The organism is Pseudomonas sp. L13 (assembly GCF_009935965.1).
GTDB lineage: Bacteria > Pseudomonadota > Gammaproteobacteria > Pseudomonadales > Pseudomonadaceae > Aquipseudomonas > Aquipseudomonas lactis.
Window position 1 is genome coordinate 1 of the sequence record NZ_QODJ01000002.1, and the last position, 115343, is coordinate 115343.

105 protein-coding genes and 1 tRNA gene (1 of these 106 running past the window's edge) are annotated in these 115343 nt (G+C 60.3%); 57 read left to right on the plus strand and 49 right to left on the minus strand.

The features are described 5' to 3' along the window. Positions 1 to 90: 90 nt before the first annotated feature. Positions 91 to 1290: a tyrosine--tRNA ligase gene (gene tyrS, locus DK871_RS01700; RefSeq protein ID WP_005791998.1), complete on the minus strand. Its 1200-nt coding sequence runs from the start codon at positions 1288 to 1290 to the stop codon at positions 91 to 93. Positions 1291 to 1499: 209 nt separating this feature from the next. On the opposite strand from tyrS, the gene DK871_RS01705 reads away from it, so the two are divergent. Both DK871_RS01705 and DK871_RS01710 read left to right on the plus strand, forming a co-directional pair. After that, positions 1500 to 2912, plus strand: a complete 1413-nt coding sequence (locus tag DK871_RS01705) for a peptidoglycan DD-metalloendopeptidase family protein (protein WP_032895066.1) — start codon at positions 1500 to 1502, stop codon at positions 2910 to 2912. A gap of 3 nt (positions 2913 to 2915) precedes the next feature. Then, positions 2916 to 4007, plus strand: coding sequence for an anhydro-N-acetylmuramic acid kinase (locus tag DK871_RS01710; RefSeq protein ID WP_161903772.1), 1092 nt, complete (start codon positions 2916 to 2918; stop codon positions 4005 to 4007). Between the two features lie 64 nt (positions 4008 to 4071). Here the strand turns inward: DK871_RS01710 and erpA are convergent, their stop codons facing one another. Both erpA and argC read right to left on the minus strand, forming a co-directional pair. Beyond that, entirely contained in the window at positions 4072 to 4422 is a 351-nt protein-coding gene (gene erpA, locus DK871_RS01715) for an iron-sulfur cluster insertion protein ErpA (protein WP_003176443.1), read from the minus strand. A 165-nt stretch (positions 4423 to 4587) separates the two neighbouring features. Continuing rightward, on the minus strand, positions 4588 to 5622 hold the full coding sequence (argC, locus tag DK871_RS01720) for an N-acetyl-gamma-glutamyl-phosphate reductase (protein ID WP_044269421.1): 1035 nt from the start codon (positions 5620 to 5622) through the stop codon (positions 4588 to 4590). A gap of 134 nt (positions 5623 to 5756) precedes the next feature. Between argC and hemJ the strand changes: the two genes are divergently transcribed. From hemJ to coq7, 6 genes are all read left to right on the plus strand, one after another. Beyond that, a complete protein-coding gene (gene hemJ / locus DK871_RS01725) occupies positions 5757 to 6185 on the plus strand; it encodes a protoporphyrinogen oxidase HemJ (protein WP_003194674.1) in 429 nt (142 codons plus the stop codon). 24 nt (positions 6186 to 6209) lie between these two features. Beyond that, positions 6210 to 7172: a nitronate monooxygenase family protein gene (locus DK871_RS01730; protein WP_161903773.1), complete on the plus strand. Its 963-nt coding sequence runs from the start codon at positions 6210 to 6212 to the stop codon at positions 7170 to 7172. 68 nt (positions 7173 to 7240) lie between these two features. Further along, positions 7241 to 8197: a DUF805 domain-containing protein gene (locus DK871_RS01735; RefSeq protein ID WP_161903774.1), complete on the plus strand. Its 957-nt coding sequence runs from the start codon at positions 7241 to 7243 to the stop codon at positions 8195 to 8197. Positions 8198 to 8258: 61 nt separating this feature from the next. Then, complete coding sequence (locus DK871_RS01740) at positions 8259 to 9047, plus strand: SDR family oxidoreductase (protein WP_161903775.1); 789 nt, start codon at positions 8259 to 8261, stop codon at positions 9045 to 9047. Between the two features lie 44 nt (positions 9048 to 9091). Continuing rightward, a complete protein-coding gene (locus DK871_RS01745; RefSeq protein WP_003194682.1) occupies positions 9092 to 9430 on the plus strand; it encodes a histidine triad nucleotide-binding protein in 339 nt (112 codons plus the stop codon). Positions 9431 to 9515: 85 nt separating this feature from the next. After that, on the plus strand, positions 9516 to 10163 hold the full coding sequence (gene coq7, locus DK871_RS01750) for a 2-polyprenyl-3-methyl-6-methoxy-1,4-benzoquinone monooxygenase (protein WP_003194684.1): 648 nt from the start codon (positions 9516 to 9518) through the stop codon (positions 10161 to 10163). 47 nt (positions 10164 to 10210) lie between these two features. Here the strand turns inward: coq7 and DK871_RS01755 are convergent, their stop codons facing one another. Beyond that, on the minus strand, positions 10211 to 10633 hold the full coding sequence (locus DK871_RS01755) for an OsmC family protein (RefSeq protein WP_005792019.1): 423 nt from the start codon (positions 10631 to 10633) through the stop codon (positions 10211 to 10213). 246 nt (positions 10634 to 10879) lie between these two features. Between DK871_RS01755 and crp the strand changes: the two genes are divergently transcribed. After that, positions 10880 to 11524, plus strand: coding sequence for a cAMP-activated global transcriptional regulator CRP (crp, locus tag DK871_RS01760; protein ID WP_161903776.1), 645 nt, complete (start codon positions 10880 to 10882; stop codon positions 11522 to 11524). Here crp and DK871_RS01765 read toward each other — a convergent pair. The 4 genes from DK871_RS01765 to DK871_RS01780 form a co-directional block, all read right to left on the minus strand. Then, positions 11521 to 12216, minus strand: a complete 696-nt coding sequence (locus DK871_RS01765) for a lipoate--protein ligase family protein (protein ID WP_161903777.1) — start codon at positions 12214 to 12216, stop codon at positions 11521 to 11523. The two genes, crp and DK871_RS01765, sit on opposite strands and share 4 nt — an antisense overlap. 143 nt (positions 12217 to 12359) lie before the next feature. Continuing rightward, positions 12360 to 13196: an indole-3-glycerol phosphate synthase TrpC gene (trpC, locus tag DK871_RS01770; RefSeq protein ID WP_161903778.1), complete on the minus strand. Its 837-nt coding sequence runs from the start codon at positions 13194 to 13196 to the stop codon at positions 12360 to 12362. Then, positions 13193 to 14242 (minus strand): anthranilate phosphoribosyltransferase, encoded by a 1050-nt coding sequence (gene trpD / locus DK871_RS01775; protein ID WP_003194694.1) that lies wholly within the window; start codon positions 14240 to 14242, stop codon positions 13193 to 13195. Before trpD ends, trpC begins: the two co-directional genes overlap by 4 nt. A gap of 9 nt (positions 14243 to 14251) precedes the next feature. Further along, a complete protein-coding gene (locus tag DK871_RS01780) occupies positions 14252 to 14845 on the minus strand; it encodes an aminodeoxychorismate/anthranilate synthase component II (protein ID WP_161903779.1) in 594 nt (197 codons plus the stop codon). A gap of 413 nt (positions 14846 to 15258) precedes the next feature. Between DK871_RS01780 and estP the strand changes: the two genes are divergently transcribed. Further along, a complete protein-coding gene (gene estP / locus DK871_RS01785; protein ID WP_161903780.1) occupies positions 15259 to 17181 on the plus strand; it encodes an esterase EstP in 1923 nt (640 codons plus the stop codon). Between the two features lie 122 nt (positions 17182 to 17303). Here estP and trpE read toward each other — a convergent pair whose 3' ends face one another. The 4 genes from trpE to DK871_RS01805 form a co-directional block, all read right to left on the minus strand. Beyond that, positions 17304 to 18785 (minus strand): anthranilate synthase component I, encoded by a 1482-nt coding sequence (trpE, locus tag DK871_RS01790; RefSeq protein WP_161903781.1) that lies wholly within the window; start codon positions 18783 to 18785, stop codon positions 17304 to 17306. 69 nt (positions 18786 to 18854) lie between these two features. After that, a complete protein-coding gene (locus tag DK871_RS01795; protein WP_161903782.1) occupies positions 18855 to 19673 on the minus strand; it encodes a phosphoglycolate phosphatase in 819 nt (272 codons plus the stop codon). Continuing rightward, the gene (gene rpe, locus DK871_RS01800; protein WP_003194703.1) at positions 19670 to 20344 is read right to left on the minus strand and encodes a ribulose-phosphate 3-epimerase; all 675 of its coding nucleotides are present in this window, start codon (positions 20342 to 20344) and stop codon (positions 19670 to 19672) included. The genes DK871_RS01795 and rpe overlap by 4 nt, the downstream gene beginning before the upstream one ends. 84 nt (positions 20345 to 20428) lie before the next feature. Beyond that, the gene (locus DK871_RS01805) at positions 20429 to 21577 is read right to left on the minus strand and encodes an iron-containing alcohol dehydrogenase (protein WP_003194705.1); all 1149 of its coding nucleotides are present in this window, start codon (positions 21575 to 21577) and stop codon (positions 20429 to 20431) included. Between the two features lie 213 nt (positions 21578 to 21790). Here DK871_RS01805 and DK871_RS01810 point away from each other — a divergent pair, with 213 nt between their 5' ends. Further along, on the plus strand, positions 21791 to 22765 hold the full coding sequence (locus DK871_RS01810; protein ID WP_161903783.1) for an alpha/beta hydrolase family protein: 975 nt from the start codon (positions 21791 to 21793) through the stop codon (positions 22763 to 22765). Positions 22766 to 22942: 177 nt separating this feature from the next. On the opposite strand, the gene DK871_RS01815 is transcribed toward DK871_RS01810, so the two are convergent. Genes DK871_RS01815 through DK871_RS01825 form a run of 3 tightly spaced genes read right to left on the minus strand, consistent with a single transcriptional unit; the run spans position 22943 to position 25408 of the window. Then, on the minus strand, positions 22943 to 23710 hold the full coding sequence (locus DK871_RS01815; protein WP_161903784.1) for a TerB family tellurite resistance protein: 768 nt from the start codon (positions 23708 to 23710) through the stop codon (positions 22943 to 22945). Position 23711: 1 nt separating this feature from the next. Further along, positions 23712 to 24386: an N-acetylmuramate alpha-1-phosphate uridylyltransferase MurU gene (gene murU, locus DK871_RS01820; RefSeq protein ID WP_161903785.1), complete on the minus strand. Its 675-nt coding sequence runs from the start codon at positions 24384 to 24386 to the stop codon at positions 23712 to 23714. After that, positions 24383 to 25408 carry an aminoglycoside phosphotransferase family protein gene (locus DK871_RS01825; protein WP_161903786.1) on the minus strand — a complete coding sequence of 342 codons (1026 nt, stop codon included), beginning with the start codon at positions 25406 to 25408 and terminating at the stop codon, positions 24383 to 24385. Before DK871_RS01825 ends, murU begins: the two co-directional genes overlap by 4 nt. A 130-nt stretch (positions 25409 to 25538) precedes the next feature. On the opposite strand from DK871_RS01825, the gene DK871_RS01830 reads away from it, so the two are divergent. The 11 genes from DK871_RS01830 (at position 25539) to DK871_RS01880 (ending at position 39639) form a co-directional block, all read left to right on the plus strand. After that, positions 25539 to 28313 (plus strand): LPS-assembly protein LptD, encoded by a 2775-nt coding sequence (locus DK871_RS01830; RefSeq protein ID WP_161903787.1) that lies wholly within the window; start codon positions 25539 to 25541, stop codon positions 28311 to 28313. Further along, positions 28294 to 29628, plus strand: a complete 1335-nt coding sequence (locus DK871_RS01835; protein ID WP_161903911.1) for a peptidylprolyl isomerase — start codon at positions 28294 to 28296, stop codon at positions 29626 to 29628. The genes DK871_RS01830 and DK871_RS01835 overlap by 20 nt, the downstream gene beginning before the upstream one ends. Continuing rightward, on the plus strand, positions 29625 to 30614 hold the full coding sequence (gene pdxA / locus DK871_RS01840) for a 4-hydroxythreonine-4-phosphate dehydrogenase PdxA (RefSeq protein WP_161903788.1): 990 nt from the start codon (positions 29625 to 29627) through the stop codon (positions 30612 to 30614). Before DK871_RS01835 ends, pdxA begins: the two co-directional genes overlap by 4 nt. After that, a complete protein-coding gene (gene rsmA, locus DK871_RS01845; RefSeq protein WP_161903789.1) occupies positions 30611 to 31423 on the plus strand; it encodes a 16S rRNA (adenine(1518)-N(6)/adenine(1519)-N(6))-dimethyltransferase RsmA in 813 nt (270 codons plus the stop codon). Before pdxA ends, rsmA begins: the two co-directional genes overlap by 4 nt. A 194-nt stretch (positions 31424 to 31617) precedes the next feature. Next, positions 31618 to 31998 (plus strand): Co2+/Mg2+ efflux protein ApaG, encoded by a 381-nt coding sequence (gene apaG / locus DK871_RS01850; protein ID WP_056783994.1) that lies wholly within the window; start codon positions 31618 to 31620, stop codon positions 31996 to 31998. Further along, entirely contained in the window at positions 31998 to 32849 is an 852-nt protein-coding gene (locus DK871_RS01855) for a symmetrical bis(5'-nucleosyl)-tetraphosphatase (protein ID WP_161903790.1), read from the plus strand. Before apaG ends, DK871_RS01855 begins: the two co-directional genes overlap by 1 nt. Positions 32850 to 32858: 9 nt before the next feature. Further along, positions 32859 to 33188 carry a thiosulfate sulfurtransferase GlpE gene (gene glpE / locus DK871_RS01860; RefSeq protein ID WP_161903791.1) on the plus strand — a complete coding sequence of 110 codons (330 nt, stop codon included), beginning with the start codon at positions 32859 to 32861 and terminating at the stop codon, positions 33186 to 33188. A 285-nt stretch (positions 33189 to 33473) separates the two neighbouring features. Continuing rightward, on the plus strand, positions 33474 to 35396 hold the full coding sequence (locus DK871_RS01865) for a PrkA family serine protein kinase (RefSeq protein WP_003194732.1): 1923 nt from the start codon (positions 33474 to 33476) through the stop codon (positions 35394 to 35396). A 113-nt stretch (positions 35397 to 35509) separates the two neighbouring features. Further along, on the plus strand, positions 35510 to 36781 hold the full coding sequence (locus tag DK871_RS01870; protein ID WP_003194735.1) for a YeaH/YhbH family protein: 1272 nt from the start codon (positions 35510 to 35512) through the stop codon (positions 36779 to 36781). Then, entirely contained in the window at positions 36778 to 38343 is a 1566-nt protein-coding gene (locus DK871_RS01875; protein WP_003194736.1) for a SpoVR family protein, read from the plus strand. Before DK871_RS01870 ends, DK871_RS01875 begins: the two co-directional genes overlap by 4 nt. Before the next feature lie 63 nt (positions 38344 to 38406). Next, complete coding sequence (locus DK871_RS01880; RefSeq protein WP_161903792.1) at positions 38407 to 39639, plus strand: multifunctional CCA addition/repair protein; 1233 nt, start codon at positions 38407 to 38409, stop codon at positions 39637 to 39639. A 72-nt stretch (positions 39640 to 39711) separates the two neighbouring features. Here DK871_RS01880 and folK read toward each other — a convergent pair whose 3' ends face one another. Together folK and folB are read right to left on the minus strand one after the other, a co-directional pair. Continuing rightward, positions 39712 to 40230 carry a 2-amino-4-hydroxy-6-hydroxymethyldihydropteridine diphosphokinase gene (gene folK / locus DK871_RS01885; RefSeq protein WP_161903793.1) on the minus strand — a complete coding sequence of 173 codons (519 nt, stop codon included), beginning with the start codon at positions 40228 to 40230 and terminating at the stop codon, positions 39712 to 39714. Continuing rightward, positions 40221 to 40574, minus strand: a complete 354-nt coding sequence (gene folB / locus DK871_RS01890; protein ID WP_032895029.1) for a dihydroneopterin aldolase — start codon at positions 40572 to 40574, stop codon at positions 40221 to 40223. The genes folK and folB overlap by 10 nt, the downstream gene beginning before the upstream one ends. A gap of 74 nt (positions 40575 to 40648) precedes the next feature. Between folB and plsY the strand changes: the two genes are divergently transcribed. Further along, entirely contained in the window at positions 40649 to 41218 is a 570-nt protein-coding gene (plsY, locus tag DK871_RS01895; RefSeq protein ID WP_161903794.1) for a glycerol-3-phosphate 1-O-acyltransferase PlsY, read from the plus strand. A gap of 30 nt (positions 41219 to 41248) precedes the next feature. Here the strand turns inward: plsY and tsaD are convergent, their stop codons facing one another. Then, entirely contained in the window at positions 41249 to 42274 is a 1026-nt protein-coding gene (gene tsaD, locus DK871_RS01900) for a tRNA (adenosine(37)-N6)-threonylcarbamoyltransferase complex transferase subunit TsaD (protein ID WP_003194748.1), read from the minus strand. A gap of 203 nt (positions 42275 to 42477) precedes the next feature. Between tsaD and rpsU the strand changes: the two genes are divergently transcribed. The 5 genes from rpsU to DK871_RS01925 all read left to right on the plus strand — a co-directional run bounded on the left by rpsU (position 42478) and on the right by DK871_RS01925 (position 50992). After that, positions 42478 to 42693 carry a 30S ribosomal protein S21 gene (rpsU, locus tag DK871_RS01905; protein WP_002551877.1) on the plus strand — a complete coding sequence of 72 codons (216 nt, stop codon included), beginning with the start codon at positions 42478 to 42480 and terminating at the stop codon, positions 42691 to 42693. 442 nt (positions 42694 to 43135) lie between these two features. Then, positions 43136 to 45106, plus strand: coding sequence for a DNA primase (gene dnaG, locus DK871_RS01910; RefSeq protein WP_032895025.1), 1971 nt, complete (start codon positions 43136 to 43138; stop codon positions 45104 to 45106). A 67-nt stretch (positions 45107 to 45173) separates the two neighbouring features. Continuing rightward, positions 45174 to 47021: an RNA polymerase sigma factor RpoD gene (rpoD, locus tag DK871_RS01915; protein WP_003194751.1), complete on the plus strand. Its 1848-nt coding sequence runs from the start codon at positions 45174 to 45176 to the stop codon at positions 47019 to 47021. Positions 47022 to 47156: 135 nt separating this feature from the next. After that, positions 47157 to 50900 carry a bifunctional diguanylate cyclase/phosphodiesterase gene (locus DK871_RS01920; RefSeq protein WP_161903795.1) on the plus strand — a complete coding sequence of 1248 codons (3744 nt, stop codon included), beginning with the start codon at positions 47157 to 47159 and terminating at the stop codon, positions 50898 to 50900. A 15-nt stretch (positions 50901 to 50915) separates the two neighbouring features. After that, positions 50916 to 50992: transfer RNA gene (locus DK871_RS01925), tRNA-Ile, on the plus strand. A gap of 48 nt (positions 50993 to 51040) precedes the next feature. Here the strand turns inward: DK871_RS01925 and DK871_RS01930 are convergent. Both DK871_RS01930 and DK871_RS01935 read right to left on the minus strand, forming a co-directional pair. Further along, positions 51041 to 51442 carry a type II toxin-antitoxin system HicB family antitoxin gene (locus tag DK871_RS01930; RefSeq protein ID WP_161903796.1) on the minus strand — a complete coding sequence of 134 codons (402 nt, stop codon included), beginning with the start codon at positions 51440 to 51442 and terminating at the stop codon, positions 51041 to 51043. Between the two features lie 54 nt (positions 51443 to 51496). Further along, positions 51497 to 51679, minus strand: a complete 183-nt coding sequence (locus tag DK871_RS01935; RefSeq protein WP_161903912.1) for a type II toxin-antitoxin system HicA family toxin — start codon at positions 51677 to 51679, stop codon at positions 51497 to 51499. Positions 51680 to 51946: 267 nt separating this feature from the next. Here DK871_RS01935 and DK871_RS01940 point away from each other — a divergent pair, with 267 nt between their 5' ends. The 9 genes from DK871_RS01940 to pqqE all read left to right on the plus strand — a co-directional run bounded on the left by DK871_RS01940 (position 51947) and on the right by pqqE (position 60848). Further along, positions 51947 to 52393, plus strand: coding sequence for an Lrp/AsnC family transcriptional regulator (locus DK871_RS01940; protein ID WP_161903797.1), 447 nt, complete (start codon positions 51947 to 51949; stop codon positions 52391 to 52393). A 147-nt stretch (positions 52394 to 52540) separates the two neighbouring features. Next, the gene (locus tag DK871_RS01945; RefSeq protein ID WP_161903798.1) at positions 52541 to 54244 is read left to right on the plus strand and encodes an NAD(P)/FAD-dependent oxidoreductase; all 1704 of its coding nucleotides are present in this window, start codon (positions 52541 to 52543) and stop codon (positions 54242 to 54244) included. A 10-nt stretch (positions 54245 to 54254) separates the two neighbouring features. Continuing rightward, entirely contained in the window at positions 54255 to 55049 is a 795-nt protein-coding gene (locus tag DK871_RS01950) for a carbon-nitrogen hydrolase family protein (RefSeq protein ID WP_161903799.1), read from the plus strand. 48 nt (positions 55050 to 55097) lie between these two features. After that, positions 55098 to 57473 carry a pyrroloquinoline quinone biosynthesis protein PqqF gene (gene pqqF, locus DK871_RS01955; protein ID WP_161903800.1) on the plus strand — a complete coding sequence of 792 codons (2376 nt, stop codon included), beginning with the start codon at positions 55098 to 55100 and terminating at the stop codon, positions 57471 to 57473. A 158-nt stretch (positions 57474 to 57631) separates the two neighbouring features. Then, positions 57632 to 57706 carry a pyrroloquinoline quinone precursor peptide PqqA gene (pqqA, locus tag DK871_RS01960; protein ID WP_003194766.1) on the plus strand — a complete coding sequence of 25 codons (75 nt, stop codon included), beginning with the start codon at positions 57632 to 57634 and terminating at the stop codon, positions 57704 to 57706. 71 nt (positions 57707 to 57777) lie between these two features. Further along, the gene (pqqB, locus tag DK871_RS01965; protein WP_161903801.1) at positions 57778 to 58689 is read left to right on the plus strand and encodes a pyrroloquinoline quinone biosynthesis protein PqqB; all 912 of its coding nucleotides are present in this window, start codon (positions 57778 to 57780) and stop codon (positions 58687 to 58689) included. Positions 58690 to 58700: 11 nt separating this feature from the next. Continuing rightward, a complete protein-coding gene (gene pqqC / locus DK871_RS01970; protein ID WP_161903802.1) occupies positions 58701 to 59453 on the plus strand; it encodes a pyrroloquinoline-quinone synthase PqqC in 753 nt (250 codons plus the stop codon). Then, positions 59450 to 59725, plus strand: coding sequence for a pyrroloquinoline quinone biosynthesis peptide chaperone PqqD (gene pqqD, locus DK871_RS01975; protein ID WP_003194772.1), 276 nt, complete (start codon positions 59450 to 59452; stop codon positions 59723 to 59725). The genes pqqC and pqqD overlap by 4 nt, the downstream gene beginning before the upstream one ends. Further along, complete coding sequence (pqqE, locus tag DK871_RS01980) at positions 59718 to 60848, plus strand: pyrroloquinoline quinone biosynthesis protein PqqE (protein ID WP_019817403.1); 1131 nt, start codon at positions 59718 to 59720, stop codon at positions 60846 to 60848. The genes pqqD and pqqE overlap by 8 nt, the downstream gene beginning before the upstream one ends. Before the next feature lie 5 nt (positions 60849 to 60853). Here the strand turns inward: pqqE and DK871_RS01985 are convergent, their stop codons facing one another. Beyond that, positions 60854 to 61012, minus strand: coding sequence for a YqaE/Pmp3 family membrane protein (locus DK871_RS01985; RefSeq protein ID WP_003194776.1), 159 nt, complete (start codon positions 61010 to 61012; stop codon positions 60854 to 60856). Between the two features lie 215 nt (positions 61013 to 61227). Then, a complete protein-coding gene (locus tag DK871_RS01990) occupies positions 61228 to 62490 on the minus strand; it encodes an aminotransferase class III-fold pyridoxal phosphate-dependent enzyme (protein WP_161903803.1) in 1263 nt (420 codons plus the stop codon). Positions 62491 to 62699: 209 nt separating this feature from the next. Here DK871_RS01990 and DK871_RS01995 point away from each other — a divergent pair, with 209 nt between their 5' ends. Beyond that, on the plus strand, positions 62700 to 63599 hold the full coding sequence (locus DK871_RS01995) for a LysR family transcriptional regulator (protein ID WP_161903804.1): 900 nt from the start codon (positions 62700 to 62702) through the stop codon (positions 63597 to 63599). A 226-nt stretch (positions 63600 to 63825) separates the two neighbouring features. Here the strand turns inward: DK871_RS01995 and DK871_RS02000 are convergent, their stop codons facing one another. The 10 genes from DK871_RS02000 to bioB form a co-directional block, all read right to left on the minus strand. Then, positions 63826 to 65604: an acyl-CoA dehydrogenase C-terminal domain-containing protein gene (locus tag DK871_RS02000; RefSeq protein ID WP_161903805.1), complete on the minus strand. Its 1779-nt coding sequence runs from the start codon at positions 65602 to 65604 to the stop codon at positions 63826 to 63828. Between the two features lie 219 nt (positions 65605 to 65823). Next, positions 65824 to 67593, minus strand: coding sequence for an acyl-CoA dehydrogenase C-terminal domain-containing protein (locus DK871_RS02005; protein ID WP_161903806.1), 1770 nt, complete (start codon positions 67591 to 67593; stop codon positions 65824 to 65826). 90 nt (positions 67594 to 67683) lie between these two features. Then, positions 67684 to 68973: a diguanylate cyclase gene (locus DK871_RS02010; protein ID WP_003194787.1), complete on the minus strand. Its 1290-nt coding sequence runs from the start codon at positions 68971 to 68973 to the stop codon at positions 67684 to 67686. A gap of 314 nt (positions 68974 to 69287) precedes the next feature. After that, positions 69288 to 71093 (minus strand): phenylacyl-CoA dehydrogenase, encoded by a 1806-nt coding sequence (locus DK871_RS02015; RefSeq protein WP_003194790.1) that lies wholly within the window; start codon positions 71091 to 71093, stop codon positions 69288 to 69290. Between the two features lie 321 nt (positions 71094 to 71414). Then, a complete protein-coding gene (locus DK871_RS02020) occupies positions 71415 to 71696 on the minus strand; it encodes a hypothetical protein (RefSeq protein ID WP_020302162.1) in 282 nt (93 codons plus the stop codon). 107 nt (positions 71697 to 71803) lie between these two features. Then, positions 71804 to 72484, minus strand: coding sequence for a dethiobiotin synthase (gene bioD, locus DK871_RS02025; RefSeq protein ID WP_161903807.1), 681 nt, complete (start codon positions 72482 to 72484; stop codon positions 71804 to 71806). Further along, a complete protein-coding gene (gene bioC, locus DK871_RS02030) occupies positions 72481 to 73293 on the minus strand; it encodes a malonyl-ACP O-methyltransferase BioC (protein ID WP_060766715.1) in 813 nt (270 codons plus the stop codon). The genes bioD and bioC overlap by 4 nt, the downstream gene beginning before the upstream one ends. Then, on the minus strand, positions 73286 to 74017 hold the full coding sequence (locus tag DK871_RS02035) for an alpha/beta fold hydrolase (RefSeq protein ID WP_161903808.1): 732 nt from the start codon (positions 74015 to 74017) through the stop codon (positions 73286 to 73288). The genes bioC and DK871_RS02035 overlap by 8 nt, the downstream gene beginning before the upstream one ends. Further along, positions 74010 to 75191, minus strand: coding sequence for an 8-amino-7-oxononanoate synthase (gene bioF, locus DK871_RS02040; protein ID WP_161903809.1), 1182 nt, complete (start codon positions 75189 to 75191; stop codon positions 74010 to 74012). Before bioF ends, DK871_RS02035 begins: the two co-directional genes overlap by 8 nt. 146 nt (positions 75192 to 75337) lie before the next feature. Next, positions 75338 to 76393 carry a biotin synthase BioB gene (gene bioB / locus DK871_RS02045; protein WP_014720209.1) on the minus strand — a complete coding sequence of 352 codons (1056 nt, stop codon included), beginning with the start codon at positions 76391 to 76393 and terminating at the stop codon, positions 75338 to 75340. Positions 76394 to 76485: 92 nt separating this feature from the next. Here bioB and DK871_RS02050 point away from each other — a divergent pair, with 92 nt between their 5' ends. From DK871_RS02050 to rarD, 5 genes are all read left to right on the plus strand, one after another. Then, on the plus strand, positions 76486 to 77223 hold the full coding sequence (locus DK871_RS02050) for a ComF family protein (RefSeq protein WP_161903810.1): 738 nt from the start codon (positions 76486 to 76488) through the stop codon (positions 77221 to 77223). A gap of 58 nt (positions 77224 to 77281) precedes the next feature. Then, positions 77282 to 78046 carry a TOBE domain-containing protein gene (locus DK871_RS02055; protein ID WP_161903811.1) on the plus strand — a complete coding sequence of 255 codons (765 nt, stop codon included), beginning with the start codon at positions 77282 to 77284 and terminating at the stop codon, positions 78044 to 78046. A gap of 79 nt (positions 78047 to 78125) precedes the next feature. Further along, positions 78126 to 80024, plus strand: a complete 1899-nt coding sequence (locus DK871_RS02060) for a PhoX family phosphatase (protein WP_161903812.1) — start codon at positions 78126 to 78128, stop codon at positions 80022 to 80024. Between the two features lie 165 nt (positions 80025 to 80189). Continuing rightward, positions 80190 to 81164 (plus strand): serine/threonine protein kinase, encoded by a 975-nt coding sequence (locus DK871_RS02065; protein WP_161903813.1) that lies wholly within the window; start codon positions 80190 to 80192, stop codon positions 81162 to 81164. Between the two features lie 176 nt (positions 81165 to 81340). Next, positions 81341 to 82225: an EamA family transporter RarD gene (gene rarD, locus DK871_RS02070; protein ID WP_056783927.1), complete on the plus strand. Its 885-nt coding sequence runs from the start codon at positions 81341 to 81343 to the stop codon at positions 82223 to 82225. Between the two features lie 222 nt (positions 82226 to 82447). Here the strand turns inward: rarD and DK871_RS02075 are convergent, their stop codons facing one another. Beyond that, positions 82448 to 82960, minus strand: coding sequence for a glycine cleavage system protein R (locus DK871_RS02075; RefSeq protein ID WP_161903814.1), 513 nt, complete (start codon positions 82958 to 82960; stop codon positions 82448 to 82450). On the opposite strand from DK871_RS02075, the gene DK871_RS02080 reads away from it, so the two are divergent. Next, positions 82959 to 83183 (plus strand): hypothetical protein, encoded by a 225-nt coding sequence (locus tag DK871_RS02080; protein WP_161903815.1) that lies wholly within the window; start codon positions 82959 to 82961, stop codon positions 83181 to 83183. The two genes, DK871_RS02075 and DK871_RS02080, sit on opposite strands and share 2 nt — an antisense overlap. Before the next feature lie 139 nt (positions 83184 to 83322). After that, positions 83323 to 85500: a malate synthase G gene (locus DK871_RS02085; protein ID WP_161903816.1), complete on the plus strand. Its 2178-nt coding sequence runs from the start codon at positions 83323 to 83325 to the stop codon at positions 85498 to 85500. Between the two features lie 262 nt (positions 85501 to 85762). Here DK871_RS02085 and DK871_RS02090 read toward each other — a convergent pair whose 3' ends face one another. Beyond that, positions 85763 to 86209, minus strand: coding sequence for a response regulator (locus DK871_RS02090; protein WP_161903817.1), 447 nt, complete (start codon positions 86207 to 86209; stop codon positions 85763 to 85765). Positions 86210 to 86455: 246 nt separating this feature from the next. On the opposite strand from DK871_RS02090, the gene DK871_RS02095 reads away from it, so the two are divergent. From DK871_RS02095 to DK871_RS02125, 8 genes are all read left to right on the plus strand, one after another. Next, a complete protein-coding gene (locus DK871_RS02095) occupies positions 86456 to 88378 on the plus strand; it encodes a putative nucleotidyltransferase substrate binding domain-containing protein (RefSeq protein ID WP_161903913.1) in 1923 nt (640 codons plus the stop codon). Further along, positions 88375 to 89082 carry a PolC-type DNA polymerase III gene (locus DK871_RS02100; RefSeq protein ID WP_161903818.1) on the plus strand — a complete coding sequence of 236 codons (708 nt, stop codon included), beginning with the start codon at positions 88375 to 88377 and terminating at the stop codon, positions 89080 to 89082. The genes DK871_RS02095 and DK871_RS02100 overlap by 4 nt, the downstream gene beginning before the upstream one ends. A gap of 100 nt (positions 89083 to 89182) precedes the next feature. Beyond that, complete coding sequence (locus DK871_RS02105; RefSeq protein ID WP_003194824.1) at positions 89183 to 89701, plus strand: RNA polymerase sigma factor; 519 nt, start codon at positions 89183 to 89185, stop codon at positions 89699 to 89701. Next, a complete protein-coding gene (locus DK871_RS02110) occupies positions 89698 to 90666 on the plus strand; it encodes a FecR domain-containing protein (protein WP_161903819.1) in 969 nt (322 codons plus the stop codon). Before DK871_RS02105 ends, DK871_RS02110 begins: the two co-directional genes overlap by 4 nt. A 207-nt stretch (positions 90667 to 90873) precedes the next feature. Continuing rightward, positions 90874 to 93303: a TonB-dependent siderophore receptor gene (locus DK871_RS02115; protein WP_161903820.1), complete on the plus strand. Its 2430-nt coding sequence runs from the start codon at positions 90874 to 90876 to the stop codon at positions 93301 to 93303. A gap of 62 nt (positions 93304 to 93365) precedes the next feature. Beyond that, the gene (locus tag DK871_RS02120; protein WP_161903821.1) at positions 93366 to 94469 is read left to right on the plus strand and encodes a PepSY domain-containing protein; all 1104 of its coding nucleotides are present in this window, start codon (positions 93366 to 93368) and stop codon (positions 94467 to 94469) included. Next, positions 94466 to 94636 carry a hypothetical protein gene (locus DK871_RS28575; RefSeq protein ID WP_087149549.1) on the plus strand — a complete coding sequence of 57 codons (171 nt, stop codon included), beginning with the start codon at positions 94466 to 94468 and terminating at the stop codon, positions 94634 to 94636. The genes DK871_RS02120 and DK871_RS28575 overlap by 4 nt, the downstream gene beginning before the upstream one ends. Positions 94637 to 94742: 106 nt before the next feature. Then, a complete protein-coding gene (locus DK871_RS02125) occupies positions 94743 to 95372 on the plus strand; it encodes a glutathione S-transferase family protein (RefSeq protein WP_161903822.1) in 630 nt (209 codons plus the stop codon). On the opposite strand, the gene DK871_RS29435 is transcribed toward DK871_RS02125, so the two are convergent. From DK871_RS29435 to DK871_RS02150, 5 genes are read right to left on the minus strand one after another with little or no spacing between them, the layout of a single operon-like run. Further along, on the minus strand, positions 95357 to 95539 hold the full coding sequence (locus DK871_RS29435; protein ID WP_161903823.1) for a hypothetical protein: 183 nt from the start codon (positions 95537 to 95539) through the stop codon (positions 95357 to 95359). The genes DK871_RS02125 and DK871_RS29435 overlap by 16 nt on opposite strands. Then, on the minus strand, positions 95536 to 96885 hold the full coding sequence (gene creD, locus DK871_RS02135) for a cell envelope integrity protein CreD (RefSeq protein WP_161903824.1): 1350 nt from the start codon (positions 96883 to 96885) through the stop codon (positions 95536 to 95538). Before creD ends, DK871_RS29435 begins: the two co-directional genes overlap by 4 nt. Before the next feature lie 51 nt (positions 96886 to 96936). Beyond that, positions 96937 to 98376, minus strand: coding sequence for a two-component system sensor histidine kinase CreC (gene creC, locus DK871_RS02140; protein ID WP_161903825.1), 1440 nt, complete (start codon positions 98374 to 98376; stop codon positions 96937 to 96939). Then, positions 98376 to 99044, minus strand: a complete 669-nt coding sequence (creB, locus tag DK871_RS02145; protein WP_161903826.1) for a two-component system response regulator CreB — start codon at positions 99042 to 99044, stop codon at positions 98376 to 98378. Before creB ends, creC begins: the two co-directional genes overlap by 1 nt. Before the next feature lie 8 nt (positions 99045 to 99052). Then, complete coding sequence (locus tag DK871_RS02150; protein ID WP_161903827.1) at positions 99053 to 99553, minus strand: ATP-dependent zinc protease; 501 nt, start codon at positions 99551 to 99553, stop codon at positions 99053 to 99055. A gap of 171 nt (positions 99554 to 99724) precedes the next feature. Here DK871_RS02150 and DK871_RS02155 point away from each other — a divergent pair, with 171 nt between their 5' ends. Then, positions 99725 to 100633 carry an acyltransferase gene (locus tag DK871_RS02155; RefSeq protein ID WP_161903828.1) on the plus strand — a complete coding sequence of 303 codons (909 nt, stop codon included), beginning with the start codon at positions 99725 to 99727 and terminating at the stop codon, positions 100631 to 100633. Between the two features lie 456 nt (positions 100634 to 101089). Here DK871_RS02155 and DK871_RS02160 read toward each other — a convergent pair whose 3' ends face one another. Then, positions 101090 to 101662, minus strand: a complete 573-nt coding sequence (locus tag DK871_RS02160; protein WP_161903829.1) for a DUF2780 domain-containing protein — start codon at positions 101660 to 101662, stop codon at positions 101090 to 101092. A gap of 136 nt (positions 101663 to 101798) precedes the next feature. Here DK871_RS02160 and DK871_RS02165 point away from each other — a divergent pair, with 136 nt between their 5' ends. Then, entirely contained in the window at positions 101799 to 102257 is a 459-nt protein-coding gene (locus tag DK871_RS02165) for an anti-sigma factor domain-containing protein (RefSeq protein ID WP_034133936.1), read from the plus strand. Positions 102258 to 102453: 196 nt separating this feature from the next. Here the strand turns inward: DK871_RS02165 and fdhA are convergent, their stop codons facing one another. From fdhA to DK871_RS02205, 8 genes are all read right to left on the minus strand, one after another. After that, a complete protein-coding gene (gene fdhA / locus DK871_RS02170; protein WP_014720230.1) occupies positions 102454 to 103653 on the minus strand; it encodes a formaldehyde dehydrogenase, glutathione-independent in 1200 nt (399 codons plus the stop codon). Positions 103654 to 103840: 187 nt separating this feature from the next. Continuing rightward, positions 103841 to 104698 (minus strand): formyltetrahydrofolate deformylase, encoded by an 858-nt coding sequence (gene purU / locus DK871_RS02175; protein WP_161903830.1) that lies wholly within the window; start codon positions 104696 to 104698, stop codon positions 103841 to 103843. A 161-nt stretch (positions 104699 to 104859) separates the two neighbouring features. Beyond that, the gene (locus DK871_RS02180; RefSeq protein ID WP_161903831.1) at positions 104860 to 105492 is read right to left on the minus strand and encodes a sarcosine oxidase subunit gamma; all 633 of its coding nucleotides are present in this window, start codon (positions 105490 to 105492) and stop codon (positions 104860 to 104862) included. 123 nt (positions 105493 to 105615) lie between these two features. Beyond that, positions 105616 to 108633 carry a sarcosine oxidase subunit alpha gene (locus DK871_RS02185; protein ID WP_161903832.1) on the minus strand — a complete coding sequence of 1006 codons (3018 nt, stop codon included), beginning with the start codon at positions 108631 to 108633 and terminating at the stop codon, positions 105616 to 105618. Beyond that, on the minus strand, positions 108630 to 108932 hold the full coding sequence (locus DK871_RS02190; protein ID WP_003194855.1) for a sarcosine oxidase subunit delta: 303 nt from the start codon (positions 108930 to 108932) through the stop codon (positions 108630 to 108632). The genes DK871_RS02185 and DK871_RS02190 overlap by 4 nt, the downstream gene beginning before the upstream one ends. 15 nt (positions 108933 to 108947) lie before the next feature. After that, a complete protein-coding gene (locus DK871_RS02195) occupies positions 108948 to 110198 on the minus strand; it encodes a sarcosine oxidase subunit beta (protein WP_003176546.1) in 1251 nt (416 codons plus the stop codon). Between the two features lie 22 nt (positions 110199 to 110220). Beyond that, positions 110221 to 111474 (minus strand): serine hydroxymethyltransferase, encoded by a 1254-nt coding sequence (gene glyA / locus DK871_RS02200; protein ID WP_003194857.1) that lies wholly within the window; start codon positions 111472 to 111474, stop codon positions 110221 to 110223. A 260-nt stretch (positions 111475 to 111734) separates the two neighbouring features. Then, a complete protein-coding gene (locus DK871_RS02205) occupies positions 111735 to 112463 on the minus strand; it encodes a TraX family protein (protein ID WP_161903833.1) in 729 nt (242 codons plus the stop codon). A 90-nt stretch (positions 112464 to 112553) separates the two neighbouring features. On the opposite strand from DK871_RS02205, the gene DK871_RS02210 reads away from it, so the two are divergent. Together DK871_RS02210 and DK871_RS02215 are read left to right on the plus strand one after the other, a co-directional pair. Next, positions 112554 to 113594 carry a low specificity L-threonine aldolase gene (locus DK871_RS02210; RefSeq protein WP_003194862.1) on the plus strand — a complete coding sequence of 347 codons (1041 nt, stop codon included), beginning with the start codon at positions 112554 to 112556 and terminating at the stop codon, positions 113592 to 113594. Positions 113595 to 113787: 193 nt separating this feature from the next. Continuing rightward, positions 113788 to 113988, plus strand: a complete 201-nt coding sequence (locus DK871_RS02215; RefSeq protein ID WP_161903834.1) for a hypothetical protein — start codon at positions 113788 to 113790, stop codon at positions 113986 to 113988. Between the two features lie 70 nt (positions 113989 to 114058). Here the strand turns inward: DK871_RS02215 and DK871_RS02220 are convergent, their stop codons facing one another. Continuing rightward, on the minus strand, positions 114059 to 115343 hold the 3' portion of the coding sequence (locus DK871_RS02220; protein WP_161903914.1) for an FAD-dependent oxidoreductase. Its footprint extends 533 nt past the window's final position; 1285 of the gene's 1818 nt are visible here — the last part of the coding sequence; the start codon falls outside the window, past its right edge; the stop codon is at positions 114059 to 114061.

Below are 115343 nucleotides of genomic sequence, written 5' to 3' on the forward strand. Positions count from 1 at the left end.
TTGTTTACCAAGGAGTTTTCCGTTTCGACTGCGCCGGAAGTGGGGCGAATTATAGACAGATATAATTCGCCGTCAACACCTATTTCAGACTTATTCGGATTTGAGCGTAATACGCGCAAATGCCTTCTTACCCGCCTGGCAAACGTGAGTGGCGCCCAGCTCATATATAAAGGTGCGATCAACCACCTCACCATCTATACGCACACCGCCCGAACCCAAGAGATCACGCGCTACCGCCGAATTCTTCACCAGGCCAGCCTTATTAAGCACAGCCGCAATCGGCATCGCCTCGGCAGCAGTCAGCTCAATCTCCGGCAGATCATCAGGCAGCTCGCCATCTTTCATACGATTACCCGCCGCACGGTGAGCGCTGGCCGCAGCCTCCTCACCATGGAAGCGCGCAACGATTTCTTCAGCCAGCTTAATCTTCACATCCCGAGGATTAGCGCCCGCCTCGACATCCGCACGCAGCGCATTGATTTCGTCCATCGAGCGGAAGCTCAACAACTCGAAGTAACGCCACATCAGTGCATCCGGAATGGACACCAGCTTGCCGTACATCACACCGGGTGCTTCCTGGATACCGACATAGTTCCCCAGGGACTTGGACATCTTCTTGACGCCATCCAAGCCTTCCAACAATGGCATGGTCAGAATGCACTGAGCCTCCTGACCATAGGCGCGCTGCAGTTCACGCCCCATCAACAGGTTGAACTTCTGATCGGTGCCGCCCAACTCAACGTCCGCACGCAGCGCCACCGAGTCGTACCCCTGAACCAGCGGGTAAAGGAACTCATGGATGGCGATTGGCTGATTGGTCGAGTAGCGCTTGTCGAAGTCATCGCGCTCGAGCATGCGAGCCACGGTGTACTGGGACGTCAGGCGAATGAAATCTGCCGGCCCCATTTTGTCCATCCACGTGGAGTTGAACGCCACCTCGGTCTTGGCCGGATCAAGGATCTTGAACACCTGAGTCTTATAGGTCTCGGCATTATCGAGCACCTGTTCGCGAGTCAGCGGTGGGCGCGTAGCGCTCTTGCCGCTTGGATCGCCGATCATCCCGGTGAAATCACCTATAAGGAAGATGACCTGATGGCCCAGCTCCTGGAACTGACGTAGCTTATTAATAAGTACGGTATGGCCCAGGTGCAGATCCGGCGCAGTCGGATCAAAGCCAGCCTTGATACGCAGGGGTTGGCCACGCTTGAGCTTTTCGATCAGCTCGGCCTCGACCAACAGTTCTTCCGCACCACGTTTTATCAGCGCTAGCTGCTCTTCAACCGACTTCATAACAGACCCGCAAGGCTCAGATTCAAAAGGGAACCAACCATACAAGATCAGGGACTAATTACAAGTTTTGCCCTGCGAACGGACACCGTTCAGCAAGCCCAGCGTTCGCGAGCTTGCGCCACAGATGATTTGGTTATATTTTATACAGTTATTTCATCTTCATCATGTCATTCATCTTTTCCATTTCATCTTCAAAGTCAAAATTACTTATGACCACTGAACCGTCTAAAGCGCCGCCGCTTTACCCGAAGACCCACCTGCTCGCCGCAAGTGGTATCGCCGCCCTTCTCAGCCTGGCATTGCTGGTATTCCCTTCCAGTGACGTTGAAGCCAAACGAACATCCCTGAGCCTTGATCTGGAAAGCCCAGTTGAACAACTGACACAAGATCAAGACGCTTCCGACGCTCAACAAGCCACAAACACTGCCACTGAATCACCTTTCGCACAGATCGAAAGCACTCCCGAAGACACCCAGCAAGCCGCCCAGGAAGCACCTGCGGCAGCCGCAGCCAAGAATCCCCAGCATCGCGAAGTCATCGTGGGCAAAGGCGACACACTCTCCACCCTGTTCGAAAAGGTTGGGTTGCCTGCCGCCGCTGTAAATGACGTGCTCGCCAGCGATAAGCAAGCCAAGCAATTCACCCAGCTCAAACGTGGCCAAAAGCTTGAATTTGAGCTGACGCCAGACGGCCAGTTGAACAACCTGCACACCAGCATCAGTGACTTGGAAAGCATCAGCCTGAGCAAAGGCGCCAAAGGCTTCGCCTTCAACCGAATCACCACCAAACCCGTCATGCGTTCCGCCTACGTACATGGCGTGATCAACAGCTCCCTGTCGCAATCGGCCGCGCGTGCTGGCCTGTCGCATAGCATGACCATGGACATGGCCAGCGTATTTGGCTACGACATCGACTTCGCTCAGGACATCCGTCAAGGCGACGAATTCGACGTGATCTACGAACAGAAAGTAGCCAACGGAAAAGTGGTCGGCACTGGCAACATTCTGTCTGCACGCTTTACAAACCGTGGCAAAACCTACACCGCCGTGCGCTACACCAACAAACAAGGCAACAGCAGCTACTACACGGCTGATGGCAACAGCATGCGCAAGGCCTTCATCCGTACACCCGTTGACTTTGCCCGTATTAGCTCGCGTTTCTCCATGGGCCGCAAGCATCCAATTCTGAACAAAATTCGCGCACACAAGGGCGTCGACTATGCCGCGCCGCGTGGCACGCCAATCAAGGCGGCGGGCGACGGCAAGGTCTTGTTGGCGGGGCGCCGTGGTGGTTACGGCAATACGGTGATCATCCAGCACGGCAACACTTACCGCACGCTGTACGGCCACATGCAAGGGTTCGCCAAGGGCGTGAAGACAGGCGGCAACGTGAAACAGGGCCAAGTGATCGGCTACATCGGCACTACCGGCCTCTCCACCGGCCCGCACTTGCACTACGAGTTCCAGGTCAACGGCGTACACGTCGACCCATTGGGCCAGAAGCTGCCGATGGCTGACCCGATTGCCAAGGCCGAACGCGCGCGCTTCATGCAACAGAGCCAGCCGCTGATGGCACGGATGGATCAAGAGCGCTCCACCTTGCTGGCTTCGGCGAAGCGTTAAGGTATGCCGCTCTATATCGGCGTGATGTCCGGGACCAGCCTCGACGGCCTGGATATCGCCCTTATCGAACAAGGCGCGGCGATTAATCTGATCGCCACCCGCTACATCCCGATGCCTGAAGCCTTGCGCGCGGAACTGCTGAGCCTATGCGCCAGTGGCCCGGATGAAATCGCTCGCTCGGCAATCGCCCAGCAGCAGTGGGTAACGCTTGCTGCACAAGGCATCCACGCCTTGCTGGATCAAAAGAACCTCAAGCCTCAGGACATTCGGGCGATTGGTAGCCATGGCCAGACGATTCGCCATGAACCCGCCCGAGGCTTTACTGTTCAAGTCGGCAACCCTGCCCTACTCACCGAACTCACAGGCATCACCGTCGTCAGCGATTTCCGCAGCCGCGATGTCGCCGCTGGCGGCCAAGGCGCTCCTTTGGTTCCGGCCTTTCATGAAGCCTTGTTCGGCGAGCAGACAGGCAATCGCGCGGTATTGAATATCGGCGGGTTCAGCAACCTCAGCCTGATCGAGACGGGCAAGCCTGTCGCCGGTTTCGACTGCGGCCCAGGGAACGCGCTGCTCGATGCCTGGATTCATCTGCAGCGCGGCGAACACTTCGATCGGGACGGGCAATGGGCGGCCAGCGGAAAGGTACAGCCCCAGTTGCTCACCACGTTGCTCAGCGATCCTTTTTTCTTGACCAAAGGCCCGAAAAGCACGGGCCGAGAGGTGTTCAACCTGGCCTGGCTGCAGCAGCACCTTGGCCGCCTGCCCGCCTTTGAACCTCAAGACGTACAGGCCACCCTGCTGGAGCTGACGGCCCTGACCATCGTCGAGTCCCTGCAGAGCGCCCAAACTGACACAACAACCTTGCTGATCTGTGGCGGCGGCGCCCATAACGCGACCCTGATGAGCCGGCTGACCGCGCTACTGCCTTCCACCCATGTCAGCACTACAGCGGCCTACGGCGTAGACCCGGACTGGGTAGAGGCAATGGCCTTCGCCTGGCTGGCCCATTGCTGCCTTGAGGGAATCGCCGCCAATCGCCCCAGCGTCACTGGCGCTCGCGGGCTTCGAGTGCTTGGCGCGATCTACCCCGCCTGAATCCCAGACAGCAAAACGCCGCTTGGCCCGTAAAGCCAAGCGGCGTTTTTGTATCTGCTACCGGTCAGATCGAGAACGAAGACCCGCAACCACACGTCGTGGTGGCATTAGGGTTCTTGATCACGAAACGCGAGCCTTCCAGACCTTCCTGATAATCCACCTCGGCACCTGCCAGGTACTGGAAGCTCATCGGATCCACGACCAGGCTCACACCCTCGCGCTCAACGATAGTGTCGTCATCGGCCACATCTTCATCGAAGGTAAAACCGTACTGAAACCCTGAACAACCGCCGCCCGTAACGAATACGCGCAGCTTCAAGCGATCATTACCCTCTTCATCGACCAGGCTCTTCACCTTGTGCGCAGCACCGTGGGTGAATTGCAAAGCCGTGGGGGTGAAGGACTCAACGCTCATGCTGATAATCTCCCGGCGTAGCGCCGCCATATGCGTAATGACGGGTATTATCCGCTTCTCCTAGAAAAGCGGTCAACTATTGTTACGGTATATCAATCTGCCCAGCGACCATTAAAAATGCAAAAGGCCCGATCAACGGGCCTTTTGCGCAACGGTAAGCCCGCGTTAAGGCAGCATGCCCGCGTGGGACAGGCCCAACTTCTCGTCCAGGCCGAACAGGATGTTCATGTTCTGCACCGCCTGGCCCGACGCGCCCTTGACCAGGTTGTCGATCACCGACAACACCACCACCAGGTCGCCATCCTGCGGACGATGCACCGCAATACGGCACACGTTGGCGCCACGCACGCTGCGCGTTTCCGGATGGCTGCCGGCTGGCATCACATCGACGAACGGCTCATTGGCATAACGTTTTTCAAACAGCGCCTGCAGGTCTACCGAGCGATCAGTGACAGTCGCATACAGCGTGGAGTGAATCCCGCGGATCATCGGCGTCAGGTGCGGCACGAAGGTCAGCCCCACCTCCTGGCCGGCAGCGCGGCGCAGGCCCTGGCGGATTTCCGGCAAGTGACGATGACCTTTTACCGCATAGGCTTTCATGCTTTCCGACGTTTCGGAGTACAGAGAACCGACCGCCGCACCACGGCCCGCACCACTGACGCCCGACTTGCAGTCGGCGATCAGGCGCGACGCATCCGCCAAGCCAGCTTCCAGCAATGGCAGGAAGCCCAATTGCGTGGCTGTTGGATAGCAACCCGGCACCGCAATCAGGCGTGCTTGCTTGATCTGCTCGCGATTGACTTCCGGCAGGCCATAGACTGCCTCTTCCAACAGCTGTGGCGCACCATGGGGCTGGCCGTACCACTTGGCCCACTCATCGGCGTCTTGCAGGCGGAAGTCTGCCGACAAGTCGATAACCTTGGTACCCGCCGCCAACAGCTCACCGGCCAACGCATGGGCTACACCGTGAGGCGTGGCGAAGAACACCACGTCGCAGGCACCCAGGGTCTTGGTGTCCGGCACACTGAACGCCAGGCCGTCATAGTGGCCTCGCAGGTTCGGGTACATATCGGCCACGGCCAGCCCGGCTTCGGATCGGGAAGTGATAACCACCACCTCAGCTTGCGGATGCTGAGCCAACAGACGCAGCAATTCGACACCGGTGTAACCCGTGCCGCCGACGATACCGACCTTGACCATAAACCTGCCCTCAACGAACCCACTGGAAAGCCGTCGATAATAGGGGCCGTATCGTCCTGCGACAACCGTCAACGTGACGTACGGGCGCATGAGCCACTACTATCTTCGCTACCGTGAACCTGGGAATAACTAAAATGCTCTATCTATGGGTCAAAGCCTTCCACATCGTCAGCATCGTTTGCTGGTTTGCCGGGCTGTTCTACCTGCCGCGCCTGTTCGTCTACCACGCCCAAAGCGAAGACACCGTCAGCAAGGAACGCTTCAGCATCATGGAGCGCAAGTTGTACCGGGGCATCATGGGCCCGGCGATGGTTGCCACACTGGTCTTCGGCATCTGGATGCTGGCCCTCAACCCCGGCATTTTCCAGTCGGGCGCCTGGATCCACGCCAAGCTGACCCTGGTCGTCCTGCTGATTGGCTACCATCACATGTGCGGCGCACAGGTAAAGCGCTTCGCCCGTGGCGAAAACACCCGCAGCCATGTCTTTTATCGCTGGTTCAATGAAGTCCCGGTTCTGATATTGCTGGCTATCGTAATTTTGGTCGTGGTCAAACCGTTCTAACGTCAATTACTCGGGGAACCTCCAATGTCGCTGCCCGCTCTGCTGGAACAACGTCTGCGCCTGCCCGTGGTGGCCGCGCCGATGTTTCTGATCTCCAATCCACAACTGGTCCTGGCCTGCTGTCGCAACGGGGTAGTTGGTAGTTTCCCGGCGCTCAACCAACGCGAAAGCAGTGGATTCAAGGCCTGGTTGGAAGAAATCGAAGCGGGCTTGGCGCAGCTGGACAACCCTGCGCCCTATGCCGTGAACCTGATCGTGCACAACAGCAACCCGCGGCTGGAGGCCGACCTGGCGATCTGCGTCGAACACAAGGTGCCCATCGTCATCACCAGCCTCGGTGCGGTAAAGGAATTGGTAGACGCGGTTCAGAGCTACGGCGGCCTGGTATTTCATGACGTCACTACCCGACGCCATGCCGAGAAGGCCGCTGAAGCGGGTGTCGATGGCCTGATTGCCGTAGCCGCTGGCGCAGGTGGCCACGCTGGCACCTGGAGCCCTTTTTCACTGATTGCCGAAATTCGCCAGTTCTTCGACAAAACCCTGCTGCTGGCGGGCTGCCTTAACCATGGGCATGAAATCCTCGCCGCCCAAGTGCTGGGGGCAGACCTCGCTTATTTCGGCACGCGCTTTATCGGCACCACCGAAAGCCAGGCACCGGATGCGTATAAAGAGATGCTGCTCACATCGCGCGCTGCCGACATCGTGCACACTCCTGCAGTCTCCGGCGTACCTGCAAGCTTCATGCGCCAGAGCCTGGAAAATGCCGGTTTTGACCTTGCCGCGCTTCAAGGCAAGGGTGAAGTCAATTTCGGTTCCAAGCTCAAGCCATTGAGCGATGAGGCCAAAGCGTGGAAAACTGTGTGGTCTGCCGGCCAAGGCGTCGGTGAGATCAATGATGTGCCCAGTGTGGATGAGCTCATAGCGCGCCTGGATGCCGAATACCGCAAAGCACGCGAGCATGCCGCGCAACTGCGCTGGCCACGCTGACCCACTGCCGGGCCTGCCAATTGGACGGGCCTGCACACTCCCCCTGATTAAGTGACAAGGATGCCCGCATGAGCGACAGCCGTTTCAAGATTGTGTTTGACGGAGCCTTGCGCCCAGGTGTCGAAAGCACCACCGCCAAGCTGAACCTCGCCGAGTTATTCAAAAGCGATGTCGAGGCGATCGAAAAGCTTTTTACCGGCCGCCCGGTCGCACTCAAGCGCGACCTGTCGCGCTCCGACGCTGAAACCTACCTCACGGCACTGCACAATGCCGGGGTGGACGCACGCATCGAAGAGGAACAAGCCGTGGCATTCAGCCTGGCAGAAACCCACGAGACGAACTCGTCAACCCCTGACCGCGCCGCTGCGTCACCTTATGCACCGCCACGCGCCGCCGTTGGCGACGACCTGCCGGAGTTCGCCACCCTAAAGGTATTCACCATTCACGGGCGCATCGGGCGCCTGCGCTACCTGGCCTGGACGCTGGCACTGACCGTCGCGATGCTGGTAGCAGCGGGCATCATCAGTACGGTGGGCTTCGCGGTGGCGACAGCCTCGCCAACCATCGCCATCATTATTGGCTCGCTGCTGGGCTTCGCGCTGTTTGTGGCACTGGTAGTGGTGAGCGTGCAAATCGGCGTGCAGCGCCTGCATGACCTGGGCTGGTCTGGCTGGCTGTACCTGCTCAACCTGGTTCCGCTGGTAAACAGCGTATTCCCACTGTTGTTGCTGGTATTGCCAGGCAATACGGGCGCCAACCAGTACGGCGCGCCACCACCACGCAACTCCACTGCGGTGAAAATCCTGGCCTCGCTGTGGCTGGCGTTCATTCCTTTGATGCTCATCATCGTTGTTACCCTGGGCATGAACGGCTACCTGGACCAGCTTGAAGCCAACATGGACAGCAGCTACGAAAGCAGCTCCATCACCTCCGATGCAGACGCCGATCAAAGCGTTATCGTTGATGAAGCCGCAGCGCAAAGTGCTGACGATGCAGCCGAACCTGTAGACTCTCCAGAACAGTGAAGAAACGCCCGCCGCCTGTGACGCACTGTCATGGGCCGGCGGCGTTGCGATGGAGAAAGGCATGACCCGTTACGCTCTGATCACCGGCGCCTCCAGCGGCATCGGCCTGGCATTGGCCGAAGCCTTGGCACGGCGCGGCCGCAGCTTGATTCTGGTGGCCCGCCAGCGTGATCAGTTGGAAAGCATTGCATTGGAATTGACCCAACGCTTCGGTGTCGAGGTGCTGTTTCGCGCCTGTGACTTGGGCGAGCCGCTGCGTTTGTCCGGCTTTTTGCTGGAACTCGAAGAGGGTGAGCGGCAGATCGACCTGCTGGTCAACTGCGCCGGCATCGGCACCAGCGGGCCGTTCCTGGCCCAGGACTGGATGACCGAGCAGGACCTCATCGAAGTCAACATCCTGGCCTTGACCCGTATGTGTCATGCACTCGGCAATGCCATGGCCCTGCATGGCGGCGGGCAAATCCTCAATGTAGCCTCGGTCGCCGCCTTCCAGCCTGGGCCGTGGATGAGCAGCTACTACGCCAGCAAAGCCTACGTATTGCACTTCTCCGAAGGGCTGCGCGAAGAATTGAAGACCTGCGGCATCAAGGTTTCAGTGCTCTGCCCCGGCCCTACGCGCACCGCATTCTTCGGCACCGCGCAGATGGATACGGTGAAGCTCGACCGCAGCCAGCAACTGATGAGCCCGGAAGAAGTCGCGCTCTACACCGTGCGTGCGCTGAAAAAAAACAAAGCCATCATCATTCCCGGGCGCCGTAACCGTTGGCTGACGTTCAGCCCACGCCTGAGCCCGCGCTGGCTGACCCGCAAAATTGCCGGCGCCATCAACAAGGCCTATTGCCCACGCTGATGCCCTGCGTACACTCACCTCACTTTCACAATGGAGATACAGCTGTGGATACTCTGTTCACCAAGATCATCAACAGAGAAATACCGGCGAAGATCATCTATGAAGATGACCAGGTCCTGGCTTTTCACGATATCGCCCCACAGGCGCCGGTGCACTTTCTGGTTATCCCGAAAAAGCCCATTCGTACCCTCAATGACCTGACCGAGGACGATAAGGCGCTGGCCGGCCATATCCTGTTCACTGCCCAACGCCTGGCCGTGGAACAAGGCTGCGAAAAAGGCTTTCGCGTGGTGATGAATTGCAATGAAGACGGCGGGCAAACCGTTTACCACATCCATATGCACGTGCTCGGTCAGCGCCAGATGAACTGGCCACCGGGCTGAGTGCACAAGGGCAAATTGACTCAGCACAAACGCTGGACGCTCTCTTGCGGTAAACTGGCCGCCGAGATTCTTCCCGGAGGTCAGCATGACTACCCAACGTCACTACTCGCCGATTGACCGTCTGTTGCTGCAAGCCGACATGGCCATGCGCACCCTGCTGCCGTTCAGCGGCCAGCCCTACCGTCCATCGCCCGCCATCGTGCAGCCAGATGTACAGCTAAGCGAGACCGACACCCGTCACGTCGCCGGCCTGATGCGCATCAACCATACCGGTGAAGTCTGTGCGCAGGCGTTGTATCAGGGCCAGGCACTGACCGCCAAGTTGCCGCAGGTACGCACGGCGATGGAGCATGCGGCCGAGGAAGAGATCGACCATCTGGCCTGGTGCGAACAACGCATCCGCCAGTTGGGCAGCCATCCCAGCGTGCTCAACCCACTGTTTTATGGCTTGTCGTTTGGTATCGGCGCGGCTGCCGGGCTGATCAGCGATAAAGTCAGCCTGGGGTTTGTGGCCGCGACAGAACATCAGGTGTGCAAGCACCTGGATGAACACCTGGAGCAACTGCCGGCCGAAGACGAGAAGTCCCGGGCCATTCTTGAGCAGATGCGCATCGATGAAGAACACCATGCAGAAAGCGCGCTGGACGCGGGCGGCTTCCGCTTTCCAGCCCCGGTACGGTTCGGCATGAGCCTGTTGGCCAAGGTCATGACCAAAAGCACCTATCGAATCTGAACCGAAAAAAAGGGCGCCCGAAGCGCCCTTTCTTTTGCCTGCTGCAATCAACCCAACTCGATGATTTCGTAGTCATGGGTAATGGCCACGCCCGCCGCCCCCAGCATGATCGATGCTGAGCAGTACTTCTCGGCCGACAGCTCGATGGCACGCTTGACCTGGGCTTCTTTCAGCGCCCGCCCCTTGACCACGAAATGCATATGGATCTTGGTAAAAACCTTCGGGTCTTCAGTGGCGCGTTCGGCTTCCAGGAAGGCTTCGCAGCTTTCCACGGCCTGGCGCGACTTCTTCAAGATGCTGACCACATCGAAATTGCTGCAACCGCCCACACCCAGCAGCAACATTTCCATCGGGCGTACACCCAGGTTACGCCCGCCGGCTTCCGGCGGACCGTCCATGACCACCACGTGGCCGCTGCCCGACTCACCGAGGAACATGGCTTCGCCCGCCCATTGGATGCGTGCCTTCATCGCCCAGACTCCACTGCTAAAAAAGGGTCGCCAGCTTAGCACAGGGCTTTGAAACAGCAGCGCCCTGCATAAATTCGATAAATGACAGCGTTTGCCCGGTAAATTGGCTAATCGCGACAGAAGGTGTCTGGTAAGCTGGCGCCAAATGAATGGCGCATTGCCATGACTTGTACAGCGTCTATCAATGAGATGCCGCTGGATAAAAACAACGCCAACTACACCGCGCAGTCTTTTCGGGATACAACCATGGTTGCTCTTACTCCCACACCCAAGATCAAGAACCTCGACAAGCTGCTGTTGCATTGCCAGCGCCGGCGTCATCCGGCCAAGCACAACATCATCTGCGCCGGCGAGCGTTCAGAAACCCTGTTCTTCATTATCAAGGGCTCGGTCACCATCCTGATCGAGGATGAAGATGGCCGTGAGATGATCATTGCCTACCTCAACACCGGGGATTTCTTCGGGGAGCTGGGCCTGTTTGAACAAGCAGGCAAAGAGCAGGAGCGCAGCGCTTGGGTACGGGCCAAAGTTGAGTGCGAAGTGGCTGAGATCAGCTATGCGAAATTTCGCGAGTTGGCCCAGCATGATCCGGATATTTTGTACGCCCTGAGCGGTCAGATTGCCCAGCGCTTGCGCGACACAACGCGCAAGGTCGGCGACCTGGCGTTCTTCGATGTCACCGGTCGCGTCGCTCGCTGCCTGCTGGAGCTATGCAAGCAACCCGATGCCATGACCCATCCCGACGGCATGCAGATCAAAGTCACGCGCCAGGAGATCGGACGAATTGTCGGGTGTTCACGGGAAATGGTTGGCCGCGTGCTCAAGGACTTGGAAGAACGCAACCTGGTGCACGTCAAAGGCAAAACGATGGTGGTGTTCGGTACCCGCTAAACCGGCAGGAAGCCAGCCAGCATCTGACGGTACAACGTGTCGAGCCGACTGAGCGCATCCGGTGCGGGAAACGCTTCGTGCAGTGCGATATGGCTGTCGGCGCGAACTCGCTGCTCCAGGCCGCAGGCTTGATTGAAGCGGTTGACCGCCGCGATCAATTGCTCACGATCATTCTCCAGCAACATTGCGCCATGCACCAACCCGACCGGGCGGCCACCGCTTTGTCGCCATCGCTGGGCAGTGCCCACCATTTTGCGGCCATTAAGGTTGACGTTGTAACGACCGTCGCAAAAAGCACCGTCAATTTCGCCGACGGACGCATCGCCGCCCAACTCGATCAACAGATCACAGATCGGTTGGCACAAGCGCTGATAGCCGGTTTCGATGCGCCCCTGGTCGCCTTCACTGCGTGGTGGGGCATAGACCAGGGCAATATTGACTGTGGCGCCGGACTGCGGCACCGGCTCACCGCCGGTTTCACGCAGCAACACCGGCCAACCCGCATCGGCCGAGATCTGGCTCGCCGTCTCGAATGCCGGCAGCCGGCTCAAACGGCGCGGCATCACCAGCGCTTGGTCACTGGGCTGCCAGAACAGCAATCCGAACTCTTGCTCCCCCGCGCAAACGGCTGCCAATAGGTCTTGCTCGGCGGCAAGGCCTGCTTCGACAGTCATGATCACGGGCTGGAGCATCGAACACCTACCTACCTGAATAACCACAAAACCAATGTGGGAGCTGGCTTGCCTGCGATAGCGATGTATCAGCTACACAGCGGTTGGCTGACCCGCCGCTATCGCAGGCAAGCCAGCTCCCACAGTTTCGAGCGTGCTACACATCAATCCAATGTCGAACCGCTGATCGTCGTACCGCGCTCCGGGAAGAACAAACGTTGCAATTCCGCCCCTGGGTTCTCGGCGCGCATAAACGTCTCGCCCACCAGGAACGAGTACACGCCATTGATTTCCATCAGTTCCACATCGGCGCGGTTGACGATGCCACTCTCGGTAATCACCAGACGATCGCGAGGGATACGCGGCAGCAGGTCGAGGGTAGTTTCCAGGCTGACGTCGAAGGTATGCAGGTTACGGTTGTTGACGCCCACCAGCGGAGTATCGAGGGTCTTCAACGCGCGCTCCAGCTCGTCGCCGTCGTGCACTTCAACCAACACATCCAGGCCGACGCTTTTGGCCACGGCCGCCAGCTCGGCCATCTTCACGTCATCCAACGCGGAGACAATCAGCAACACGCAGTCGGCACCCAAGGCACGGGCTTCGACGATTTGGTACGGGTCGATCATGAAATCCTTGCGGATCACCGGCAACTTGCACGCGGCGCGAGCCTGTTGCAGGAACAGGTCGGAACCCTGGAAGTAGTCGATATCGGTCAGCACAGACAGGCAGGTCGCCCCACCCTTCTCGTAACTGGCGGCGATTTCAGCAGGTACAAAGTGTTCGCGAATCACCCCTTTGCTCGGCGAGGCCTTTTTGACCTCGGCGATCACGGCCGGCTGCTTGAGCTTGGCCTGAGCGACCAAGGCATTGGCAAAGCCGCGTGGCGCATCGGCGCTTTTCGCCTGCGCTTCCAACTCGGCCAGGCTCACACGGGTACGGCGCTCGGCCACTTCTTCAGCCTTGCGGGCCAGGATCTTTTCCAGAACGGTTGGCACACTCATCCTTCATTCTCCATCTTGAATACGGCGGTGAATGCTCCCAGCTCTTCGAGCTTCTCGCGAGCCAGGCCGGTGTGCAGAGCATCGTGGGCCAAGGCAACACCCTCCTTGAGACTATAGGCATGGTCGGCGGCGTAAAGGGCTGCGCCAGCGTTGAGCACAATCATTTCCGCAGCTTTCTGACCGTTTTCGGTCTTGCGACGCCCCAAGGCGTCACGAATCAGCTCCAGCGAAGCCGCCGGGCTTTCGACCGCCAGGCCGTGCAGGCTCTGGCTTTTCATACCCAGGTCTTCGGGCTCGACCCAATATTCGGTGACCTCGTCGTTCTTGAGCTCCGCCACAAAGGTCGGCGCCGCCAGGCTGAATTCGTCGAGGCCGTCCTTGGAATGCACCACCAGCACATGTTTGCTGCCCAAGCGCTGCAAGACTTCGGCCAACGGCCGGCACAGCGCCTGGCTGAACACACCCACCACTTGGTGCTTTACACCGGCCGGATTCGTAAGCGGGCCGAGCATGTTGAACAGGGTACGCAGGCCAAGGTCCTTGCGCGGGCCGGCAGCGTGCTTCATCGCGCCGTGATGGGACTGGGCAAACATGAAGCCAATGCCAACGCTGTCAATGCAGCGCGCGACTTGCACCGGCGTGAGGTTCAGGTAAATACCGGCCGCTTCCAGCAAGTCGGCACTGCCGCTCTTGCCGGACACTGCACGGTTACCGTGCTTGGCGACGGTGCAACCAGCGGCGGCCACCACAAAGGATGAGGCGGTCGACACATTGAAAATATTCGCACCGTCACCGCCGGTGCCCACCACATCGACGACGCCGTCGAGGGTCTTGAGTTCGACCTTGTCCGCCAGCTCACGCATCACCGACACCGCACCGACGATTTCGTCGATGCTTTCGCTCTTCATGCGCATCGCCATCATAAAAGCGCCGATCTGAGCATCGGTGCATTGACCGGTCATGATCTCGCGCATCACATCGCTCATTTCCGCGGTGCTCAGGTCCAGATGGCCGACGATACGGCTCAGGGCAGTCTTGATATCCATGAAAAGTCCTTAGCGCGTGCCGCCGCTCTGCTTGAGAAAGTTGGCGAACAGCTCGTAGCCCTGCTCGGTCAGGATTGATTCAGGGTGAAATTGCACCCCTTCGATGTTCAGCGTCTTGTGACGCAAGCCCATGATCTCGTCGACCGAGCCGTCTTCCAGTTGGGTCCAGGCGGTCAGCTCCAGGCATTCGGGCAAGGTTTCACGCTTGACCACCAGTGAGTGGTAACGGGTCACGGTCACCGGCAGGTTCAGGCCGTGGAACACACCCAGGTCACGATGGAACACCGGGCTGGTCTTGCCGTGCATGACCTCGCGGGCGCGCACCACATCACCGCCAAACGCCTGGCCGATCGACTGGTGGCCCAGGCAGACGCCCAGGATCGGCAGCTTGCCGGCGAAAAATTGGATAGCTTCCAGAGAGATGCCCGCCTCGGTCGGCGTGCACGGGCCAGGTGAAACCACGATGCGCTCGGGGTTCAACGCGGCGATTTCGGCAACAGTAAGTTCATCGTTGCGCACCACCTTGACCTCGGCACCCAGTTCGCCCAGGTACTGCACAACGTTGTAGGTAAAGGAGTCGTAGTTATCAATCATCAGCAACATGGTGGGTTCAAACCTCTTGAATTCACTGATTTCAAATGACCGCCTTCCAAGAGTGTGACCCGCTGCCAGACGCACGTTCCGGTTGCCAGGGTGAGTTGGCAAGGGGCGTCAGACAACGGGTGAAGAAGGCAAATCGGTACAGGTCCGGCCAGGCCGGCAGAGAAAAATGTCAGGCGCGCCAACGCCAACGGGCGTGTGCCTTGACTACTCGCATCAAGAGTTTGCTGATGATCAACACGGGGAGGGTCTCATTCATACGTTCAGGCACAGTAACGTAGGCTCGCCAGCGGTGCAATATGGAGCCGCAAATACGGGGGCGCAACGTAGGCGGATTCCGGATTCCCCTACAGAAAATGCCAAATACTTTGCTAGTGTTTCACTTCCAACATAAAAACAACCGAATGGAATCTTGCATGCTCAGACCAGCGTTTTACGCGCCCCTTGCCGGCTGCCTCCTGTCATTGGCCTGCGCCCAGGCGTTCGCAGCCCCGTCACCTTATTCAACCATGGTGGTTTTCGGCGACAGCCTGGCGGATGCAGGCCAGTTTCCCGACGGTTCGGCCGGCGCCACGTTGCGCTTTACCAACCGAACCGGGGCGAACTTCCAGGGTGAATACGGCCTGGTCTCATCGACCCTGCTGGGTGCAAAACTTGGGGTAGCCCCCAACGACCTGAATGCCTCCACCTCACCGGTTCGCGCAGCCCAGGGTTTGCCAGACGGGAACAACTGGGCAGTGGGCGGCTACCGCACCGACAATATCCTCGACTCTATTACCTCAGTCTCCAGTGCTGCGATTCCCCCAGGCAACCCCGGGGGCGGCACTGTGTTGCGCAGCCGGCAGGGCTATCTGCCGGCTAATGGTGGGAGAGCCGACCCGAACGCGCTCTACTTCCTTTCCGGTGGTGGCAATGACTTCCTGCAAGGCCGGGTACTCAGCCCCGCTCAAGCAGTCGCCGCAGGTGGGCGACTGGCGGATAGCGCCCAGGCCCTGCAACAAGCCGGCGCACGCTACATCATGGTATGGATGCTGCCCGACCTGGGCCTGACGCCGGCCATCAACGGCACCCCACAGCAAGCAGCGACCTCGGCCCTGAGCACTATTTTCAACCAGTCCCTGGTACAGCGTCTGTCGCAAGTCGATGCGCAGGTTATCCCGCTGAACATCCCGCTGTTGTTGAACGAGGCTTTCGCCGATCCAGCCCGTTTCGGCCTCGCCAGCGGGCAGAACCTGACGGGCACCTGCTTCAGCGGTAACAGTTGCACCGCCAACCCAACCTATGGCATCGGCGGTACCAACCCGGACCCAACCAAGCTGATCTACAACGACTCGGTCCACCCTACCGTGGCCGGGCAACGCTTGATTGCCGACTACGCCTACTCGTTACTCGCCGCGCCGTGGGAACTGACCTTGTTGCCGGAAATGGCCCAAGGCACCTTGCGCGCCCACCAGGACGAGCTGCGCAACCAATGGCAAGCAGACAACGGCAGCTGGCAAGCCGTCGGCCAATGGCGCGCCATAGTGGCCGGTGGCGGCCAACGCCTGGATTTCGATGATCAAAGCAGCTCGGCCAGTGGCGACGGCAGCGGCTATAACCTGAATATCGGTGGCAGCTACCGGCTCGATGAAAACTGGCGCGTGGGCGTTGCCGCCGGCCTGTATCGGCAGACACTCGAAGCCGGTGCCAATGATTCGGACTACAAGCTCAACAGTTATATGGGTACGGCATTCGCTCAGTACCAGCAAAATCACTGGTGGGCCGATGCCGCACTGACCGGCGGCAAGCTGGACTTCGACAGCCTCAAGCGCAAGTTCGCCCTGGGTGTCAGCGAAGGCTCCGAGAAAGGTGATACCGATGGCTGGCTCTGGGCCCTGAGCGGCCGCGTGGGGTATGACATCGCCGCACCGGGCAGCGACTGGCACCTGTCGCCGTTCGTCAGCGCCGATTACGCGCGGGTTGAAGTCAATGGCTACTCGGAGAAAAGCAGCCGTTCCACCGCCCTGACCTTTGATGATCAACAACGCGACTCCAAGCGCCTGGGCGTCGGCTTGCAGGGCAGTTACCGTGTCACGCCGCAAACTCAAGTTTTTGGGGAAGTGGCCCACGAGCATGAGTTTGAAAATGACACCCAGAAGGTGAACATTTCGCTCAACAGCGTGCAGGGGATCGACTTCAAGCTGGACGGGTACACGCCTCGCAGCAACTCTGACCGCTTGAGCCTGGGTGTCAGCCACAAGCTGACTCAAGACCTGGCGTTGCGGGCGGCGTATAACCTGAGGAAGGATGACAATTTGACCCAGCAAGGGGTCAATGTCGGGGTCAGTCTGGATTTCTAAATACTGCGCAAAACAAATGTGGGAGCTGGCATGCCTGCGATGGCGGTGGATCAGTCACTGAATATCTCAAGTGACACACCGCCATCGCGGGCAAGCCCGCTCCCACATTTTTTATTCCAGTTTTAGTCTTGTGGGGTTTGCTCTGCCAATGCCACCGCACGGAACATCGCCCGGCGCTTGTTCAGGGTTTCTTCCCATTCAAGGGCCGGCACCGAGTCCGCCACAATCCCGCCACCGGCCTGCACATGCAGTTCGCCATCCTTGATCACCGCCGTGCGGATCGCAATGGCGGTGTCCATATTGCCGTTCCAGGCAAAGTACCCGACGGCACCGCCATAGACACCGCGCTTGACCGGCTCCAGTTCGTCGATGATTTCCATCGCACGGATCTTCGGCGCCCCCGACAAGGTGCCCGCCGGCAAAATCGCCCGCAGTGCGTCCATTGCCGTCAGCCCGGCCTTCAGTTCGCCGGTGACGTTGGACACGATATGCATCACATTGGAATACCGCTCGATGACCATCTTCTCAGTCAGTTTCACCGAGCCGATTTCCGAGACACGCCCGGTGTCGTTGCGCCCCAGGTCGATCAGCATCAAGTGTTCGGCGATTTCCTTGTCGTCGCTGAGCAGGTCTTCTTCCAGCGCCACGTCGGCTTCTTCGGTCGCACCACGGGGGCGCGTGCCGGCAATCGGGCGCACGGTGATCAGGTTGTCTTCAACCCGCACCAGCACTTCCGGCGAACTGCCCACGACGTGGAAGTCACCGAAGTTGAAGAAGTACATATACGGCGTCGGGTTGAAGCAACGCAGTGCGCGGTACAGATCAATCGGCGCCGCCTTGAAGTCGATGGACATGCGTTGCGACGGCACCACTTGCATGCAATCACCGGCAAGGATGTATTCCTTGATGGTATCGACGGCGCGCTCGTAGTCATCCTGGGTAAAGCTTGAGCGGAACACCGGGTCGGCCGCGGGGGGGCGGCTGAGGTCCAGGCCGCGCCGCGGGGTGATCGGCTGGCGGAGTTTTTTCAGCAGCGCTTCCAGGTTGGCCTGGCCTTGTTCGAAGGCATCAGCCTGGGCAGGGTCGGCGAGGACAATCGCATGCATCTTACCGGCGAGGTTGTCGAACACCACCACCGCGTCGGACACCATCAGCAAAATATCCGGCACGCCCAGCGGGTCCGGGTTCGGGCATTTGCCCAGGCGCTTCTCCACATAGCGCACGCAGTCGTAGCCGAAGTAGCCCACCAGCCCGCCATTGAAACGCGGCAGGCCAGCAATGGTCGGCACGTTGTAGCGCGCCTTGAAAGCTTCGACAAACGCCAGCGGGTCTTCTACGTCATGGCTTTCGATCTCCACGCCGTCATGGGTGATGCTCACATGATGGTCGTGTACCCGCAGCACCGTGCGGCATGGCAGGCCAATGATCGAGTAACGGCCCCACTTCTCACCGCCCTGTACCGACTCGAGCAGGTAAGAGTTGGGCTCGTCGGCCAGCTTCAGGTAGATCGACAGCGGCGTATCGAAGTCGGCCAGGGTTTCGCAAGCCATGGGGATACGGTTATAGCCGGCAGCGGCCAAACGCAGGAATTCTTCGCGGGTCATGAAGTGCCTCGTGGTGTGAGGGTCAAACAGTCAGGTAGGCAAACGTGCCGCAAACGCGGCCAGGATCAGTCAGGCGCGCCAACGCCAGCGGGCCAGGGCCTTGATGACTTTCATCCAGAGTTTGCGAGTGACCACCACGATGGAATTTCCAGAAGGGGACGAATCAATGTCGGGCAACGTTATCTCAGCGCCAGCGCCCAAGCAACCGGGGATTAACAGTCGCAGGTCATCAATCACCAGCGCTGGGGACTCTTCCGCAATCGGCCGGCCATGGTTGTAACCATAACTCAAGGCCACGCACTGCACACCCGCCGCTTTCGCCGCCAGCACATCACTGCGCGAATCGCCGACAAACAGTGATTGCGACGCCGGGATATTGGCCATTTTCATCACGAAAAAAAGCGCCGCCGGGTCGGGTTTTTTCTGCGGCAAGGTATCGCCGCCGATGATCCAGCGGAAGTAGCGACCGATTTTCATCTGGTCCAACAACGGCGCAACGAAGCGCTCCGGCTTGTTGGTGATCAGGGCCATTTCCACGCCCTGCTTGCTCAACCACTTGAGGGTGTCGCGCACGCCGGGGTAAACCACGGTCAGTTCGTGGCTGCTTTCATAAGCGGCATTGAACAGTTCCAAAGCATGTTCCGCCTCGACCTCATCCACACCCGTGGCATCGATGTTGTTGGCCAGGGCCCGGCGCACCAACATCGGCGCGCCATTGCCGACCCATTCGCGCACTGAATCAATCCCTGCCGGCTTGCGCCCCAGCTTGAGCAGCATCTGGTCCACCGCGGCCGCCAGGTCAGGCACCGAGTCGATCAAGGTACCGTCCAGATCGAACATCACCAGCCGTGGCAATTTGCCGGGAAACAACTGCTCAAAACCGCTCATGGACGCGCCAGCGCCAGTTCGGCACGCATCTTGTCGATGACAGCCTGGTAGTCCGGGGCGTTGAAGATCGCCGAGCCGGCCACGAAGGTATCGGCACCCGCTGCGGCGATCTCACGGATATTGTTGACGTTGACCCCGCCGTCGATCTCCAGGCGGATGTCACGCCCCGACGCATCGATCAGCGCACGGGCCTCACGCAGCTTGTTCAAGGTGCCAGGGATGAACTTTTGCCCGCCGAAACCTGGGTTGACGCTCATCAGCAAGACCATGTCGACCTTGTCCATTACGTACTCAAGCACGCTCAGCGGCGTGGCCGGGTTGAATACCAGGCCTGCCTTGCAGCCGCCTTCGCGGATCAGTTGCAAGGTGCGGTCAACGTGCAACGTGGCTTCCGGGTGAAAGGTGATGTAGGTCGCACCCGCCTCGATGAAGTCACCGACGATACGGTCCACGGGGCTGACCATCAGGTGCGCATCAATCGGCGCGGTGATGCCGTACTTGCGCAATGCGGCGCACACCATCGGGCCGATGGTCAGGTTGGGTACGTAGTGGTTGTCCATGACATCGAAGTGCACGAAGTCGGCACCGGCGGCCAACACCTTGTCCACTTCCTCACCCAGGCGGGCGAAGTCGGCAGAGAGAATCGATGGAGCAATGACGAAGGGCTGCATGACGCACCTTTTTTGAGCTAAATCACGATGGCGCGCATTGTATACCTCATGCTTTGCTGCGCGCACCGTGACCTATCTCAACGGTTAGTAAGCTGCCCGGTAGATTTTTTCGATATCGGCGGCGCTGAGCTTGCGCGGGTTGTTGCGCATCAAACGCTCAATACCTGCGGCTTCACTGGCCATAGCCGGGATGGCGTCCTCGGGCACACCGAAACTGCGCAGGCCGGACGGGATCTCCACTGCCGCACACAGTCGCGTCATCGCCGCTACCGCCTGATCGGCAGCGTCATTCACACTTAACCCGGCAATATTGACGCCCATGGCCTGGGCAATGTCCTGCATGCGCTCAACGCAGGCCAATTTGTTCCAATGCATGACATACGGCAGCAACAGCGCATTACTGACACCATGGGCAATATTGAAGCGCCCGCCCAACGGGTACGCCAGCGCATGCACGGCACCGACGCCCGCGTTGCCAAAGGCCATGCCGGCCATCAGGCTGGCGGTGGCCATGTCGTCACGGGCCTGCAGGTTCGCCGGGTTGGCGTAAGCCTTGGGCAACGCGCTGGCAATCAATTTGATCGCACCGATGGCCAGGGCGTCGGTAATCGGCGAAGCATTCAGCGACAGGTAGGATTCGATAGCGTGCACCAAGGCGTCCACACCACTGGCGGCCGTGACACCGCGTGGGCAGGTCAAGGTCATTTGCGGGCTGATCAGCGCGACATCCGGCAGCAAGTAATCGCTGACGATGCCTTTTTTCAGCTGTGCCGCCTTGTCGGACAGTATCGCCACATTGGTCACCTCCGAGCCGGTACCCGCCGTGGTGGGGATGGCGATCAACGGCGGACCTTTGCGCGGCACCTGATCGACGCCGAACAGGTCCGCCAGCGCGCCGTGATAACCGGCATAGGCCGCCACGCTCTTGGCGATGTCGATAGCACTGCCGCCGCCCACACCAATCAGGCCATCATGCCCGCCTTCGCGGTACGCACGCATGCAGTCTTCGACGATGGCAATTTCCGGGTCGGGCAGCACGCGGTCGAAAATTTCGTAGGCTCGATCACCCAGATGCTCCAAGGCCAGCGCTACGGTGCCGGACTGGACCAGCGCGGCGTCGGTGACGATCAGCGGGTTATCCACATCCAGGCGCGTGAGCTCGGCAGCCAGTTGTTCGATGGCACCTGCGCCGGTCAGCAGTTTGTGGGCGATCTTGAATGAGGAAGTACTCATGTGCGCGGCCTCTTATGAATGATGGGCTGGCACAAGAATAGCTGCCCCTGGCGTGTTGTCTGCCATTCATTGGTTGAATGGTCGCGCCGCGCCCATCAAGGCAGCGTGTAAACCGCCGATAGCCTGTTGGTAGCGGGAACCGCGCTTCATACCCCTGACAAATACCGACCAACCTATTAGGCTGCTGGAATCACTTCTGGCCGGGAATCAACGATGCTTTTTCTTCACCGTTCGGCACTGCCAGCATTGTGCCTGTCACTTCTGTTTACCAGCGCACTGCCTGTCCAGGCCGAGGAAGCGCCCTCGCCTGCCGTCGAAAAACCGGCTGAACGCCAGCCCTTGCCCGAGCGTAGCCAGCAAGAAGCCAGTGCGCTCGAACGGCAGGTGCCGCAGCAGGAGCAACAGCAATTGCAAGCGGGTAGCGATTCGTTCCTGGCGCTGTGGAAACCTGCCAACAGCGCCGAAGCCGAGGGTGTGGTGATCCTCATACCCGGTGCTGGGGAGAACGCGGACTGGCCGCAGGCCATCGCGCCTCTGCGGCGCAAGTTGCCGGACGCCGCCTGGGGCACCCTCAGCCTGTCATTGCCTGACGTCAATGTAGACACCCTGCCGCCACGGCTCGTCGAACCGCCTAAAGCGGCGGTCGATACCAGCAGCAAGGAAGGCAGCACCGTAGCCAAGCCGGTCGAACAAGCCGCCAGCGCCGAGGCCGAAGGCACTGACCCGGCGGTGGTGCCGGGGGCGGATGAGCAGGACAAGACCGACGCCAAGCGCATCTTCGACCGTATCGACGCCGCCGTCGCCTTTGCCCAGACACAAAGCGCCCGCAGCGTGGTATTGCTCGGCCATGGCACCGGCGCCTGGTGGGCGGCCCGCTACCTGAGCGAGAAACAACCTTCTCAAGTGCAGAGGTTGGTGATGGTCGCCGGCAAGACGCCTGCGGCTCGCCAACCGGACCTGCAACAACTGGCGCCGGCCTTGAAGGTGCCCACGGCGGACGTGTTCTATCAAGAAGGCGCTCAGGATCGCAAAAACGCTCAAGAACGACTTCAGACGGCCAAGCGCTCGAAGAATGACGGCTATAAGCAGGTGTCGCTCACGGCGTTGCCCGGTAATAACGCGGCGCAGCAAGAGCAGTTGTACCGCAGGGTGCGCGGGTGGTTGAGCCCGCAGGGCGGCGCTGACTGACACTCAGCTATCGGGGGCCACATCGCTTTCTGTAGGAGCGAGCTCGCTCGCGAAAAACGTCAACGATAATGGGTGTTTCCTGAATAAACGCGGCGCCTGTGAGTTTTTCGCGAGCAAGCTCGCTCCTACAGGGTATTAGGGCTTGCCCCTCCCACATGGAGTTGAGTGGCGATAGTCTCAGCGAAAATCCCGCCGCTCACGAATCAAGGCATAGGCGTTATGCAACTCTCGGGTTCGCTCGGTCGCCTCACGCACTTGCGCGGGGCTGGCCCCCGTGCCGGCGATCTTGTCCGGATGGTGACGGCTGAGCAGTCGACGGTAGGCGCGCTTGATCACCGAAGGTTCAGTGGTGGCCGTCACGCCCAGTATCCGCAACGCCTCCTGATAGGCACCGCCACGATTGGCCAATGGCTTGCGCTCCGGCGCGTAATCGGTCGCCAATGCCTGCAACTGTTGTGGCGTCCAGCCCAACCACTTGCCCCACTGGTCGATCAGGTCGCGCTCGGCAACATCCGCCCGACCGTCCGCCCACGCCATGCGCCAACAGGCGCGCAGCACGCCTTCCGCCGCATGGGGCTGCGTCTTGAGCACCCGTAGGTAACTGCGTACCCGGTCGCTGCCGGACTTGCCACGGTTGAAGGCGCTGATCGCGCGGCGCTGGGCCGGCTCACTCATGTCCAGTGCGCGCATTTCCTGGCGCGCTTGCTGGATATGCCCATCGACCACCCGGCCATTACTCTTGGCCAGGCGCCCCAGCAGCACAAACAACAGTTCGTCGTTGCGCAAGGCCGGGCGCCCACCCAGGCGTTCACGCAACTGCGCCCAACTGTGCAATTGCAGGCGCCGATCCAGCGCCTGCCCCAGCAATGCCCCCAACAGAGCCCCCGGAATACTGGCAATGGCAAAGCCAGCCCCGGCGCCGATCAGCGTCCCTGGCCACAACATCCTACTGCCCCGCTGTCAGCAAGGTTTCGACCTGCGCCAGGCGCTCCAGCGTCCCCACATCCACCCAGCGTCCTGCCATGTGCTCCCCCGTTACCAAACCTTTGGCCATGGCCTCGCGCAATAGCGGGGCCAGCTTGAAGGCACCGGCGCTGCAACCCGCGAACAGTTTAGGGTCGAGCACTGAAATGCCACTGAAGGTCAGGTTATCGGCACCGGGCGCGGCATCATGAAGCACATCGTGATCCAGGTAAAAATCTCCGCCCGACGGGTGGTGCGCAGGGTTGTCGACCATCACCAAGTGCGCCAAACCCCGGATCGGCTGCTTGAGCTGGGTGAAATCGTAGTCAGTCCAGATATCGCCATTGACCACCAGAAACGGTTCGTCGCCCAACAGCGGCAACGCCTGGAATATCCCGCCCCCCGTTTCCAGCGGTTCACCCTCTGGGGAGTAGCGGATGCGCAGACCAAACTGGGCGCCGTCGCCCAAGTAATTTTCAATCTGCTGGCCTAGCCATGCGTGGTTGATCACGATCTCGGTAAAGCCGGCCTTAGCCAAGGCTTCAAGGTGATACTCGATCAGCCGCTTGCCGCCGGCTTGCACCAGCGGCTTGGGCGTATGCAGGGTGAGCGGACGCATGCGTTCGCCCTTTCCCGCCGCCAGGATCATCGCCTTCATACGCTGGCCTCGGCAGGTTCGCGCAGGCTGGCGAGTAACTCGCCCAGGTCACTCAACTCAGGTCGGTCGGCCAGCACCGCTTCTATATAAGCAAAGAAACGCGGCACGTCGGCCAGGTAGCGTGGCTTGCCGTCGCGGTGGCAGATACGCGAAAAGATGCCGATGACCTTGAGGTGACGCTGCACGCCCATCAGGTCGCTGGCACGCTGGAACTCTTCAAAATCGTCCTGCACGGGAATCCCCAACTGCCCGGCACGCTGCCAATAGCCACGCTGCCATTCGCGCACGCGGGCCTGGGGCCAGCTGAGGAAGGCGTCCTTGAACAGGCAGGTAATGTCGTAGGTCACCGGGCCGTAGACCGCGTCCTGGAAATCCAGCACACCAGGGCTCGGCTCACTGATCATCAGGTTGCGCGGCATGTAGTCGCGGTGCACCAGCACCTTGGGCTGGGCCAGGGCGCTGTCGATCAACTGCTGGCTGGCGCGTTGCCAGAGGGCTTGTTGCTCAGGGTCGAGGTCGATGCCCAGGTGACGACGCACGTACCATTCCGGGAACAATTCCAGCTCGCGACGCAATAAGGCCACGTCATAGCTGGGCAACGGTGCATCCATCGGCAATTGCTGGAAAGCCAGCAGCGCGTCGATGGCATCGGCAAATAATTGGTCGGCGTTTTCACCGTCAATCACGTCCAGATAGGTTTTTGTGCCCAGGTCATTGAGCAAAAGAAAGCCTCGAGGCAAATCTTCTGCATAAATTTTTGGCACATTTATTCCCGATTTCGCGAGCAAATGCGCGATATCGACGAAAGGTTTGCAGTTTTCCTGGGGGGGTGGCGCGTCCATGACGACGAACGTATGGGCACCGCCCTCCCATCGGAAGTAACGCCTGAAACTCGCGTCGCTGCTGGCCGCGGTCAATGTGGCCGGGGGCACGGGGCCCCAGTCCTGAGCGTTGAAGAGGATCGGCAACTGCTCATCCAGCCAGACTTCCAGCTGTTGTAAACGTAGATCGTGCTCGGGCATTACAAGGGTCTCCGACGGCGCTAGCCGTCAAGCGGGGCATGCTTTATTATCACGCATCTTTTTCAGACCATCGAGAGGCGTGCGGCCCAAACCGCGGGCAGATGGCACGCAGGAAGCCCGGACTAATAAGATGGCATTGAAATCCCCCGCGTTTCGTAGAAAATTTCCGTTGCTGGTAACCGGCAGTCTGCTGGCCTTGCAACCTTTCGCCACCTCATTCGTGGTCGCCGCGGAACAGTATGACTGCTCAGTCTCTGCTTCGGGTGCCTGGGATTGCGCGCCGAAGACGGCCGCCGCCCCATTGCCACCGCGCCCGGTGCATGACGGTGCTGCCGTCAGCTCGGCCAACAGCACGCCGCAAGGCAAAGCTGGCGGCAGCGTCGACGCCGAGCCCAAGACCATGCTGGTCACCGAAGCCAAGGGCCGTGGCCTGCGTTCGCGCAGTGCCGACTACAGCCACCTGGACTGGGTACCTCGCGACAAGCTGACCGCAGCACAGTTGGCCGAAACCGGCCCTTACTGCGGCGGCGCGTACATCGAGCCGACTCGTCCTGGCATGAACGACAAGACGAACAAGAGCGATGCACCGACCTTCATCGGCGCCAAGGCCTCTCGTTACGAGCAGGAGCAGCAGGTTGCCACCCTGGCCGGTGACGTGGTCATGCGCCAGGGCAGCATGCAGCTGGAAGCGGACGAAGCCAGCCTGTACCAGGCCGAGAACCGCGGCGAACTGAACGGCAAAGTGCGCCTGCGCGACAACGGCGCCCTGATCGTGGGCGACCATGCCCAGGTCCAGCTCGACACCGGCGCCGCCCAGATCGACAACGCCGAATACGTGATGCACAAGTCACGCATCCGCGGTAACGCGCTGTACGCCAAGCGTGCAGAAAACGCGATCATCCGTCTCAAGGACGGTACGTACACCACCTGCGAGCCGGACAGCAACGCCTGGCAGCTCAAGGGCAACAACATCACGTTGAACCCGGCCACCGGCTTCGGTACGGCGACCAACGCGACGTTGCGGGTCAAGAACATCCCGATTCTGTACACCCCGTACATCTACTTCCCGATCGACGACCGTCGTCAATCCGGCTTCCTGCCGCCGAGCTTCAGCACCGGTGGGGAAACTGGCTTTACGCTGGTAACGCCGTACTATTTCAACCTGGCGCCGAACTACGATGCCACGTTGTACCCGCAGTACATGACCAAGCGCGGCATGTTGATGGAGGGCGAATTCCGCTATCTGACCAAGTCGAGTGAAGGGCAGTTTGGTGGGGCGTATCTCAACGACGATAACGATGAGCGGAAGAACCAGACCGACTACGAAAAGACTCGCTATATGCTCAATTGGCAGCATAAGGGTGGGTTGGATTCGCGTCTGACGTCGCAAGTTGATTACACCAAGATCAGCGATCCTTACTACTTCCAGGATTTGAAGTCGTATGAGGAAGGGGTTGAGAGTCAGGACTTCCTGAACCAACAGGGTTCCCTGACGTACCGGGGCGACTCCTATCAAGCTCGGTTGAATGTTCAGTCCTACCAGTTGGCGACAATCTCTCAAATCACGCCGTATGACCGACTGCCGCAGCTCACTCTCAATGGTCAGTTGCCATTTCATCCTGGCGGTTTGAACTTTAGCTATGAGACTGAAGCAGTCCGCTTTGATCGTGATTTGAAAAACGGTACCTTTACCGATGAGAACGGCGCTGTGACGGATCGCCTGGACAGCAATGTCACAGGCCTTACCCGTGCAAACGGTACTCGTCTGAACGTTGCACCAGCTGTCTCTTACCCGATGAACTGGAGCTACGGCTTTATCACGCCGAAGCTGAAGTACGTCTATACCAAATACGATTTGGATCTTGATGGTAAAGGCAAGTCGCAATTACCTGTCGGCCAGACCTTTGACAGCTCGCAAGATCGCTCCGTGCCTATCGCCAGCATCGACAGCGGCCTGTACTTCGACCGTAAAACCAATTGGTTCGGTAAAGACTACAACCAAACCCTCGAACCTCGTGCGTTCTACCTCTACGTACCGAATAGAGACCAAACCGAGATTCCTGTCTTTGACACCAGCGAGAACTCGTTCAGCTACTCCTCACTGTTCCGGGATAACCGCTTCAGCGGTTCAGATCGTATCGGCGACGAGAACAAGCTGTCCTTTGGCCTTACCAGCCGCTGGATTGAAGAAAACGGTTTCGAACGTCAACGCGCTTCCATCGGCCAAGCGGTGTACTTCAAGGACCGGGAAGTTCAATTGCCTGGCATCGACGCCAAGACACGTGATGATTCGCACTCGAACGTTTCGCCGGTTGCATTGGAATACGAGTTCCGCTTCAACCGCGACTGGCGTGCCACGGCCGACTATAACTGGGATACCGAAAGCCATAGCCCTCGCTCCGGTAGCGCAATGTTCCACTACCAGCCGGAAGACAACCCGAACAAGGTCGTCAACCTGGGCTACCGCTATCGTAACGACCAGGTGATCTACAACCAACTGACCGGCAAATGGCAGTTCGGTGGCAACTTCGGCGAAGAGGGCAAGCCTGACTTCGTGAAGGATTACTACAAAATCCAACAACACGACTTCTCGATGATGTGGCCGATCATTCCCCAGTGGAACCTGATCACCCGCTGGCAGTATGACTATGCCCGCAACCGTACCCTGGAAGCCTTCGGTGGTTTCGAGTACGACAACTGCTGCTGGAAACTGCGCGTCATCAACCGTTACTGGGTTTCCAACGACGAATACACGCAGCTCGCCCCTCAGAACGAAAAGGGTGACCACGGGCTCTTCTTCCAGATCGTCCTCAAAGGACTCGGCGGCCTGACCGGCGCCAAGGTAGAGAGCTTCCTCGACAAAGGCATTGAAGGTTATCGTGAACGTGAAGACAAAGCTTTCTGAGTGTTTGCGCCCGCTAGTGCTGGGCGCGCTGTTCCTGGGTACTGTGTCGGCACACGCCGCGGTTCAACAGCTGGATAAAGTAGCGGCCATCGTCGACAACGACGTGATCATGCAAAGCCAGCTGGACCAACGGGTCAAGGAAGTTCAGCAAACCATCGCCAAACGTGGCGGTGGAGTGCCACCGACCAGCGTCCTGGAACCCCAGGTGCTGGAACGCCTGATCGTTGAAAACCTGCAACTGCAGATCGGCGACCGTTCCGGCATCCGTATTTCGGACGAAGAACTGAACCAGGCCGTTGGCACCATCGCTCAGCGTAACAACATGAGCATTGATCAATTCCGCGCCGCCCTGGCTCACGATGGTTTGTCCTATGAGGACGCCCGCGACCAGATCAAGCGCGAAATGATCATCAGCCGTGTGCGCCAGCGCCGTGTGGCCGAACGGGTTCAGGTGTCCGAGCAGGAAGTGAAGAACTTCCTGGCTTCGGACTTGGGCAAGATGCAGCTCTCCGAAGAGTTGCACTTGGCCAATATCCTGATCCCAACCCCGGACGGAGCCAACTCTGAGCAGCTCAATGCCGCCGCCGCTAAAACCCAGGCGATCTACGAGCGTCTGAAAGCGGGTGCAGACTTTGCCCAGATGGCTATTGCTCAGTCCGGCAGCGACAACGCCCTTGAAGGCGGTGACATGGGCTGGCGTAAAGCCGCTCAATTGCCGCCTCCGTTTGATCGCGAATTGAGCGCTATGGAAGTCGGCGGCATTACCCAGCCAGCACGCACTCCGGGTGGTTTCATCATCCTGAAGTTGCTGGAACGCCGCGGCGGCGAAACCTCGCTGAAAGACGAAGTCCATGTTCGTCACATCCTGGTCAAACCGAGCGAAATCCGCACCGAGGCCCAAACCAAGGAACTGGCGCAGAAGATCTACGACCGTATTGAAAGCGGTGAAGACTTCGCCACCCTGGCCAAAAGCTTCTCGGAAGACCCAGGCTCTGCCCTTAACGGTGGCGACCTGAACTGGATCGACCCGAAAGCCCTGGTGCCTGAGTTCCAGCAGGTTATGGCCGAGACGCCACAAGGCGTATTGTCCAAGCCGTTCAAGACTCAATACGGCTGGCATGTGCTGGAAGTCCTTGGCCGTCGCGCCACGGACAACACCACCCAGGCCCGCGAGCAACAAGCCCTGACCGTGCTGCGTAACCGCAAATACGATGAAGAGCTGCAAACCTGGCTGCGTCAGATCCGTGACGAAGCTTATGTAGAGAACAAGCTGCCAGGCGCCGAGCAAACAGGCACCGACCAGGCACCCCAGTGAAACCCCAGCGTTTCGCGGTGACACCCGGCGAGCCAGCCGGCATTGGTCCAGACCTGTGCCTGCTGCTCGCCTCGCAACCCCAGCCACACCCCCTGATTGCCATTACCAGCCGCGACCTGCTCCTTGAGCGGGCCGCGCAGCTGGGTGTGGCCGTCAACCTGCTTGACGTGGCGCCGGGCAACTGGCCCGATCTGCCAGCCCCCGCCGGCAACCTGTATGTATGGGACACCCCGCTGCAGGCCAAAGTGGTGGCCGGGCAGTTGAACACGGCCAACGCGGCATTTGTGCTAGAGACGCTGACCCGTGCGGGCCAAGGCTGCATCGACGGCGACTTTGCCGGCATGATCACCGCACCCGTGCACAAAGGCGTGATCAACGAGTCCGGCATCGCCTTTTCCGGCCATACCGAATTCCTCGCCGAACTGACCCATACCGCTCAAGTGGTGATGATGCTCGCCACCCGTGGCCTGCGCGTGGCCCTGGTGACCACCCACTTGCCGCTGCGTGAAATTGCCGATGCCATCACTGCCGAACGTGTGGAGCGTGTCACGCGCATCCTGCACAGCGACCTGCAACACAAATTCGGCATTGCCCAACCGCGTATCCTGGTCTGTGGGCTCAACCCCCACGCCGGTGAAGGCGGCCACTTGGGCCATGAAGAAATCGACATCATTGAACCGACATTAGAGCGCCTGCGCCAAGAAGGCATGGACCTACGCGGCCCATTGCCTGCAGACACTCTGTTTACCCCCAAATATCTGGAGCACTGCGACGCAGTGCTGGCGATGTACCACGACCAGGGGCTGCCCGTGCTGAAATACAAAGGCTTCGGCGCCGCAGTCAACGTGACACTGGGCCTGCCGATCATCCGCACCTCCGTCGACCATGGCACCGCCCTGGACCTCGCAGGCAGCGGCAAGATCGATACCGGCAGCCTGCACGTGGCCCTGGAAACCGCCTATCAGATGGCCGAGACCCGTATATGACTGAGCATTACCAACACCGGGCGCGCAAGCGCTTCGGGCAAAACTTCCTGCACGACGCTGGCGTGATCGATCGCATCCTGCGCTCCATTCATGCCAAGCCGGAAGACCGCCTGCTGGAAATCGGCCCAGGCCAGGGCGCGCTGACCCAAGGCCTGCTGGCCAGCGGTGGGCAACTGGACGTGGTGGAACTGGACAAGGACTTGATCCCGATCCTCAACCAGCAGTTTGCTGGCAAAGCCAACTTCAACCTGCATCAGGGCGACGCGCTGAAGTTCGACTTCAATAGCCTTGGCGCTGCGCCTAACAGCCTGCGGGTAGTCGGCAACCTGCCCTACAACATTTCCACGCCGCTGATTTTCCACCTGCTGAACAACGCCGGTATCATCCGCGACATGCACTTCATGCTGCAAAAGGAAGTGGTGGAGCGCTTGGCCGCAGGCCCAGGCGGTGGCGATTGGGGCCGGTTGTCGATCATGGTCCAGTATCACTGCCGCGTGGAGCACCTGTTCAACGTCGGCCCGGGCGCGTTCAACCCACCGCCGAAGGTTGATTCGGCCATCGTGCGCCTGGTGCCGCATGCCGTGCTGCCGCACCCGGCCAAGGATCACAAGCTGCTGGAACGCGTCGTGCGTGAGGCCTTCAACCAGCGCCGCAAGACCTTGCGTAATACCCTCAAAGCCCTGCTGAGCAATGCTGAAATCGAAGCCGCCGGCGTCGATGGCAGCCTGCGCCCCGAGCAACTGGACCTGGCCGCGTTCGTGCGCCTGGCTGACCAGCTTGCCATCCAGCCAGCGCCTTTAATGGAATGACAAAACTGTAGGAGCGAGCTTGCTCGCGAAGACTTAACAGGCGCCACGTTTTTTCAGACTGAACGCGTTATCGTTGACGACCTTCGCGAGCAAGCTCGCTCCTACAGAGCATCAGACAGCATGTCTGGCCTAGTGCCCTCCTCTTGGCCTAGACTGACCCGCATCTGCTGTCCTTCGCTTTTAAGGCCTCTTGCATGTCCGATCCTCGCTATCAGATAGACGTCAGCGTCGTCACCCGCTTCCTGGCGGACCAATCGCAACCCGAACATAACCGCTTCGCCTTTGCCTACACTATTACAGTGAAGAACAACGGGCTGGTGCCGGCCAAGCTGCTGTCGCGCCACTGGGTCATCACCGATGGCGACGGCCAGGTCGAGGAAGTGCGCGGGGCAGGCGTTGTCGGCCAGCAGCCGTTGATCGACGTCGGCACCAGCCACACTTATAGCAGCGGCACGGTGATGACCTCCAAGGTCGGCACCATGCAAGGCTCGTATCAAATGAAGGCCACCGACGGCCAACTGTTCGATGCAATCATCAAGCCCTTCCGCCTGGCTGTGCCAGGAGCCCTGCACTGATGGCGACGTACGCGGTCGGCGACCTGCAAGGTTGCCTGGACCCTCTCAAGCGCCTGCTGGAGCGCGTCGCCTTCGACCCGACAAATGATCGCTTGTGGTTGGTGGGAGACTTGGTTAACCGGGGCCCACAGTCCCTGGAAACCCTGCGCTACCTCTATGGCCTGCGTGATTCCTTGGTATGCGTGCTAGGCAACCATGACCTGCATTTGCTTGCGGCCGGCAACAATATCGAGCGCCTCAAAAAAGGCGACACTCTGCGGGAAATCCTCGAAGCCCCAGACCGCGCTCAACTGCTCGACTGGCTGCGCCGGCAAAAACTCATGCACTACGATGAAGGCCGCAACATGGCCTTGGTGCATGCCGGCATCCCGCCCCAGTGGACGTTGAAAAAAGCGCTCAAATGCGCTGCCGAAGTTGAAACTGCGTTGGCCGATGACAATCTGTACACCGCTTACCTCGACGGCATGTACGGCAACGACCCAGTGAAGTGGGACAACGACCTCACAGGCGTCGCCCGCCTGCGAGTCATCACCAACTACTTCACGCGGATGCGCTTCTGCACGGCCGAAGGCAAACTGGACCTCAAAAGCAAGGAAGGCGCCGACACCGCCCTGCCCGGCTACAAGCCCTGGTTCGCCCACAAGGAACGCAAGGCCCGTGACACAAAGATCATCTTTGGCCACTGGGCTGCGCTGGAAGGCAAGTGCGATGAACCCGGCGTGTTCGCCCTCGACACCGGTTGCGTGTGGGGTGGCGCCATGACCCTGATGAACATCGACACGGGCGAGCGCCTCGACTGCCAGTGCCAATCGCCCCTTTCCATTACCCAGCCGGCCGCCACCAAGCCATAGGAGCCCGCAATGACCGAATTCAAACGTATCCCCCCCGAACAAGCCCAGGCCCTGCGCGAGCAAGGTGCCGTAGTGGTCGACATCCGCGACCAGCCTACTTATGCCGCCGCTCACATCACCGGCGCCCAGCACTTGGACAACGCCAACATCGCCGACTTCATCCGCGCCGCCGACCTCGATGCGCCGCTGATCGTGGCCTGCTACCACGGCAATTCCAGCCAGAGCGCAGCCGCATATCTGATTAGCCAAGGCTTCTCCGACGTCTATAGCCTGGACGGCGGGTTTGAGCTGTGGCGTGCGACCTTTCCTGCGGAAATTTCTTCAGGCGATTCGCAATAATTTTTTTCACACCCCGCTACCCCGCGTGACGCTTGGGCTTGCGCCGTTTCTGACGAACGGCGCAGCCAAACTAATTGCGCATCGCGCCTTGACCTCCCGGATTCCGAACTATCCTTAAGCGCAGGCCATCCGAATCAGGGGAGAGCCGGTACACCGGCGTACGGGTCATCGGTAGCGTTTCAGGGTGTTCTGGGGGGAAAACAGCCATTGGCGTGCGTCAATGGCTGCCAGCATCGACTGATTGATCCGGCGTCGGCTCCACGTATCGAGCGAGGTGACGACGTCATGAGTATCTTTAGCCACTTCCAACAACGCTTCGCGTCCACACAGCAGGAAGAACTCACGCTTCAGGAGTATCTCGAGCTGTGCAAACAGGACCGCAGCACCTACGCTTCTGCCGCCGAACGCCTGCTACTGGCGATTGGCGAGCCAGAACTGGTGGAAACCGCCAATAATTCGCGCCTGTCGCGGATATTTTCCAACAAGGTGATCCGCCGCTATCCGGCCTTTGAAGACTTCCATGGGATGGAAGAATGCATCGACCAGATCGTTTCCTACTTCCGCCATGCCGCCCAAGGTCTGGAAGAGAAGAAGCAGATCCTCTATCTGCTCGGCCCGGTCGGCGGCGGCAAGTCGTCCCTGGCGGAAAAACTCAAGCAATTGATCGAAAAGGTGCCCTTCTATGCGATCAAGGGCTCGCCCGTCTTCGAGTCACCCCTGGGCCTGTTCAACGCCACGGAAGATGGCGCGATCCTCGAGGAAGACTTCGGCATACCGCGGCGCTACCTCAACACCATCATGTCGCCCTGGGCCACCAAGCGCCTGGCCGAGTTCGGTGGTGATATCAGCCAGTTCCGCGTGGTGAAACTCTACCCGTCGATCCTCAACCAGATCGGCGTGGCCAAGACCGAACCGGGCGATGAAAACAACCAGGACATTTCTGCGCTGGTGGGCAAAGTCGATATCCGCAAGCTGGAAGAGTTCCCGCAGAACGATGCCGATGCCTACAGCTACTCGGGCGCATTGTGCCGGGCCAACCAGGGCCTGATGGAATTCGTGGAGATGTTCAAGGCACCGATCAAGGTGCTGCACCCACTGCTGACCGCTACCCAGGAAGGCAACTACAACAGTACTGAAGGCCTGGGGGCGATTCCGTTTACCGGGATCCTGCTGGCCCACTCCAACGAATCGGAATGGCATACCTTCCGCAACAACAAGAACAACGAAGCCTTCATCGACCGGATCTATATCGTCAAGGTGCCGTACTGCCTGCGGGTCAGCGACGAAATCAAGATCTACGACAAACTGTTGTTCAACAGCTCCCTGGCCAAGGCCCATTGCGCGCCCGACACCCTGAAGATGCTTGCCCAGTTCACCGTGCTGTCGCGCCTCAAGGAGCCGGAGAACTCCAATATCTATTCGAAGATGCGCGTCTACGACGGCGAAAACCTCAAGGACACCGATCCCAAGGCCAAGTCGATCCAGGAGTACCGTGACACAGCCGGTGTGGACGAAGGCATGAACGGTCTGTCGACGCGCTTTGCGTTCAAGATCCTGTCCAAAGTTTTCAACTTCGACCCTCACGAGATCGCCGCCAACCCGGTGCACTTGCTCTATGTGCTGGAGCAGCAGATTGAACAGGAGCAGTTCCAGGCCGAAACCCGTGAGCGCTACCTGCGCTTCCTCAAGGAATACCTGGCGCCGCGCTACATCGAGTTTATCGGCAAGGAAATCCAGACCGCTTACTTGGAGTCTTACAGCGAGTACGGCCAGAACATCTTCGACCGCTACGTGCTGTACGCCGACTTCTGGATCCAGGACCAGGAATACCGCGACCCGGAAACCGGCGAAATCCTCAATCGCGTGGCCCTCAACGAAGAATTGGAAAAGATCGAAAAACCCGCCGGCATCAGCAATCCGAAGGATTTCCGCAACGAAATCGTCAACTTCGTACTGCGTGCCCGCGCCAACAACAACGGCAAGAACCCCACTTGGCTCAGCTACGAGAAGCTGCGGGTGGTCATCGAGAAGAAAATGTTCTCCAACACCGAGGACCTGCTGCCCGTCATCAGCTTCAACGCCAAGGCCAGCAAGGAGGATCAACAAAAACACAACGACTTCGTCACACGCATGGTCGAGCGAGGCTATACCGACAAACAGGTACGGCTGCTCTCCGAGTGGTACCTGCGGGTTCGCAAATCACAGTAAGGCAGCGGCAAGCGCACACTGCCAGGCATCCGGCCTGGCAGTTGACCGCTTGTCCCTAAGCTTCCAGCTCGCGGCTTGAAGCTTGTAACGTGAAGCTGCCCGGAGGGCTCCCTATGAGCTATGTGATCGACCGACGCCTCAATGGCAAGAACAAAAGCACGGTAAACCGCCAGCGTTTCCTGCGGCGTTACCGTGACCACATCAAAAAGGCGGTAGAAGAGGCCGTTAGTCGCCGTTCCATCACCGACATGGAGCATGGCGAACAAATCAGCATTCCCGGCCGGGACATCGACGAACCGGTGCTTCACCATGGTCGCGGCGGCAAACAGACCGTGGTGCACCCCGGCAACAAGGAATTCACCACCGGCGAACATATCCAGCGTCCGCAAGGCGGTGGCGGCGGCAAAGGCCCGGGCAAGGCCGGCAACTCTGGCGAAGGCATGGATGAATTCGTATTCCAGATCACCCAGGAAGAATTCCTCGAATTCATGTTCGAAGACCTGGAACTGCCCAACCTGGTCAAGCGCAACCTCACCGGCACCGACACCTTCAAGACCGTACGCGCAGGCATCAGCAACGAGGGCAACCCTTCGCGTATCAACATCATCCGCACCCTGCGTTCAGCCCATGCCCGGCGCATCGCCCTGTCCGGCAGCAGCCGCGCCAAACTCAAGCAGGCCAAGGAAGAGTTGGCACGCTTGAAGCGCGAAGAACCGGACAACTTCGGCGATATCCAGGAAATCGAGGCAGAAATCGAAAAACTCAGCGCGCGCATTCACCGCGTGCCGTTCCTCGATACCTTTGACTTGAAGTACAACCTGCTGGTCAAGCAACCCAACCCCAGCTCCAAGGCCGTGATGTTCTGCCTGATGGACGTTTCCGGCTCCATGACCCAGGCCACCAAGGACATCGCCAAGCGCTTCTTTATCCTGCTGTACCTGTTCCTGAAACGGAACTACGACAAGATTGACGTAGTGTTCATCCGCCATCACACCAGCGCCCGGGAAGTGGACGAAGAGGAGTTTTTCTACTCGCGGGAAACCGGCGGCACCATCGTTTCCAGTGCACTGAAGCTGATGCAGGAGATCATGGCCGAGCGCTACCCCGCCAACGAGTGGAACATCTACGCCGCCCAAGCTTCTGACGGCGATAACTGGAACGACGACTCGCCGATCTGCCGGGACATTTTGATCAACCAGATCATGCCGTTCGTGCAGTACTACACTTACGTCGAAATCACCCCCCGTGAGCACCAGGCCCTGTGGTTCGAATACGAGCGCATCGGCGAAGCCTTTGCCGACACGTTCGCCCAGCAGCAACTGGTCTCGGCCGGCGATATCTACCCGGTCTTCCGTGAACTCTTCCAGCGCAGGTTAGTGACATGACCGCCAAAAAAGAGAACAAGCGCCAACCCATTTCCACCGGCTCCGAGTGGACCTTCGAACTGATCCAGGCCTATGACCGGGAAATCAGCCGTATCGCGGCGGGTTATGCCCTGGACACCTACCCCAACCAGATAGAAGTCATCACTGCTGAACAGATGATGGATGCCTATGCCTCGGTGGGCATGCCGCTGGGCTATCACCATTGGTCCTACGGGAAACACTTCCTCAGTACCGAGAAGTCCTACACCCGTGGCCAGATGGGCCTGGCCTACGAGATCGTGATCAACTCCGACCCGTGCATCGCGTACCTGATGGAAGAAAACACCATCTGCATGCAGGCGCTGGTGGTGGCTCATGCCTGCTACGGGCATAACAGTTTCTTCAAGGGCAACTACCTGTTTCGCACCTGGACCGATGCCAGTTCGATCATTGATTACCTGGTGTTCGCCAAGCAATACATCATGCAGTGCGAGGAGCGCCACGGTATCGATGCGGTGGAAGACCTGTTGGACTCCTGCCATGCGCTGATGAATTACGGGGTCGATCGCTATAAGCGTCCCTATCCTATTTCCGCCGAAGAGGAGCGCCTGCGCCAGAAGGAACGCGAGGAGCACCTGCAGAAACAGATCAACGACCTGTGGCGCACCATCCCCAAGCGCGCCGACAAGAACAGCGACAAGGACAATGCACGCTTCCCCGCCGAACCTCAGGAAAACATCCTGTATTTCCTGGAAAAACACGCACCGCTGCTGGAACCCTGGCAGCGTGAAATCGTGCGCATCGTACGCAAGATCGCGCAATATTTTTATCCCCAGCGCCAAACCCAAGTGATGAACGAAGGCTGGGCTACCTTCTGGCATTACACCCTGATGAACGACCTGTACGACGAAGGCCTGGTCACGGACGGCTTTATGATGGAGTTCCTCACGTCCCACACCAGCGTGGTCTTCCAACCAGGCTTCGACAGCCCGTATTACAACGGCATCAACCCCTATGCGCTGGGTTTTGCCATGTACCGCGATATTCGCCGTATGTGCGAGCACCCCACCGAAGAAGACCGCCGCTGGTTCCCGGAAATCGCCGGCAGCGACTGGCTATCGACCATCAAGTTCGCCATGAGCAGCTTCAAGGATGAGAGTTTTATCCTGCAGTATCTGTCGCCCCAGGTGATTCGCGACCTCAAGCTGTTCAGCATCCTGGACGACGACCTCAAGGATGACCTGGTGGTGCCTGCCATCCACGACGAACCCGGCTACCGCATCATTCGCGAAACCCTGGCCGCGCAATACAACCTGGGTAACCGCGAGCCTAACGTGCAGATCTACAGCATCGATGTGCGTGGCGACCGTTCGCTGACCCTGCGTCACCAGCAGCACGACCGCAAACCCTTGGGCGAATCCACTGAGGAAGTGCTCAAGCACCTGCATCGGCTCTGGGGTTTTGATATCCATCTGGAAACCCTGCAGGGCGACCAGGTGATGAAAACCCACCATGTGCCACCGCGCAGCGATCATAACGACAACGACTACGGCCGTCTGGACATGGCCGTCGTGCATCTCTGAAACAGCAAAGCCTCCATTGGCCAGGCTCAGGCGTTATCCTGTGCCGCTAATGGAGGCTTTTTCATGAAAATCTACAAAGTCGGCGGCGCCGTGCGTGATCGCCTTCTGGGCATCGAGGTCACCGATATAGACCGTGTCGTCGTTGGCGCGACGGCCGAAGAGATGCTCGCCAAGGGTTATAAACCGGTGGGCGCCGATTTCCCGGTATTTCTCGACCCGAAGAACGGTGACGAATACGCCCTCGCTCGCACCGAACGCAAGAATGGCCATGGTTACGGTGGCTTTATATTCCATGCGAGCCCCGACGTTACGCTGGAAGAAGACCTGATCCGGCGTGACCTGACCATCAATGCCATGGCGGAGGACGACGAGGGTAACCTGACCGATCCTTACCACGGCCAACGCGACCTTGAAGCGCGTATTTTGCGGCATGTTTCTCCCGCGTTCGCCGAAGATCCACTCCGCGTATTGCGCGTTGCACGCTTCGCCGCGCGTTATGCGCCTCTTGGCTTCACTGTCGCCCCCGAGACCCTGGAGTTAATGCGCCAACTCAGTGAGTCCGGCGAGCTAAAGGCCCTTACCCCCGAGCGCAGCTGGAAGGAAATCTCACGGGCGCTGATGGAGGCTCAACCCCAGGTATTTATCCAAGTGCTGCGTGACTGCGACGCGCTGAAAACCTTGATGCCGGAGGTGGACGCGCTGTTCGGCGTGCCGCAGCCCGCAGCGCATCACCCGGAAATAGACACTGGCGTGCACACCTTGAGCGTGCTGGAGCAGGCCGCCCTGCACAACCAACCGTTGAGCGTGCGCTGGGCCTGCCTGCTGCATGATTTGGGCAAAGGCCTGACGCCTGTGGATAAGTTGCCGCAGCATATTGCCCACGAACAACGCGGCCTGAAGCTGATCAAAGCGGTGAACGAGCGTTTCAAGGTACCGAGGGATTGCCAGGAATTGGCCTTGCTCGTGGGGCAATATCATACCCATGGGCATCGTGCGCTGGAGCTCAAGGCCTCGACATTGCTGGAGTTGCTGCAAAGCTTCGACGTGTACCGTCGGCCGCAACGCTTTGAAGAGTTCGTCGTAGCCTGTGAAATGGACGCTCGGGGCCGACAGGGTTTTGAGCAACGCAGTTATCCACAGGCCGATTACTTGCGCGCAGCGGCAAAGGCTGCACGCGAAGTGCCGGTCGCGCCACTGCTGGAAAAAGGTTTCAAAGGCCCCGAATTGGGCGAGGCGCTCAAGCGCGAACGGCTCAAGGCGCTCAAAGCCTACAAGGAACAGCAAAAGCCCCTGTAGGAGCGAGCTCGCTCGCGAAGAACCTCAACGATGACGCAGCGCCCTCAGGTTTTTCGCGAGCAAGCTCGGCTCCTACAAAAGAGCTAGCGGCGTGAGTGGCTGACCCTGCCACTCGAACGCCACAGGTGCCAATACCTGATCAATCTGCGCGTCTCGCCACAGCTCGGCCATTGTCTTGCCCGCCTCAGGGTGCATACGCTGCGGCGCCATCATCGACAGCGGCCACAACACAAAGGCGTTTTTCAGAATTTCGGCTCGCGGCAGGACCAAGCCATCAAAATCGCCCACCAGATCGCCATACAACAACACATCGATATCCAGCGGCAGGCCTTTGCGGTCGGGCGCGTAGCGGCCATTGTCGGCCTCGATGGATTTCAAGCGGCGATCCAACTCCATCAACGGCAGGTCGGTATAAGCCGACACAACCAGATTAAAAAACGGCCCGCTCTTGATACCCACCGGCTGGCTTTCGAACACCGCTGAACAGCGCATATCCGTCAAGAAGGCCGCCAACGCATCCAAGCCAGCGCATAAACGAGCTTCACGCTCGATATTGCTGCCAAGCCCGAGGTAAACCTGAGTCAACGACATCCGCGCTCGATCTCCACGCCCACGCCCTTGGCAGCCGGTACCGCGCCGGGCTTGGTCAACTTGAGGTGCAGCCAGGGAATCTGGAATTCACTCATCAACACTTCGGCCAGGCGCTCGGCAAAGGTTTCCACCAGCTGGTACTGGGACTGCTCGGCAAAGGCCTGGATACGCGCAGACACTCTGGCGTAATCCAGTGCCAGGGTCAGGTCATCACCGGCCGCGGCTGGGCGATTATCCCAGGCGAAGCTAAGGTCCAGGCGCAGGCATTGCCGGATTCCGCGCTCCCAGTCGTAAGCCCCGATCACGGTGTCGACTTCCAGGCCTTCGATAAACACTCTGTCCAAGCACTTTTCTCCGCAGCACGACAAGGGCGCGATGCCCCGTTAGAATCAGGGCGTCCTCGCCCGGAATAGTTAGCATGTTTTGGTTACTGGCGATTTTCGCCTACCTGCTCGGCTCGCTGTCCTTCGCCATTTTGCTCAGCCGCTTGACGGGAAATCCCGACCCGCGCATGAGTGGCTCAGGCAATGCCGGCGCCACCAATATGTTGCGCCTGGCCGGCAAGAAACTCGCCGTCCTGACCTTGCTGGGCGACCTGTGCAAGGGCCTGCTGCCCGTGCTGATCGCCAGCCTTGTCGGCCTTAGCTTGCAACAGCAAGCCTGGGTGGGCCTATGTGCCGTCCTGGGCCACCTGTTCCCGTTGTACTTCCGCTTTCGCGGCGGCAAGGGCGTCGCCACGGCGGCCGGCATGCTGCTGGGCATTTACCCCCCGGCGGCGTTACTGGCCATGCTCGCCTGGCTGCTGACGTTCTACCTGACCCGCACCAGCTCGCTGGCCGCACTGATTGCTACGCCACTGACCCTGCCTCTGCTGGCGTGGCAGGAACCGCAAGCACTGGTGCCGATGAGCGTACTGACACTGCTGATCGTCTGGCGCCACCGCGGCAATCTACGCGACCTGTTTGCCGGGCGCGAACGGCATTTTTAAATACCCGCCCGAACCCGGCCCCCTCAACCATTACAACGGCGGCAGTTGCTCCATCGGCCAGCGCGCCTGCACGCTGATCGCCAGGCTTTCGTGCTGCCCGGCCTGCAAGCGCTGGCAACCGGCATAGGCGATCATCGCGCCGTTGTCAGTGCAGAACTCAGGGCGTGCGTAAAACACATTGCCATTCATGTCGCCGAGCATTTTTTCCAAAGAACTGCGCAACGCCTTGTTGGCGCTGACGCCGCCTGCGATCACCAGCCGCTTCATGCCCGCCTGTTTCAGGGCGCGCTTGCACTTGATGGTCAAAGTCTCCACCACAGCCTGCTGGAACGCCAGCGCGATGTCGCAACGGGCTTGCTGGCCGTCGTCCCCGGCGCTGACACTCTGCTGCCAGGTGTTCAAGGCAGAGGTTTTCAAGCCGCTGAAACTGAACATCAAGCCAGGACGATCACACATCGGCCGCGGGAAGGTGTAGCGACCGGCAACGCCGTTTTCGGCAAGGCGGGCGATTTCCGGACCACCCGGATAATTAAGCCCCATCATCTTCGCGGTTTTGTCGAACGCTTCGCCGGCAGCATCGTCCAGCGACTCGCCCAACAGCGTGTATTGGCCGATCCCATCCACCTGAACCAGCTGCGTATGCCCCCCCGAAACCAACAAAGCGACGAACGGGAACTCTGGCGGTGTTTTTTCCAGCATGGGCGCCAACAAATGGCCTTCCATATGGTGCACGCCAAGGGCAGGAATACCCCAGGCAAAGGCCAGCGCCTGGGCACAAGAGGCCCCAACCAGCAGGGCTCCGACCAATCCGGGCCCTGCCGTGTAGGCGATGGCATCGATCTCGGTTGCCACACAGCCGGCCTCATCCAGCACCTGGCGGATCAGCGGCAGCATGCGCTTGACGTGATCGCGGCTGGCAAGCTCCGGCACCACGCCGCCATAGGCGCGATGCAGGTCGATCTGACTGAACAGTGCATCGGCCAAAAGCCCGCGTTCACTGTCGTATAGTGCGACTCCGGTTTCGTCGCAGGAGGTTTCAAGTCCCAGTACTAGCATGGGTTTGCGCCTTGTAGAGGCTGAATTCGAAGGCGCGCATAATAGTCGCCACTCCCCCTCCCGACTAGCGGTTTTCGATCAGAGGCTTTGCATTCCGGGCAATGAGGGGTTAACATCCGCAACCCTTAAAAACCGACGACCTCAGCCGCGAATTTTTTGCGACGAGAACGTTGATTCCCGGTAATGAAAGAAGGTAGCTCTGGATGCCAGCCGTCAAAGTAAAAGAGAACGAACCCTTCGACGTAGCTCTGCGTCGTTTCAAGCGCTCCTGCGAAAAAGCCGGTGTTCTGGCTGAAGTTCGTAGCCGCGAATTTTATGAGAAGCCAACTTCTGAGCGTAAGCGCAAAGCAGCAGCCGCTGTTAAGCGTCACGCTAAGAAAGTTCAGCGCGAACAGCGCCGCGCCGTTCGTCTGTACTAATACACAGACGTTCGTAGCAAGCTTCTGCCAAGCCCGGCCCTCAGCCGGGCTGTTGGCATTTGCGGATATCGCTTGATGCTTCACCGTCGACGCCGCACATGCGACCGAGACACTGCTTCACACGTCAGGGCTGGCTCTTTTGCCAGCGGTGCACGTCTCTTCTGACGAGCCTAACAAGGCTACTGACGAGCACACCTATTCTTCAAACAGACGATCAACCGTGTCGGCTGTGCCCATCGATGCGTTTCCGAGGCCGCCATTGGCCAAGACCGGACGCCCGGGCAACATTTCCATGCCGAAGACTGATCAGAAACTACCCTCAGTGAATATTCGGCAGATACACTCCCTGATGACCCATGCAGACGATGATGATCGAGCACTCCATACGTGCGCTTGAACACGTCACGGGCCCTCATTTACACGCAGTGATGACGAGAACGCCATGGCCGGGCTGATTCCCCAGAGCTTTATTGACGACCTTCTGAACCGCACCGACATCGTCGATGTTGTCAGCTCACGCGTACAGCTGAAAAAAGCCGGCAAAAACTACACCGCCTGCTGCCCGTTCCATAAAGAAAAAACCCCATCGTTCAGCGTCAGCCCCGACAAGCAGTTCTATTACTGCTTCGGTTGCGGCGCGGGCGGGAATGCCTTGGGCTTCCTGATGGACCACGACAACCTGGATTTCCCCCAAGCTGTCGAGGACCTGGCGAAAGCCGCCGGCATGGAAGTGCCCCGCGAAGAAAGTGGTCGCCCGCACAAACCCCGGCAACCCACCGATTCGCCGCTGTACCCGCTACTGACCGCCGCTGCCGACTTTTACCGCCAGGCACTCAAGAGCCATCCGCAGCGCAAGGCCGCTGTCGACTACCTCAAAGGGCGCGGCCTCACCGGCGAAATCGCTCGGGACTTCGGTCTCGGCTTCGCCCCGCCGGGCTGGGACAACCTGTATAAACACCTGAGCAGCGACACCCTCCAGCAAAAGGCCATGATCGATGCCGGCCTGCTGGTGGAAAACGCCGAGACCGGCAAGCGCTATGACCGCTTCCGCGACCGCGTGATGTTCCCGATCCGCGACAGCCGTGGCCGTATCATCGCCTTTGGCGGCCGCGTACTCGGGGACGACAAGCCCAAGTACCTGAACTCCCCGGAGACCCCGGTGTTCCACAAGGGCCAGGAACTCTACGGCCTGTTCGAAGCGCGCAAGAACAACCGCAACCTCGATGAGATCATCGTGGTTGAAGGCTATATGGACGTGATCGCCCTGGCCCAACAAGGCCTGCGCAACGCGGTCGCCACCCTCGGCACCGCCACCAGCGAAGAACATCTCAAACGCCTGTTCCGTGTCGTGCCCAGCGTGCTGTTTTGCTTCGACGGCGACCAGGCTGGCCGCAACGCCGCCTGGCGCGCGCTCGAAGCCACGCTGTCGAGCCTGCAGGATGGGCGTCGCGCACGCTTCCTGTTCCTGCCCGAAGGCGAAGACCCGGACACCCTGGTGCGTTCGGAAGGTACCGACGCGTTCCGTGCACGCATCAATCAACATGCGCAGCCGCTGGCGGATTATTTTTTTCAGCAACTGACCGAAGAAGCCGACCCGCGCTCCCTCGAAGGCAAGGCCCACATGGCCACCCTCGCGGCGCCGCTGATCGACAAGGTCCCGGGCGCCAACTTGCGCACACTGATGCGTCAGCGTCTGCTGGAGATCACCGGCTTGAGCGGCGAAGCCGTGAGCCAGCTGGTGCACAGCGCCCCGCAGGATGCGCCGCCAGCCTACGACCCCGGCATGGATTACGACGCCATGCCGGACTACGCTGACTTTCACCAACCTCAGGAGGCCTTCGCGCCCCAGCAGGAATGGACGCCGAAGAAGCCCGGCGCCGGCGGCAAGAAGTGGGACAAAAAGCCCTGGAGCAAAAACGGCAAACGCGGTGATCGCGATGAAGCCTACGCGCCACGCACACCCGTAGCGGTGGAAGCCCCCACACTGATTGCACTGCGCACACTGATTCATCACCCGCAATTGGCCGGCAAGGTTGAAAGTGCCGACCACTTTGCCAACGAGAGCAACACCTACGCCCAGGTGCTTATCGCACTGATCGAAGCCGTGCAGAAAAACCCTAAGCTAAACTCAATTCAGTTGATGGCTCGCTGGCATGGCACGGAACAGGGCCGTTTATTGCGGGCACTGGCGGAAAAGGAGTGGCTAATTGACGGCGACAACCTTGAACAACAGTTTTTAGACACCATTAATAGGTTATCCGCGGGTCAACACACTCAGACCCTCGATGAACTTATCAAGAGAGCGAGGCAGCCGGGATTATCGGCTGAAGAGCAAATTCAGATAGCAAAACAGATGCGCGACCTCTTAAAACAGAATGTTTACGCATCAAACCCGACCTCAGCTGGCGTGTGAGGTCATAGCTCGGGTATAATCCTCGGCTTGTTTTTTGCCCGCCAAGACCTTCAGTGGATAGGGTGTTATGTCCGGAAAAGCGCAACAGCAGTCTCGTATCAAAGAGTTGATACTTCTTGGTCGTGAGCAGGGTTACCTGACTTACGCGGAGGTCAACGACCACCTGCCTGAGGATATTTCAGATCCTGAGCAGGTGGAAGACATCATCCGCATGATTAACGACATGGGGATCAACGTATTCGAAGTCGCGCCAGATAAGGATTCCCTTATGCTGGCCGACGCTGATACCGACGAGGCCGCCGCTGAGGAAGCTGCTGCCGCGCTGGCTGCAGTAGAGACCGATATCGGCCGCACGACAGACCCGGTGCGCATGTATATGCGCGAAATGGGTACCGTCGAGCTGCTGACACGCGAAGGCGAAATCGAAATCGCCAAGCGTATCGAAGAGGGCATCCGCGAAGTGATGGGCGCTATTGCGCACTTCCCTGGCACGGTTGACCACATTCTCTCCGAGTACACCCGCGTCACCACCGAAGGTGGCCGCCTGTCCGACGTCCTGAGCGGTTATATCGACCCGGACGACGGCATTGCGCCGCCTGCCGCCGAAGTGCCGCCGCCTGTTGATGCGAAAGCCGCAAAAGCGGACGACGACACCGACGACGACGAAGCTGAAAGCAGCGACGACGAAGAAGAAGCCGAAAGCGGTCCAGACCCGGTTATCGCTGCCCAGCGCTTCGGTGCGGTTTCCGATCAAATGGAAATCACCCGCAAGGCCCTGAAAAAGCACGGTCGTGGCAACAAGCAGGCGATTGCCGAGCTGGTGGCCCTGGCTGAGCTGTTCATGCCGATCAAGCTGGTGCCCAAGCAGTTCGAAGGCCTGGTTGAGCGTGTTCGCAGTGCCCTTGAGCGCCTGCGTGCCCAAGAGCGTGCGATCATGCAGCTCTGTGTGCGTGATGCGCGCATGCCGCGTACCGATTTCCTGCGCCAGTTCCCGGGCAACGAAGTTGACGAAAGCTGGAGCGACGCACTGGCCAAGGGCAAGGCGAAATACGCCGAAGCCATCGGCCGCCTGCAGCCCGATATCATCCGCTGCCAGCAGAAGCTGACCGCGCTTGAAACCGAAACCGGCTTGACGATTGCAGAAATCAAAGACATCAACCGTCGCATGTCGATCGGCGAGGCCAAGGCCCGTCGCGCGAAGAAAGAGATGGTTGAAGCGAACTTGCGTCTGGTGATCTCCATCGCCAAGAAGTACACCAACCGTGGCCTGCAATTCCTTGATCTGATCCAGGAAGGCAACATCGGCTTGATGAAGGCGGTGGACAAGTTCGAATACCGTCGCGGCTACAAGTTCTCAACGTATGCCACCTGGTGGATCCGTCAGGCGATCACTCGCTCGATCGCCGACCAGGCCCGCACCATCCGTATTCCGGTGCACATGATCGAGACCATCAACAAGCTCAACCGTATTTCCCGGCAGATGTTGCAGGAAATGGGTCGCGAACCGACCCCGGAAGAGCTGGGCGAACGCATGGAAATGCCTGAGGATAAAATCCGCAAGGTATTGAAGATCGCTAAAGAGCCGATCTCCATGGAAACGCCGATTGGTGATGACGAAGACTCCCATCTGGGTGACTTCATCGAAGACTCGACCATGCAGTCGCCAATCGATGTCGCCACTGTTGAGAGCTTGAAAGAAGCGACTCGCGACGTACTGTCCGGCCTCACTGCCCGTGAAGCCAAGGTACTGCGCATGCGTTTCGGCATCGACATGAATACCGACCACACCCTTGAGGAAGTCGGTAAGCAGTTTGACGTGACCCGTGAGCGGATCCGTCAGATCGAAGCCAAGGCGCTGCGCAAGTTGCGCCACCCGACGCGAAGCGAGCATCTGCGCTCTTTCCTCGACGAGTGATACCAGAACCCCCGGCCCAGGCCGGGGGTTTTGCTTTCTACCGATTGCTTTGCACAGATTAACTGCCCCGCACCACCCCGCCCTCGCAATGCCCGTCTACACTCGAGACATTCCCCGTGCCATAACGAGACCGTTATGCCCAGATTGCCGACCGTGATACTGCTGTCGCTGCTGACCTGGACCGCAACGGCTGGCGCGTTGACTCTTACGGATGATGAGCGTAGCTGGTTGGCGGACCATCAGGAGCTGCGCCTCGGCGTGGACGCGTCTTGGCCACCTTTTGAATATCGCGATGAAAATGGCCGATATCAGGGCCTGGCTGCCGATTACGTACGCCTACTCCAGGACCGTCTGGGTGTGCGAATCAAACTGATCGAACCGGTGAACTGGACTGCGGTGCTTGAACAAGCCCGCAATAATCAGCTCGACTTGCTGCCTGGCATTATGTCCACCCCTGAACGCCAGAGTTTCCTGGCCTTCACACGCCCCTATCTCGACTTCCCCATCGTCATCCTGGCCCATGAAGGCGGCGCGAAACCCCGCAACCTCAAGGATTTGTACGGGCTGAAAATTGCCGTGGTGGAAAACTACGCGCCCCATGAATTGCTCCGCACCCACCATCCGGACCTGAATCTGGTGGCCCTGCCCAACGTTAGTTCAACGCTGCAAGCCCTGGCCACCGATGAAGTGGATGCAGTGGTCGGCGACCTCGCTTCCAGCGTCTGGAGCCTGCGCCAACTCAAGCTCGACGGCCTGTACGTCAGCGGCGAAACGCCCTACCGTTACCAACTAGCGATGGGCGTGCCGCGGGATGAGAAAATCCTGGTGGGCATCCTGGACAAAGTCCTCGCCGACCTCAGCTCAGCCGAAACTGAAGCGATCCAACAACACTGGGTCGGCAGCTTCACCGATCACCGCACCTTCTGGGCAGACTTGCTGATGTACGGCCTGCCAGCGGTACTGCTGTTGAGTACGGTGCTGGCGATCGTCATTCGGATCAATCGCCGGCTCAGCTCGGAAATTTCCCGCCGGGTCGCCCTTGAGCAAGAACTGCGTAGCAGCGAGTACCACTATCGCGGCCTGGTGGAGAGCTTGTCCGCCATCGCCTGGGAAGCAAGCATCAGCGATTTCACCTACAGCTACGTGTCGCCCCATGCTGAAGAGCTGCTCGGCTATCCCCGCGCACATTGGCTGATTCCGGGCTTCTGGCGCAACATCATCCACCCCGCCGACCTGACCCGCGCCGAGGCCTATTGCTACCGGGAAACCCGTGCCAACCGTGATCACAGCATTGATTACCGGGTCGTCACCGCTGATGGCCGCTGCCTGTGGGTACGTGACATTGTCAGCCTGATCGAACACGGCCATGAGCCAGTGTTGCGCGGCCTGATGATCGACATCAGCGAAGCCAAGCGCACCGAAGAAGCCCTGCAACTGTCCGAGCAGAAATTTGCCTCGGTGTTTCAGCAGTGCCCCGACATTCTGGTGATTGCCCGGTTGTCTGATGGCTGTCTGCTGGAGGTCAACAAGGCATTCGAGGACCAGATTGGCCTGCGCGCCGACGAGGTGGTGGGCAAAACCGCCACCGACCTGAATATATGGGGTATTCAAGGGGGCGGCCCGGATTTGCTGCAACGGGTACAGACCACCAGCATCCGCAACCTGGAAATGCCTTTTCTGCGCAGCAATGGCCAGGCCTTTACCGGGCTGATCTCAGCCGAGCCGTTCCAACTCGACACCACCGAAGCCTTGGTGGTGGTGGTGCGAGACATCACCCAGCTCAAGGAAACCCAACAGCGATTGCAAACCTCCGAAGAAAAGTTTGCTAAAGCCTTCCATGCCTCCCCCGATGGCTTGCTGCTGAGCCGCCAGAGCGACGGCCTGCTGATCGAAGTAAACGAGGGTTTCAGCCACCTGACCGGCTTCACCAGCGCCTCTTCACTCGACCAATCAGCCCTGGACCTGGGCATCTGGGTCGACCTCAACGAACGCAAGCACATGCTCGAATTGATGCAGCGCGACGGCTTTGTCCGGGATTTCATCTGTCATATCCGCCGTGCCGACGGCCAGATTCGTCTGTGCGAAGTGTCCAGCCGCCCACTGCCGATTGGCGACGAAGATTGCATGCTGACCATCGCCCGGGACATCACCGAACGCCAGTTGATGCAGGAAAAACTGCAGCAGGCCGCCACGGTGTTCGAAAGCACCGCCGAAGGCGTCTTGATCACCGACACACGGCAGAACATCAGCGCCGTCAACCGCGCCTTCACTGAAATAACCGGCTACAGCGAGGTTGAAGCCCTTGGCCATACCCCGCGCCTGCTTGCCTCCGGCCTGCATGACAGCGCGTTCTATGCGGCGATGTGGCACCAGTTGACGACCCACGGCCACTGGCAAGGCGAGATTTCCAACCGCCGCAAGAACGGCGAGGTGTATCCGAGTTGGTTGACCATCAGTGCTGTGCGTAACCGCGAGCAATGGGTCACGCATTTCGTTGCCGTGTTCGCCGACATCTCCAGCCTCAAACTGGCCCAGGCACGCCTGGACTATCAGGCCCACCACGACCCATTGACCGGCCTGCCCAACCGCACCCTGTTTGAAAACCGGTTGCAGGCCGCCCTCAACGGCCAGCAGGAAAGTGGCAAACAGGGCGCGGTGCTGTTTCTCGACCTCGACCGCTTCAAACACATCAACGACAGCCTCGGGCACCCGGTCGGCGACCTGCTGCTCAAAGACATCGCCGTACGCCTCAAGGAGCAGTTGCGGGACGTGGACACCGTTGCTCGCCTGGGCGGCGACGAATTCATCATCCTGTTGCCCGGCTTGCAACAGGCCAGCGACGCCCAACACTTGGCGAATAAACTGCTCGACTGCTTTACCCCGCCCTTCCAGGCCGGCGAGCATGAATTCTTTATCAGCGCCAGTATCGGCACCAGCCTGTATCCGCAAGACGGTACCGACGTCGCCACCCTGGTCAAAAATGCCGACGCCGCAATGTATCGCTCCAAGGCCAAGGGGCGTAACCGGGTCGAGCGCTATACCCGCGACCTGACTGCCCAAGCCAATGAACGCGTAGCGCTGGAGCACGAACTGCGCCGCGCCATCGAACGTGAAGAATTGAGCCTGTATTACCAACCCAAGCGCAACCTGGTCACCCAACAACTGATCGGCGCCGAAGCCTTGATCCGCTGGCACCACCCGACTCTGGGCGACGTCCCGCCCGAACACTTTATCGCCCTGGCCGAAGAGAACGGCATGATCCTGCAAATCGGCGACTGGGTACTGGAACAGGCCTGCCGGCAGTTGCACGCGTGGCAAGCGGCTTTTGAGGATTTCGGCCCCCTGTCGGTCAACCTCGCAGGCGCGCAACTGCGTCACCCCAACCTGCTGTCACGTATCGAACAACTGCTGCGCGATTACCGCCTCGAACCCGGCTGCCTGCAACTGGAAATCACTGAAAACTTCATCATGAGCCAAGCCGAAGAAGCGCTCGCGGTATTGCACCAACTCAAGCGCCTGGGCGTCCAATTGGCGATCGATGATTTCGGCACGGGTTATTCGTCCCTCAGCTACCTCAAGCGCCTGCCCTTGGACTTCCTCAAAATTGACCAATCCTTCGTCCGCGGCTTGCCCGACGACCCTCACGATGCAGCCATCGTGCGCGCCATCATCGCCCTCGGTCACAGCATGCAATTCACCATCATCGCCGAAGGCGTGGAGACCCCGGCACAACAAGCATTTCTCGCAAGCGAGGGGTGTGAACAAATGCAAGGCTACATCGTCAGCCTGCCCCTGCCGCCGAAGCTTTTTGCCGCCAGCTTCCTTCGTACACGGCACAAGGATTTTTCGGATGGCACAGTGAACAAACCATCGTTATAATCCGCGACCTACTGAGGGCCTATAGCTCAGTTGGTTAGAGCAGGGGACTCATAATCCCTTGGTCGTAGGTTCGAGTCCTACTGGGCCCACCACACAAGAAAGCCGCGCATTGCGCGGCTTTTGCGTATCTGACGTTTGACTCAAACAGACAATTCGCGCAACGCTGCCGTCGCCAAAAAACCTGAACGAGAGGCGTAGCGGTGATCTTTTTGCACACGCTCGTCAATTCGGTGCAAAAGCTGCTCAGGTAAAGAAGCATTGAACCGTACCGATTTACCCAAGTATGGCGTGAGATCGAAGTCGACGATCGCCCAGACACCACCGGTGAAGTCGGGATTATCGAGATGAGCGTCAACCTCTCGGGCTTGGGGAAGTTTTTCCTCGTCGGCAACCAATCCTTCAAGATGCAGCGCCAGCGCCTCCCGAACATTATCTAACGCTTCGGAAAACGAAGAGCCCGCCGAGAAGCAGCCTGGTACGTCAGGGACCGTTACGCTGTAGTCCGAATCAGCGTCTTTATGCACTACCACTGGAAATTTCATCGATCCTCCTCTGAACAAGCTCGCAGAGCTCACTCAAACCATCAGTCAGGCTTATTATTTAAGCCCTGCCGATTTAAAAATACTGTGCAAGGTGCCCTTCGCAATCTCTGACTTAGGGTGAGGGACTGTCACTCGTCCTCGCTTCACTGGGTGTTTGAACTGGTGATGACTACCCTTTACCGCCACCTCAACCCATCCATCCGCAACCAGCAGCTCAATGACCTCTCTACTTCTCATCGCTTCACCTTGCAGTGTGTATATTACACACCGCCCACCGATAGCGCGCTTTTTTGCACACACAAAACGTACCAATGAAAAACCGCTCAAATGCTCAGCGGCACCCAGAGAAAACATGATGAAGATGAGGCCCACCGTATCGCCAGCAAACTTCTGTCAGTTTTTATGCACTCTGAGCATTTGGCTCCCGTGAGTTTCACGTCTGCCATCTCGCCCACGCTAGCCTGTAATATCCCTCGCGAATTACACCCAGCACCGGAGCCCCCCTTGCCCGCCCTAGACGAAATCGACCGCCAACTGATCGCCGCCCTGCAGCTCAACGCCCGTGAAAGCGTGGCCATGCTCGCCCGGCAGTTGGGCATCGCGCGCACCACCGTCACGTCGCGTCTGGCCCGCCTGGAGAAGACCCAGGTCATCACCGGTTACGGCGTGCGCCTGGGCCAGCGCGTTGCGGATGGCGGGTTGCAGGCTTATGTGGGCATTACCGTGCAACCACGCTCCGGCAAAGAAGTGTTGCGCAGGCTGAGCGCCATGGCGCAAGTGCAGCAGTTGTGCGCGGTGAGTGGGGAGTTCGACTATGTGGCTTGGCTGCGCACCGATTCGCCGGAGCAACTGGATCAATTGCTGGACCATATCGGCAGTGTCGACGGTGTGGAGAAAACCACCACCTCGATCATCCTCAGTAACAAATTGGATCGTGGACAACCAATCTGATCACCACCTTCGTCATATTGACTAAAACTAGCGCAATCCGACGACAGATTGCGTCTTATTAACGCGCGCAACGTTCCCTAAACTGGCTGCCATCTTTTCCTATACTCAACGGGCCCTCCTCCCGCCGAGCCGTCAGTAAGGTCAGCCATGAGCATTCCGTCCAGCACCCTCAGCAAGCCTAATCGCCACCCGGGCGATGGCAAGAAACCCATCACCATCTTCGGCCCGGATTTCCCGTTTGCCTTTGATGACTGGATCGAACACCCCGCCGGGCTGGGCAGTATTCCTGCGGCTAATCACGGCGCCGAAGTGGCGATCGTCGGCGCCGGGATCGCGGGCCTGGTTGCGGCCTACGAGCTGATGAAGCTGGGGCTCAAGCCAGTGGTGTATGAAGCCTCGAAGATGGGTGGCCGCTTGCGCTCGCAGGCCTTTGAAGGCGCCGAAGGCATCATCGCCGAGTTGGGCGGCATGCGGTTCCCGGTGTCGTCCACGGCGTTCTACCATTATGTGGACAAACTGGGACTGGAGACCAAACCCTTTCCCAACCCGCTGACGTCGGCGTCCGGCAGCACCGTGATCGATCTGGAAGGCCAGACCCACTACGCGCAAAAACTCTCCGATTTACCTGCACTGTTCCAAGAAGTGGCCGATGCCTGGGCCGACGCCTTGGAAGCCGGTTCGCAGTTCGGCGATATCCAGCAGGCGATCCGCGACCGCGACGTGCCGCGGCTCAAGGAGCTGTGGAACAAGCTCGTGCCGCTGTGGGATGACCGTACCTTCTACGACTTTGTCGCCACCTCCAAGGCTTTCGCCAAACTGTCGTTCCACCACCGCGAGGTGTTCGGCCAGGTCGGTTTCGGCACCGGCGGCTGGGACTCGGACTTCCCTAATTCCATGCTGGAAATCTTCCGTGTGGTGATGACCAACTGCGATGATCATCAACACCTGATCGTCGGCGGCGTGGCCCAAGTGCCCATGGGCATCTGGCGCCATGTGCCGGAACGCTGCGCCCACTGGCCGGCCGGTACCAGCCTGAGCTCGCTGCATAGAGGTGCGCCACGGGCCGGCGTGAAGCGCATTGCCCACGCCGCCGATGGCCGCTTTGCCGTTACCGACAACTACGGCGACACCCGCGAATACGCTGCAGTGCTGACCACCTGCCAAAGCTGGCTGCTGACCACCCAGATCGAATGCGACGAAACCCTGTTCTCGCAAAAAATGTGGATGGCCCTGGACCGCACGCGCTACATGCAGTCATCGAAAACTTTCGTGATGGTTGACCGCCCATTCTGGAAAGACAAAGACCCGCAAACCGGTCGCGACCTGATGAGCATGACCCTCACCGACCGCCTGACCCGAGGCACCTATCTGTTCGATAATGGTGACGACAAGCCGGGGGTGATCTGCTTGTCCTACTCGTGGATGAGCGACGCACTGAAGATGCTGCCCCAGCCTATCGACAAGCGGGTGAAACTGGCCCTCGATGCACTGAAGAAGATCTACCCCAAGGTCGACATCAAGGCGCGCATCATCGGCGACCCGATCACCGTATCCTGGGAGGCCGATCCGCATTTCCTCGGGGCCTTCAAAGGCGCCTTGCCCGGTCACTATCGCTATAACCAGCGGATGTATGCGCACTTCATGCAGAAGGATATGCCCGCCGAACAACGCGGGATCTTCATCGCGGGTGATGATGTATCGTGGACGCCCGCCTGGGTCGAAGGCGCGGTACAAACCTCGCTCAACGCGGTATGGGGCATCATGAACCACTTCGGTGGCAGCACCCACCCGCAGAACCCAGGCCCGGGCGACGTGTTCGATGAAATAGGGCCCATCGCCCTGGCAGAATAAGGAGTTGAGCATGCGCGTCGCCCTGTATCAATGCCCGCCAGTGCCGCTGGATGTGGCCGCCAACCTGCAGCGCCTGCACCGGTTGGCCCATGAGGCACACGGCGCCGATGTGCTGGTGCTGCCTGAGATGTTCCTCAGCGGCTATAACATTGGCGCCGAAGCCGTTGGCGCACTGGCCGAGGCACAGGACGGGCCGTCGGCGCAGGCAATTGCCGAACTGGCGCAAGGTGCCGGGCTGGCGATCCTGTATGGCTACCCGGAGCGGGCCGAGGACGGCCAGATCTACAACGCCGTGCAGTTGATCGACGCCCACGGCAAGCGCCTGTGCAACTACCGTAAGACCCACCTGTTTGGCGACCTTGACCACTCGATGTTCAGCGCCGGCCCCGATGATTTCCCGGTGGTGGAATTGAACGGGTGGAAGGTGGGCATGCTGATTTGCTACGACCTGGAGTTTCCGGAAAACACCCGGCGCCTGGCCCTGGCCGGTGCCGAACTGATCCTGGTGCCCACCGCCAATATGGTGCCGTTCGACTTTGTTGCCGACGTCACCGTGCGGGCGCGAGCCTTTGAAAACCAATGTTTCGTGGCCTATGCCAACTACTGCGGGCACGAAGACGAGATTCACTACTGCGGGCAAAGCAGCATTGCCGCGCCGGACGGCCAGCGAATTGCCCAGGCCGGCCTGGATGAAGCCTTGATCGTCGGCACCCTGGAGCGCCAATCGATCTTCGACGCGCGCGCCGCCAACCAATACCTGCAAGACCGTCGCGCCGAACTCTACGGCGCACTGCACAAGCCCTGACCCATTGGGTTTGCTAGCATAGGCACTTCCCACGCCTCGGAAGTGCCCATGCCTGCGCCGGTCCACCCTCATCCCGTTCACCTGACCCTCGCCAATGGCTTGCGTGTTTGCCTGCGCCATGCGCCGCGCTTGAAGCGCTGCGCCGCCGTTTTACAGGTGGCTGCCGGCAGCCATGACGTGCCTTTGGCTTGGCCTGGGCTGGCGCATTTTCTTGAGCACTTGTTGTTTCTCGGTACCGAGCGTTTTCCAGCCGGCGAAGGGCTGATGACCTACGTGCAACGCCACGGAGGGCAGGTCAATGCCAGCACCCGTGAGCGCACCACCGAGTTTTTCTTTGAACTGCCGGTGCCGGTGTTTGCAGACGGGCTCATGCGGTTGGCGGATATGCTGACTCACCCACGCCTGGCCCTCAATGATCAACAGCGTGAGCGCGAAGTGCTCGACGCGGAGTTCGTCGCCTGGTCCCAGGATGCCAAGGCCCAACAGCAAGTGGCGCTGCTGCAAGGCTTGGCGGCGGATCATCCCTTGCGCGGTTTTCATGCCGGCAACCGCGAAAGCCTGCCGGTGGAAAGCGAGGCCTTTCAGCAAGCCTTGCGAGGGTTTCACGCTCACTTTTATCAAAGCGGGCAGATGACCTTGAGCCTTGCCGGCCCACAACCACTGACAGAACTGCAGGCCTTGGCCCAGCAGTTCAGTGACCAACTGACGCCCGGGCCGTTGCACCCGCAGGCCGCTCCACCGGCCTTGATGCATGGCCCGGCACGCCGTTATCAACACATCGCCGGCCAACACCTGCATCAGGTCATTACCTGTAACGCCCCACGGGAAGCGCTGGCGTTTCTCTGCACCTGGCTCAACGCCTCGGCCCCCGGCGGGCTGCTCGCAGAACTGCAAGCACAACGACTGACCACCACGCTGCAGACGTCCGTGCTGTACCAATTCGCCGATCAAGCCGTGCTGGATATCCACTTCACTCTCGGCAGCGAGCGCGAACCAGCCACGCAGATCGAAGAGTTGCTGCACGACTGGCTGAGCTTCTTCGCACACAGCGACTGGACAGCATTACGCGAAGAATTCGTCTTGCTCAATGCTCGCCAACAACAGGTCCAAGGCGCCCTGGCCTTGGCGCGCAACGACGCCCACGACCTGTCGGAACAAGGCGCCGCTGCCCTCAAGGCCATGCTCGATTCACTGCACCTGCCCGCCTCCCGGCACCCTTGGCAACTGCCGCCTAATAATCCCTTTCTCCGTGCACCCGCCAAGGACGAACGCGCTGGCCTGATTCGCGGCCAAACCAGCGCCCACCGTGGCTTGCGCACCTTTGCCCAGGATCGCTCACGGGGCCGACGGGAGCTGTCAGCGCTGACCTTCAGCCAGGCGTTGGCGGAGGACACTGGCGAAGGCGCGCTGTACCTGCAATGGCGGTTTGACTCGGCGGTACCCACCGGACTGGAAAGCCTGTTGCGGCCGTTGTGCGAACAGGCACGGCAGGCGGGCGTCGAGTTGTCTTGCGAAACGATCGCCACTGACTGGCAGGTAAAGATGCACGGCCTCCACGAGCCCATGCCGGCGGTGCTCGAAGCGTTGGCGCGGTGTATGAGTGACTCGGATAGACCTTTGCCACCGCCCGCTCCCGTGCCGATGATCGCCATCCGGGAACTGCTCAAGGCGTTGCCTGCTTGCTGTGCCGGTGTTCAGCCCGAGCCTCAGGGGACGACAGCGTCCTGGGCCACTGCGCGTTGGCAGGGGCTGGGCGCAGGTCTGCCCGCCGCCTGTGAAGCCGCAATCAAAGCCGCAGCGGCCCGGCTGCCTGGGCAACCGGCAACGCTGCCTTTCACACCTCAGGCCCTTGACGGACAAAAGCGCTGGCACGCAGTCAACACCGAATCCAGCGAGGCGGCGCTACTGCTATTTTGCCCAACACCGACGCAATCCCTCGCCGATGAAGCCAACTGGCGCTTGCTGGCGCATGTGCTTCAAGGGCCGTTCTACCAGCGCTTGAGAGTCGAACTGCAAATCGGCTACGCCGTGTTCAGCGGCATCCGACAAATCAACGGCCAAACCGGCCTGCTGTTTGGGGTGCAATCGCCCAGCACTTCCCTGGACGGCATCGTCGAACAGTTGCAGGCCTTCCTCGGGCAACTGCCGTCGTTGATCGAGCGTTGCCCCGACTTGGGTAACCAGGCCCTCGCGCAGCAGTTCGCGGCCCAGGCGCTACCCGTCAACCAGGCTGCCGAGTTGCTCTGGTATGCACATCTGGCAGGTCATTCGTCGGGTTATCTGGATCAGCTTCAACAGTTGATTCAACAGCGCACACGCGAAAATGTGCAGCACGCCGCGCAGCAACTCAATGACGCTGCAAGCGGCTGGCGTTGCGTGGCCAACGGGTCGCGTATCAACGACGACTGGCAAGCGGCGCCGTGATCATTGCCAACCCTGCAATAGGCTTTCTCCACCGAGACAGCGCTAACTTGAATAAAATTGCGTAACATTGCGCAGCAATATCTGAACATCTCCAATGGGAGGTGGACTATATGTATTACTTGGTAGTGAACGTCCCATCCCTTGATAGGAGTAAGAATATGACCTGGTCCAAACCTGCTTACACTGATCTGCGTATTGGTTTCGAAGTCACCATGTACTTCGCCAGCCGTTGATTGGCTGAGTAATACAACGCCTCGGTTCGCCCGGGGCGTTTTTGTTTTGAGCTGTGCTTGATGGAGCGATCATGTTTGTCCAGATTCTAGGTTCCGCCGCCGGCGGTGGCTTCCCACAGTGGAACTGCAACTGCGTGAACTGCGCAGGTTTTCGTAATGGCAGCCTGCGGGCCCACGCGCGTACCCAGTCGTCCATCGCGATCTCCGACGATGGCGTGAACTGGGTGCTCTGCAATGCCTCGCCGGATATCCGCGCGCAGCTCCAGGGCTTTGCGCCCATGCAACCGGGCCGCGCCCTGCGCGATACCGGCATCAGCGCAATCATCCTGATGGACAGCCAGATCGACCACACCACTGGCCTGCTGAGCCTGCGCGAAGGCTGCCCACACCAAGTGTGGTGCACCGACATGGTCCATGAAGACCTGAGCACTGGCTTCCCGTTGTTCACCATGCTGACCCACTGGAACGGTGGCCTGGCCTGGAACCGCATCGAGTTGGACGCCAGCTTCACCATCCCGGCCTGCCCCAACCTGCGCTTCACCCCGCTGCCGTTGCGCAGCGCCGCACCGCCCTATTCCCCGCACCGCTTCGACCCGCACCCCGGTGACAACATCGGCCTGATCGTCGAAGACCTGCGCACCGGCGGCAAATTGTTCTACGCCCCGGGCCTGGGCAAGGTCGACGCACCGCTGCTGAACATCATGGCCGGCAGTGACTGCCTGCTGGTCGACGGCACGATGTGGGACGACGATGAGATGCAGCGCCGTGGCGTCGGCACCCGCACCGGGCGCGAGATGGGCCACCTGGCACAGAACGGCCCCGGCGGCATGCTTGAAGTGCTGGAGCAACTGCCCAAACAGCGCAAAGTGCTTATCCACATCAACAACACCAACCCGATCCTCGATGAAGACTCCCCCGAGCGAGCGGAACTGGTGCGGCGCAATGTCGAAGTGGCTTACGACGGCATGAGCATTAAATTGTAGGAGCATTCGAAATGACCGACACACCGTTGAGCAAGGCGGAGTTCGAAGCCGCCCTGCGCGCCAAGGGCGCCTTCTACCATATCCATCACCCCTATCATGTGGCGATGTACGAAGGCCGCGCCACCCGTGAGCAGATCCAGGGCTGGGTCGCCAATCGCTTCTACTATCAGGTGAATATCCCGCTGAAAGACGCGGCGATCCTGGCCAACTGCCCAGACCGTGAAATCCGTCGCGAGTGGATCCAGCGCCTGCTCGACCATGACGGCGCGCCCGGTGAAGACGGCGGTATCGAAGCCTGGCTGCGCCTGGGCCAGGCTGTGGGTCTGGACCCCGACCAATTGCGCTCCCAGGAGTTGGTGCTGCCCGGTGTGCGCTTCGCCGTAGACGCCTATGTCAACTTCGCCCGCCGCGCCAGCTGGCAAGAAGCCGCCAGCAGCTCGCTGACGGAGCTGTTCGCGCCGCAAATCCACCAGTCGCGCCTCGACAGTTGGCCCCAGCATTACCCGTGGATCGACCCGGCCGGTTACGAGTACTTCCGCACACGCCTGGGCCAGGCCCGTCGCGATGTGGAACACGGCTTGGCGATCACCCTGCAGCACTACACCACCCGCGAGGGGCAGGAGCGCATGCTGGAAATTCTCCAGTTCAAACTAGACATCCTGTGGAGCATGCTGGACGCCATGAGCATGGCCTACGAACTCAAACGCCCGCCCTATCACAGCGTGACCGAGCAGCGGGTATGGCATAAAGGGATCACCCTATGAGCTTTGATCGCAGCAAAAAACCGACCTGGCGCCAGGGCTATCGCTACCAGTACGAGCCGGCGCAAAAAGGCCACGTGTTGCTCTACCCCGAAGGCATGATCAAGCTCAATGACAGCGCCGCATTGATCGGCGGCCTGATCGACGGCGAGCGCGACGTGGCGGCCATCATTGCCGAGCTGGACAAGCAGTTCCCCGGCGTACCGGAGCTGGGTGACGACATCGAGCAATTCATGGAGGTCGCCCGTGCTGAGCACTGGATCACCCTTGCCTGAAAAACCCGCCATCGGCCTGCCGCTGTGGCTGCTGGCCGAGCTGACCTATCGCTGCCCGTTGCAGTGCCCGTATTGCTCCAACCCGCTGGACTTCGCCGAGCAGGGCAAGGAGCTGAGCACCGAACAATGGATCAAGGTTTTTCGCGAAGCCCGTGAAATGGGCGCGGCGCAGCTGGGGTTTTCCGGCGGTGAACCGCTGGTGCGCCAGGACCTGGCCGAACTGATCGGTGAGGCGCGCAAGCTGGGTTTCTATACCAACCTGATCACCTCTGGCATCGGCCTCACCGAGCAAAAAATCAGCGACTTCAAAAAAGCTGGCCTGGACCATATCCAGATCAGCTTCCAGGCCAGTGACGAGCAGGTGAACAACCTGCTGGCCGGCTCGAAAAAAGCCTTCGCGCAAAAACTGGAAATGGCCCGAGCGGTAAAAGCCCACGGCTACCCGATGGTGCTGAACTTCGTCACCCATCGGCACAATATCGACAAGATCGACCGCATCATCGAGCTGTGCATTGCGCTGGAAGCGGATTTCGTCGAGCTCGCCACCTGCCAGTTCTACGGTTGGGCGCAGCTCAATCGCGTGGGCTTGCTGCCCACCCGCGAGCAGTTGGTACGCGCCGAACGCATCACCAATGAATACCGCGCCAAGCTGGAAGCCGAAGGCCACCCGTGCAAGCTGATCTTCGTGACACCGGATTATTACGAAGAACGCCCCAAAGCCTGCATGAACGGCTGGGGCAGCATCTTCCTGACAGTCACACCCGACGGCACCGCCCTGCCCTGTCACGGTGCAAGGCAGATGCCCGTGCAGTTTCCCAATGTGCGCGACCACAGCATGCAGCACATCTGGTACGACTCGTTTGGCTTCAATCGCTTTCGTGGCTACGACTGGATGCCCGAGCCGTGCCGTTCATGCGACGAAAAAGAAAAGGACTTCGGCGGCTGCCGTTGCCAGGCCTTCATGCTCACCGGTGACGCCAGCAATGCCGACCCGGTATGCAGCAAATCCGAGCAACACGGCATCATCCTTCAGGCGCGGGAAGAGGCCGAACAGGCCACCCAGACCATCGAGCAACTGGCCTTTCGCAATGAGCGCAACTCAAGGCTCATTGCAAAAGGCTGAGGGCCTCAACGCTTGGCGATGATGTACACCGCGTGGATGATGCCCGGGAAGTAACCGCACAGGGTCAGCAGGATATTCAGCCAGAATGCACCGCCGAAACCTACTTGCAGGAACACACCCAATGGCGGCAGGAGAATGGCGATGATGATACGAATGATGTCCATGGGTCAGCTCCAGAAAATCGGCTCGTGTGAGCCGTGTAGCTAATCGACCTTGGCGGTTCGTGAGGGTTCAGTGGATTCTGGCATTGGGCCATCTCAGGCCAGAATCTCCAGGCATCTTTTCACACCAGAAATCACCCAGATAAAAAAACGCCCCCAGCCAAAAGAATCAGGCTGGAGGCGCCGCGTATGCCGCGAGACGGTTCAGGAAACTGGGGTCAAACGGCGATGCCCTTGCGGCATTGCACTTGAGCGGTACGCACCCGAGAAAAGGCGCGGGCAAGCCGCAGCAGCATTTCATCGATATGTGTTTTGCTGATGTTCAGCGCAGGGGTAAAGCGCAGGCAGTCAGGTTGTGAGGCGGTGAGAATCAGGCCTTCGTGCAGCGCGGCCTTGACCACTGCTGCGGCGCAATCGTCCGACAGTGTCAGGCCCCAAAGCAGCCCGTTGCCGCGCAAGGGTCCATGGCCGTAACGGTAGGCCAGGCGGGCAAGGCCTTCTGCCAAGTACAAGCCGGATTCGCGCAGGTGCTCGAGAAAGCCGTTCGCCAATACAGCGTCAAGTACCGCGATACCCGCAGAGGCCATTAGCGCATTGCCATGATGCGTACCGTCCAGCTCGCCCGGTTCGAAGCAACAGGCCGTGCCACGCGCCAGCAGCGCCGCCAGGGGCACGCCACCGCCCAGGCCTTTGCCCAGGGCAATGATGTCGGCGCGCACGCCGTATTGCTGTTCGGCCAGCAAGCTGCCGCAGCGGCCCACACCGGTTTGCACTTCGTCGAAGATCAGCAGAATCCCCAGCTCACGACACAGACGTTCGACGCCCTTGAGGTAATGTTCTGTCGCGGGGATGACACCACCGCCGCTTTGTATCGGCTCCAGCATGATGGCGACGGTCTGCGCATCCACCGCTGCATGCAGGGCCGGCAGATCGTTGAGCGGCACTTGGCTGAAACCTGGCAACTGCGGTGCGAAACGGTTTTCGCAGGCCACAGCCGACGCCGACATCGCCCCCAGGCTCCGGCCATGGCAGCCATTGCTTACCGTGATGATGTGGTAAGCGCCGCCACGATGCAGCTGGCCCCACTTGCGTGCCAACTTGATGGCCGCTTCACAGGCTTCGGCACCGCTGTTGAGCAAGTAGGCTTGGTCGCTGCAGGTGTGGTGGCACAGACGGTCGACGAGGTCCAGTTGCGCGCGGTTGTGCAAGCCCAGGCCGGGGTTGATCACGGTGTGCATCTGTTCGGCAATGGCGTCGCGCACGGCCTGGGGACTGTGGCCCAGGCTGTTGGCGCCACCGCCTTGACTGAAATCCAGATAGGCGCGGTCGTCAGCGTCCGAAAGCCAGGAGCCCTGCCCCTGCACAAACACCTGAGGCGGGCGCGCCACAGTGGGCATCAGGCATTGGCTGGAAACCTCTGCACGCGGGGCATGCACAACCAGGTCATCCAGACTCGGCGCAGAGCGACGGAACAAGTTCACACTTCACCCCCACTGGCAACCTGACCTTGGTCGATGCCGCCTGCCAATGAGGCCTTCCGATTTTTTGCCTTGCCTATGTAAACGCCATCAACAAAAACGCTGTCCATTGTCCGATCCGGCCCTGTAAGCCCTGCGAATAGGCGCTAGACTAGGCGCCTCGGGGGCCAGCGGCCATTTCGATTTTCCAGCTTTTTCGATAAGCAAACCTTATGGATTTCAAGCAACTGCGTTATTTCGTCGCGGTGTATGAGGAAGGCCACGTAGGCCGTGCCGCGGAGCGTCTGTCGATCTCCCAGCCAGCGCTGTCGCAACAGGTTCGCCAACTGGAACAGAACCTCGACGTCAGCCTGTTCGAACGCAGCAGCAAGCGCCTGTTGCCGACCCTGGCGGCCCACACCTTATACAACCACGCATTGCCGCTCATTGATGGCATGCAGCAAGCCGTCGAGGCGCTGCGCAACTTCAAGGGCCAGGCCATGCGCACCCTGGCCATCGGCGTGCTGCAAACCGTGCACACCAGCCTGGTGCCGCAGATGCTTGAGCGCGTGCGCAAAGCCCAGCCTCATCTGGTGGTGCAAATCTACGAGTTGACCGGGCTTGAGATTGAACGGCGGTTGCTCAACGGCTCCCTCGATATTGGCATCAGCTACCTGCCACCGCGTCAGCCGGGCCTACACGGCGTGTTGCTGTATGAAGACGAGTTGAAGGTGGTGATTCCCGAAGACCATCCCTTGCGCGAGTTCAAGAAAGTCTCGCTCAAACAAGCCGCCGAGTTGCCGATGTTGCTGCTGGGGGAAGAGTTTCAGGTTCGGCAGATCTGGCAAGGCCAACTGTCCAACCTCGGGCGACGTCCGCAAGTGCAGGCGGAACTCAATACCATGGTGGGCATTCTCGACAGCCTGCCTCACACCCGGCTGGCGACGGTGCTGCCTGGGCGCTCCCAGGACGAGCACAACAGCAAGGCACTGCTGTGGAAACCCTTGAGCGAGCCCAGGGTACCGCTGAAAGTCGGGTTGGTATGCCGCGATGTGCAACGCCAGCAGGCAACGGTGGCGTTGCTGCGCACCCTGCTGGAAGACGTGATGAATGCCCCGCCGGCAAGCGCCTGACTTTTTCGCGGGCAAAAGAAAACCCCGCCGAAGCGGGGCTTTGCAGACTGTTTCCCTGACATCCATTTCACTCCACCATCCTGGCAGAATCCTACGTGTCCGTGTTGTTGCTTTGCGCTTCCTGCGCGACGTCCATGTGAAGTAGATTAGCCGTGGATCCAATGTGGCGATAGAGGACGATTAGCAGCACGTCATGTAAGAGAATGCTTACACGCCCTCCGCGCCCTTAAAACAGGGCTTCATCCATCAGGAACAGTGATTCGCTACCGGCTTTTACCGACGCACTCAACGAGTGGATACGCGGCAACAGACGGGCAAAGTAGAAGCGTGCAGTCCCCAGTTTGCTGGCGTAAAAATCCTCTTCGCCCTCTTTGCCCAACGCCGCCTTGGCCATGCGCGCCCACATATAGGCATAGGCCATGTAGCCGAACGCATGCAGGTATTCCACCGAGGCCGCGCCGATTTCGTTGGCATTGCTCTTGGCGCGATCCAGCACCCACGCCGTCAGCTCATCCAGGTTATCCACTGCCGCGCTCAGCGGCTGGGCGAACTCGGCCAACTCAGGGCCCGATGCGGCGATGAACTGGCGGATCTCATCGGCGAACAAGGTATAGAACGCACCGCCGCTACCGACGATCTTGCGACCCATCAGGTCCAGGGCCTGAATGCCGTTGGTGCCTTCGTAGATCTGGGTGATGCGCACGTCACGCACCAACTGCTCCTGGCCCCACTCGCGGATGTAACCGTGGCCGCCAAATACCTGCTGGCCGAGCACGGTGGTTTCCAGGCCCAAGTCAGTGAGGAACGCCTTGGCCACCGGCGTCAACAACGCCACCAGGTTATCGGCACGCTCGCGCGCCTGCGCATCGTCGCTGAACTTGGCGATGTCCAACTGCGTCGCCACGTAGGTGGAGAACGCCCGGCCGCCTTCGTTCGCCGCCTTCATGGTCAGCAACATGCGACGCACATCCGGATGCACGATGATCGGATCTGCCGGCTTGTCCTTGGCCTGCGCCCCTAGCGGGGAACGGCTTTGCAGACGGTCGCGGGCATATTCAATCGCGTTCTGATAGGAACGCTCGCCCGACGCCAAGCCCTGGATGCCGACGCCCAAACGCTCATAGTTCATCATGGTGAACATCGCCGCCAAGCCACGGTTGGGCTCACCGACCAGGTAGCCCACGGCTTCATCGAAGTTCATCACACAGGTGGCGGAGGCCTGGATGCCCATCTTGTGCTCAATGGAGCCGCAGTTCACCGGATTACGCGCGCCCAGGCTGCCATCGGTATTCACCAAAAACTTCGGTACCAGGAACAACGAGATGCCCTTGGGTCCGGCCGGTGCGTCCGGCAATTTGGCCAGCACCAAGTGGATGATGTTTTCGGTGAGGTCATGCTCGCCACCGGTGATGAAGATCTTGGTGCCGCTGACCTTGTAGGAGCCGTCCGCCTGAGGCTCGGCCTTGGTGCGGATCATCCCCAGGTCGGTACCGGCATGGGCTTCCGTCAGGCACATGGAACCGGCCCACTCCCCGGAATACATCTTCGGCAGGTAGGTGGCCTTGAGTTCTTCACTGGCGTGGGTGTTGATCGATACACAAGCGCCGGAGGTCAACATCGGGTACAGGCCGAAAGCCAGGCTCGACGAGTTGATCATTTCTTCAACCTGCGCCGACACGGCCTTGGGCATGCCCATGCCGCCGTAGGTCGGGTCGCCGCCTACGCCTACCCAGCCGCCTTCGGCGTAGGTGCTATAGGCCTGGGGGAAACCGTCGGGGGTCGTGACGGCGCCGTCTGCCCAATGGCAGCCTTGCTCATCGCCGCCGCGGCTGAGTGGGGCGATGGATTTGGCGGTGACCTTACCTGCCTCCTCCAGGATCGCCTCGACGGTTTCGGCGTCAACGCTGTCTGCCAATGCCGGTAACTGGGCCCAAGTATTAGCGACCTCAAACACTTCGTTGAGGACGAAGCGCATATCACGCAACGGCGCTTTGTAATCAGCCATGGCAAACCTCGTGAGAACGTGAAAAGTGATTCGATAGGATCGGTTTTACAGACCCCGAGTGTACCCGAACAACTTTTCAGACACATAGGGTCCGTTCGTGACCAATAAGTATTTATAAGTCACGCTGTAGGAGCGAGCTTGCTCGCGAAAAACTCAACAACACCCCGCTAAACCAGACGTGCGCGTAATCGTTGAAGTTCTTCGCGAGCAAGCTCGCTCCTACAGGGAGAAAGCGTCGGCTGGGAGACTCATCAAGCATTCGCTCCCCGCCTCGACCGCAGCACGGTGCATGGTCGTACGCGGCAACAGGCGCTTGAAATAAAAGTCGCAGGTCGCAAGCTTCGCCTGGGCAAACCCTGGGTCATCCTGGGCTTGCGCCGCGATCGCCATGCGCAACCACAGGTAGGCAAGGATGATGTAACCGCTGTACATCAGGTAATCCATGGCCGCCGCGCCCACCTCGTCAGGGTTTTTCATTGCCGCCGTGCCGACCTTCAGGGTCAGTTCGCCCCATTGCTGGTTGAGCTCATTGAGTTGCGCCACATGGGCTTTGAGTTGCGCATGCTCGGCATTGGCCGCGCAGAACTTATGCACAATCTTGGTAAACCCACGCAGTAACTTGCCCTGGCTGCCCAATACCTTGCGCCCGAGCAGGTCCAGAGCCTGGATGCCGTTGGTGCCTTCATAGATCGGGGCGATACGTGCGTCACGGGCCAGTTGCTCCATGCCCCACTCACGAATATAGCCATGGCCACCGAATACCTGCATGCCGTGGTTGGTCACCTCCAGGCCGGTTTCGGTCATGAAGGCTTTGCAGATCGGCGTGAGGAAGGCCAACAGGTCCTCGGCTTCCTGGCGTTGGCCGACGTCGCTGCCCAGGTGCGCGGTATCGAGCAGTTGCGCGGTGAAATAGGTCAAGGCGCGGTTGCCCTCGTTGAAGGCTTTCATGGTCAGCAGCATGCGGCGTACATCGGCGTGCACGATGATCGGGTCAGCGGCTTTCTCCGGGGCCTTGGCGCCGGTGAGCGAACGCATTTGCAGGCGGTCGTTGGCGTACTTGATCGCGCCCTGGAAGCTCGCCTCGCCGTTGCACAGGCCCTGCATGCCGGTGCCCAGGCGTGCGTGGTTCATCATGGTGAACATGCAGTTGAGGCCCTTGTTCGCCTCGCCAATCAAATAGCCTTTGGCGCCATCGAAGTTCAGCACGCAGGTGGCCGAGGCCTTGATGCCCATCTTGTGTTCGATGGAGCCGCAGTGCACCGCATTGCGCTCGCCGGAGTCGGCATGGAACTTGGGCACGATAAACAATGAGATGCCCTTGGTCCCCGCCGGCGCGTCCGGCAGCTTGGCCAGCACCAAGTGGATGATATTGGCGCTCATATCGTGCTCGCCGGCCGAGATGAAGATCTTGCTGCCGGTGACCGCGTAACTGCCGTCTGCCTGCGGCACGGCGCGGGTCTTGATCAAGCCCAGGTCGGTGCCGCAGTGGGCTTCGGTCAGGCACATGGTGCCGGTCCATTCGCCAGCGGTGAGTTTGCTCAGGTAGGTGGCTTTCTGTTCGTCGGTGCCGTGGGCGTGGATCGCCGACATCGCGCCGTGGGTCAGGCCCGGGTACATGCCCCAGGAAGTGTTGCTAGACCCGATCATCTCGCTCAGCACCAGGCCCAGGGAATGGGGCAGGCCCTGGCCACCGTAGGCCGGGTCTGCCGCCACGCCATGCCAGCCGCCTTCCACATACTGGGCAAAGGCTTGCTTGAAGCCTTTGGGCGTAGTCACCACGCCATTATCAAAGTGGCAACCTTCTTCATCGCCGCTGCGATTGAGCGGCGCGAGTACGTTTTCGCAGAATTTGGCGCCTTCTTCGAGGATCGCACTGACCATGTCCGGGCTGGCATCCGTGGCGCCCAGGGCCGCGTAGTGGCCGTGGAAATCGAATACGGTGTCGATCAGAAAGCGCATGTCGCGCAGGGGAGCTTTGTACTCAGGCATGGCAATGTCTCCGGCAGCAGATAGGGCTAACCTACTGCCGGCCATGGCCGTGGACAATCACTGTAGCGCTGCTGAATACAGCGCCATTACTCAACCGGCAGCGCTTTGCATGCGCACCGCGCCACGGCGGGTTTGCCCGGCCGCGACCACACAATTACGCCCCGCTCCCTTGGCGGCGTACAACGCCTGGTCGGCGGACTTGAGCACCTCGTCGGGGCTGCGTTGCTCGGCCTGGCGCTCGGCCACGCCGATGCTTACCGTCACCGACACACTGGATGCTCCGCTACCCGCACGGCGTTGGCGGCCTTGATGGTCGTCCTGGGGGCGGTCCGGGTTGCGCAACTTGATGTCGTAGCTGGCGATGATCTCGCGGATCTCCTCCAGGTGCGGCATGCACTCATCCAGGGTCTTGCCGGCAAACACCACGGCAAACTCTTCACCGCCGTAACGGTAGGCTCGCCCGCCGCCGTTGACCTTGGACAACTTGCTCGCCACCAGGCGCAGCACCTGGTCGCCGACGTCGTGGCCGTGGGTGTCATTGAAACGCTTGAAGTGATCGACGTCGCTCATCGCCAGCACATAGTTACGCCCCAGCCGCTGCATACGCTCGTTGAGCGCACGTCGCCCCGGCAAACCGGTGAGCTCATCACGGAACGCCATTTGATACGCCTCGTGCGCCACCCCCGCAGCGATCATCAGCATCACCTGGCTGCACATGATGTTGAGGGTGAACGGCAAGATGAACGTTTGCGGCAACATCCAGAACATCCCCAGCAACCCCACCAGTTGTGCGGCGTGCAGCGGGCGCGGCTGGTACCAGTATTGGGCGGCCAGGGTGAGGAAACCAATCAGGAACATCGGGTACGAGAGTTGGATCAGGCTCATCCACGCGCCGTGCAGCATCGGCCAGCGAATCTCCGCCAACCAGCCTAGCAAGGCCTGGGGAAAACTCTGCTCCAGGGCCAGCGCCACACTGCCCACCGCCAGCAGCACCGCGCAGCGGGCGACGAAGTCACGGAACAGATGGGTTTTTTCCTGCCACAGCGCATAGATGCTGAACAGCAATGGCAACAGCAGGCAACACAGGTGGAACACCACCGCAGCGTCTTCACGCACGCGGCCGTTGTCGCGGTAGAAGTCGGTCTGGGTATCCAGCAAGAAATAGGCGACGTACACCGTGACCATCAGGAACAGTTCACGCTGGCGTCGATACACCGCGCAATAGGCGCCGCCGAGCAACAGGACCAGGGTGGGCAACACGTTGAACAGCGAGGTGAAAAAAACGCTGAGGTCCTTGACGTACGCAGCCGAGAGCCCGGCCAGCAACAGCAGCAGCGAAGGTAGGAAATGGCTGAAACGTACAGCGGACACGCGTGACAAGGGTAAAACTCCGACCCGCAAACAAATAATGGCACTGTGCCTCTAAGCGGTCAGTTAAGCACAACTGGCCGGACATGTATCACATTGCCATCACTGTAACGGCAGCGGGTTGCAATCCCTGAGTGCATCACTGCGGTTTTTTATGCGAGCCTTCTGTAGGAGCGAGCTCGCGAAGATCCCATAGGCACCGCGCTTATCCAGAATGCCCGCGTTATCGTTGACGACCTTCGCGAGCAAGCTCGCTCCTACAGGAGTGCAAAAAAAACCGCCGCGTCCCGAAGGAGGCGGCGGTTTTTAGAAGAGCCCGGTAAGGCTTAGTAAGCCAGGCCGAAGTCTTCTTCTTTCATGTCCATCAGGTTGTTGGCGCCCGACAGCATGGTTGCCACGTGAGTACGGGTACGCGGCAGGATGCGCTGGAAGTAGAAGCGCGCAGTCTGCAATTTGGCGGTGTAGAACGCCTCTTCGCTGGTGCCGGCGGCCAGTTTCTCGGCAGCCAGGCGTGCCATGTCGGCCCAGAAATAAGCCAGGCACGCGTAGCCGGAGTACATCAGGTAGTCCACCGAAGCAGCACCGACTTCTTCACGGTCTTTCATCGCGGCCATGCCGACCTTCATGGTCAACTCGCCCCACTCTTTGTTCAATGCTGCCAGCGGTGCCACGAACTCGTTAACCGCTTCGTTGCCTTCGTTGGCCTGGCAGAACTTGTGCACGATCTTGGTGAAGCCCTTGAGCGCTTCGCCTTGGGTCATCAGCACTTTACGGCCGAGCAGGTCCAGCGCCTGAATGCCGGTGGTGCCTTCGTACAGCATCGAAATGCGGCTGTCGCGCACGTTCTGCTCCATGCCCCACTCAGCGATAAAGCCGTGGCCACCGTAGATCTGCACGCCGTGGTTGGCCGATTCAAAACCGACTTCGGTCATGAACGCCTTGGCGATCGGGGTCATGAAGGCCAGCAGGGCATCGGCCTGCTTCTTGGCTTCGTCGTCGGTGCCGTACTTGACGATGTCCACTTGCTTGGCGGTGAAGTAAACCATCGCACGGTTACCTTCGGCGAAGGCTTTCATGGTCAGCAGCATGCGGCGTACGTCAGGGTGCACGATGATCGGGTCGGCGGCTTTGTCCGGTGCTTTCGGGCCGGTCAGGGAGCGCATTTGCAGGCGGTCACGCGCATATTTCAAGCCGCCCTGGAAGCCGATCTCGGCGTGGGCCAGTCCTTGCAGCGCGGTGCCCAGGCGAGCGGTGTTCATAAAGGTGAACATGCAGTTCAGGCCTTTGTTCGCCGGGCCGATCAGGAAACCGGTGGCCGCGTCGAAGTTCATCACGCAGGTGGCGTTGCCGTGGATGCCCATCTTGTGTTCCAGGGAACCACAGGTGACCGCGTTGCGCTCACCCACCGAACCATCGGCGTTGGGCAGGAACTTGGGCACGATAAACAGCGAGATGCCTTTGGTGCCGGCCGGTGCGTCCGGCAGGCGGGCCAGTACGATGTGGACGATATTGTCGGCCATGTCGTGTTCGCCGGCCGAGATGAAGATCTTGGTACCGGAGACTTTGTAGGAACCGTCAGCCTGAGGCTCGGCCTTGGTGCGCAACATGCCCAGGTCGGTGCCGCAGTGTGGCTCGGTCAGGCACATGGTGCCGGTCCATTCGCCCGACACCAGCTTGGTCAGGTAAGCGTCTTGCTGCTCGGGGGTGCCGTGCTCGGAAATGGTGTTCATCGCGCCATGGGACAGGCCAGGGTACATGCCCCACGACCAGTTGGCTTCGCCGACCATTTCACTCACAGCCAGGCCCAGGGATTCCGGCAGGCCTTGGCCACCGTGCTCCACGTCGTGGGCCAGGCTTGGCCAGCCGCCTTCGACGAATTGTTTGTAGGCTTCTTTGAAACCCGCTGGGGTCTTAACGCCTGACTCACTCCAGGTACACCCTTCGATGTCGCCCACGCGGTTCAACGGTGCCAGTACTTGCTCACAGAACTTGGCGCCTTCTTCGAGGATGGCGTCGACCATGTCCGGGGTAGCGTCCTGGCAAGCCGGCAGGCTCTGATAATGCGCCTCATAACCGAGCAGTTCGTCACGAACGAAGCGAATATCACGCAAGGGGGCCTTGTAGTCAGGCATAGCGATAAACCTCTGCTGATGTAACTGGGATGAACAACCGCGTGGATTTGTTATGGCGGTCAAACAGGTGTTTGAAACATACGTTTACGACCCAGGGTTGTCAAGCGTCGGCCAGATGCCGTTTGTCTTGACGCGGGTCAGCCAGGCACGGCAAGGCCTGTGGCGGGATGCCTCATGATTTAAGGAAGAGCAGAATGTCGCAGAACGACTGTGGGAGCTGGCTTGCCTGCGATGCAGGCGCCAGGGTGTATCAGGCAGTACGCGTTGATGCTATCGCAGGCAAGCCAGCTCCCACAGAAGAGCGGGCGCGCGATAGAGGCGTTAAGCGTAGGTATCGATCAACGTACCGAGCATTTCGTCCGAAGCCTTGGCGACTTTCGCCCCCAGCTCGACTTGAAACTTGCCTTGGGCCATTTCCACCATGTTGCTCGCCGAATTGGACGCTTGGGCGCGGTCATTGGCTTGCAGACGGTCGCTTTGCGCGGCCGATGGCTGGGTGGTCGCGGCGCTGGCAATCTTGCCGGCCGCCTGGTCGACGCGGTTCTGCCCGGTCTGAATGGTACTCAGGCCCGAATAAAACGCGCTGCTTCCAGAAATGTCCATGGCGTAAGCCTGCCTTTGAGAAAATCGTGAAGCTGGATTGAAGCAGACTTCCTCGCAAATGGCCCGTCAAAAACACTAATGGCATATTGCCCTAGCGATAGCCAAAATCAGTCAAGCAGGTCCAGCTCCAGGTACTCGGCCACTACGGCGGCCCCGGCCTGCTTGAGTTTCGGCACCCGCCCCAGGCAAGGCGCGGGCAGGCGCTCAGCCAGGGTGGCGAGGTTTTCTTCCAGACGAGAGGTCTTGGGGTCGATGATGTTTGCCACCCAGCCCGCCAGCGGCAAGCCGTCCCGTGCAATGGCTTCGGCGGTGAGCAATGCATGGCTGATGCACCCCAGGCGCACGCCTACCACCAGGATCACCGGTAGTTTGAGCGCCATGGCCAGGTCCGACAGGTTAGCCTGGTCGGCCAAGGGCACGCGCCAACCGCCCGCCCCTTCGATCAAGGTGAAGTCCGCGCCCCTTGCCAGGATCTGCTGCATCGGTTTGAGCAGCGATTGCACCGTGAGCCCGATGCCCGCCTCGCGCGCTGCCAGATGCGGCGCGATGGCTGGCTCGAAGGCCACCGGGTTGACCTCGGCATAACTGAGCGGCACGGAACACTCGGCCAGCAACGCCAAGGCATCGGCATTGCGCAGGCCCTGGGCCGTCAGTTGGCAGCCCGACGCCACCGGTTTTCCGGCGGCCGTGCTTTTGCCGGCGAGCCTGGCGGCATGCAACAGGCCGGCGGCGATGGTGGTCTTGCCAACATCGGTGTCTGTTCCGGTGATGAAGTACGCGGCGCTCATAGCGGTTTCTCCAGTACGGCATACACCACTTGGTACGTGGCGGGCAGGCCCTGGGCCTGGCGGAACTGCTCGTAGGCCTCTACCAACGCGACAATCCGCGCACGGCCCGTCAACCCTCCCGGGCGGCCTGGGTTGAGGTTGTGGGCGCCCAATGCCTTGAGCTCATGGGTCAGGCTGCGCACATCCGGGTAATGCAACACATGGGGCTTTCGCTCCAGGCTGATCACGCGCAAACCACTGGCCGCACACAGTTGCTGATAAGCCTCGAAGGTGCGGAAGCGATTGACGTGGACCAGGCCATCCGCCGCCCGCCAACTCTCGCGCAACTCATCCAGGGTGCCTACGCACAGGCTGGCAAAGGCCAGCACGCCACCTGGTCGCAGCACACGCGTGGCTTCACTGAGCACCGCATCAAAATGGGCACACCACTGCACCGCGAGACTGGAGAAGAACAGCTCGAAGCTGTCAGCTGCAAGCGGCAAGCGTTCTGCATCGCCGGCTATAAAGTGCGCAGCGCCACCCAGTGGACGCGCGTGGTTGAGCATGCCCTCGGCAATATCCAACGCCACACCCTGGCTACCGGGCAAACGCTCGCCCAATACGCGGCTGAAGTAACCCGTGCCACAGCCCATGTCCAGCCAACGCTGGGGCACCAGGCCGTGCGGCAAGCGGCTGAGCAGTTCATGCCCGACCGCACGCTGCAACTCGGCCACGCTGTCGTAACTGGCCGCCGCACGGGAGAACGAGGCTGCGACCTGGCGCTTGTCCGGCAAGCCCCCAGGCAAGGGCGGGTGGGATAGGTCAGTCATCAACACACTCATGCAAAAAAGCCTGGATGGCCCCGGCTACTCCGTGAGGGTCTTCCAGAAGAAACGCGTGACCGGCCTGTTCAATCAGGCCGATTTCCACATCGGGGAGCAAGGCCAGCAGGTCGCTGGCGGCTTCGGCAGGCACCAGCCCATCCAGCCCGGCAAACAGGTGCAACTGCGGCCCGCGAAAAGCCTGCAAGGCCGCCCGCGTATCCAGTTGGGCCAGCAGCTCCAGGCCGGGCATCAAAACGCTGGGGGAGGTATTCGGCGCACCGCTGACCAATAACCGCGACAAGCCGCGTGGGTCTTCGGCACCCTTGGCGCACAACAGGCCAAAGCGCTTGAGCGTGACTTGGGAATCGGCATGACAGCCGGCCAAAAATGCATCAAAGGTTTCGGCAGGCATCGCGTGAGGCCAGCCGTCATGGGCGACGAAACACGGGTTACTCGCCAGGGTCAGCAAGCCGCAGCACCGCTCGCCACGGCGCGCCGCCAACTCGGACGCGAGCATGCCGCCCAGCGACCAGCCCCCGAGCCAGGCGTTGTCCGGCAGCGTCGCATCGAGTTCGTCGAGCCATTCACCCAGCTCGCTGGCCTCAAGCGCCGGCAAGGGTTCGATCTGTACCTGCAAGTGCTCGTTCAGGCCGTGCAGCGCAGCGGCCAACGGCTCCAGCGGTGACACACCCAGGCCCCAGCCCGGTAGCAATATCAGTCGATTACGCATGGCCAGGCTCCGAGTCGCCTAATAAGCGAAAACACGCTTGCAACCCCTCTAACAGTAGCTGCACCTGCGCTTCGCTGTGGGCTGCCGTCAATGTCACCCGCAGACGGGCACTGCCGGCAGGCACGGTGGGTGGGCGAATGGCGGTCACCATCAGGCCGCGCTCGCGCAGCATCTGCGACAGGCGCAATGCCCGGGCGCTGTCACCCATCAGGATCGGCTGGATCGGCGTAAAGCTGTCCATCAACGCCAGGCCTATCTGCTGCGCGCCATGGCGGAACTGGCGGATCAGCGCGTTGAGGTGCTCGCGGCGCCAATGTTCGCTGCGCAGCAGTTCCAGGCTTTTGAGGGTGGCGCAGGCCAGTGCCGGTGGTTGGCTGGTGGTGTAGATATACGGGCGGGCGAATTGGATCAGGCTCTCGATCAAGTCTTCACTGCCGGCCACAAAAGCCCCCGCAGTGCCGAACGCTTTGCCCAAGGTGCCAACCAGCACGGGCACGTCGTCCTGGCTCAAGCCGAAATGCTCGACGATACCGCCGCCGTTGGCGCCCAGCGGGCCGAAGCCATGGGCGTCATCCACCATCAGCCAGGCCCCTTTGGCCCGGGTTTCACGGGCCAGCGCGGGCAGGTCGGCAAGGTTGCCGTCCATGCTGAACACACCGTCGGTGACCACCAAGGTATTGCCGGTGGCTTTCTCCAGGCGCTTGGCCAGGCTGCCCGCGTCGTTATGCAGGTAGCGGTTGAAGCGCGCACCGGACAGTAAGCCGGCATCCAGCAAGGACGCGTGGTTAAGCCGGTCTTCCAATACCGTATCGCCCTGCCCTACCAGCGCCGTGACCGCGCCGAGGTTGGCCATGTAGCCGGTGGTGAACAGCAAGGCACGCGGGCGACCGGTCAAGTCAGCCAGGGCTTCTTCCAGCTCATGGTGCGGCGTGGCGTGGCCCACTACCAAATGCGAAGCGCCACCGCCCACGCCCCAGCGGGACGCACCGGCGCGCCAGGCTTCGATCACTTGCGGGTGATTGGCAAGGCCCAGGTAATCGTTATTGCAGAAGGCCAACAACGGTTGCCCGTCCACCACCACCTGCGGGCCTTGGGGGCTCTGCAGCAAGGGGCGCTGGCGGTAAAGATGGTCGGCACGGCGGGCAGCGAGGCGCGCGGCGAGATCGAAAGACATGCTGGCCTCGATTTAACAGGTTCAACTCAATCCAATGGGGGAGCTGGCTTGCCTGCGATAGCGGTCCTTCTGACACTTCAATGCTGAAAGTGCCGCCGTCATCGCAGGCAAGCCAGCTCCCACAGTGGAATGCATTCCAAAGGTGGTTACACCACAGCGTTGTAGAACTGCTCGCTGCTCTTCTGCTCCACCAACGCCTGCTCGATCGCCGCCTGATGCACTTCATCGGCATGCTCTTCACGGGCTTCGGGCAGGATGCCCAGGCGTGCGAACAGTTGCATGTCCTTGTCAGCCTGGGGGTTGGCGGTGGTCAGCAGTTTGTCGCCGTAGAAGATCGAGTTGGCGCCGGCAAAAAACGCCAGGGCCTGCATCTGCTCATTCATGGCTTCGCGGCCAGCCGACAGGCGCACGTGGGACTGCGGCATCAGGATGCGCGCCACCGCCAGCATGCGGATGAAATCGAAGGGGTCGATGTCATCGGCGTTTTCCAATGGCGTGCCCGCCACTTTCACCAGCATGTTGATCGGCACCGATTCCGGATGCTCCGGCAGGTTGGCCAACTGGATCAGCAAGTTGGCGCGGTCGTCGAGAGACTCGCCCATGCCAAGGATGCCGCCCGAACAGATCTTCATCCCCGAGTCACGCACGTACGCCAGGGTTTGCAGGCGCTCGCTGTAGGTGCGGGTGGTGATGATCGAACCGTAGAACTCCGGCGAGGTGTCGAGGTTGTGGTTGTAGTAGTCCAGGCCGGCCTGGGCCAGGGCTTCGGTCTGGTCCTGGTCAAGGCGACCGAGAGTCATGCAGGTTTCCAGGCCCATGGCCTTCACGCCTTTGACCATTTCCAGCACATAGGGCATGTCTTTGGCCGACGGATGTTTCCATGCCGCGCCCATGCAGAAACGCGTCGAACCGATGGCCTTGGCACGTGCGGCCTCTTCGAGGACCTTCTGCACCTCCATCAGCTTCTCTTTTTCCAGGCCCGTGTTGTAGTGGCCCGACTGCGGACAATATTTGCAATCTTCCGGGCAGGCGCCGGTCTTGATCGACAGCAGCGTCGACACCTGCACGCGGTTGGCGTCGAAATGCGCGCGGTGCACGGTCTGCGCCTGGAACAACAGGTCGTTGAAGGGCTGCACGAACAGGGCTTTGACTTCAGCTAAAGACCAATCGTGACGCAGGGTGGCAGAGGTGCTGGCGCTCATGGGCGATTCCTTGATTATGCTTTGGCAAGCGCTGTGGGAAGGGCAATACCCACAGGCACGACACGGATGCTCGGCATATTTAAGGAAGATTCATGCACTGTCAACCTGAGTACAAACACCAAGTTTACATCTGGTTAAAAAGCATACAACCTTGTCTGATTTGCGATGAGAGCACTGAATCATCCGAGGCCGTGTGCAGCGCCTGCGAAACAGAATTGCCATGGCTGATGGAACAATGCGAGCGCTGCGCACTGTCCTTACCCATGGATGGGTTGATCTGCGGCCAGTGCCAAAAACAGCCACCGGCCTTTCACCAGGTGGTCGCGCCATGGACCTACAGCTTTCCCGTGGACACCCTGATCAGCCGCTTCAAACATCAGGCGCGTTGGCCGCTGGGGCACCTGTTGGCGCGCCTGCTGGGGCAGCATTTGCAGCATCGCTTCGATAACGCCGAACTGGAGCGCCCCGACTGCCTGCTGCCGGTGCCCATGGCGCGTAAACGCCTGCGCGAACGCGGTTTTAATCAAGCGTTGATGCTGGCCCGCTGGCTCAGTCACGCCCTCGACATTCCCTTTGATGAACACGCGCTGTTACGCCCCCACGAAACCGTGGCGCAGCAAGACCTCGATGCCAAAACCCGCAAACGCAACCTGCTCAACGCCTTCGCCCTGGCTCCCGGCATCCAGGTTGCCGGGCAACATCTGGCGCTGGTAGACGACGTCCTCACCACCGGCGCCACGGCCCACAGCCTGGCGCGCTTGTTGATAAATGCCGGCGCCCGCCAGGTGGATGTGTATTGCCTGGCCCGTACGCCCAAACCCGGCAGCTGACTTGACTCCCACGCGCCAGCGCGGCAACGTCGGCGCATCTCACCCAAGCGTATCTGCCATGTCTGTGCCCAGCCCTCTCAACCAACACATCATCCGCCGCCCCCAGCGTATTGCCTTGCTGGGGCACATCGCCGAGCAGGGCTCCATCACCCGTGCGGCCAAGAGTGCCGGGTTGAGTTACAAGGCCGCCTGGGACGCCATTGATGAGCTGAACAACCTGGCGCAAAAACCGCTGGTGCAACGCAGCGTCGGTGGCAAGGGCGGTGGCGGCGCCACACTGACGCAAGAAGGTGAACGGGTGCTGCGTCTTTATCAGCGCCTGCAACTGCTACAGGCCGAGATCCTTGGCTCGGACGAAGCGGCCAGCGACTTCAACCTGCTGGGCCGCTTGATGCTGCGCACCAGCGCGCGCAACCAATTGCACGGCCAGGTCAGCGCCATAGAGAGCCATGGCCACAACGACATGATCCGCCTGCAACTGGCCGGCGGCCTGCACCTCGATGCACAGATTACACACGACAGCACCCTGCGCCTGGAACTGCAGACCGGCGTGGAAGTGGTCGCCCTGATCAAGGCCGGATGGCTTGAATTACTGGCGACCGGGCAAGCCGAAACACTTGGACACAATTGTATGAGCGGTGTGATCGAGACCATTCTCGCCGCCGAAGACGGCCCCAGCGAGGTGCGTATCGCCCTGCCCAACGGGCAAGTGTTGTGCGCGCTGGCGCAGCCCGTCGCACTCAAGGCCATCGACGCAGCGCAGGGCCAGCCGATCCGCGTGCAGTTTGCACCCAGCCATGTTTTGCTCGGCACCCCGGTGTAACGGGCCCGCGTCTTCAAGCTGCAACAATTCGGTCACAAGCGCTGCTTAAGGTGTCTGCAAAAACCTTAAGGAGCCTGTGATGAGCCTATTAGAAGAAAACCAAGCCACCGACCTTGAACAGATGGTCGGCCTGACCCGCCGTCGCTTTATCGGCGCAGGCGCCTTGTGCGGCGCCGCGATGTTCCTCGGCGGTAACCTGCTGAGTCGTAGCGCCCTGGCCGTGAATGCCGCTTCCGCCAGCCCGCTGCTCGGGTTCACCAGCATTGCCGCTGCCACCAGCGATACCATCACCCTGCCACCGGGCTACAGCGCTTCGGTGCTGATCAGTTGGGGCCAGCCCCTGCACAAGCACGCCCCGGCTTTCGACCCGTCCGGCCATGGCACCGCCAAGGCCCAGGAACAACAGTTCGGCGACAACAACGACGGCATGAGCCTGTTTGCATTCCCGGGCGACGACAACCGCGCACTGATGGCGATCAACAACGAATACACCAACTATCGCTACCTCTACGCCCACGGCGGCGCGCCACAGTCTGCCGAAGACGTGCGCAAGGCCTTGGCCAGCGAAGGCGTGTCGGTGATCGAAGTACAGCGCAAGGGTAATACCTGGCAGTTCGTCCAGGACTCGCGCTACAACCGGCGTATCCACGGCAATTCACCGATCCGCTTGAGCGGCCCTGCTGCCGGCCATGATTGGCTGAAAACCAGCGCCGACAAGACCGGCAAAAAAGTTCTCGGCACGTTCCAGAACTGCGCCAACGGCAAGACTCCGTGGGGCACTTACCTGACCTGCGAAGAAAACTTTACCGACTGCTTCGGCAGCAGCAACCCGCAGCAAACCTTCGACGCCGGGCAGAAGCGCTACGGCGTGGTGGCCGCCAGCAAGGACATCAACTGGCACCAGCACGACCCGCGCTTTGATATGGCCAAGAACCCCAACGAACTCAATCGCCATGGCTGGGTGGTGGAAATCGACCCGTTCGATCCGCAGTCCACCCCGGTCAAGCGTACGGCCCTGGGCCGCTTCAAACACGAAAACGCGGCCCTCGCCGAAACCCGTGATGGCCGCGCCGTGGTGTACATGGGCGACGATGAACGCGGTGAATTCATCTACAAGTTCATCAGCCGCGATCAGATCAACCACAACAACCCGAAGGCCAATAAAGACCTGCTCGACCACGGCACCTTGTACGTGGCGATCTTCGACGCGGGCGACGGCAACGCCGACCACCCCAAGGGCAAAGGCCAGTGGGTTGAACTCACCCATGGCAAAAACGGCATCGACGCCAGCAGCGGTTTCGCCAACCAGGCCGAGGTGCTGATTCACGCGCGCCTGGCCGCCAGCGTGGTGAAAGCCACACGCATGGACCGCCCGGAATGGATCGTGGTCAGCCCCACCGACGGCCAGGTCTATTGCACCCTGACCAACAACGCCAAGCGCGGCGAAGAGGGCCAGCCGGTGGGCGGCCCCAACCCACGGGAGAAAAACGTCTACGGCCAGATCCTGCGCTGGAAAGCCGACGCCGATAACCACGGTGCCACGGACTTCACCTGGGACCTGTTCGTGGTGGCCGGCAACCCCGGCGTACATGCCGGCAACCCCAAGGGCGGCTCGTCCAACATCAACCCGCAAAACATGTTCAACAGCCCCGACGGCCTGGGCTTCGACAAAGCCGGGCGCCTGTGGATCCTCACCGATGGCGACTACAGCAACGCTGGCGACTTTGCGGGCATGGGCAATAACCAGATGCTGTGTGCCGACCCGAGCACCGGTGAAATCCGTCGCTTCATGGTGGGGCCGGTGGCGTGTGAGGTGACGGGGATCAGTTTTTCGCCGGACCAGAAGACGCTGTTCGTGGGCATTCAGCATCCGGGTGAAACCGGAGGTTCGACCTGGCCGGAACACCTGCCCAACGGCAAGCCGCGGTCGTCGGTGATAGCGATTCGGCGGGACGATGGCGGGATCGTAGGCGCCTGATAGGCCGCTATCCCTGTAGGAGCGGGCTTGCCCGCGAAGACCGTCAACGATAACGCAGGGAACCTGACTCCCCGCGCCGCTCTCTGGTTTTTCGCGAGCAAGCTCGCTCCTACAGCGTTACCATACCCGGCCGGACGCGGCGCCCTGCTGCGCGCAGGAGTTCGCATGGCCCACCCGTTTGAAACACTCACCCCAGACCTGGTGCTCGACGCCGTCGAAAGCATCGGTTTCCTCAGCGACGCGCGAGTTCTAGCGCTCAACAGCTACGAAAACCGCGTGTACCAAGTGGGCATCGAAGACGCCGAACCGCTGATCGCCAAGTTCTATCGTCCCCAGCGCTGGACCAACGAGGCGATCCTGGAAGAATACCGCTTCACCTTCGAACTGGCCGAGTGCGATGTACCGGTGGTCGCCCCGTTGGTCCACAACGGCGAGAGCCTGTTCGAACACGCAGGTTTCCGCTTCACCCTGTTTCCTCGCCGTGGCGGCCGCGCGCCGGAGCCGGGCAACCTCGATCAGCTTTATCGGCTTGGGCAACTGCTCGGGCGTTTGCACGCGGTGGGCTCCACCCGCCCGTTCGAACACCGCGAAGCCCTGGGGGTGAAAAATTTCGGTCACGACTCCCTCACCACCTTGCTTGAAGGCAACTTCATTCCCAAAAGCCTGTTGCCGGCCTACGAGTCCGTGGCCCGCGACCTGCTCAAGCGGGTGGAAGACGTGTATGCCGCCACCCCGCACAAAAACATCCGCATGCACGGCGACTGCCACCCCGGCAACATGATGTGCCGCGACGAGATGTTCCATATCGTCGACCTGGATGACTGCCGCATGGGCCCGGCGGTGCAAGACCTGTGGATGATGCTCGCCGGCGACCGCCAGGAATGCCTGGGCCAGCTCTCGGAGCTGATGGATGGCTACCAGGAATTCCACGACTTCGACCCCCGCGAACTGGCGCTGATCGAACCACTGCGCGCCCTGCGCCTGATGCACTACAGTGCCTGGCTGGCGCGACGCTGGGACGACCCCGCATTCCCCCGTAGCTTTCCGTGGTTTGGCAGCGAGCGGTATTGGGGCGACCAGGTGCTGGCGTTGCGCGAGCAACTGTCGGCGCTCAATGAAGAACCGCTGAAACTCTTCTGACCTGGCCCTACCTCCTGTGGGAGCTGGCTTGCCTGCGATGGCATCAACTCAGTGTCACTGATACACCGAGTCGTCTGCATCGCAGGCAAGCCAGCTCCCACCAAAAAGCGGCGCCCTTTGTTTGACAAATATCCTTACAATTGCGCTTTGTTAGCTGCCTAAGCAAGGATTCTGCAATGCAAGCCGCCAACCCTCGCAAGGGGTACATCCTGGGCCTTAGCGCCTATGTCATCTGGGGTCTGTTCCCGCTCTACTTCAAAGCCATCGCCAGCGTGCCCGCCGCCGAGATCATCGTGCACCGCGTGTTGTGGTCGGCACTGTTCGGTGGGCTGTTGCTGATGGTGTGGAAACACCCCGGCTGGTTTCGCGAACTGCGCGACAACCCCAAGCGCCTGGCGATCCTGGCCCTCAGTGGTTCGTTGATTGCCGCTAACTGGCTGACCTATGTGTGGTCGGTGAACACCGGGCGCATGCTTGAAGCCAGCCTGGGTTACTACATCAACCCACTGGTGAATGTGCTGCTGGGCATGCTGATCCTCGGCGAGCGCCTGCGTCGTTTGCAGTGGGTGGCTGTCGGGTTGGCTGCGGCGGGTGTGGCGCAGCAGGTGTGGCAGGTCGGTAGCCTGCCGTGGGTGTCGTTGGCGCTGGCGCTGACGTTCGGCTTCTACGGTTTGATCCGCAAGCAGGCGCCGGTCAAGGCGCTGCCAGGGCTGGTGGTGGAAACCTGGATGCTGGTACCCATTGCCATCGCCTGGTTGCTGTTCAACCCCACCGCCCACAGCGCGCAACTGGCGTTCTGGAGCACCTCCGAAGCCTGGTGGCTGGTGGCCGCAGGCCCGGTGACGCTAATTCCCTTGGTGTGCTTCAACGCCGCTGCACGGCATTTGCCCTACACCGCCCTGGGCTTTTTGCAGTATGTGGCGCCGACGCTGGTGTTGCTCGAAGCCGTGCTGTTGTTCGGTGAACACCTGGCGCCGAGCACGTTGATTGCCTTCGCCTTCATCTGGGCCGGGCTGGTGGTGTACAGCCTGGATGCCTGGCTGACCGTGCGCAAACGCTGATCAAATAACGTACAAACCTCTGCAAGCCACAGCATTCGGGGCTTGCAGCGTTCCACCCCAAGGTTATCCACAACCTGATCCCCGCCATTTGTGCACAAGCCCTTGAAACTGCTCGTTTTTTGCTCAACTTGCGCAGATGCCCGGCGGGCGTGGCCTGGCGTCGGGTCTCTACAGGTTATCCACAGGCCCATGCAAGATTTCGATGCATAACCTTATGGATCTTTATTCTTCCTGACGCAACTCCACCATCAAGTCATCGGCCAGGGTTTCCAGAGCCTCTTGCAAGGTTTCCAGCGACAGCGTGGCCGGCACTTGCAACAACGCCTCGGCGTTGAACAGCGGATCACCACTCATGGGCGCCGGGCGCACATCGGTACTCAGGCGTTCCAGGTTGACACCCTGCTGGCTCAACAGCGCGGTGATCTCACGCACGATGCCCGAGCGGTCATTGCCCACCAGGGTCATCAGGATCGGCTTGGACGCTGATGCCTGGCCGCTGCTGCCCTCACCCACCAACACGCGAATGCCGTGGGTGGATAAATCCTCCAACGATCCCACCAATGCCTGGCGCTGCTCGCTCGGCACGCTCACCCGCAGGATCCCGGCAAACTGCCCGGCCATGTGCGCCATGCGGCTTTCCAGCCAGTTACCGCCGTGGGTGGCAATGTTCTGTGCGATGCGTTCAACCAGGCCGGGTTTGTCGGCGGCGATAATAGTGAGTACAAGATGGTCCATGGCGAAATACCTCGGTGCTATTCCTGTAGGAGCGAGCTTGCTCGCGAAGGTCGTCAACGATAACGCGAAAAAACTGACACTTGCGGTGCTCTCAGGTTTTTCGCGAGCAAGCTCGCTCCTACAAAGTGGACGCGCGGTCGCTCGAAGACAAATCGTGTACCATTTTGATATTTATCTGGAACAATCTCATAGTTTTTTGAGAACATCCGGTTCTCCGCTGTGACCGTACGACCAAAGTGGGTCGCTAAACGACGTATTTAGTCTAATTTTCACAACCGCAAGTCATCATGTAGTATGCCCAACCGTGCACTACATAATGAAAATCTGAAAAAGCGCATAAGCTCCGCAGAGTGAGGCAAGCAATGACTGAACACGTTCAAGTCGGTGGCCTGCAGGTCGCCAAAGTCCTGTTCGACTTCGTGAACAACGAAGCCATTCCCGGTACCGGCATCACTGCCGACCAGTTCTGGGCCGGTGCCGACAAGGTCATCCATGACCTGGCTCCGAAGAACAAAGCCCTACTCGCCAAACGCGACGACTTCCAGGCGCGGATCGATACCTGGCACCAGACCCACGCGGGCCAGGCCCATGACCCGGTGGCCTACAAAGCCTTCCTGCAAGACATCGGCTACCTGCTGCCAGAAGCCGCAGACTTCCAGGCCTCGACCCAAAACGTCGATGACGAGATCGCACGCATGGCCGGCCCACAGCTGGTCGTGCCGGTGATGAATGCCCGCTTCGCCCTCAATGCCTCGAATGCGCGCTGGGGCTCGCTGTACGACGCGCTCTATGGCACCGACGCCATCAGCGAAGCCAACGGCGCCGAGAAGGGCAAGGGCTATAACAAAGTGCGTGGCGACAAGGTGATTGCCTTCGCCCGCGCCTTCCTCGACGAAGCTGCGCCGCTCAGCGCCGGCAGCCACGTCGATTCCACCGGCTACAAGATCGTCGATGGCAAGCTGATCGTCAGCCTCAAAGGCGGCAACAACAGCGGCCTGCGTGACGATGCCCAGTTGATCGGCTTCCAGGGCCCTGCGGCCGAGCCGATTGCAATCTTGCTCAAGCACAATGGCCTGCACTTCGAGATCCAGATCGACGCCAGCACCCCGGTCGGCCAGACCGACGCTGCCGGCGTCAAAGACGTGCTGATGGAAGCTGCGCTGACCACCATCATGGACTGCGAAGACTCCGTGGCCGCCGTGGACGCCGATGACAAAGTGGTGATCTACCGCAACTGGCTCGGCCTGATGAAGGGCGACCTGGCCGAAGAAGTGGCCAAGGGCGGCCAGACCTTCACCCGCACCATGAACCCTGACCGCGTCTACACCGGCGTGGATGGCAGCGACGTAACCCTGCACGGCCGTTCGCTGTTGTTCGTGCGCAACGTTGGCCACTTGATGACCATCGATGCGATCCTCGATAAAGCCGGCAACGAAGTGCCCGAAGGCATCCTCGACGGCCTGATCACCAGCCTGGCGGCGATCCACAGCCTCAACGGCAACAACACCCGCAAGAACAGCCGTACCGGTTCTGTGTACATCGTGAAACCGAAGATGCACGGCCCGGAAGAAGCCGCGTTCACCAACGAACTGTTCGGTCGCATCGAAGAGGTGCTGAACCTGGCGCGCAACACCCTCAAGGTCGGGATCATGGACGAGGAGCGCCGCACCACGGTCAACCTCAAGGCCTGTATCAAGGCGGCCAGCGAGCGTGTGGTGTTTATCAACACTGGGTTCCTCGACCGCACCGGCGATGAAATCCACACCTCCATGGAAGCCGGCGCGATGGTGCGCAAGGCGGCCATGAAGGCGGAAAAATGGATCGGCGCCTATGAGAACTGGAACGTCGATATCGGCCTGAGCACCGGCCTGCAAGGTCGTGCACAGATCGGTAAAGGCATGTGGGCCATGCCCGACCTGATGGCGGCGATGCTCGAACAGAAAATCGCTCACCCACTGGCCGGCGCCAACACCGCCTGGGTACCGTCGCCGACCGCCGCGGCCCTGCATGCGTTGCACTACCACAAGGTTGATGTGTTTGCCCGCCAGGCCGAACTGGCCAAGCGCGAGCGCGCCTCGGTGGACGATATCCTCACCATTCCTTTGGCCAGCAACACCGATTGGTCCGAAGAAGAGATCCGCAACGAGCTGGACAACAACGCCCAGGGCATCCTCGGCTATGTGGTGCGCTGGATCGACCAGGGTGTGGGCTGCTCGAAGGTGCCGGACATCAACGATGTCGGCCTGATGGAAGACCGCGCCACCCTGCGTATTTCCAGCCAGCACATCGCCAACTGGCTGCGCCACGGCATCGTCAACGAAGCTCAAGTGATGGAAAGCCTCAAGCGCATGGCGCCCGTGGTAGATCGCCAGAATGCCGGGGACGCGTTGTACCGCCCACTGGCTCCGGATTTCGACAGCAACATCGCGTTCCAGGCAGCGGTGGAGTTGGTGATTGAAGGGACCAAGCAGCCCAATGGCTATACCGAGCCGGTGTTGCACCGCAGGCGTCGGGAGTTCAAGGCCAAGAACGGCCTGTAATGGTAGGAGCGAGCTTGCTCGCGAAAAACGTCAACGATAACGCAGGCACCTTGGACAAACGCGGTGCCTGTGCATTCTTCGCGAGCAAGCTCGCTCCTACAGACACAAAAAAGCCCTGATCGAAAGACCGGGGCTTTTTTATCAGGTGTATCAGTTAGACCGCGTTGCCTGAATCGCAGGCAAGCCAGCTCCCACAGGGGAATGCATTTCAAATGTGGGAGCCGGGCTTGCCCGCGATGAGGCCAGGCCAGTCACCCCACACTCAGGGCACCATCCCTAACTCCCGCTTCACCAGCTTCGCCAACTTCACGCTATCGATCGGCTTGAGCAAAAAATCCACCACGCTCAAATGCATCGCATCAATCACATCCGGCGCCTCCGCGTCCCCCGACATGATGATGATCGGCAACGCCGCACGGGTGGACTCACGCACCTGGCGGATCAGTTCCAGGCCATTGCTGGGGGCCATGCGCAGGTCGGTGATCAATAAACCGATGGAAGTGCTTGTCTTCAACAAATCCCACGCCGCCTCGCCACTGTCGGCCGTCATGCAGCGAATACCGTCGAGCCCTAGGATTTCCGCCAACAGTTCACGCGCGTCCTTGTCGTCGTCCACGATCAATACGCGTTGGGGGGGTAAATCGGGCTCCAGCATCACGGCGCTCAGCGCCTCGCGCTCGGCATCACTCAAAATATCGTGGTCGGACATACGTTTCTCAGCAGTTCTCATCAATCTCCCAGCACACTCGTCAGACATCTGCGGAAGGGCGATCAATGTGCACTTCGTCGGAAAGTTTGCCTAGTGGGCGTTCTACGGGTTTTGGACGATTGTCATGTAAGGTTTTTCCCTAGTTTTGCGCGGTATTCCTCGACCTAGACTTACGTCCAATGGGCACCCACCGCGCAGGAGTCGACCATGCAGCACGATAATGACAAAAACACTGCGGTCACTGTTATGAGTAAAGCTGATGCATTCGCACAGGCGGGTAAAACCGCTGTGTTGCAGAACATCCACGGCACCCTGCAATTCCTGCAACGCTTCCCGCCGTTCAACCAGATGGAGCAGGCACACCTGGCCTTTCTAGTGGAACAGTGCCAGCTGCGTTTCTACGGCCCTGGGGACAGCATCCTCAAACCGTCGGGCGGCCCGGTCGAGCATTTTTATATCGTCAAGCAGGGGCGGGTCGTGGGTGAGCGGCCAGACTCGGCAGACACTACCTTTGAAATCGCCACCGGCGAATGCTTCCCCCTCGCCGCCTTGCTGGGTGAACGCGCGACCCGTACAGAACACAAAGCCGCTGAAGACACCTTTTGCCTGCAATTGAACAAACCGGCCTTTATCAAGCTGTTCGCGCTGTCCAACCCGTTTCGTGATTTCGCCTTGCGCGGGGTCAGCAGCCTGCTCGACCAGGTCAACCAGCAGGTACAGCAAAAAGCCGTGGAAACCCTCGGCACCCAATATTCCTTGAATACCCGCCTGGGTGAATTGGCCATGCGCCACCCGGTCACCTGCAGCCCGCACACACCGTTGCGCGAAGCGGTGACCTTGATGCACGAACAGCAGGTCGGAAGCATTGTGATCGTCAACGAACACAAGGCGCCCCTGGGCATCTTCACCCTGCGCGATCTGCGCCAGGTGGTCGCCGATGGCACCAGCGATTTCAGCCAGAGCATTGCCGGGCACATGACCCAGGCGCCGTTTTACTTGAGCCCGGAGCACAGCGCTTTCGATGCGGCCATCGCCATGACCGAGCGGCATATCGCCCATGTGTGCCTGGTGCAAGACCAGCGCCTGTGTGGCGTGGTCTCCGAGCGTGACCTGTTCTCCTTGCAGCGTGTGGACCTGGTGCACCTGGCCCGCACCATCCGCAACGCGCCCCGGGTGGAGAACCTGGTGGCGATTCGCGGTGAAATCGGCCAGTTGGTGGAGCGCATGCTCGCCCATGGCGCCTCATCCACCCAGATCACCCATATCATTACGCTGCTCAACGACCACACCGTGTGCCGGGTGATCGAGCTGACCCTCGCGGAAAAAGGCGACCCCGGCGTGCCCTTCAGTTGGCTGTGTTTTGGCAGCGAAGGCCGTCGCGAGCAAACGCTGTACACCGACCAGGACAACGGCATCCTGTTCGAGGCCAAGGACGCCGTCGAAGCCGCCGACTTTCGTGGCCGCTTGTTGCCCCTGGCGCAGCACATCAACCAAAGCCTGGCGCTGTGCGGCTTCAGCCTGTGCAAAGGCAATATCATGGCCGGCAACCCCGAGTTGTGCTTGTCCCGCGTGGAATGGGCGCGGCGCTTCGGCGCATTCATTCGTGAGGCGACGCCAGAAAACCTGCTGAGCTCAAGCATCTATTTTGACGTGCGCGTGGTGTGGGGCGACGAGCGCGGTTGCGAGCAACTGCGCCAGGGCATTCTCGATCAGGTGGCGGATAACCGTTTGTTCCAACGCATGCTGGCCGAGAACGCGCTGCTACGCCGCCCACCGGTGGGGCGTTTCCGCGAGTTCGTGCTGACCCGCAAAAATGGCGAAAAAGCCACCCTCGATCTCAAGGTGCAAGGCCTTACGCCCTTCGTAGACGGCGCGCGCCTGTTGGCCCTGGCCAATGGCATCCACGCCAACAACACCCTGGAACGCCTGCGCCAGTTGGTGGACAAGGCCGTGATCGAACCCCTGGATGGCGCCGCCTATGAAGAGGCCTACCACTTTATCCAGCAGACCCGTATGCAGCAGCATCAATTGCAGACCCGCGAGAACCTACCCTATTCCAACCGCGTCGACCCCGACAGCCTCAACCACCTGGACCGGCGCATCCTGCGTGAGTCCCTGCGCCAGGCCCAACGCCTGCAAAGCAGCCTGAGCTTGCGGTATCAACTGTGAGTTTGTTTGGCTGGCTGCGCGCCAAAAAGCCTGGGCTCAACGCTGCGCAACAGCAGCGCCTGGAGCAGTTACCCAAGCCCGCCGAACTGGGCAACGGCCCATTGCGCAGCCAGCGCTGGGTGGTGGTGGACCTGGAAACCAGTGGCCTGAACCTTCACCGCGACCAGGTACTGTCGATCGGCGCCGTGGTCATCGAAGACGGTGCGGTGGATTTCTCCCAACTGTTCGAACGTACCTTGCAGCGCACCGACACCAAGCTCAGCCCCAGTGTGCTGATCCACGGGCTGGGACCCAGTGCAATCGCCGCCGGCAGCGACCCGGCCGAGGCGTTGCTGGATTTCATGGCGTTCGTGGGCGACAGCCCTCTGCTGGCTTTTCATGCCCCGTTCGATCAACACATGCTGTGCCGGGCGCTCAAGGACAGCTTGGGGTCTCGCCTGGGCCATCCGTTCCTGGATGTGGCTGACCTGGCCCCACTGTTGTGCCCTGAAGCGCATATCCGCGAGGCCGGGCTGGATGATTGGCTCAACCACTTCAGGCTACAGGCCGGCGAACGCCACCACGCCAGCGCCGACGCATTGGCGACGGCGGAGCTGATGCTGATCCTGTTCAGCCGTGCGCGGCAGCAACAGATCGACACGCCGCAGGCGCTGCAAGAGCGTTTGGCCCAATGGAAACGGCGCAAACAGGCGCCATCGTTTTAATGTCATCACCCGACAGACGCCAATTGCGCCCACCCCACGCCTCTGCGACAATCGCGAATAATTCTCGTTAGTTTAAACCTCTTGTTTATTCGGTGATGCCTTGTCGTCGGTCCAGACCCCACGCAGTGAGCTTGTTGGTGCGTTATATCGCGACCACCGTGGCTGGCTGTTGGCTTGGCTGCGACGTAACGTGGCGTGCCCGAGCCGTGCCGAAGACCTCAGCCAGGACACCTTCATGCGCCTGCTGGGCCGTGATGAGTTGCGCGAGCCCCGCGAACCGCGGGCGTTCCTGGTGGCGATCGCCAAGGGTTTGCTGTTCGACTACTTCCGTCGTGCAGCGTTGGAGCAGGCCTACCTCACCGAATTGATGCTGATCCCGGAAAGCGAACAGCCTTCGCCGGAAGCCCAGCAACTGATCCTCGAAGACCTCAAGGCCATCGACCGCCTGCTCGGCAAACTGTCGAGCAAGGCCCGCGCCGCGTTTCTTTATAACCGCCTCGACGGCCTGGGCCACGCCGAAATCGCCCAGCGCCTGGGCGTGTCGGTGCCCCGCGTGCGCCAATACCTGGCCCAGGGCATTCGCCAGTGCTACATCGCACTGTATGGCGAGCCGTCGTGACCGCCATCGGCTCCAAACCGGTGTCGTCGCGCGTGCTGGATGCCGCGATTGCCTGGCAACTGTCCCTCGATTCTGGCAACGGCAGCGCGGTGGAACAGGAAGAGTTCAGCAAGTGGCTGGCCAGCGATGAGGAACATGCGCGCGCCTGGCGCCAGTTGGGCATGCTCGACCAGCGTTTCAGCGTGGCCGCGGGCCCGGCCCGGGCGGCGCTGCTGCAATCGCGCCACGGCGTCCGCCAGCGCGTGCGCAAACTGGGCCGGGGCCTGGCCAGTATCGTGCTGGTGTGCGGCCTGGCGCTCTTTGCCGGGGAGCGTTACGTACCTATCCACTATTGGCTGGCCGACCAACGCACCGCCACCGGTGAGCAACGCATGCTGAAACTGGCGGACGGCACGCGGGTCAACCTCAACACCCACAGCGCCATTGATGTGCGCTTCGACGAAACACGCCGCTTGATCGTGTTGCAGGCAGGCGAAATCCTCGTCGAAACCGGCCACGACGATTCACGCCCCTTTTATGTACAAACCCGCGACGGCAGCCTGCGGGCACTGGGTACCCGATTTATCGTCAAGCGCGAAGACGACGCCACGCGCCTGAGTGTGTTGCAGTCGGCCGTGGCCGCCCAGCCCGAGGCGTTGCACCAGGAGCAGGTGTTCAAGGCGGGTCAGCAGGTGCTGATGCGCAGCGACGGCCTAGGCCCGCTGCTGGCCGTCACCCCGGCCACCGATGCCTGGACGCGCGGCATGCTGGTGGTCGACAACGCCCGGCTGGGGGATGTGATCGAGGAATTGGCGCGCTATCGCCAAGGCTATCTAGGGGTGGATAAGTCCGTCGCTGATTTGCGCATCACCGGCAGTTTCCCGCTGCACGACACCACGTTGGCATTGAATGCGTTGTTGCCGACCTTGCCGGTGCAGATCGAGCAGCACACGCCGTGGTGGGTGACCGTCAAGGGTAAGCCTTAGGGTCTGCAGCGCCTGGACGATTGCTATCGCAGGCAAGCCAGCTCCCACATTTTGAATTGCGAACACCATCAACTGTGGGAGCTGGCTTGCCTGCGATGAGGCCCTCAAGCACACCTCGGTAAAATATTTTCACTTGGCCCTATCACTTTTCGCTTCTCGCTCGGCACCTAGGCAATTGAGAAATATTTCCATTCAGGAGCCGCCCTTATGTCCCGCACGCTAGACACCTTGTTGCGCCCCAGCCTGTTAGCCGTGGCGATCGCCCTCAGCGCCCCGCTGGCCAGCACTACGCTGTATGCCGCAGAACAAGCCTTGAGCGTGCGCGCCTATAACCTGCCCGCTGCGCCCCTGGCCACCACCCTGAACCAGATCGCCAGCCAGGCCGGCCTGGCCCTGACCCTCAACCCCGCACTCGCCGCCGGCAAGACCTCGGCGCCGGTCAAAGGCCAGTTCGATGCGCAGGGCGCGTTGCGTGAAGCGCTGCGGGGGACGGGGTTGCAGTTGGAGCAGAGCACAGCGGGGACTTTTACCTTGGCCGCGATTCCGCAAGGGGTTGTGGCGTTGCCCGAGACCAGCATCGTTGCCCAGGGTAACTATGAAAGTGCTTGGGGGCCGGTGGAGGGCTACCTGGCAAAGCGCACCGCGGCTGGCACCAAGACCGACACCGCACTGGTAGAGGCACCACGCTCGATCTCGGTGGCCACCCGCGAACAGATGCAAGACCGTAACGTCCAGAACCTCGACGATGCGGTCAAGTACATGCCCGGCATCGTCTCCGCCAGCTACGGCAGCGATACCCGTTACGACTGGATGCGTGTGCGTGGCTTTGAGCCCACCCAGTTCCTCGACGGACTGCCGCTGCCCCGTGGCGTCTACGCCAACCCGAAAGCCGAAACCTGGAACCTCGACCGCCTCGCCTTGCTGCGCGGTCCGGCCTCGTCAGTCTATGGCCAGACCCCTCCGGGCGGCCTGCTGGATATGGTCAGCCGCCGCCCCAGCGCTGAATCGAGCCACGCTATCCAGATGCAATACGGCAGTGACAACTACCGCCAGATCAATTTCGAAAGCACTGGCAAGATCGATGATGAGGGCCAGTTTCTCTACAGCGTTGGCGGTGTCGTGCGCGATGCTGGTACCCAGGTCGATCACATCGACAACAAGCGCTACAACATCGCACCGAGCTTGACCTGGAATATCGACACCGATACCAAGCTGACCTTGCTGTCACAGTTCACCCGTGACGATACCGGCACCACCAGCCAGTTCCTGCCGATCCAGGGCACCAAAATCAAATCACCGCTAGGCGAGGTTTCCCACCACAAGAACCTCGGCGACCCGGACTACGACTTCTACGACCGCACCTACTACGCCTTGGGCTACGCGTTCGAGCACCGCTTCAACGATACCTGGCAATTCAAGCAGAACCTGCGCTACACCAAATCCGAGTTGGCATTCCAGCAACTGACGGTAGGCTCGTTTGCCTTTTCCCCCGCCGATGCCAATGGCGACATAAGCCGCTCTTCGACCAATGTGGACGAGGACATCAGCCAGTTCGCGGTGGACAACAATTTCCAGGCTGACTTTGCCACCGGCGACATCTCCCACACCCTGCTGCTGGGTCTGGATCATCAACGCACCGACACCTCGTACCTGGCGATTTTCGGCGACGGTGGCACCACGAACATCTTTAATCCGGTCTATGGGCAGCCGATCGTGCGCCCGGCGCGCTCCACCGCGTTCTACGATTACAACCAGAAAACCGTGCAGACCGGCCTTTACGTGCAGGACCAGATGGCCCTGGACAACTGGCGCCTGACGCTTGGTGGTCGTGAAGACTGGGTGCACCAGGGCACCACCTACTTCAACAAGAACGACGCGACCAATACCGACCGCAGTAAGAATTTCAGTGGCAACGCGGCGCTGAGCTATGTGTTCGACTCGGGCTTTGTCCCCTACCTCTCGTACGCCGAGTCGTTCCAGCCTGCGAGCAACGCCAGCGTCGACCCCCTCCAGTCGTTCAAGCCGACGGAAGGCAAGCAGTGGGAGTTGGGGATCAAATACCAGCCACCCGGCTCCAACACCCTGCTTAGTGCGGCGGTCTACGACCTGACCCAGAAGAACGTACAAGTCACCAGCTTCCAGTCTGGTGGCGCCTCCTTGACCGACCAGACCGGAGAAGTAAAGGTCAAGGGGCTGGAGCTGGAAGCCGTGTCTGATGTGACCGAAAACCTCAAGGTCATCGCGGCCTACACCTTGGCCAAGTCTGAGGTGCAAAAAGGTCAGTACAAAGGCAACCGCCTTCAACTGATGCCTAACCAACAAGCGTCCTTGTGGACCGACTACACCTGGCACACCGGCGCCCTCGACGGTTTCGGTATCGGCTTCGGCGCCCGCTACACCGGCAACACCTACGGCGACCAGGCCAATACCTGGGCCGGCAAGGCCAACGCCTACACCGTGTTCGATGGCTCCGTGCATTACGACCTCGGTCGCCTGGACAACAGTCTCAAGGGTGCGTCGGTGAAAGTGAACGCGACCAACCTGTTCAACAAGGACTACATTTCCACCTGTGATGGCTCCTATTGCTACTTCGGCGACCAACGCAGCGTAGTCGCCAGCGCCACCTACCAGTGGTAATCAGCTGAGTTAACAGCCAGGCCGCCCCACCGGGCGGCTTTGGTGCATCTGAAGGCTAGACAATGAAAAGCAAAACCATCCGCCGCTGGTCCTTCATCCACACCTGGACCAGCCTGATCTGCACCGTATTCCTGCTGCTGCTCGCCCTCACTGGCCTGCCGTTGGTGTTTCACCACGAGATCGACCACCTGTTGGGCAATGAGCCCGAACTGGCGCAGATGCCTGCCGATACGCCCCGGCTCAACCTCGAGCAGCTAGTAGCCAAAGCCCAGGCCCATCGCCCCGGCGAGGCCATGCAGTACCTGGCCTGGGACGAGGACGACAAGAACGGCGTGATCGCGATCATGGCGGCCACAGCCGGCACGGAGCCGAACTCGTCGCACACCTTCATGCTCGATGCCCGCACTGGCGAAACCGTCGAAATGCCGTCTGCCAATGGGGGCTTTACGCTGTTCCTGCTGCGCCTGCATGTGGATATGTTTGCCGGGCTGCCGGGCAAGTTGCTGCTGGCGTTCATGGGCGTTCTGTTTGTGCTGGCGATGATCTCGGGCACGGTGTTGTACCTGCCGTTCATGCGCCGTTTGAAGTTCGCCACGGTGCGCCAGGACAAGTCCACTCGCCTGCGCTGGCTCGACCTGCACAACCTGATCGGCGTGGTCACCTTGACCTGGGCGCTGGTGGTGGGGGTGACTGGCGTGATCAGCGCCTGCGCCGACCTGATCATCGCCGCCTGGCGCCAGGACAGCCTCAGCGCCATGATCGAACCCTACAAGAACGCCCCGCCGCTAACCCAGCGCGCACCCGCCACCGAGCTGTTGAGCATTGCCGCCAAGGCCGCACCGGGTATGGAGCCGGACTTTATCGCCTTCCCCGGCACGCGCTTCTCCAGCGAACATCACTACGCTGTGTTCATGAAAGGCAGCACCCACCTGACCTCCCACTTGCTGACGCCGGTACTGATCGACGCCAGCACCCTGGCCGTCACCGCCATCGCCGAACGGCCGTGGTACATGGATGCCATGGGCATGTCCCAACCCCTGCATTTCGGTGATTACGGCGGCATGCCGATGAAAGTCCTGTGGGCGGTGCTGGATGTGTTGACCATCATCGTGCTGGTCAGCGGCATTTACTTATGGGTCGTGCGGCGCAAGGCGTCCAAGGTATGAAGCCGCGGCAGTCGAATTTCTGGAAGGTCTTTGCCATACCATTGGGGATTGGCCTGCTCAGTGCCGCCGGGTTGTTTGCGGCGCTGCTGGGGGATGGGTGGTGGGATTCGTTGAGTTGGATCGGGTTGGGCATACCCGCGGCCATTGCCGTCTACAAACTACTGTAGGAGCGAGCTTGCTCGCGAAAAACCCGAGAGCACCGCGTTAAACCAGGCGAGCTGCGTTATCGTTGGCGTTATTCGCGAGCAAGCTCGCTCCTACAGAGGAATGCCCATGTCCGCGCCCAGCATGACCTTGTTCCACAACCCCGCTTCGCCATTCGTGCGCAAAGTCCGCGTGCTGCTGATCGAGACCGGCCAACAGGACCGCGTGGCCCTGCACGCTTGCATGCCCACACCGGTCACCCCGGACGCCGATGTGGTGCAAGGCAACCCCACCGGCAAGATCCCGGCCCTGCGCCTGGCCGACGGTTCGGTATTGCACGACAGCCGGGTGATCCTCGATTACTTCGACTACCAGCATGTCGGCAACCCGCTAATCCCCCGCGACGGCTCGGCCCGCTGGCGGCGCCTGACCCTGGCCTCGATGGCTGACGGCATCATGGATGCCGCCGTACTGGTGCGTTACGAGACCGCCATGCGCCCGCCAGAAAAACACTGGGCGCCCTGGCTGGACGAACAGCGCAACAAGATCCGCCGCGCGCTCGCCGAACTGGAGCGGGACGCCATTGCCGAACTGGCCAGCCACTTTGACATCGCCGCCATCAGCGTGGCCTGTGCCCTGGGCTATATCGACTTTCGCCATCCGGATCTGCAATGGCGCTCGGACAACCCCAAGCTCGCTGCCTGGTACGCCGAGGTCAGCCTGCGGCCTTCGATGCAGCAGACTCAGCCGCCTCTGTAGGAGCGAGCTTGCTCGCGAAAATCGTCAACGATAACGCGGGTCGTCTGGTTAAAGGCGGTGTCCTTGCGTTCTTCGCGAGCAAGCTCGCTCCTACAGTGGAAGGTGGCGTTGGTGAGGAAGTTGACCATCTTCGCTTTCATTTGCTGGTCTTCGCGCAGTCCGATCATTGCCCCTCCTCCACCTTACGCTTACCCACCCCATACCAATCCAGCTTGCGCGTCAGCACCATCACCGTGCCCAGCAGGCCAAACAGCAACAGCGAGCCCATCAACAGCGCGTAATCCTCGGCACTGAGCAACCCGTACAGCAAGCCATACAGCGCCGCCAGCCCAGCCGAAAACCCCAGACCGTGGGCAACGCTGCGCAGCACATGGCACACGTAGAAACCAATCAACAGCACACAGGCGCTGGCGGATATGAGGTAGGCCAGGGCAAAGCCCAGATGCTCGGACAACGACAACAGCAGCAGGTAGAAGAACGCCAGCGCGACGCCCACCAAGGCGTACTGGATCGGGTGCACCGCCAGACTCTTGAGCACCTCGAAGAGGAAGAAGCCGGCAAAGGTCAGGGCGATAAACAACAGCGCATATTTAATCGCCCGGTCGCTCTTGAGGTACTGGTCTACCGGGTCGATGAAGTTCACACCAAAGCTGCGGTTGCTGAAGTTTTCACAGCCTTGCCCGTCCAGACAATTCTGCAGGGCTTGTTTTAGGTTGGTGGAGAAGAATGTCGTCTGCCAATTGGCGCTGAAGCCCTGGTCGGTGACTGCACGTTGAGCCGGCAGGAAGTTGCCGATAAAGCTCGGGTGGGGCCAGTTGGACGCCAGTGACACCTGGCTGGTCTTGCCCACGGGCACCACTTGCAGTTGCTCGGTGCCTTGCAGGCGCAGGTCGAAGGCGAACTCCACCACGGCGGGTTTCTTGCTGTCCTGCTCGGGCAACGTCACATGCACACCCTCGCCCAGCCAATCGACTTGGGAACCCGGCGAGAACTCCAGCCGCTGCTCTCCCAGTTCCAGCTTCAGCGCGTTTTCAATGCCGCGAATATCACTGATGCCCACCGCCAGAAACGCCGGCTCAAAGCGGTAATCGGCAAAGTCTTCGGTGATCCCCAACTGCGCAGGCAGCTCGAAACGCCCGCTGATACGGTTGTCGGCATGGAACAACCGCGCCTGGTAGATACCCCGCGAGCGCAGTTCGGTTTGCACCTTGCCGTCGAGCTCAAACCGGTCCGGCAGGAAATACAGACGGCCGCGTTCTTCACGGGTTTCTTCGTAGCGTTTGTTGAGTTTTTCATTGAGCTTCCACTCACGCACGGTCTTGCGATACGGCACCACCATCACCGGCCCGGTGAGGCGCTGGGCAAAGCTTGAGCTTCTGGCAATGTCCATCAACACGCCGTCGCGCAGTTGCTGGCGGTCGCTGATGATGCCGTTGATCATCAGCAATGGAATCAGCAACAGCAGGATCAGCAGCGCAATCGCGCCCAGTTTGAAAAGCAGGTTGCGGTTCATGGGTCTCTCCCTGTTTTGATGGGGAGAGTCTGCCCAGCCGGTATGGGGGATTTATGTGGGCAATGTGGAGACTGTGTGGAGATGCAGCACCGCTTGCACGCCGCCTGGCACATTGCCGATCTGCAGGGTGCCGCCGTGCAGCTTCATCACTTCTTCGACAAAGTTGAGCCCCAGGCCCGTACTTTTGCGCCCGCTGGCCGGGCGCGGCAGCGAGTAGAAGCGCTCGCTCAGGCGCGGCAAGGCGTAATCGGGAATCGCCTCGGCCTGGTTGAACAGGCTGACCTGCACCTCGTGATGCTGCACCTGGGCGCTGAACCTCAGCGTGCCGCCGGGCGGGGTGAAATCCAGGGCGTTGTCCAGCAGGTTGCCCAAAGCCTGGCGCAGCAGGAAGGGTTCGCCAAACACCTTCACATCAGCGGCGATGGCCTGTTCGACGTGCAAGCCGGCGCCTTCGATCCGCGCACATTGAGCCTTGAGCACATCCTCAACCAGCGCGGCCAAAGGAATGCTCGACTGCTCCTCCAGCCCCTGGCGCTGCTCCACCTGGGCCAGGTTCAACAGGCGTTCGATCAGCTGCTGCAGGCGCGCGCTTTCGCTGTCGATATTGCCGACAAAACGCTGCTGCTGCTCGCGGCTCATGTCGCCCTGCAACAGCTCCGCCGCGCCGCGAATCGCCGCCAACGGGCTTTTCAATTCATGGGTCAGGGTATGCACGTAGCGCTCTACGTAAGCCTTGCCTTCCAGCTGCGTGCGCATGTGTTCCACGGCGGTGGATAACTGCTTGAGCTCGCCGCCGCGATAATGCGGCAACTCGGCGCGGCGGCCCTCGCTCACGGCTTCGGCATAGGCGGTAAGGCGTCTGAGGGCCGCCGTCAGCCACCACGACAATAGCGCGCCCAGCAGCAGCCCCAGGGTGACCAGCCCGGCGCCGTACCACAGCAGGCGCCGCTCGGTGCGATCCACGTAGGGTTGCAACGAGCTGTTGGGCTTGGCCACGGTGACCACGCCGATGATCTGGCCGTTATCGCGAATCGGCGCCCCCACGTGCATCACTGATGAAGTCGGGTCGTCCACGTCGCTGCGGGTGGAGCGCGCGCCGTATTCGCCCCGCAGCGTCAGGTATACGTCGTTCCATTTCGAATAGTCCTGGCCCACCGCTTCACCGCTGGAGTCGAGCAATACCCTGCCCTTGGCGTCGGTCACGTAGATGCGATGGTTGACCTGGTTCTTCGGCAGCCCCCAGATCACCGCACCCGGTTGACGGTTGCCATAGGCCTTGAGCAGCGCTGGCCAATGACTCTGGCCGAGGGTGCCGTTCTTTACGTCCTCGCGCAGGATCTCGGCCAACAGGTTGGCGGTGTCCACCAATGTTTCTTCGGTGGACTGGCGCACGCCGGGGCGGATTTCCTTCATCACGGTGTTGAGCACGAAGTAACCCGTGAGGCCGATAAACAGCGCATACACCAGGAAAATCCGCAGCCCCAGGCGCATCAGCTGTGGCTCGGGCTGTAGCTATAACCGAGGCCACGATGGGTCTGGATCGGCTCGGCGTCCGCCGCCACACTCCGAAGCTTGCTGCGCAGGCTTTTGATATGGCTGTCGATATTGCGCTCGTAACCGGCATCAAAGGGTACGCCCACCGCGTCCAGCAGTTGCTCGCGGCTGAACACGCGCTCGGGTTGGTCCAGCAGACTTTGCAGCAGGCGGAACTCATGACGCGTGAGGCTCAAGGGTTGGCCGCGATAGAGAATCTGCATGCGCTCCAGGTCTATCTGGAACAGCGTCGGCGCCACACCCGGGCCGACCCGTTTGAGAATTGCCCGGACCCGCGCCGCCACTTCTCGTGGGCTGAAAGGCTTGACCACGTAATCATCGGCACCGATCTCCAGCCCCACCACCCGGTCGATCTCGGCATCCCGGGCACTGAGGAACATCACCGGCACTTCGCTGAAGCGGCGCAATTGCTTGCAGGTTTCAAAGCCGGTGATGTCCGGCAGGCCGATGTCGAGAATGACCAGGTCGGCCGGGGTCTGGCGCTGATGCTCCAGCGCCGCCTGGCCCAGGGTCAACCAGGTGGTGGTGAAGCCTTCGCCTTGCAGGGCAAAGATCAGCGTGTCGGCTATTGCCGCTTCGTCTTCGACAATCAGGATGTGCGGCATGGGCTCAATCAGCAGTTCGGTTTGTCGGCAGTGTAACGACGCGCCGGGTTTACCGCAGCACCAAACTCACGCAGGGCCTTGGCGCCAATCAGCAGTGGGTAGTTGAAACTGCTGCGGTCAGTAAGGTTGACCTCGACGGTACGCTTGACGTCGCCCAGGCACATTTCCAGGTCGATCACCGGGCGCTTGGCCACGCTGGCTTCGTCCTTGTCATCATCTTCGTCGGCGCGGCTCTTGATCTTGCTGATGCGCGACACCTTGTGCTCATAGACCTTGTTACCGGCGCCTTCACCGCCGAGGCGGAAGCGCACCCAGTCATCGCCGTCGCGCTGAAAGGTTTCAATGTCGCGGGCCGACAGCGAGGCGGTCAGCGCACCGGTGTCCATCTTGGCCTTGAAGGTCTGGCCAATCTCCGGCAACTGGATGTATTCGTAGCGACCGTAAAGGGTCGGCTCGGCCGCCATGACAGGTACGGCAACCAGGGCGAACGCGGCAAGGAGTAATTTCACGGCAGGATTTCCTCGAAAGAAGTGGGCGCAGTCTAGACCGCAAACACAGCACTTAGTTGGATGACCGAGCATATCGCGCACAGTGTGAAACATTCGTCGGGCATTTTGCGATTTGGCCTCTAGACTCACCTTGCTTATCATGGCCCGCCCACAGAATTCCAAGAGTTGCTTATGCGCCGCCTGCTCACCGGCTGTCTGGTTACACTGCTGCTGTTACTCAACACGCTGATCCTGATCGGCCCCTTGATGCTCTTCGCCCTGCTCAAGCTCGTGGCGCCAGGGCGCTCGCGCGACTATGCCTCATGGGCGGTGATGTGGATCGCCGAGACCTGGGCCGAGATCGACAAGCTGATCTTCGCCGCGTACATCCCCACCCAATGGGATATTCGCGGTGGCGAGGACCTGCGCGGCGATACCTCTTACCTAGTGATCAGCAACCACCAATCCTGGGTCGATATTCCCGCACTCATCCAGGCATTGAACCGGCGCACGCCGTTCTTCAAGTTCTTCCTGAAAAAAGAACTGATCTGGGTGCCCTTCCTCGGCCTGGCCTGGTGGGCGCTGGATTACCCCTTCATGAAGCGCTACACCAAGGCGTTCCTGGCCAGGCACCCGGAGCTGGCGGGGCAGGATTTGAAGATCACCAAAGAGGCCTGCGAGCTGTTCAAGCGTCAGCCGGTCACCGTGGTCAATTACCTGGAGGGTACGCGGTTCAACGAGGCCAAGCGTACGCAACAGGCTTCACCGTTTACTCGATTGCTCAAGCCCAAGGCGGGCGGCGTGGCCTTTGTGCTGGCGGCGATGGGCGAACAGCTGGACGCGATCCTCGACGTGACCGTGGTGTACCCGCAGCAAAAGATTCCGGGGTTCTGGGACTTGATCAGCGGCGCGGTGCCGAAGGTGATCGTGGATATCCGCACCCGCGAATTGGACCCGGCGTTGTGGCAAGGGGATTACGAGAATGATCCGGCGTTTCGCCAGACCGTCCAGAACTGGGTCAACCAGCTCTGGACGGAAAAGGACCGTCGAATTCAGGAATTGCTGGAAAACGGCAGGGTAGAACACGAGAGCCAGCGATGACCGCCTGATCCCGAAATGCTACGAAATCTGACTATAAAAAACGCGAAGCGACCGCTCGAGCCAAGCCGTTGAAGACAGTTGCCATCGGCGCGGCATTGTCTATTCCACCCTGCACGATAAAGCGAAGGTCAGGCGACTGGGCTTGGACATTTTCTTGGGAGTGACCTGCTGAGAATGTGTAACTGCTATAGCTAACCCCCATCTGTGCAAGGCGTGATCGCAAGGCGTCATCCGTGTCGTCGCGCCGGAGCGGAGGCGGATTGAAATAGTGTTTGCTGTCTGGAATCTGTGTCTCTTTTATATTCAAAACGCCACCACTCATAGGCTATTCGCTATTCAAGGAAACCTTCCAAGGTCGTCATGAACGAGACCTTGAAAGGTAACTTTATGTGGTGTCTTGCTTCCTACGGTTCCCTACAGCCTGGTAATTTTCACCAGGTATGATTTTTCGGCGTATCAGCTGCCGGCGCCCCAAGCCTGAGCCAATTTTCCCAGCACGGAGCTGCTGGCACCCTCGCCGCCCAGGTATTTCAGGATCACCGAGGCAAACTGGCCGACCATGCCGCTGTCCATGCCCAAGGCGCTGAAGACGGTGTTCAAGTCATTGGTGCTTTTCACGTTGCCCAACAGGCCATCCAGGCCGCTGGTTTTGCTGCCGCCGGTTTGGCCGAGCATCCCGCTCAAGGCACCGAGGCTACCCAATGCGTTATTACCCGATAACTTGTCCAGGCCCGGCACAGTGCTACTCAACTGCGAGAAGTCGTTGCCACTGAGTTTGTTCTTGGCCAGACCCAGCATGGCCCCCGTGCCGCCCACCGCTTGCTCGGGGGTGATGTTCAGCTGCGAGGTCAGGGCCGTCAGCAGGTCGGCCGTCTCCGAGGTAGGCGCGGCGGCAGCGGCCTTGTTGTTGCCACCCTGCATGCCGGAAATGGCGTTGGCTGCATCGCCAAGGCTGAAACCTGCGGCGAACACCGGGCCGGCGGCCACGGTCAACAGGCAGGACAGGGCAAAACCGCGTGAAATCTTCATCGAAACAACCTCTGGGTATAGGGGTAAAAGCAGGCGTTGGACTGGGTAACCCGTCGGTTGTTCCGGAGCCCCTCAGGAACCCATCGGGGATAAGCGGGTCCATGAACTGACTACAAAATTTGTCGAGAAGAGACTTATGACTGCGATCCAACCCCCAGTGATTGAGCACAAGCCTGCGTTCTGGAGCCGCCCTCGCCTGTTCATCGGCGCCTGCGTGGTGGTGGTTGCCGGTATCGGCGGCGCGCTCTACACCCAGGACAGCGTCAAATCCGCGGCGACATTGGTGACCACGACCCAGCAGCCAGCCGCCCAGATCATGGCCCACAAGGATTACCTGGAAGTAGAACCGATTGCCTCCACGGCGCCAGCACCAGACCAGAGCCTTGAACTCTGGGCGATTCCCAAAGACGGCACACCGGTGTCACTTGGCCTGTTACCGGAGGATGGCAAAGGCATCATTGGCCTGAATCCGCGCCAGCAGGAGACGATCAAACAACCGGTGGAGTTGATGGTAAGTTCTGAAACCAAAGGTGGCTCGGTGAGTAAGCAACCAACCGGCCCGACCGTTTACCAGGGTGCGTTGGCCACTCGCTGACCCGTCTGCACACTCGATTCAAACTGTGGGAGCGGGCTTGCTCGCGAAAGCGTTGGATCAGTCAACAGCGATGTTGCTGGGCCGACGCCTTCGCGAGCAAGCCCGCTCCCACATTGGCTCATCAGTGCGTTGAAAATGGGTTCCAGACGAAGAATAAGGGCGACCCGTGGGTCGCCCTTTTTCATTTGGCCAATGCTTACGCGGCGCTGAATAATTTGTGCGGATCAATCACAAACTTCTTCGGCACACCCGCATCGAACTCGCCATAACCGCGTGGCGCGTCATCCAGGCTGATCACCTGCACGCCGACGATCTCGGCAATGTTGATACGGTCCCACATGATCGCCTGCATCAGTTGGCGGTTGTACTTCATCACGGGTGTTTGCCCGGTGTGGAAGCTGTGGGATTTGGCCCAGCCCAGACCAAAGCGAATGCTCAGGCTGCCCATTTTCGCGGCGGCATCGACCGCACCTGGGTCTTCGGTCACGTACAGGCCTGGGATACCGATCTTGCCCGCCACGCGTACCACGCCCATCAGCGAGTTGAGCACCGTGGCCGGGGCTTCGGCCTTGACGCCGTCGTGGCCGTGGCCACGTGCTTCAAAGCCCACGCAGTCAACGGCGCAGTCCACTTCCGGCTCGCCGAGCAACGCGGCAATCTGTTCGTGCAGCGGGGTGTCGGTGGACAGGTCGACCACTTCAAAACCCTGGGCCTTGGCGTGAGCCAGACGGATCGAGTTGACGTCGCCGATGATCACCACCGCTGCACCCAGCAAACGAGCGGAGGCTGCAGCCGCCAGGCCTACCGGACCGGCACCAGCGATGTAAACGGTGCTGCCAGGGCCAACGCCGGCCGTGACGGCGCCGTGATAGCCGGTGGGCAGGATGTCGGACAGGCAGGTCAGGTCACGGATTTTCTCCATGGCCTTGTCGCGGTCCGGCAGTTTCAGCAGGTTGAAGTCGGCATACGGCACCAGCACGTACTCGGCCTGGCCGCCGGTCCAGTCGCCCATGTCCACGTAGCCGTAGGCACCACCGGCCCTGGCCGGGTTAACGGTCAGGCAGACGCCGGTGTGTTGTTCCTTGCACGAACGGCAGCGGCCGCACGCGACGTTGAAGGGCACGGACACCAGGTCACCGATTTTCAGGTTCTCGACGTCGCTGCCCTTCTCGATCACTTCACCGGTGATTTCATGCCCCAGCACCAGGCCGGTCTGGGCCGTGGTGCGGCCGCGCACCATGTGTTGGTCGGAGCCGCAGATATTGGTGGAGACCACGCGCAGGATGACGCCGTGCTCAATCTTCCTGCCACGGGGGTCCTGCATTTTGGGATAGTCGATTTTCTGTACTTCGACCTTGCCGTTGCCGAGATACACGACACCACGATTACCAGACATGCTTTCACCTCGCTGTTGTTTTTATGGAACTGCGTTGCCGCTTGGATGGGCAACGCGTTGAGTGCTCGGGTTACAGATGCTGTTTCTTGTGTTGCTGGTAAGGGCCTCATCGCAGGCAAGCCAGCTCCCACATTCTAGGTGTGTGAACCCGATCCACTGTGGGAGCTGGCTTGCCTGCGATAGCGATCTAGAGAACAACGGTGCGATTGGCATTCAAAAACACCCGCCGCTCAATGTGATACCCCACCGCCCGCGCCAATGTGAGCCCTTCGATATCACGCCCCTTGGCAATCAAATCTTCGGGGTAGTGGCTGTGATCCACCACCTCCACGCCTTGGGCGATGATTGGCCCTTCATCCAGATCGTTGTTGATGTAATGCGCCGTGGCGCCCACCAGTTTCACGCCCTTGTTGTACGCCTGGTGATACGGCTTGGCGCCCTTGAAGCCCGGCAGCAACGAGTGGTGAATGTTGATGGCCTTGCCGTCCAGCTTGCGGCACAGCTCCGGTGACAGCACTTGCATGTAGCGCGCAAGGATCACCAGTTCGGCGCCGGTGCCTTCAATCACCTGCCACACCTGACGCTCCTGGGACGGTTTGTCATTGGGGTCCAGGGGAAAATGGTAGTAGGGAATCTGGTGCCAGTCGGCCAACGGCTTCAGATCAGGGTGGTTGGACACCACCGCGACCACATCCATCGACAACTGGCCGATGCGCTGGCGGTACAGCAGGTCGTTGAGGCAGTGATCGGCCTTGGAGACCATGATCACCACTTTGGGCCGGTAGTTCGGCGCCGTCAGTTCGAAGATCATGCCAAAGGCTTCACCACGGGTGGCCAAGCCATCGCGGAACGCCTGCTCGTCAAAGCCGTCAGGCTGACGGAACTCAACACGAATGAAAAACCGACCCGAGAGGCGGTCATCAAACGAGTGGTGCTCGGTGACGTAGCAGCCCTGTTCGAACAGATAGCGGGTGACCGCGTCCACCGTGCCGAGCACGCTGGGGCAATCGGCGGTCAAAATCCATGTATCGGGTGCGCGGCTCATTACGAATAACTCCTCAAACAACGCTATCTACTGTAGGAGCGAGCTTGCTCGCGAAGAACGCCAACGATGATGCGTGCATGCTGAATGAACGCGGCGTCTTTTAGTTTTTCGCGAGCAAGCTCGCTCCTACAGTGAAGGGGTGAGACAGCGCGAGCGCCATGTCAGGCTTGGCCGCTCAGGCCGAATTCGGCCGAGGCATCCTGCAACCACAACCACCAGTAATCCGAGAAGCTGCGGCGGATCAGCAGTTCCCAGGAGTCTTCAGCCGTATGACGGATCACCAGTTGCGACTTGGCGAACACCGTACCCACGGCCTTGCCGACCGGGAAGTTGTTGGGGTGTACGTCGTAGCTGGTGGACTTCATCAGCACGTCGCGCACATTCGGGCCGCTCAGCTCGAGAATCTGCTGGCCGCCGCTGACGTTGACGATCTGAATATGCAGGTCGCCCAGGGCAGCGCGCAGGTTTTGCTCGGCGGCAAATTCTTCACCGCTCGGCACGATCAACAGCCACTCATCCGGGCCGAGCCACTGAAGGCTGGTTTCACCTTTGAAGACCACGCTCAGCGGACCGGGCAGTTCAATGCCGACGGCCTTGTGTACGCCAGCGGCGAAGGCGGCGTCGTGGCCATCGCCACGAATAGTCAGGTGGCCGAGGAGTTTCTTTTCACGCACGGTCACGCCGGCGTTCTTGCGGCCCTTGCCCACCAGGCTGGCGAGGTCGGCATGGTGCAGCGACGACTCGGCCTTGGCACCGGTGGTGGGGCGTTGTTGGTAAACATTGGCTGCTGTCATAAAGCACCTGTTCTGAATTCTGTGGTGACTGTTCTGGCCTCATCCGGGCAAGCCCGGCTCCCACAGGGCAATACATTCCAAATGTGGGAGCTGGCTTGCCTGCGATGCAGGCGACTCGGTCGATCAAATGTTCTGCCGATCGCCTTTAGGGTCAAAGAACACCGAAGACACAATTTCCGCCTCGATCACGCTGCCATCCGCTTGCGGCGAAAACACCCGCTCGCCGATGCGCTTCAAGCCGCCCTTCACCACACCCATGGCAAACGAATAGCCCAGGGAGTTATGTGCATAACTTGAGGTAACGTGGCCCACCATCTTCATCGGGATCGTCTGCTTCGGATCGAACACCAACTGCGCGCCTTCCGGCAGCCACACGTTCGGATCAATCGGCTTGAGCCCCACCAATTGCTTGCGCTCTTCGCGCACGCAGTCTTCACGGTTCATCCCGCGCCAGCCGATCCATGAGAACGGCTTGGTACGGCCAACGCACCAGCCCATGTTCAGGTCGTCCGGGGTCATCGAGCCGTCGGTGTCTTGCCCGACGATGATGAAGCCCTTCTCGGCGCGCAGTACGTGCATGGTCTCGGTGCCGTACGGGGTCAGGTTGTACTTCTTGCCGGCCTCAACGATTTTTTCCAGCACGCCCATGGCGTAGTCGGCCTGCACGTTGACTTCGTACGACAGCTCACCGGTAAACGAGATACGGAACACCCGCGCCGGCACGCCGCCCACCAGGCCTTCTTTCCAGGTCATGAACGGGAAGCCGTCCTTGTCCAGGTCGATATCAGTCACTTCACTGAGCAGCTTGCGGCTATTGGGGCCGGACAGGGTCATGGTTGCCCAATGGTCGGTGACCGAGGTGAAGTAGACCTTGAGGTCCGGCCATTCGGTCTGCTGGTAGATTTCCAGCCACTGCAACACGCGGGCGGCGCCGCCAGTGGTGGTGGTCATCAGGAAGTGGTTGTCGGCCAGACAGGCGGTGACGCCGTCGTCGAAGACCATGCCATCTTCCTTGCACATCAGGCCGTAGCGCGCCTTGCCCACGTCGAGCTTGGTCCAGGCGTTGCTGTAGATGCGGTTGAGGAACTCGCGGGCATCCGGGCCTTGAATGTCGATCTTGCCGAGGGTGGACGCATCCAGCAGGCCGACGCTGTCGCGTACGGCCAGGCATTCGCGCTTCACCGCGGCGTGCAGGTCTTCACCGTTACGCGGGAAATACCAAGGGCGCTTCCACTGGCCGACGTCTTCAAACTCGGCGCCGTTCTTCACGTGCCAGGCTTGCAGCGCGGTGTAGCGTACCGGCTCGAAAATGTGCCCACAGTGACGGCCCGCTACGGCGCCGAACGTGACCGGCGTGTAGTTGGGACGGAACATGGTGGTGCCCATCTGCGGGATGGTCACGTTCAGCGAACGGGCCGCGATGGCCAGGCCGTTGACGTTACCCAGCTTGCCCTGGTCGGTGCCAAAGCCCAGCGCGGTGTAGCGTTTGACGTGCTCCACCGACTCGAAACCTTCGCGGGTGGCCAGTTCGATGGCGGCGGCGGTCACGTCGTTTTGCAGGTCGACAAATTGCTTTGGCGCCCGTGCAGTGGCTTTTTCGTGGGGCACCTGGAACAGCGCCAGGGTTGGCTCTTCAAGACGGCTCAAGGCTTTTGGCACCGTGCCTTCAACCGGGGCAAAACCGGCTTCGCTGGCCGCACGCACGCCGCCTTCAAAGCCATCGGCGAGGGAATCGCCAAGGCCGTAGACACCGTTGATGCCACCGACGCACACGCGTTTTTGCGGTGCTTCGCCCGGTACAAACCCGAGGATATCTTCACGCCAGGTCGGCTTGCCGCCCAGGTGCGAGGCCAGGTGCACCACCGGGCTGTAACCGCCGGAGCTGGCGACCAGGTCGCAGTCCAGCCATTCGCCGGGGCTGGCGACTTTATGCGCCTTGACGTCGATGGCCGCCACACGGGCACCGGTCACGTGCTTACTGCCACGGGCCTCGATCACGGCGCTGCCGGTGAGGATGCGAATACCTTTGGCACGGGCTTCTTCCACCAGTGCACCGCGTGGGTTGTGGCGCGCATCGGCCACCGCGACGACGGTGAGGCCCGCATCGAACCAGTCCAGCGCTACGCGATAGGCATGATCGTTGTTGGTCGACAGCAGCAGTTTTTTACCCGGTGCCACGCCATAACGACGCACATAGGTAGACACCGCACCCGCGAGCATATTGCCCGGCACATCGTTGTTGCCGTACACCAGCGGACGCTCGCACGCACCGGTGGCCAGCACCACACGCTTGGCACGTACGCGGTGGATACGCTGACGCACCACGCCAATCGGCGCACGGTCACCCAGGTGGTCGGTCAGGCGTTCGTGAATGGTCAGGAAGTTATGGTCGTGGTAGCCGTTGACGGTGGCGCGGGGCAGCAGCACCACGTCCGGCAGGGCTTTCAATTCGGCGATGACGCTGGCAACCCATTCCGTGGCGGGCTTGCCGTCGAGGCTTTCACGGGAATCGAGCAGCGAGCCACCGAACTCTTCCTGCTCGTCGGCGATGATCACCCGAGCACCGCTGCGCGCAGCGGCCAGCGCAGCCGCGAGGCCCGCAGGGCCTGCGCCCACGACCAGCACGTCGCAATGACGGTTGAAGTTGTCATAGGTGTCCGGGTCGTTCTCGGTGGGCGAACGGCCAAGGCCTGCCGCCTTGCGGATGTACTTCTCGTAGGTCATCCAGAACGATTGCGGGTACATGAAGGTTTTGTAGTAGAAACCCGGCGGCATCAGCTTGCCGCCGACCTTGCCGAGAATCCCCATCATGTCGTTGTTCACGCTCGGCCAGCCGTTGGTGCTGGTAGCAACCAAGCCCTGGTACAGCGCCTGTTGGGTGGCGCGCACGTTGGGGATCTGCGTGGCTTCGGTGGCGCCGATCTGCAGCACCGCGTTCGGCTCTTCGGCGCCCGCGGCAAAGATGCCCCTTGGGCGCGAGTACTTGAAGCTGCGGCCAATGATGTCGACACCGTTGGCCAGCAGGGCTGCGGCCAGGGTGTCGCCTTCAAAACCCTTGTAGCTCTGACCGTTGAACGTAAACGTCAGGACTTTATTACGGTCGATGCGGCCACCGTTGGACAGGCGATTGATCTGGCTCATACCTTCTCTCCAGAGGCCTTGGCGGTGAACTGAGGCTTCTCACCGATCTTGTAGGTTTCAAGAATTTCGTAGGTGACGGTGTCGCGGGTGGCGTTGAAATACTGGCGGCAACCGGCGGCATGGATCCACAGTTCGTGGTGCAGGCCGCGCGGGTTGTCGCGAAAGAACATGTAGTCGCCCCACTGCTCGTCGGTGCAGGCATTCGGGTCCAGCGGGCGCGGGATATGCGCTTGGCCGGACGCGTGGAATTCCTCTTCGGAGCGCAGTTCGCCACAGTGAGGACAGAAGATATGCAACATAGGGAATTTCTCCTGTTAGTGGGCGACGGCCGCAGCGCCGTGTTCGTCGATCAGCGCACCGTTGTGGAAACGGTCGATGGAAAAAGGGGCGGCCAGCGGGTGCATTTCACCCTTGGCCAGGCTGGCAGCAAACACGTTGCCTGAGCCTGGGGTGGCCTTGAAGCCGCCCGTGCCCCAACCGCAGTTGAAGAACATGTTCGGTACCGGCGTCTTGGAGATGATCGGGCAGGCATCCGGCGTGGTGTCGACGATGCCGCCCCACTGGCGGTTCATGCGCACCCGCGACAGCACCGGGAACATCTCGACGATGGCCTGGATGGTGTGCTCGATCACCGGGTACGAGCCACGCTGGCCGTAGCCGTTGTAGCCGTCGATACCGGCGCCGATCACCAGGTCGCCCTTGTCGGACTGGCTGATGTAGCCGTGCACCGCGTTGGACATGATCACGCTGTCGATAATCGGCTTGATCGGCTCCGACACCAGGGCTTGCAGCGGGTGGGATTCGATCGGCAGGCGGAAACCGGCCAGCGAAGCCATGTGCCCGGAGTTACCTGCTGTGACCACACCGACGCGCTTGGCGCCGATAAAGCCCTTGTTGGTTTCCACACCGATGCACACGCCGTTTTCCTTGCGAAAACCGATCACTTCGGTCTGCTGGATCAAGTCCACGCCCAAGGCATCGGCAGCGCGGGCAAAGCCCCAGGCCACGGCATCGTGACGGGCCACGCCGCCGCGCCGTTGCACGGTGGCGCCGAGCACGGGGTAACGGGTGTTCTTGGAGCAATCCAGGTACGGGATTTCGTCGGCCACTTGCTGGGCATTCAGCAGTTCGCCATCTACGCCGTTGAGGCGGTTGGCGCTCACACGGCGTTCGGAATCACGGATGTCCTGCAGGGTGTGGCACAGGTTGTACACGCCGCGCTGGGAGAACATTACATTGTAGTTCAGGTCCTGGGACAGGCCTTCCCAGAGTTTCATTGCATGTTCGTACAGGTGCGCCGACTCGTCCCACAGGTAGTTGGAACGCACGATGGTGGTGTTGCGCGCGGTGTTACCGCCGCCCAGCCAGCCTTTTTCGACCACGGCCACGTTGGTGATGCCGTGCTCCTTGGCCAGGTAGTAGGCGGTCGCCAGACCATGCCCGCCGCCGCCGACGATCACTACGTCATAGACCTTTTTAGGGGTCGGCGTGCGCCACATCTTCTGCCAGTTTTCGTGATGGCTGAGGGAGTGCTTGAAGAGGCCGAAGCCTGAGTAGCGTTGCATAGTCATTACTCCAAAACCGCGCTCAGCGATAAACCGGGAAATCAGCGCACAGGGCAGACACGTGCTTGGCCACGTTGGCCTCGACATCGGCGTCGCCGAGGTTGTCGAGGATGTCGCAGATCCAGCCCGCCAGCTCGACGCACTGCGGCACTTTGAAGCCACGGGTGGTCACCGCCGGGGTACCGATGCGCAGGCCCGAGGTCACGAACGGCGACTGCGGGTCATTGGGCACCGCGTTCTTGTTGACGGTGATGTGGGCGCGGCCCAGGGCGGCGTCCGCCTCTTTGCCGGTGAGGCCCTGGCGGATGAGGCTGACCAGGAACAGGTGGTTGTCGGTGCCGCCGGAGACCACGTCGTAGCCACGCTTGATGAACACTTCGGCCATGGCCTGGGCGTTATCGATCACTTGTTGCTGGTAAGCCTTGAAGCCGGGCTCCAGCGCTTCCTTGAAGCACACGGCCTTGCCGGCGATCACGTGCATCAGCGGGCCGCCCTGGGCGCCGGGGAATACCGCAGCGTTGAGTTTCTTTTCGATTTCTTCGTTGGCCTTGGCCAGGATCAGGCCGCCCCGTGGACCGCGCAGGGTCTTGTGGGTGGTGGTGGTGACCACGTCGGCATAAGGCAGCGGGTTGGGGTACAGGCCGGCGGCGACCAGGCCGGCAACGTGGGCCATGTCGACGAACAGCAGCGCGCCTACTTTGTCGGCGATCTGACGAAAGCGTGGGAAATCCAGGGTCTTGGAGTAGGCCGAGAAACCCGCCACGACCATCTTCGGCTTGTGCTCGACCGCCAGGCGCTCGACTTCGTCGTAGTCGATCAAGCCGGTATCGGTGTTGATGCCGTATTGCACCGCGTTGTACAGCTTGCCCGAGGACGACACTTTGGCGCCGTGGGTCAGGTGGCCGCCGTGGGCCAGGCTCATGCCCAGGATGGTGTCGCCGGCATTGATCAGCGCCAGGTACACGGCGCTGTTGGCCGAGGAACCCGAGTGCGGTTGCACGTTGGCGTAATCGGCGCCGAACAGCTGCTTGGCGCGTTCGATGGCCAGGGCTTCGACCTTGTCCACATGCTCGCAACCACCGTAGTAGCGTTTGCCCGGGTAGCCTTCGGCGTATTTGTTGGTAAGGCCGCTGCCTTGAGCTTCCATCACGCGCTTGCTGGTGTAGTTCTCCGACGCGATCAGCTCGATATGATCTTCCTGGCGCTGCTCCTCGGCATTCATCGCCGCCAGCAGTGCGTCGTCATATCCCTGAATCTGGTCTTGTTTGCTGAACATCGCGTCTCTCCCAGCCTTTCGTATTGTTAAGGCCCGTGCAGGGCCCTTTGATGCGATGGTAGGGCTGGCGCGTGCGGGCCAAATGCCTGCGCACGCCACGCAAAGGTGCGTTTACGACATGGACCGAGCGAATGCTAACTGAGGGCCGAAAAACGGTAGGAGCGAGCTTGCTCGCGAAAAACCTGAGAGCGCCGCGTTCAATCAGGCAGCCCGCGTTATCGTTGACGTTTTTCGCGAGCAAACTCGCTCCTACAGGAGGGTTAGGCGATGAGCTTGCGAACGAGTAGCAACAGAAGAAAATGCATGGGATACAGGGCATAGGCCCAGCGTCGCATGGCGGGTGGCTTGGCGTTTTTGCCATGTCGCAATAAGACCAATCCTGCCAGCGGCGCAATCAGACATGTAGCCAACCCCAACAGCGCCACAGGCGTGCCGCTATTGAGCAGAATCTGCCACTGATTGGCGGCGACGCAGACTAAACCCGGCAGCACGCTGAAGTACCAGGGCCGGCGAAACACCAGCAATATCGCCAGTGGCAGCAATACACCAAAGAAACCGAACATCAACTGGTGTGAAAACACGGCCGCCATTGTGACGGCGATCAGCGCTAATCCTCGATCAACCAACGCCTGTTGCTGCCATCCTCGGGCAACCAGCAAACCTAACGCCAAGGTCGGCAACACATTCAACGTATCGGCGTTCTCGATAAATAGCCGATACGGCACCTCGCTGATCACGCTGAACAGCAGCAACCACCCCAGGTAGCGCCAATGCCCAGTCACTGGCGCGTTCCGGGCCCTGTGCAAATTGGCCGCAATCGCCAGGCAAAACCAGGGGAACGCCAGGCGCCCCGGCACGTATAGCCCATCCAGGCTCAGCCCCACGTAGCGCAGGTGATCAAGCACCATACTCAGCAGCGCCAGCCACTTGAGCAGATCCAAAGCGCCATCTCGGACAGGTCCGACAGGCAGGGTTTGAGTACCGTGCATAATTCCCCAACGACTTTGCATTTACAGTGCGTGCGCGCCCCCGGCAATCTTGGGTAAAGTGCGCACCAACATCGACCACAGGAACGGGCCATGACCGACAAGAGCCAACAATTTGCCAGTGACAACTATTCCGGCATCTGCCCGGAAGCCTGGGCCGCCATGGAACAAGCCAACCAGGGCCATCAGCGCGCCTACGGCGATGATGAATGGACCCACCGCGCCGCCGACGGTTTCCGCAATCTGTTCGAGACTGACTGCGAGGTGTTCTTCGCTTTCAACGGTACGGCCGCCAACTCCCTGGCGCTGTCCTCGTTGTGCCAGAGCTACCATAGCGTGATTTGCTCGGAAACCGCCCACGTCGAGACCGACGAATGCGGCGCGCCGGAGTTTTTCTCCAACGGCTCCAAACTGCTGGTTGCCCGCACCGAAAACGGCAAGCTGACCCCGGAGTCGATCCGCGAGATCGCCCTCAAGCGCCAGGACATCCACTACCCCAAACCCCGCGTCGTCACCCTGACCCAGGCCACCGAAGTCGGCAGCGTGTACACCCCCGAAGAAATCCGCGCCATCAGCGCCACCTGCAAGGAACTGGGCCTGAACCTGCATATGGACGGCGCACGCTTCGCCAATGCCTGTGCATTCCTGGGTTGCTCGCCGGCCGACCTGACCTGGAAAGCCGGCGTGGACGTGCTGTGCTTTGGCGGCACCAAAAACGGCATGGCCGTGGGTGAAGCCATCCTGTTCTTTAATCACAAGCTGGCTGAAGACTTTGACTATCGCTGCAAACAGGCCGGTCAGTTGGCGTCGAAAATGCGCTTTCTCTCTGCGCCATGGGTGGGCCTGCTGGAAAATGACGCCTGGCTCAAGCATGCACGCCACGCCAACCATTGCGCGCAATTGCTGAGCAGCCTGGTGGCGGATATTCCCGGCGTGGAATTGATGTTCCCGGTGCAGGCCAACGGCGTATTCCTGCAGCTCTCGGAACCCGCGATTGCAGCGCTGACCGCCAAGGGCTGGCGCTTCTACACCTTCATCGGCAAAGGCGGTGCGCGCTTCATGTGTGCGTGGGATACCGAGGAAGAGCGTGTAAGGGAACTGGCCGCCGACATTCGGGAAGTAATGAACGCTTAACGTGCGAATTCGGCCAGTCCGTACTGGCCGATCGCCGAGACTGTTTTTTGATATTTCTGACAGCCATGCAGCTCGTTTTTATTGTCTAGCCTCTTGTTACCCGCAAGGAAAACGCAGCGATATCTGCCACCTTTCGGGTTTCATCGCCAGCCGAACAATCGGCGGCAAAGGTAAATCAATGGAGAGCTTAATCATGGAATATCAGAGCAACGTGAACACCGTGCTGAACAATGGTACTACCACCACCACAGTTATCGACTGGGATGAGTTCCGGAAAAGCGCCAAAGTCGGCGACACCATCCGCGAGCCATCCAGGACGCTCAGGATCTACGACAAAGTCTATGAACTGACAGCATCTGGCCAGCACTTTGTGGTGCAGATCTACGCTCAGTAATCATCAACTGGGGACCGCGTCGGAGCCTCATGACCTCCGGCGCGGTACCGAAGCAGCCCTCAACTCGCTCCTACAATGCCTTTGGCTGAAGCGCCACCCACTCATCAATGGGGCCACGGTTATCAACAAACGTGTCGCCACCGAACCTTACCGCCAGTTTATTAACCGCGTTCAGGGCTGTCGTCACCGCGCCCTCCGCCCAACCGCCGGTAAAAGACACGTCATCCCCAGCAATAATGAACCCATCTGGATTGCCGCTATGCACACCGTTCATGAACTGCGAAAACAACAGGCGCTGGTATTCGTACTGCCCCGGCAGATTCATCTTGAAAGCACAAAGAAAAAACGGCTGCTCTTCCCAGTTGATTTCGACAAAGGGATCGGTCATGCCGAACTCCGCTGCAAGGTCCAGTTGATGGTGGGCATACACCGAGTCCAACAAGGTCGAACATAGCGCAACATGGGAAGGCAACGGCGTCGCGCGATCCCCCATGAACTTGAGGCTGTCGTCGTTCCAGGTGTAAGACAAAAACATTCCGCTGCCCTTGTAGGCGCCTTGACTCGCCGCGTAATCCAACAGGTAAGTGCCACGGGTAATCCGGTCCGACAAGGTCACGCTCATCTTGTACTGATGGTCCACCCCGATATCGGTCCAGAAAGGTCGCTTGGTCTGGGCGAATATTTTGGCCGACTGCATGTAGTGGGTGTACATCACCGCTTCCCATTCCTTGACGGACAGCAGGCTATTCATGGCGTTGAAATGATCGGTGCCGCTCATATAACGAAATTTGTCCAGAATCCGCTTCTGGGGTGTGTAGATCACGGCAGGGAAGGTGTAATGGCGTTCGCCCCCCTGGTTATGATCAAAGATGTAGACGTCGAACTCACCGTCTTGGCGCCTTATGATCTGCCGTACCTCCTGCCCGAAAACCTGGGGAATGACTTGAGCGCTCAGGCTGGCGACGGTAGTGCCCGAAGGCCAGTGGGCCATGCTGTCGCCCATCGCATCCGGGCTACGCGCCCATAGCCGACGAGGCAGTTCGGTGGATCCGTCGTACATCAACTTGTGGTTGGTATCCAGGCCTGTGTACAACACCCGTAACACCTCTAGAAAGCAGTTCGGATAGTCGGTATTCCACCCTCCCGTACCAAAACCGATCTGGCCAAACAGGTCGATGTCCTCCCGGCTCCAACCGGCCTGTTCCACCATGGCGGCAAAAAAGCTGAGATTGTCCCAACCGGCATCCAGAATCGCATTCCACAACGTCTTGATCTTCGCTTGGTCAAGGCTGCCCTCGGACATTGCCGCTTCCATTTCAGTGAAATGGATCGGGGCCTGTTCCAGGAAAACCTCG

What these genes read in the sequence shown, in the direction of transcription:
- tyrS (WP_005791998.1), bottom strand. Translation starts at nt 1,290, where the DNA reads ATGAAGTCGGTTGAAGAGCAGCTAGCGCTGATAAAACGTGGTGCGGAA.
- DK871_RS01705 (WP_032895066.1), top strand. Translation starts at nt 1,500, where the DNA reads ATGACCACTGAACCGTCTAAAGCGCCGCCGCTTTACCCGAAGACCCAC.
- DK871_RS01710 (WP_161903772.1), top strand. Translation starts at nt 2,916, where the DNA reads ATGCCGCTCTATATCGGCGTGATGTCCGGGACCAGCCTCGACGGCCTG.
- erpA (WP_003176443.1), bottom strand. Translation starts at nt 4,422, where the DNA reads ATGAGCGTTGAGTCCTTCACCCCCACGGCTTTGCAATTCACCCACGGT.
- argC (WP_044269421.1), bottom strand. Translation starts at nt 5,622, where the DNA reads ATGGTCAAGGTCGGTATCGTCGGCGGCACGGGTTACACCGGTGTCGAA.
- hemJ (WP_003194674.1), top strand. Translation starts at nt 5,757, where the DNA reads ATGCTCTATCTATGGGTCAAAGCCTTCCACATCGTCAGCATCGTTTGC.
- DK871_RS01730 (WP_161903773.1), top strand. Translation starts at nt 6,210, where the DNA reads ATGTCGCTGCCCGCTCTGCTGGAACAACGTCTGCGCCTGCCCGTGGTG.
- DK871_RS01735 (WP_161903774.1), top strand. Translation starts at nt 7,241, where the DNA reads ATGAGCGACAGCCGTTTCAAGATTGTGTTTGACGGAGCCTTGCGCCCA.
- DK871_RS01740 (WP_161903775.1), top strand. Translation starts at nt 8,259, where the DNA reads ATGACCCGTTACGCTCTGATCACCGGCGCCTCCAGCGGCATCGGCCTG.
- coq7 (WP_003194684.1), top strand. Translation starts at nt 9,516, where the DNA reads ATGACTACCCAACGTCACTACTCGCCGATTGACCGTCTGTTGCTGCAA.
- DK871_RS01755 (WP_005792019.1), bottom strand. Translation starts at nt 10,633, where the DNA reads ATGAAGGCACGCATCCAATGGGCGGGCGAAGCCATGTTCCTCGGTGAG.
- crp (WP_161903776.1), top strand. Translation starts at nt 10,880, where the DNA reads ATGGTTGCTCTTACTCCCACACCCAAGATCAAGAACCTCGACAAGCTG.
- DK871_RS01765 (WP_161903777.1), bottom strand. Translation starts at nt 12,216, where the DNA reads ATGCTCCAGCCCGTGATCATGACTGTCGAAGCAGGCCTTGCCGCCGAG.
- trpC (WP_161903778.1), bottom strand. Translation starts at nt 13,196, where the DNA reads ATGAGTGTGCCAACCGTTCTGGAAAAGATCCTGGCCCGCAAGGCTGAA.
- trpD (WP_003194694.1), bottom strand. Translation starts at nt 14,242, where the DNA reads ATGGATATCAAGACTGCCCTGAGCCGTATCGTCGGCCATCTGGACCTG.
- DK871_RS01780 (WP_161903779.1), bottom strand. Translation starts at nt 14,845, where the DNA reads ATGTTGCTGATGATTGATAACTACGACTCCTTTACCTACAACGTTGTG.
- estP (WP_161903780.1), top strand. Translation starts at nt 15,259, where the DNA reads ATGCTCAGACCAGCGTTTTACGCGCCCCTTGCCGGCTGCCTCCTGTCA.
- trpE (WP_161903781.1), bottom strand. Translation starts at nt 18,785, where the DNA reads ATGACCCGCGAAGAATTCCTGCGTTTGGCCGCTGCCGGCTATAACCGT.
- DK871_RS01795 (WP_161903782.1), bottom strand. Translation starts at nt 19,673, where the DNA reads ATGAGCGGTTTTGAGCAGTTGTTTCCCGGCAAATTGCCACGGCTGGTG.
- rpe (WP_003194703.1), bottom strand. Translation starts at nt 20,344, where the DNA reads ATGCAGCCCTTCGTCATTGCTCCATCGATTCTCTCTGCCGACTTCGCC.
- DK871_RS01805 (WP_003194705.1), bottom strand. Translation starts at nt 21,577, where the DNA reads ATGAGTACTTCCTCATTCAAGATCGCCCACAAACTGCTGACCGGCGCA.
- DK871_RS01810 (WP_161903783.1), top strand. Translation starts at nt 21,791, where the DNA reads ATGCTTTTTCTTCACCGTTCGGCACTGCCAGCATTGTGCCTGTCACTT.
- DK871_RS01815 (WP_161903784.1), bottom strand. Translation starts at nt 23,710, where the DNA reads ATGTTGTGGCCAGGGACGCTGATCGGCGCCGGGGCTGGCTTTGCCATT.
- murU (WP_161903785.1), bottom strand. Translation starts at nt 24,386, where the DNA reads ATGAAGGCGATGATCCTGGCGGCGGGAAAGGGCGAACGCATGCGTCCG.
- DK871_RS01825 (WP_161903786.1), bottom strand. Translation starts at nt 25,408, where the DNA reads ATGCCCGAGCACGATCTACGTTTACAACAGCTGGAAGTCTGGCTGGAT.
- DK871_RS01830 (WP_161903787.1), top strand. Translation starts at nt 25,539, where the DNA reads ATGGCATTGAAATCCCCCGCGTTTCGTAGAAAATTTCCGTTGCTGGTA.
- rsmA (WP_161903789.1), top strand. Translation starts at nt 30,611, where the DNA reads ATGACTGAGCATTACCAACACCGGGCGCGCAAGCGCTTCGGGCAAAAC.
- apaG (WP_056783994.1), top strand. Translation starts at nt 31,618, where the DNA reads ATGTCCGATCCTCGCTATCAGATAGACGTCAGCGTCGTCACCCGCTTC.
- DK871_RS01855 (WP_161903790.1), top strand. Translation starts at nt 31,998, where the DNA reads ATGGCGACGTACGCGGTCGGCGACCTGCAAGGTTGCCTGGACCCTCTC.
- glpE (WP_161903791.1), top strand. Translation starts at nt 32,859, where the DNA reads ATGACCGAATTCAAACGTATCCCCCCCGAACAAGCCCAGGCCCTGCGC.
- DK871_RS01865 (WP_003194732.1), top strand. Translation starts at nt 33,474, where the DNA reads ATGAGTATCTTTAGCCACTTCCAACAACGCTTCGCGTCCACACAGCAG.
- DK871_RS01870 (WP_003194735.1), top strand. Translation starts at nt 35,510, where the DNA reads ATGAGCTATGTGATCGACCGACGCCTCAATGGCAAGAACAAAAGCACG.
- DK871_RS01875 (WP_003194736.1), top strand. Translation starts at nt 36,778, where the DNA reads ATGACCGCCAAAAAAGAGAACAAGCGCCAACCCATTTCCACCGGCTCC.
- DK871_RS01880 (WP_161903792.1), top strand. Translation starts at nt 38,407, where the DNA reads ATGAAAATCTACAAAGTCGGCGGCGCCGTGCGTGATCGCCTTCTGGGC.
- folK (WP_161903793.1), bottom strand. Translation starts at nt 40,230, where the DNA reads ATGTCGTTGACTCAGGTTTACCTCGGGCTTGGCAGCAATATCGAGCGT.
- plsY (WP_161903794.1), top strand. Translation starts at nt 40,649, where the DNA reads ATGTTTTGGTTACTGGCGATTTTCGCCTACCTGCTCGGCTCGCTGTCC.
- tsaD (WP_003194748.1), bottom strand. Translation starts at nt 42,274, where the DNA reads ATGCTAGTACTGGGACTTGAAACCTCCTGCGACGAAACCGGAGTCGCA.
- rpsU (WP_002551877.1), top strand. Translation starts at nt 42,478, where the DNA reads ATGCCAGCCGTCAAAGTAAAAGAGAACGAACCCTTCGACGTAGCTCTG.
- dnaG (WP_032895025.1), top strand. Translation starts at nt 43,136, where the DNA reads ATGGCCGGGCTGATTCCCCAGAGCTTTATTGACGACCTTCTGAACCGC.
- rpoD (WP_003194751.1), top strand. Translation starts at nt 45,174, where the DNA reads ATGTCCGGAAAAGCGCAACAGCAGTCTCGTATCAAAGAGTTGATACTT.
- DK871_RS01920 (WP_161903795.1), top strand. Translation starts at nt 47,157, where the DNA reads ATGCCCAGATTGCCGACCGTGATACTGCTGTCGCTGCTGACCTGGACC.
- DK871_RS01930 (WP_161903796.1), bottom strand. Translation starts at nt 51,442, where the DNA reads ATGAAATTTCCAGTGGTAGTGCATAAAGACGCTGATTCGGACTACAGC.
- DK871_RS01935 (WP_161903912.1), bottom strand. Translation starts at nt 51,679, where the DNA reads ATGAGAAGTAGAGAGGTCATTGAGCTGCTGGTTGCGGATGGATGGGTT.
- DK871_RS01945 (WP_161903798.1), top strand. Translation starts at nt 52,541, where the DNA reads ATGAGCATTCCGTCCAGCACCCTCAGCAAGCCTAATCGCCACCCGGGC.
- DK871_RS01950 (WP_161903799.1), top strand. Translation starts at nt 54,255, where the DNA reads ATGCGCGTCGCCCTGTATCAATGCCCGCCAGTGCCGCTGGATGTGGCC.
- pqqF (WP_161903800.1), top strand. Translation starts at nt 55,098, where the DNA reads ATGCCTGCGCCGGTCCACCCTCATCCCGTTCACCTGACCCTCGCCAAT.
- pqqB (WP_161903801.1), top strand. Translation starts at nt 57,778, where the DNA reads ATGTTTGTCCAGATTCTAGGTTCCGCCGCCGGCGGTGGCTTCCCACAG.
- pqqC (WP_161903802.1), top strand. Translation starts at nt 58,701, where the DNA reads ATGACCGACACACCGTTGAGCAAGGCGGAGTTCGAAGCCGCCCTGCGC.
- pqqD (WP_003194772.1), top strand. Translation starts at nt 59,450, where the DNA reads ATGAGCTTTGATCGCAGCAAAAAACCGACCTGGCGCCAGGGCTATCGC.
- DK871_RS01985 (WP_003194776.1), bottom strand. Translation starts at nt 61,012, where the DNA reads ATGGACATCATTCGTATCATCATCGCCATTCTCCTGCCGCCATTGGGT.
- DK871_RS01995 (WP_161903804.1), top strand. Translation starts at nt 62,700, where the DNA reads ATGGATTTCAAGCAACTGCGTTATTTCGTCGCGGTGTATGAGGAAGGC.
- DK871_RS02000 (WP_161903805.1), bottom strand. Translation starts at nt 65,604, where the DNA reads ATGGCTGATTACAAAGCGCCGTTGCGTGATATGCGCTTCGTCCTCAAC.
- DK871_RS02005 (WP_161903806.1), bottom strand. Translation starts at nt 67,593, where the DNA reads ATGCCTGAGTACAAAGCTCCCCTGCGCGACATGCGCTTTCTGATCGAC.
- DK871_RS02015 (WP_003194790.1), bottom strand. Translation starts at nt 71,093, where the DNA reads ATGCCTGACTACAAGGCCCCCTTGCGTGATATTCGCTTCGTTCGTGAC.
- DK871_RS02020 (WP_020302162.1), bottom strand. Translation starts at nt 71,696, where the DNA reads ATGGACATTTCTGGAAGCAGCGCGTTTTATTCGGGCCTGAGTACCATT.
- bioD (WP_161903807.1), bottom strand. Translation starts at nt 72,484, where the DNA reads ATGAGCGCCGCGTACTTCATCACCGGAACAGACACCGATGTTGGCAAG.
- bioC (WP_060766715.1), bottom strand. Translation starts at nt 73,293, where the DNA reads ATGACTGACCTATCCCACCCGCCCTTGCCTGGGGGCTTGCCGGACAAG.
- DK871_RS02035 (WP_161903808.1), bottom strand. Translation starts at nt 74,017, where the DNA reads ATGCGTAATCGACTGATATTGCTACCGGGCTGGGGCCTGGGTGTGTCA.
- bioF (WP_161903809.1), bottom strand. Translation starts at nt 75,191, where the DNA reads ATGTCTTTCGATCTCGCCGCGCGCCTCGCTGCCCGCCGTGCCGACCAT.
- bioB (WP_014720209.1), bottom strand. Translation starts at nt 76,393, where the DNA reads ATGAGCGCCAGCACCTCTGCCACCCTGCGTCACGATTGGTCTTTAGCT.
- DK871_RS02050 (WP_161903810.1), top strand. Translation starts at nt 76,486, where the DNA reads ATGCACTGTCAACCTGAGTACAAACACCAAGTTTACATCTGGTTAAAA.
- DK871_RS02055 (WP_161903811.1), top strand. Translation starts at nt 77,282, where the DNA reads ATGTCTGTGCCCAGCCCTCTCAACCAACACATCATCCGCCGCCCCCAG.
- DK871_RS02060 (WP_161903812.1), top strand. Translation starts at nt 78,126, where the DNA reads ATGAGCCTATTAGAAGAAAACCAAGCCACCGACCTTGAACAGATGGTC.
- DK871_RS02065 (WP_161903813.1), top strand. Translation starts at nt 80,190, where the DNA reads ATGGCCCACCCGTTTGAAACACTCACCCCAGACCTGGTGCTCGACGCC.
- rarD (WP_056783927.1), top strand. Translation starts at nt 81,341, where the DNA reads ATGCAAGCCGCCAACCCTCGCAAGGGGTACATCCTGGGCCTTAGCGCC.
- DK871_RS02080 (WP_161903815.1), top strand. Translation starts at nt 82,959, where the DNA reads ATGGCGAAATACCTCGGTGCTATTCCTGTAGGAGCGAGCTTGCTCGCG.
- DK871_RS02075 (WP_161903814.1), bottom strand. Translation starts at nt 82,960, where the DNA reads ATGGACCATCTTGTACTCACTATTATCGCCGCCGACAAACCCGGCCTG.
- DK871_RS02085 (WP_161903816.1), top strand. Translation starts at nt 83,323, where the DNA reads ATGACTGAACACGTTCAAGTCGGTGGCCTGCAGGTCGCCAAAGTCCTG.
- DK871_RS02090 (WP_161903817.1), bottom strand. Translation starts at nt 86,209, where the DNA reads ATGTCCGACCACGATATTTTGAGTGATGCCGAGCGCGAGGCGCTGAGC.
- DK871_RS02095 (WP_161903913.1), top strand. Translation starts at nt 86,456, where the DNA reads ATGAGTAAAGCTGATGCATTCGCACAGGCGGGTAAAACCGCTGTGTTG.
- DK871_RS02115 (WP_161903820.1), top strand. Translation starts at nt 90,874, where the DNA reads ATGTCCCGCACGCTAGACACCTTGTTGCGCCCCAGCCTGTTAGCCGTG.
- DK871_RS02120 (WP_161903821.1), top strand. Translation starts at nt 93,366, where the DNA reads ATGAAAAGCAAAACCATCCGCCGCTGGTCCTTCATCCACACCTGGACC.
- DK871_RS28575 (WP_087149549.1), top strand. Translation starts at nt 94,466, where the DNA reads ATGAAGCCGCGGCAGTCGAATTTCTGGAAGGTCTTTGCCATACCATTG.
- DK871_RS02125 (WP_161903822.1), top strand. Translation starts at nt 94,743, where the DNA reads ATGTCCGCGCCCAGCATGACCTTGTTCCACAACCCCGCTTCGCCATTC.
- DK871_RS29435 (WP_161903823.1), bottom strand. Translation starts at nt 95,539, where the DNA reads ATGATCGGACTGCGCGAAGACCAGCAAATGAAAGCGAAGATGGTCAAC.
- creD (WP_161903824.1), bottom strand. Translation starts at nt 96,885, where the DNA reads ATGAACCGCAACCTGCTTTTCAAACTGGGCGCGATTGCGCTGCTGATC.
- creC (WP_161903825.1), bottom strand. Translation starts at nt 98,376, where the DNA reads ATGCGCCTGGGGCTGCGGATTTTCCTGGTGTATGCGCTGTTTATCGGC.
- creB (WP_161903826.1), bottom strand. Translation starts at nt 99,044, where the DNA reads ATGCCGCACATCCTGATTGTCGAAGACGAAGCGGCAATAGCCGACACG.
- DK871_RS02155 (WP_161903828.1), top strand. Translation starts at nt 99,725, where the DNA reads ATGCGCCGCCTGCTCACCGGCTGTCTGGTTACACTGCTGCTGTTACTC.
- DK871_RS02160 (WP_161903829.1), bottom strand. Translation starts at nt 101,662, where the DNA reads ATGAAGATTTCACGCGGTTTTGCCCTGTCCTGCCTGTTGACCGTGGCC.
- DK871_RS02165 (WP_034133936.1), top strand. Translation starts at nt 101,799, where the DNA reads ATGACTGCGATCCAACCCCCAGTGATTGAGCACAAGCCTGCGTTCTGG.
- fdhA (WP_014720230.1), bottom strand. Translation starts at nt 103,653, where the DNA reads ATGTCTGGTAATCGTGGTGTCGTGTATCTCGGCAACGGCAAGGTCGAA.
- purU (WP_161903830.1), bottom strand. Translation starts at nt 104,698, where the DNA reads ATGAGCCGCGCACCCGATACATGGATTTTGACCGCCGATTGCCCCAGC.
- DK871_RS02180 (WP_161903831.1), bottom strand. Translation starts at nt 105,492, where the DNA reads ATGACAGCAGCCAATGTTTACCAACAACGCCCCACCACCGGTGCCAAG.
- DK871_RS02185 (WP_161903832.1), bottom strand. Translation starts at nt 108,633, where the DNA reads ATGAGCCAGATCAATCGCCTGTCCAACGGTGGCCGCATCGACCGTAAT.
- DK871_RS02190 (WP_003194855.1), bottom strand. Translation starts at nt 108,932, where the DNA reads ATGTTGCATATCTTCTGTCCTCACTGTGGCGAACTGCGCTCCGAAGAG.
- DK871_RS02195 (WP_003176546.1), bottom strand. Translation starts at nt 110,198, where the DNA reads ATGCAACGCTACTCAGGCTTCGGCCTCTTCAAGCACTCCCTCAGCCAT.
- glyA (WP_003194857.1), bottom strand. Translation starts at nt 111,474, where the DNA reads ATGTTCAGCAAACAAGACCAGATTCAGGGATATGACGACGCACTGCTG.
- DK871_RS02205 (WP_161903833.1), bottom strand. Translation starts at nt 112,463, where the DNA reads ATGCACGGTACTCAAACCCTGCCTGTCGGACCTGTCCGAGATGGCGCT.
- DK871_RS02210 (WP_003194862.1), top strand. Translation starts at nt 112,554, where the DNA reads ATGACCGACAAGAGCCAACAATTTGCCAGTGACAACTATTCCGGCATC.
- DK871_RS02215 (WP_161903834.1), top strand. Translation starts at nt 113,788, where the DNA reads ATGGAATATCAGAGCAACGTGAACACCGTGCTGAACAATGGTACTACC.